Source organism: Sphingomonas sp. 8AM, from assembly GCF_902506455.1.
Classification (GTDB): domain Bacteria; phylum Pseudomonadota; class Alphaproteobacteria; order Sphingomonadales; family Sphingomonadaceae; genus Sphingomonas.
In genome coordinates, this window is the sequence record NZ_LR733844.1 from 1,398,745 (window position 1) to 1,514,087 (window position 115,343).

Here is a 115,343-nt window from a genome sequence, read left to right on the forward strand (position 1 = left end):
TGCGCAACGGCGCGGGCAGGTCGGCGTCGGCGAACAGGCAGAAGCGCTGGCCGGGATAGTCGATGACCGCGATCCGGCCCAGCAGCTCGGACAGGCCGAGCGTCCCGCGCAAGGTGGCATCCTCCTCCATGGCGGGGTCCAGGTAGAGCTCGGGCCGGTCGATCGTCGTACCGGCGAGCGCAAACGACCGCGCCCGGAACGTCGCGCTCCCCTTGGCCGCCCAGCGCGCGGCAATCGGAAACGCGCCGTAGAGGCTGGTGACGTTCGCGCCGGTATCGAGTTGCAACGGCACGGTCCGCCCGTTGATCCGCACCGGCACGCTGATCCCGCCGCGCGGCGACCCCGTGTCGTTCGGCAGCCACGTGAAGCCGACGCATTGCCGCGCACCCGCCAGACTTGCGGAGGCTGCCGCGAGCGTGAGCGCCGGCAGCGGTGGCGTGACGCTCGTCTGCGCCGGGGCGGTGCCCAGCAGGAAGGAAGCGGCGGCGGTAAGCGCGGTGGCGATCATGAGGATTCCGGCGAGCGCGGTGCGGTGACGGCGGAATGCCGGCCTTCACCCCCGTCCGTAGCGCCGTGCGATCCGGCCGCCTAACGCAGATTTGTCCTGTTGCGCCGCGCGCGGGCGTCCAACCGCGTGACAGCCCCCGAAGCGCGCCCTAAGCTACGGTCAGATAAACAGAATTATGACAATCGGGAGAGTGGGCCGATGAAGATCCGGATCGTGATGCTGGCCGCAGCCGCCGCGACGCTGCCGGGTGCAACCGCTGCGCCGGGGCCGCGGCCCGCGATCACCGGCATCTCGCATCTCGCGGTCTATGCGAGCGATATGGCGAAGGCCGATCAATTCTACACGCACGTGCTGGGCGCGCGGCGCGGCACCGATCCCGAAAGCGCCAGGGGCGCGCGCTATTACCTAAGCACACGCCAGTTCGTCGAGGTCCTGCCCGCCGGGGCCCGGCCGTCGCCGAGCAGGCTCGCGCATGTCGCCTATACCACCGCCGATGCGCGCGCCCTGCGGACGTGGCTGGCGAGATCGGGAGTGGCGAAGGCGGGTGCCCTTCAGCGCGGTGCAGCAGGTGAGCTGTGGTTCGCGACGCGTGATCCGGAGGGCAACGAGGTCCAGTTCGTCCAGCCGGCGGCTGGCGCCGACACGCCGGTGCCCGGCGCGATCAGCGGCCGGATCATTCACGTTGGCTATGCGGTCCATGATCGCGCCCGGCAGGATGGCTTCTACCGGCAGGTGCTCGGCTTCCGCCCGTACTGGTTCGGCGCGTTCAATCCCGACAAGGTCGACTGGGTGTCGCAGCAGGTGCCGGATGGCCGTGACTGGCTCGAATATATGATGATCGGCGCCGGCTCCGACGTGACGCTCGACAAGGTCGACGCGCGCCAGCTCGGCATCCTCAACCATCTGTCGCTGGGTGTCCGCAACATGCAGGCCGCGGTGACGACGCTCTACCGGGAGGACCGGCTGAGCCCGCGCCACGACGGACCGCAGATGGGGCTGGACGGCAAGTGGCAGGCCAACCTCTACGACCCCGACGGCACCCGGGTCGAGTTGATGGAGTTCCAGCCGGCGAGCACGCCGTGTTGCTCGCCGTTCACCGCCGACAGCCCGACCGAATGACCGGGCGCGGCGCGGGTGCCGCTGCCGCTGCCGGTCAGTCGGCCACCTCGACCGCATGGCTTATCGTGATGGTGGGGCGCGCGGTCGCGAGATCGCGCGCGGCGAGCCCGAACGCCTTGAAATGGTCCGACGCCATGTGCGCCTGTACCGCCGCATCATCGACGTACAGCTCGTCAAAGACGAAGCGCCGCTCACCGTCCGCCTCGCGCCACAGATCGTAATAGAGCACGCCCGGCTCGGCGCGTGACGCGGCGATGCAGGGAGCGGCCGCGGCCACGAAGCTGTCCTCCTGCCCCGGTGTGACGCTGACGAACGCGATGACCTTGACCGACATGGGTTTCTCCTGTTCTCCCGACCCGTACACCCCTCCCGCCCGCTGGGAAGCCCCGGCGTTCGTTGTTGCCGCGGCACGGGCGTAAGCCAGCGGGCTGCTTTTTTACACGCGCGCCGCTTCCTTATCGCAGATCATTGCGCTTTATACCGGGCCTTCCATGGCGTGGACCGGCGGGAACATCCGCCAGGGGGGATAAGGTGGCAACAGAAGAACCCAGGACGCACGATTGGCAGCCCGATCGGCTGCGGCGCGCGATCAAGGCGGCAGGGGTGGCGCTCTGGTCGTGGAATGTCGACACCGACCAGCTTAAAATGGATCCGCCCGGTTTCGAGCTATGGGGTATCCCGTGGAGCGACACGGTGACGTTCGAGGAATTGTCGGCGCATATCCACCCGGCCGATCGCGACCGGGTCCGCGCCGCCTTCATCGCCACCCGCGCGATGGTCGGATCCTACGAGACGGACTTCCGCATTCTGGTCGGTGACGAGATCCGCTGGGTGGCAGCGCGCGGCAAGGGCGATGACGCCGACATCGTCGCGCGCACGATGTTCGGCATCTTCCTCGACGTCACCGGCCGGAAGCAGGCCGAAGAGAGCAATGAGCTGCTCGCCGGGGAAATGAGCCACCGTGTCAAGAACCTGCTCGCCATCGCCTCGGGGCTCACCGCGATCAGCTCGCGATCGGCGACCAGCGTCGAGGAAATGGCGCAGGAGCTGACCGGGCGCCTGTCGGCGTTGGGACGCGCGCACAATCTGGTCCGTCCGCTGGCGCCGGGGCAGGGGACCGCGGCGCTGCTGGGCGATCTGCTCTCGATCCTGCTCGCGCCATATGACGATCTCGGCGCCTTCAAGGGACGGATCCGCGTAGCGGTCGAGCGGATGGGTGTCGGCGAGGCATCGGCCACAGCGATCGCGCTCATCATCCATGAGCTTGCGACCAACTCAATGAAATATGGATCGCTTTCCGTGCAGACGGGGACGCTCGATCTTTCCAGCGTCATGGAGGGCGAGGACCTCGTCCTGACATGGCTGGAGCGGGGCGGCCCGCCGGTCGAGAAACCCGCCGATGTCGCCGGTTTCGGCAGCAAGCTGGTGAACCGGAGCGTCGCCGGGCAATTGAACGGCGCGATCGGTTATGACTGGGCGGCAGAGGGCCTGATCGTCACGCTGCGTGCCAAGCGCGACCGGCTGGTGACGTGAGGGCACCGCCGGCGATCAGGACGGCACGGCCGTCCCGGAGATCTGCGCGAGGCTGGCGGCGAGCGCGGCGCTGCGGAACGGCTTGGTCAGCCGCGGCAGCTCGGGAGACAGTTCCTCCACATGCGCATAGCCGGAGACGACAAGGACCGGCAGCCGCGCGAACGTCTTGCGCAGCGCGAACGCCAGTTCCACGCCGCTCATTCCCGCCATCAGGTGATCGGTGACGAGCAGATCGGGAGTCGCCCCCTGCGCGACGAGCGCGATCGCGGCCTCGCCGGACTCCGCTTCCAGCACCGCGTAGCCAAGCTCCTCCAGCATGTCGGCTGTGCTGGCGCGCACGACATCCTCATCGTCCACCAGCAGCACCAGACCACGCGCGGTGCCGGCCACGGCCGCAGCCGCAACGGACGAGTCGACCTCCACGACGCGCGCGCTGACCGGCAGCCATAATTCGACGTTGGTGCCGACTCCTTCCCGGCTGTCGATGGTCAGCGCGCCGCCGAGCTGCGCCGCGAGGCCGTGCGCCATCGAGAGCCCGAGGCCCGTCCCCTTGCCGATCCCCTTCGTCGAGAAGAACGGCTCGACCGCGCGCGCCAGCGTCGCCTCGTCCATCCCCGTTCCGGTATCGGCGACCGAAAGCCGGACATAATGCCCGCGCCTGAGCGCGCCGCGCGCGACCCTGACGCTGGCGCGTGTCGCGCTGAGCCGGAGCGTACCGCCGCCGGGCATGGCATCGCGCGCATTCACCCCCAGGTTCAGCAGCGCCATCTCGAGCTGATTGGCATCCGCCCGCGCGGGGGGAAGGTTGTCGGACACGTCCACGGCGACATGGACCTGCGGGCCCATCGTGCTGGCGAGCAGTTCGGCCATGCCTTCCACCAGCCGACCGACATCGACCGCGGCCGGCTGCAAGGGCTGACGTCGCGCGAAGGCGAGCAGGCGTTGCACCAGCGTCTTGGCCCGTTCCGCCGACTGGAGCGCGCCATCGATCATCCGCTGCTCGCGTTCGCCGCCCACGCCCTTGCGCTGTAGCAGGTCGAGCGAGCCGAAGATCGGGGTGAGCAGATTGTTGAAGTCGTGCGCGACGCCGCCGGTCAATTGCCCGATCGCCTCCATCTTCTGGCTCTGGCGCAGCGCTTCCTGCGCCACCGCCAGTTCGCGCGCCGCCTCCCGCTCCAGCGTCACGTCGCGGCCGACCGCGTAGAACACGTCGCCTTCGGGCACGAGCGTCCACGAGATCGTTCGCCAGCTGCCGTCGGCATGCGCGAGCCGGGTCTCGAAGCGGTCGATCTTCTCGCCGCGCAGCAGTCTTTCCAGCACCGCCTCAAGCGCGGAACGGTCGTCCGGATGCACCTGCGTGTGGAACGGCGTGGCCAGCAGCGTCGCGGTATCGCGCGCCAGCGTCGTCCGCCACGCCGGGTTGATCGCCTTCGCGGACCCGTCGACGCCGATGACGGCCAGCAGGTCGGGGCTCATCTCCCATACCCGGTTGCGTTCCGCGGTTTGCCGCGCGACCTCCTGCTCGAGCCGGTCGTTCAGCTGCAGCAACCGGATTTCGGCGGCCTTTCGGGCGGTGATGTCGATGGCGGTGCCGATCACCCGGAAACACTGCCCCTGCGCATCGAAGAGGCCGCGCCCCTTGGCCGCGACCCAGCGGGTCACGCCGTCTTCCTTGCCGATGGTGCGATATTCGACGTCGTAGAGCGCGCGCAGCGCCGGATCGCTGGCGGACTCATAGGCGATGCGGGTCTGCTCGCGATCGTCGGGATGCACGCCGGTATGAGAATCCTCCAGCGTCACCGGCACGTCGGGCGAGATGCCGAACATCGCCTTGATCCGGGGCGGCCAGAACATGCGGCCGGAGGCTTGCTCGACATCCCACTGGCCGATCTCGGCCACATCGAGCGCCAGCCGCAGCTGTTCCTCGCTGAGCGCCAGCTTCTCCTCGGCCTCGCGACGTTCATGGATGTCGATGACCGACCCGACATAACCGAGATAGCCGCCGTCGTCGCCGAACCGCGGGCTCGCGGCGTCGATCGCCCACCGATATTCTCCGGAGACATGCCGGAGCCGGTATTCGACCCGGAAGGATTGATGGCGGGTGTTCGCGAGGACGAACGCTTCCTGCGCACGCTGCCGGTCGTCCGGATGGGTCGCCTCCAGCCAGCCGAAGCCCTCCGCCTCGCCCGGCGTCTGACCCGTGAACTCATACCAATGCCGGTTCAGATAGGTGCAATAACCCGACCGGTCGGTCACCCACATCATCACCGGGGCATGATCCGCCATGTTCCGGAAGCGGCTTTCGCTTTCCCGCAGCGCGGCGTCGCGGGCCTTTTCCTCGGTCAGGTCGCGGGCTTCGATGATCGTCCCGACCGGATGGCCGTCGTCGCCGAGGATCGGGGAAGCGGTGAAGGCGACGGGGTAGAAATGCCCGTCCTTATGGACGAACACCTCCTCGCCTCGCATCCGCTCGCGCTCGGGAAAGGCGCGGTCGATCGGGCAGTCCGCCAGCGGGTAGGGGCGGCCGTCGGGATGCTGGTGGTGGACGACATCGTGCAGCGGGCGGTTCAGCGCTTCCTCGAGCCGATAGCCGGTCAACGCCTCCGCGGCGGTGTTCATGAAGATGCAGTGCTGCCGATCGTCCATCAGAAAGATCGCCATCGTGGAGTTGGTCACGATCGCGTTCAGTCGTCGCTCGCTCAATTGCATCGCCTCGGCCCTCTCGCCCTGAACGCACCGCTGTGGCGCGTGACGGTTGATCCGTCGCTAACTTGCGCAAACTGTCGCCATTTCCGCCATCGCCCCGGATCGCGGTGGCCGGCTGCCGGTCGCTAGCAGGCGGGTTCTTGCGTCCGGTCATAGGCATACGCCGCTGCGGCAAAGGCGCCTTCCTGCTCCAGCGCCCAGGCGCAAAGGGCCTCGAACGGCGCGCGGAGCGAGTGGCCGAGCGGCGTGATCGTATATTCGACCCCGACCGGGCTGGTCGGCAACACCGCCCGCGTCACCAGTCCGTGACGCTCCAGCCGCTTCAGCGCGTCGGCGAGCGACTTGTGGGTGATGCCGTCCAGCCGCCGCTTGATCTCGTTGAAACGCGCCGGCTTCGGACACAGTACGGTCAGGATCATGATCGTCCATTTGTCCGCGATCTTGTCCAGCACCGGCCGGATGCGCGGCACGTCGATCATCGCCTGACACGACAGCGCCGCGAGATCGGTTTCGTCCGCCATATCTACGTTACTCCCGGTGCGTTCTTGATAGCAGATATGCTTCGTATATCTGGTCGGCCGTCTTCATGGAAAGGACGGAAAATGACAGGACTGGCAGACAAGGTCGCATTGGTGGTCGGCGGCGCGAAAGGGATCGGGCTCGCGACCGCCGGCGCGCTCGCAAGGGAAGGCGCGGCGGTGCTCCTGACCGGGCGCCGGAAGGAAGAGGTCGACGCCGCAGCGGAACGCCTTGGCGCCTCCGTCCACGGTATCGTCGCCGATGCGAGCGCGCGGGACGATCTGGAGCGCGTCGTTGCGGAGGCGCGGCGTCGCCACGGCCACCTCGACGCGCTGGTGCTGAACGCCGGGCTGTCCGAACCGGCGACGATCGCGGAGGCGACCGCCGCGCATTTCGACCGCCATTTCGCCGTCAACGTGCGCGGCGCGCTGTTCGGTCTGCAGGCGGCCTTGCCGGTGTTGCGCGATGGCGCCTCAGTCGTGCTGGTCGGGTCGATCGCCGCCGGCATGGGCGTGACGCCGTACAGCACCTATGCCGCGACAAAGGCGGCGCTGCGTTCCTATGCGCGCAGCTGGGCGGCCGAGCTTGCGCCGCGGCGGATTCGCGTCAACGTCGTTGCGCCCGGGCCGACCGACACCGAGATGATGGCCGCGGTGCCCGACGACATGCGGCAGCAGCTGATCGCGCCGATCCCGCTTGGTCGGATGGCGCGCGTCGACGAGGTAGCGGCGGCCGCGCTGTTCCTGCTCGGCGACGCGGCCAGCTTCGTGACCGGGGCGGAGCTGTGCGTCGATGGCGGGATGCGGCAGGTGTAGCGCGACCGGCGGCGATCGCGGTCACAGCGGATCGCCGCCGTCGCCGAGGTGCTGGCGCAACGCGTGCAGGCTTGAATCGAGGAAGCGGCGGCAATCCTTCGCGAAGTGCGAATGATCGACATAGCCGGCCTCCCACAGCACCCGGCCCGCCCCGCGCGTGTCGGGGAGCAGGCGGCGCAGCACGCGCAGGAAGCGTCGCAGCACCAGCACGCGCTTGGGGGGAAGACCGAACGTCCGCAGACAGATCGCCGACAGGTGCCGCGGCGTGATGCCGAGCGCGGCGCAGAGCTCGGCGACGCTGGCGCGCGGGCTGGCGTCGATCAGCGCGACGATCTGCTGCGCCACGCCGTCGCGTGCGCGCCCGGCGGTGCGTTGCGCGGCGAGCCACGGCGCGAACGCCGCTGCGGCGTCGGGCGCGCGCTCGTCCGGCGCGGCGCCCGGATCGATCGTGGTCAGCGGCACGACCCGGTCGGTGAAGCGCGACAGGTCGCGGTCCGACAGCGTCGGCCAGGCGGTCGCGCGCAGCCGGAGCCCGAGCAGCATCGCGCCGCCGTGGTCCAGCTGCGCGACGCTGGTCGTCGGCCCGATGAATCCGATCCGCGGCAGCGGCGCGCTCGTCCGGCGGCGGATCGTCAGCCGCGCCTCCGTCGCGCCATCGACCAGCATGTACAGCCGCGGCCCGCCCGGCAGCACGACCGTGCCGCGCGCGCCCGTCCCCGCCGGTCGCGCGACATAGCCGGCGACGAGCTCGTCGGGCGAAGGGGGTGGCGCATGCCGGCCGGGCGCTGGCGATGGTCTCTCCACTTCCGTCTCCGCCATGGTGTCGCGAAGATACGTTGCCGGGCGGCGCGCGGATGCGCCGCAAGGATGCGCGACGTCAGCGGCGGTGCGGATGCTCGTGCGTCGAGGCGCGGATCAGGTTGCTGAAGATCAGCCGCACCAGATCGACCTGGCGGTTGCTGCCGGTCTTGACGAACACCTGCTTCAGATAGCCGCGCGCGGTGCCCAGCTTGACGTGCAGCGATTGCGCGGCGGCCGCCAGCGTCTGGCCGGACGCCAGCAGGCACGTCAGCTCGGTCTCGACGCGCGAGAGCCGGAACAGCTTGCACACCGGCTCCGCGAGCTGGTGGATGTCGAGCCCCGGATCGACGAAGAACAGGAGCGCCCCGTCACCGTCACCGTCACCGTCACCGTCACCGACGCCGTCACCATCGGAGCGCGCGGACCGCGGCATCGCGGCAAAGGAGGTAACCAGCGGCGGCCCGCTTTCCCGCCGCAACATCAACAGCGGCATCCGCTCGATGGTGTCGCCCGCACCACTTTGCGCCAGCACATAGCCGATCGCGGTCGACAGCGCCGCGGCATCGGCGCGATCGGTCGCCTGCACCTGTCCGCGATGCTCGCGGATCCCGTCGTGCCGGTTCAGCAGGTGCCGGGCGGTGTCGTTGGCGAAGTCGATATGTCCGTCGCCCGACAGCAGCACGACGCCGATCGCGACCCGGTTCAGCCCGGCCTCGACACCGATGCTGCGGCGCTGCGCCAGCCGTGCCGCTTCCCACAACCGGAAATACGCCGAGACGCTGGGCCACTCGCGCCGGCAGTGCGCCTCGATCGCGTGCCGCGCCGCGTCGTCGGGCGAGCGGAAGACGAGGTTGACGAACGCGCCGGGCTGCCCCGGCGTCCGCTGGACCGGGATCACCAGCGCCGAGGCGGGATAAGCGGTCGACACGCGGTCGCACCACACCGGTTCCGGCGCATGATGGCCGCAACCGGACTCGATCCGGTCGGCGATCTGCGCCAGCGCCGCGCCGGTAACGTCGTCCAGACCGTGCGACGCCAGACAGCGCGACGCCCCCTGTTCGTGCGTGCTGGTCAGCGCCCAGCCCTCGGCGCCCAGCGTGCTGGCGAAATGGCCGATGACCAGCGCGACGTCGTCGGCGATCGTGATCGCATCGTCGTGGATGTCGTGGAAGGTGACGCGCGCATCGCGCGCCGATGGCCTTCCCTGAACCAAATGCCGCAAGCTCTCGTCGTCGCGCTCCGCCACCAGACTGGCGCGCGCAACGGCTCCGCGAAAGAGCATGGGCAGATCTTTATCTGCCAGCAATGCACTACCTCTCCACCTTCGGTCCCGATTCCCTGTGTCGGGTTGTCTTCTTCTACGCCAACCGGCCGAAACGTCATCCGATCCGATGCATCCCATTTTGAAACAAGGAAATTCAAGTCATTTTTACCCCCTCATTTGGGGGTGAACGGGATCGCGGAACGGGAGGTGCGGTCGCTCGCGAAGAGGGGGAATGGTGAACGGATGATTAACGGTATCTCCCGATTCGGCTCGGTCCGCAGGATTGCCGGGCTGGAAAACACCGCCGGCTGAACCGGCCAACAAGGGATGCCTCACCATGAAATCGCGTCTTCTGATCGCCGCATCGATCCCCGTTCTGGCGTGGACCGCCCCCGCCGCAGCGCAGACCAGCGAACCCGGCAACAGCTACACGACCACCAACACGAACAACGGCAACGCTGCCGGCGGTGATGTCGCGAGCAGCGCCTACAACACTGCCAGCACCGACAGCTCGACGAACACCAACAGCTCGACCAACGACAGCAACAACACGGCGACCAACACGCAAACCGACGCGTCGGATCGGTCGTGGACCGACAGTTCCAACCGGTCGATGACCGACAACTCGAACAATTCGCGCACGAACAACTCGGTGCATGACAGCAACAACACCGCGTCGACCACCTCGACCTGGACCGACCAGTCGAACCGCTCGACCACCGACAATTCGAACAATTCGCGCACCAACACCACCACCGACAGCAGCGGGGCGTCGGGCGCGCAGGTCGCCGCCAACAATGGCAGCAACGCCACCGACAGCCGCAATCAGTCGGTGACCAACACCGACAACGCCGACCGGTCGTACACCTACAACGACAGCGCCAACCGTTCGACGACCGACAATTCCAACCGCTCGACGACGACCGCCACCACCACGACCAACTCGTCGGCGAACGGCGCGCAGGTCGCCGCCAACAATGGCAGCAACGCCACCGACAGCCGCAACCAGTCGGTGACCAACACCGACAATGCCGACCGGTCGTACACCTATAACGACAATGCCGATCGCTCGACGGTGAACACCGACAATTCGAACCGCTCGACCACGAACACCTCGACCACCACCTCCGCCTCGGGCGCACAGGTCGCGTCGAATGGCAGCGGTTCGGCCACCGACAGCCGCGACCAGTCGAACAACTCGCGGATGACCACCACCAGCACCGACAATTCGGCGAACGGCGCACAGGTCGCGGCAAGCGGTGGCAGCACCGCCACCGACAGCCGCAACCAGTCGACCACCACCAACACGACGACCACGTCCGCCTCGGGCGCGCAGGTCGCTTCGAACGGCAGCGGCTCCGCGACCGACAGCCGCAACCAGTCCACGACCGACAATTCGGACAATTCGAATCGCTCGCGGACCAGCTCGGCCAGCGGCGCACAGGTCGCGGCAAACAACGGCGATGCCACCGACAGCCGCAATCAGTCGACCAACGACAATTCGGATCGCCGCAACACCGCCAGCAACTCGGGCCGTGGTTCGGTCGCGACCAATGGCGATGCCAGCTACGCCGACAGCTCGATGCGCAGCACCGGCATGGCGTCGGCGGGAACCGGGGCGGCCTCGACCTCGAACGTCTTCGGGGCCAGCGCGGTCGTTTCCTCGGCGACGCTCGCCAGCTACGTCACCGGCGTGCGGGTCGATTACAGCCAGGCCCCGGGTGGCGCGACCAACACGGTCAACAACAGCCTGACCACCGGCGACGGCGCGTTCCAGAACCTCGCCGGACTGCAGTCGCTCAACATGAACACCGGCGCCGGTGCATCGCAGAATTCGGCGGTGAACGTCAGCGTCGCGGCCGGCACGATCAACCTCGGCGGCGGTCAATAACACCAAAGGGGGAGGGGGAGGGGTGGCGGTGCCGCCCCTCCCTCCGTTCCCTGGTTCGATCGGGAGATCGGGACATGCGTATCCTTTTCATCGTACCGGCGCTGCTCGTCGCCGTCGTGCCGGGTCCGGCAACGGCGCAGGCTGCACCGCCCGCACCGCTGGTACCAAGCGGTCCGTTCGGCGCGGCCACGCCGGTCGACAATGCGCAGCTCGGCGCGGTCACCGGCCAGTCGGATCTGTCGCAGGTGATCCGCGCGCAGAACACCGGCACGGTCAGCGGCAACAGCGTCAACGGCCATTCGGAAACCGGGACGATCAGCTTCGACCCCAGCTCCTTTCAGAATCTCAACGGCCTGTCGTTGCTCAGCGCGAACACCGGAAACAACGTTTCCATCAATTCGTCGCTGAACGTGAACGTCGCGATCAACCGGTAACGATGCGCGATCCCTTCCGCCTCGCCCGGTGGATGCCGGCGGCGCTGCTGGCGACCGTCGGCTGTACCGCGATGCCGCTGCCCGAGGGCGGCACGGTCACCAACTTCTCGCCGACGCTCAACTTCGCGCTCCCCGTCACCAGCCTGATCGGGCGGCGGTTCGAGACGGTGGTGCGGCAGCAATATGATTTCAGCTGCGGATCGGCGGCGCTCGCGACGCTGCTGCGCTTCCATTACGACGATCCGCAGAACGAGCAGAGCGTGTTTCTCGGCATGTTCCGCGACGGCGATCAGGCGCAGATCCGGCGGCTCGGCTTCTCCTTGCTCGACATGAAACGCTATCTGGCGGCGCGCGGCATCGCTGCCGACGGTTTCAAGGTCAGCATCGCGCAGATCGCAACGGCGCGCGTGCCCGGCATCGCGCTGATCGATTTCGATGGCTATCGCCACTTCGTCGTCGTCAAGGGGATCGACGATCAGACGCTATTGCTCGGCGACCCGTCACTGGGATTGCGGCGCGAGACGATCGGGCGGTTCGCCCGACAGTGGAACGGCGTGTTCTTCGTCATCGGCGGACGCGACGCGGTCGGGCAATCGCATTTCAACATGCCGGTCGATCTGGCGCGCGCCCCCCACGGACGTCCGTTCCTGTCCGCCGACCCGCTGGAAAGCGCGCAGCTCGCGCTCACCCGCCCGCGTCTGGGAGAGTTCTGACATGTCGATCGCGTTGCTGATCGCCGCCGCACTGGCCGCCGCTCCCGACGCGCCCGCCGACGCCGCCCCGGTAGCGGTTCCCGACCGTGAGCTGGCGACGATGCGCGGCGGCCTGATGCTCCCCAACGGGTTGAACGTCGCGATCGGCATCGACATCCAGACGCGCATCGACGGCGTGCTGGCGCTGCACACGATCTTCTCCAGCGAGGCGCCGGGCGTGCGCGTCTTCACCGACGGCCGGACCAGCCCCGGCGAGGTGCCCGGCACCGTCGCCGTGGCGACCGGCGATCCGGCCTGGCCGACCGTCTCGGTCTCGCGGACGCCGACCGGCACCACCGTCACGGCGCCCGCGGCGGGTACGCCTGCCAGCGTCAACATCGTCTCCGGGCCGACCACAAGCTGGCTGGACGCGTCGGGGCAGACGCCGGTGCCGGTGGTCGCGAACGGCCCGGCGGTCGCCGCCAGCTCGGGGAGTATCCGGCTGACCAGCGACGAGCGTGGCAGCCAGGTGCAACTGGTGACGCCGGCCACCGAGATCCGCCATCTGGTCGGGCAGGCGACCGGCGCGGTGATCGCGAATACCGCCAACGACCGCGTCATCGACACCGTCAGCACCGTCAACGTCAATCTGGTCGGGCTGCCCGCCGGGCTGAGCAACGGCGTGCTGCTGGCCAACCGGATCGCGACCGAAGCGGCGGGGCCGCGCTGAGCGAATGGGAAAAGGGGATAATCATCGATGCGACCTGCGGCCTCCAGCGCGTTTCTCTCTCTCGGCCTGATCGCCACGCCGGTCGCGGCGCAGCAGCCGATGTCGCCCGCGACCGCAGCGGTGCCGGCCGCCGTGGACGACGGCGACGAGCTGCGGCGCACGCTCGCCGCCGAGCGGCAGGTGCTGGACCGCCAGCAGCGGGCGCTCGACGAACAGCGCGCGCGGATCGACCGGCTCGAGGCCCGGCTGTCCGGGCGCGGCGAGGGGGGGACGCAGGTCGCGCAGACCGCACTGCCGCCGGGCGGCGTGCCGCTCCCGGCATCGCCGCCCCCGGCACCGCCGCCCGGCGGCACACAGGTGCAGACCGTCGGCGAGGCGCCGTCCGACCAGCGGCAGGTGCAGGTCGCGGTGTTGTCCGAACAGGGCGGGATCATCACCAAGGCGGGGCGCGCCACCGTCGAGGTCAATTTCGAATATGCACGCGCCGACCGCAACCAGGTCGTGTTTCGCGGGGTGCAGATCCCGGAGGCGGTGCTGATCGGCGTCTTCGACATCAACGAGAGCCGGCAGGACGTGCTGACCGTCGGCACGGTCGGGCGGCTCGGCCTGACCAGCCGGCTCGAGATCAACGGGCGGCTGCCGTTCGTGTATCGCTCCGACAAGTCGGTGCTCGCGCCGGTCGCCAATCCCGCCGAACCCAACGCCGGGCAGCTCGACCGTCCGGTCAGCGGCGCGAACATCGGCGATGTCGATTTCGGGCTGCGCTTTCAGTTCACCGACGGCAACAATGGCGCGCCGTATCTGATCGCAGGCCTGCAGGCGGTGGCACCGACCGGCACCGATCCGTTCCGCGTGCGGCGGGATGCGCTTGGAAACGCCCTCAAGGGCGCGACCGGCGCGGGCTTCTGGGCCGTAACGCCGAACCTGACCGCGATCCTGCCGAGTGATCCGGCGGTGTTGTTCGCGACCCTGGGCTATACGTACAACTTCGCCCGCACCATCAACCGTCAGATTGGTGCCGCTTTCATCGAACGTGTGGCGCCGGGCAGCCAGCCCTCGGCGAGCGCCGGCATCGCGATCGCGCTCAATCCGCGTACCTCGATCAGCTTCGGCTATGCCCAGACCTGGGCATTGGGTACCAAAACGCGCGTTCGTGCGCTCAATCAGACCACGCAGGAACTCGGTGACGCGATGACTGCCGAAAGCCGCGACCTCCAGATCGGCCGGTTGCTGTTCGGCGTCAGCTACCGCACCTCGCCGACGACGACGCTCAACTGGAACGTCGAGGTCGGGGCCACCGACGATGCCGCCGACGTCCGTACGACATTGCGCATCCCGTTCACCTTCAACGCCTATTGAATCACTCCGCGCATTGACGTCGCGTGATCCGGGGCCATCTTCACCCGCTGTGACCATCTCCCGGATCGAGGCGCGCCGGATCGTCCTGGCGGCGCAAGGCTTTGGCCGCGCGCGCCCGGCGCTCGTATCGGCGCAGCACCTGCGCAGCACCGTCGATCGGCTCAACCTCTTCCAGATCGACAGCGTCAACGTGCTCACAAGAGCGCATTACCTGCCCGCCTTCGCCCGGCTCGGCGGCTATGATAGGGCGCTGCTGGAGCAAGCGGCGTGGGGGCCGAAGCGGCAGCGCCGCCTGTTCGAATATTGGGCGCACGAGGCGTCGCTGCTGCCGCTCGACCTGCACCCGCTGCTGCGCTGGCGCATGGCACAGGCAGCACGCGGCGAGGCCGGTTATCAAACGCTGCGCCGCTTTGCGCTGGAACGCCGGGCCGAGGCGGACGCCGTGCTCGAACGGATTGTCGCCGAAGGTCCGCTGGCAGCCGCCGATTTCGATCGAGGCGCGAGCCGAAGCGGCTGGTGGGAGTGGAGCGCGGTCAAGCACGCGCTCGAATGGCTGTTCTGGTCGGGGCGGATCACGACGGCGACCCGGCAGGGCAGCTTCGCACGCCGTTACGACCTGACCGAGCGGGTAATTCCGTCCGCGGTGCTCGCGCTCCCGACGCCATCGGCGGAGGAGGCGCAGCGCGCGCTCGTCGCGCGCGGCGCGCGTGCGCTGGGCCTCGCCACGGCGAGCGATCTGCGCGACTATTTTCGGCTGAAGCCCGCCGAAGCGGATCACGCGATCGCAACGCTGGCCGAGGAGGGCGTGCTCGTTCCGGTCCGGGTGGCGGGCTGGAGCCAGACGGCGTGGCTGCACCGCGATGCGACGGTGCCCCGCCGGGTGCGCGGCGCGGCGTTGCTGGCACCGTTCGATCCGTTGATCTGGGAGCGGGCGCGGACCGAGCGCCTGTTCGGCTTCCACTATCGCATCGAGATCTATGTGCCGCAGGCGCGCCGCACGTACGGTTATTATGTGCTGCCGTTCCTGATGGACGATGCGCTGGTCGCCCGCGTCGACCTGAAGAGCGATCGGCAGGCAAGGCAGCTGCTCGCGCACCGCGTCACGCTGGAACCGGGAGCGCCGCCGGAGACGCTGGACCGGCTGCGGCGCGCGCTGGACGAGATGGCGGCGTGGCTCGATCTGGACGCGGTGCGGATCGGCGCGGTGGTGCAGCGCGCGTGAGCGTCGCCACAAGTCGGGTGCGTTCGACGCTGCCTGTCGCGGCGCGTTTTGCTACCAGCGCGGTGATGGCGTCCCGGCAACCCTCGCGCAGCTCCCGAAACCGCACGGCGCAGCGTGACGCGGCCGCCGAGCGCTGGCTGTTGCTGCTCTTCGTCGTGGCCGTGCTCGCGATCGCGGTCGGCCTGCTGGACAGCCGCTCCTTCGCGCCACGATCGAAGCGCGTCGCACCGCTGACGATGGCGGAGGCGCGCCGCGCCAACGCCGCGGTGCCGATCGTCGCCCGCGCCCGCGTCAGCGCGGCGCCGTACCGCTTCCGCGGCGGCCCCGCCGAGCGCGCGCAGGCGGTCGACTGCCTCGCGACGGCCGCGCTCTACGAAGTGGGGGACGATCCGCGTGGGCAGCGCGCAGTCATCCAGGTCATCCTCAACCGCGCGCGGGCGCCCGGCTTTCCCCGGACGATCTGCGGGGTGGTCTACCAGGGATTTCAGCGGTCGACCGGCTGCCAGTTCTCGTTCACCTGCGACGGTTCGATCCGGCGGCGCACCCGGCATGTCGGCTGGGCGGCGGCGCGCGGGGTGGCCCGGCGCGCGCTGGCCGGGCGCGTCTTCGCCGATGTCGGTCGTGCGACCCATTACCATGCCGACTGGATGGTGCCTTACTGGCGCGATACGATGACCAAGGTGGCAAAGGTCGACACCCATCTCTTCTACGTGCGCCGCTGAGCGCCTCCGCCTCGCCTGTACGGTTCGCGCCGGATGCCGTCATCGATATGAGCAGAACGACGGTTACGTTCGGCGGCCGCTGCGGTTAAGCCGCCGTATGGAACAACAGGCTCTCGTTATCGCGCTGATCGGCGCCCTGGGGATCGGCGCGCAATGGGTGGCGTGGCGGACGGGATGGCCCGCCATCGCGCTGATGCTGGCCGCGGGCGTCGTCGCCGGCCCGATCGCCGGGTTGATCGTCCCCGAGCGGACCTTTGGTACCCTGCTCGAGCCGATGATCTCCGTCGCGGTCGCGCTGATCCTCTTCGAGGGCGGGCTGAGCCTAAACTTCCGGGAGTTGCGCAAGACCGAGGGTGCGGTGACGCGGCTGATGATGATCGGTATCCCGCTCGGCTGGTCGCTCGGCGCGCTCGCCTGCTATTATGTCGCCGGGCTGGTCTGGCCGGTCGCGATCCTGTTTGCCGGCATCCTCGTCGTGACCGGACCGACCGTCGTCATCCCGCTGCTGCGACAGAGCAATATCGGGCCGCGTCCCCGCGCGATCCTGAAGTGGGAAGCGATCGTCAACGATCCGTTCGGCGCGCTGTGTGCCGTCATCACCTACGAATATCTGCGACGGGTCGATGACGGCGGCACGTTGTTGTCGGTGGTCGCCGCGCTGCTCGGCGCGGCGGTGGTGTCCGGGCTGATCGGCTATGCCATGGCGCGCGCGATCGCCTGGGCGTTCCCGCGCGGGCATGTGCCGGAATATCTGAAAGCGCCGGTGCTGCTGGTCGCCGTGATCGGGACCTTCGTCCTGTCGAACCTGATCCAGCAGGAAACCGGGCTGCTCGCGGTGACGGTGATGGGGGTGGCGGTCGCCAACATGCGGCTCGATTCGCTGCGCGACATCCATCCGTTCAAGGAGAATGTGACGGTCCTGCTGATCTCCGGCGTGTTCGTCCTGCTGTCGGCGTCGCTCGACTTCGCGGCGCTCCGCCTGTTCGAGTGGCGCTTTGCGGCCTTCCTCTTCGCCTTGCTGTTCCTCGTCCGTCCGGCGACGGTGCTGATCGCGCTGGCGTTCAGCAAGATCCCATGGAACGAGCGGCTGCTGATCGCGTGGATCGCGCCGCGCGGGGTCGTCGCGGTCGCGGTGTCGGGCCTGTTCGCGTTGCGCCTCAACCAGCTCGGCTATGGCAACGGCGATATTCTGGTCACGTTGTCGTTCGCGGTCGTGGTCGCGACGATCGTCGCGCATGGCTTCAGCATCCGCCACGTCGCGCGCTGGCTGAAGGTGACGGGCGCGGCCCAGAAGGGCCTGCTGATCGTCGGCAGCACGTCGTGGAGCGTCTCGCTGGCGCGGCAGCTCCAGTCCCTGGGCTTGCCGGTGATGATCGCGGATACCAGCTGGCAGCGGCTGTCCGCCGCGCGGCAGGCGGGGATCGAGACCTATCACGGCGAGATCCTGGCGGAGACGACCGATGACCGGCTCGATTTCACGCAATTTCAGGTGCTGGCGGCGACGACCGAGAACGAGGCGTACAATGCGCTGGTCTGCAGCGAGTTCGCGCACGAAATCGGCCGCGACTCCGTTTACCAGCTGGGGGGCAGCGGCGATGACGAGGATCGGCGCAGCCTGCCCGAGGCGCTGCGCGGGCGGGCGATGTTCACTGCCGGCCACGGGGTGGAAGACATTCTCCGGCGCGAGACCGCCGGCTGGGCCTTTCGCAAGACGCGGATCAGCGAGCACTTCAATTTCGAGGATGCCCGCTCGCTCCTCCCGGACGAGGCCGACATGCTGTTCGTCCTGCGCAAGGACGGTCGCATCCGCTTCTTCACCCATGCCGCGCGACCGACGCCGCAAAGCGGCGATATCGTGGTCTCTTACGGACCCTCGCGGCATGGTGATCCGGACGCCAATCGAACCTTCCAGACCGCAGGGGGTGTTGCATGACGAACGTGCAGTGGAACAGCCGGACGAGGCTCCTGGCCGCGACCGCCGCCTTATGCCTTGGCGTGGCCGCGTGCCAGCCGGGTGGCGATGCGGTCGCAAACGACGCGGCGCAGGCGCCCGCCGATCCGGGTGCCGCCGTCAACGCCGCCCTTCCCGGTAACGACCGGGGGATGGCGATGCGGGAGGATGCGACGAAATCGATCATCCGCCCGGATATCGAGCCGTCACCTACGCCGACGCCGGCTGCCGAGCCGGTGCAGCTGACCATCCCCTTCCCTGCGAAGGGCGTCGCGCCGGATGCGGCGGGTATGACGCTGCTCGACGGACTGGCGGCCGATCCGGTCGTGGCGCTGGGCGGCCCGATCACGATCTGGGGCCATAGCGACTCCCGCGGCTCGGATGCGGCCAATCTGGTCGCGTCGCGCCGCCGTGCCGAGGCGGCGCGCGACTATCTCGTCCAGAAAGGGGTGGCGGCGGACCGGATGACCGTCGTCGCGCTCGGCGAGGCTCGGTCGATCGCGCCGAACCGCCAGCTCGACGGCTCCGACGATCCGGAGGGCCGGGCGAAGAACAGGCGCGTCGAGATCAAGGTCGACCTGCCCGGGAAGGTGCCGGCAACGGAGACGCCTCCACGCTGAGCCGTCGTGACCGTGCGATGTTGCAGCGTCCGTATCATCGTCAAGCGATCCGGCGGCAATCATCAACGCTGCGCGCGCGTGCCGGCGACCTGTTGGCTAACCTTGGTCAGGAGCAATCTTTCGTTACCAAGTCCGGCAAAATGCGTTGATGACCTAGATAGAAAATCGAGGTTGCCCGTTGATGCCGTTGCCTGCCGATCGTCTCCCCGTTCTCGATGCCAGTCGCGCACTAAAGATGGCCCGTTCTGCTCATGCCTATGTCCGCGGCAACACTGCGAAATTCTACGAGTGGCTTGCCGGTTCGTCCGTCGCGGCCCGGGTTCCCGACGGGCCGGCAGTCTGGATATGCGGCGACTGTCATCTCGGCAATCTCGGCCCGATCGCCAATGGCGACGGGCGGGTCGAGATCCAGATCCGCGACCTCGACCAGGCCGTCATCGGCAATCCCGCGCACGACCTGATCCGGCTGGGTCTGTCGCTCGCCACCGCCGCGCGTGGCTCGGACCTGCCGGGCGTCACGACCGCGCGGATGATCGAGGAGATGGTCGAGGGCTATGCGGCGGCGATCCATGATCCGACCAGCGGCGATCCGGGCGTCGAACCGGAGGTCGTGCGTAGCATCAAGCGGGAGGCGCTGGGGCGGCGGTGGCGTCATCTCGCCAGGGAACGTCTCGACGCGGTCGAACCGCGTATCCGGCTGGGGAAGAAGTTCTGGGCATTGGCCGACGAGGAGCGGGCGGCGCTGACGGCGTTGTTCGAGGACCCGCAGGTCGCCCACATGGTGCTGTCGCTGAAAGGCAAACCCGCCGACCGCGAGGTACGGCTGGTCGATGCCGCTTATTGGATGAAGGGGTGCAGTTCGCTCGGGCTGTTGCGATACGCCGCCATCGTCGCCCTGAAGACGAGCAAGGGCCGATGGTCCTACGCGCTGATCGATCTGAAGGAAGCTGTCGACCCGATCGCCCCAACCGGCGCGACGGCGGAGATGCCGGCCGACAATGGCGAGCGCGTCGTGGCGGCCGCGCGCGCGCTGTCACCGCATCTGGGCACGCGGATGATGGCAGTCCGCCTGCTCGATCGCTCGCTCTTCATCCGGGAGCTGGCGCCGCAGGACCTGAAAATCGAGATCGACCAGTTCAATCATGCGCAGGCCGTGCGCTCGGCGCGCTATCTCGCCTTCGTGGTCGGCAGGGCACATGCCCGGCAGATGGACGCAGCGACGCGCGGCGCATGGATCGACGTCCTCGATGCGGACCGGCGGGGCGCGATCGATGCGCCGTCATGGTTGTGGGAAAGCGTCGTGGCGCTCGCGGGTCAGCACGAAACCGGGTACCTCGAACATTGTCGCCGTTACGCACTCGCCGCCTGACCGGGCCGCATCAAGGAAGAGAGAATTCGATGAGCGACGTTCCTCTGGTCGACGTCAACACCGCCTCCGCGGAAGAGCTGGACGCCGTCCCCGGTCTCAAAGGGCACGGGTTCGAGATTGTCCGCTATCGTGGCGAACGCGGGCGCTTCACCGATCTGCGCCAGCTTGATGAGGTGCCCGGTCTCGCCGGCAAAGCGGATGATGGTCGCGCTGCGCTGACCGTCGGGGAAGCGTGACGACGCGACCGGCCGTCGGTGTTGCGGTGGCAGGAAATTAACCACGACGACGTATGCAGGGCGGGCCTCGTCAGGTCGGAGCGCTTGTATGATCGTCCTCGCCGGTTACGCTATCGGATCGTTGTTCACCCTGGCCGCGGTCGCCAACATCTGCCGTGCGCTGCAGCCACGCCGCGTCCTGGCGCGGGTGCGCGTGCGCTAGTCGATCGGCGTTTGCGCGGATGATATCGTTCACACCTCGATCGCGACGAAGATCGCGCCGGTGCGCGGCTTGTCGTCGGCGGTGTCGAACGCCTCGTTGATCCGGTCGAGCGGGACGCGGTGCGTGATCAGTTCCTGCGTCTTCAGCACGCCGCGCGCGATCAGGTCGAGCACCTCGGCCTCCTCGGGGCGGATGTCGTGCAACGCGAAGCTGGCGCTGGGGAGCAGCCGGATCTCCGACATCTGAATGCGCTGCCATTCCAATGGGATCGCGATCTCGCCCTCGTCAAAGCCGCCGACGATCACGACGGTCCCGCCGCGCCGCGCCATTTTCGTCGCCTGCGGCAGCGTGGTCGGCATCGCCGCGCCCCCGACGCACTCGAAAACCACGTCCGCGCCCTGACCGCGCGCGAAGGCCTGCACCGCCGCGACCGGATCGCCGTCGCCCGCGTCGATCACCGCGTCCGCGCCGAGGCGTCGTGCAATGTCCAGCGAATGCGCGACCTTGTCGACGACGATCACCGCCGCGCCTGCCGCCTTGGCGAGCATCAACTGCCCGAGCCCGATCGGCCCGGCGCCGATCACCGCCACGCGGTCGCCGATCGTCACGCCGGACAGATGATGCGCGTGCAGGCATACCGAGTAAGTGTCGACCAGCGCCGCATCGTCGAAGCCGACGTGATCGGGGAGGTGGTAGAATTTGTGCTGGGGGCCGACGACATATTCCGCATAGGCGCGCGAGACGCTCTTGGTGCGCGTGGGGTACAGATCCGGGCAGAGATTATAGCGGCGTGCGCGGCACCAGTCGCACTTTCCGCAGCCCAGCACCGTCTCCACCACCACCCGGTCACCAACGGTGAACTGTTTTACCGCATCGCCGACCGCGACGATCTCGCCGGCGAGTTCGTGGCCCACGACATGGCAGGCGAGATGCGGATCGGGCTTCTTCCAGTGGCGCAGATCGGTGCCGCAGATCCCGGCAACCCGCACGCGCATCCGCACCCAGTCGTCGGCGGGCAGTTCCGGCGTCTCGATCTCCGCCAGTTCGAACCGGCCGTCTTCGGTCTTCAAGGCTGCGCGCATGTCACGCTCCGTTGTCGTCGATCAGCAGAAAGGCCGCGCCGGGCACGTCGAGCCGCTGGCGTACATATCCGTCCTTCGCGGCGAGCACCGTCACGCCGCCGTGCTCCTCATGCGCGACGAGCAGGTCGTCGCCGACCGGGAGGATGAAACGCGGTGATGCGCCGCCGCTGGCGACATGGCGCAGCAGGCGCGGCTGCGCAGGGTCGTCGAGCGCGAAGGTGGCGATGCTGTCGTGGCCGCGGTTGCTGACGTACAGTCGTCCGGCCGCCGCATCGAGCACGATCTCGCCACCGAGGCTGTCGCGGCCGGCGTCGGCCGGCAGCGTCGAGACGATTTCCGTCGCGCGCCATTGTGGATCGCCGGTGTCGAGGACGGTCAGCGTCGAGGCCAGCTCGCTGACGAGATAGGCGAGCGGCGCGGCGGGATGGCGCGCGAGGTGGCGCGGCCCCGATCCGGGCGGGGCGGCATAGAGCGCGCGGTCGCCGGTCATGATCCGGTCGGCGCCGAGATCGACGTGAATCACCGTGCCGTCGGGTGCGAAGCCGACCCAATGTGCGTGCGGGCCTGCCTGCCGGTCCGCGTCGGGGCCGCGTCCCGCTCCGCTCCACGTCTCCGCGCCCTGCGGCAGGCCGTCGGCGCCGAGCGCGAGCCGCGTGACGCTGCCGCTGCCGTAATTGGCGACGGCCAGGTTGCGGTGGTCGGGCGAGAGCGCGAGATGACACGGCGCGCTGCCGCCGGAGGGAACCGCCGCGATCCTCGTCCAGTCATCGCCCCGATAGACCGCGACTTCGTTGGCGACCTCGTCGACCGCAAAGCGCAGGCCGTGACGATCCGATGCCACGATCCACGATGCGTTGCGGACATGCGACAGCGGCGCGCCCGGCGTCCAGCGCCCGTCCGCCGCACGCGTGATCGGGAGCAGCCCCGCTCCGCCGCTCGCCGCATAGGTGCCGACCAGCACGCGCGTCATGGCAATTCCTGAAGCCGTGGCTCGATCCGCAACGAGACGATGTCGACGCGCGCCGGCCGGTCGAGCAGGAACGCGATCGCCTCCGCGACATCCTCGGCGCGCAGCATCTCGTCGCGCGCGATCTGCTGGTCTTGTTCGTCCGGCGAGGCTGCCTGCATGTCGCTGCCGGTGGTGCCCGGTTCGACCACGCCGACGCGGATGCCGCGCGGTGCGACCTCCTTGCGGAGCGTCTCGACGAAGGCGCGTATGCCGGCCTTGGTCGCGGAATAGACGCTCTCGCCCGGCGCATGGATCGAGGCGCTGATCGAGCCGACCATCACGATCTGTCCGCCGTCCTTGAGCCGCGCCAGCGCGCCGCGTGCCGCCGCCATCGCCCCCGTCAGGTTGACCGCGACGACGTAGCGCCAGTCGGCGTCAGGCATTTCGTCGATCGGCTCGGCACCGAGCGCGGCGTTCGACACCAGAGCGTCGAGCCCGCCGAGCTGCGCGTCGGCCGCGGCGAACAGCGTCTCGATACCCTCGGGCGTGCCGAGGTCGGCGCTGACCCCGTGCACCTCGCCGGGAAGAGCGGCGAAGCCGTCGAGCGCTTCCTTGAGCGCATCGGGGTCGCGCCCGACCGTGACGATCCGTGCGCCCTGACCGGCGAGCAGCGCGATGGTGGCGCGGCCGATGCCGGTGGTGCCGCCGGTGACGATGATCCGCTTGCCCTTCATCTCATTCGCTCCATTGCAGGATCAGGCGGCCGCTGGCGGGCACGCGGAAGTCGAGGCGATCCTTGTCGGCGTGATGCGGGCGCAGCCGGTCACCGTGCGCGCTGGTCAGCGTCGCCTCCGGCAACCGCCTGCGCTTGAGCCGCACCAGCGACAGATCGGCGTGGCACGTCTCGCCGCCGTCGAGCACCAGCGTCAGCGCGCGCTCGCCGGTGCGCTCGATCGCACGGACGAACAGGTTGCAGAACAGCCGGAAGGGCGCGTCCTCGACATGGTGGAAGGCCCGCGACGCAAAGACCATCGCCGCGCCGGCGCCATAGATTTCCTGCCCGACCTGTCCGGCCTGCTGTCCGTCGCCGTACAGGTCCTCGAGCGGGAACGAGAGTTTGGGATTGATGACGCCGCTTTGATGCGGCGGCCCGGCGATTGCCTCGGCCGGCAGCGCGTCGGGATAATAATACCACGCCCGGTCGAGCGCATATCTGCAATATTAGCCGATCAGCATCCGCGCGGCGGGCTCCAGATCGGGGCCGCTGTCGGAGAGATACGCCTCGAATGCGGTGAAGCTGTCGAAACATTCGTAGATCGCCATATACGGTGCGTCATGCAGACAGGTCGCGCCGAGGAAGGTGCGATAATGTTGCGCGTGGCCGATCTCCGATTCCCACAATTCGCAATTGTGGAAGAAGCTGGCGAGATAGACGTAGCTTTGCCCGCGATACCGTTCCTCGTTCGTGATCCGCCACAGCCGCAGACACGCCGCCGCACCCCATGCGGTCAGGTTCGCCTGATATTCGAGGTTGAAGCGCATCCCGACCGCGGCATCGATCGCGGCGCGCGCCTCGTGCAGATAGGTCTGGTCGTCGGTCAGCTGATAGCAGAACAGCATCAATTGCGCGTAGATGCCGCCGACGTCGGTCTGCCCGAAGCGATCGTCGTTGCGCGCCTGCGTCTTCACCGAGAAGTCGCGGATATCGTACATGATCGGCCACGCATAATGGAAATGCCGCGCCGCACGGATGCCATAGTCGATCGACCTGAACAGCAGGTCACGGCACGTTTCGTCGCCGTCCAGCGCCATTCGCGCCATGTTGAGCAGCGGATGATAGAGATACCAGCTGTCGATCGCATCGGCATCCTTGTCGTCGCCGACATTGGGCAGATACCGCCGCACAACCTTCAGCTCGTCATCGTAGAAGCGCGCCAGCCCGCGTCGCAATTCCGCTTCGAGCGGCAGCGGCTCGCCGCGCCAGCGCCCGTAATCGTGGAGTGCGGCGAGCACCGACATCTGCACCATCACGTCGGGATATTCGCCGTCCGGGTAGGGCATGACATAGGTATGGCCATAATGGCGGACGGTGGCCTGTGGCGCGTTTTCGAGATCGGCGATCGTCCGGTCGGCGCGGTCGATCCAGTCGCGATAGTCGACGCGCGGCAGCGGCAGTGCCTGATACGCGAGCCCGAGCATCTGGAGGAACTGCCGCGCCATCTCCAGCTCATTGTCGGCGGCGCCGTCGCGGAACACGATGATCGGGTTGCTGAGCATCACCGGCTCGCCCGCGGGCAGCGGATGCGTCGGCGGCGTGCCGCTTTGCGGCGGGGTGGGGAGCAGATAGCCCAGCTCCGGCCATTCGCCGCCGACCGCGGCGTCGGGCACGGTATGCGTGGCGCGGTAATAGTCGTTCAATCGCGTCAGGTTCTGGAGATACAGCACGCTTCCGAACGCCGGATCGTCGCAGCGGAAGTAGATCAGCCCGCCGTTCACGCCGCGCTGCGCCGCCTCGACGGTGCCGTTGGCGCCGGTCGGATCGTCGTCGGCGTCGAGCACGTACAGGTCGCGCGGGTGGAAGGGGATCAGCAACGGCGCGGCCGGGATCAGCCACACCGCCAGTTGCATCCGGTGCAGGTCCGCCTCGCTGGTGCGCAGCGCGATGACGTGGCGGCCGATCGTTCCCTCGACATCCAGCCGCAGCGCCTCGCCGGGTTCGGCGGGGACCTTGCGGATCGTCATGTCCCCGTCGGGCACAAAGGCGGCCCGCACGGCGAGGCCGCCTTTGCCGGGGCGTCGCACCAGCACCCAGATCGAATCCCCGCTGCGACAGACCTCGACGGTCAGATCGCCGAGCCGGAGACGCTCGATCCGCTTCATCCCGCCGTTCTGCAACTCGCCGCGCAACGCCAGCACATAGGCGCTGACACCCGGGATGCTCTCGGCCAGTTTCACGCTCTCCGTCGTCCGTGTCGCCACCGCGCTTACTCCGCCGCCGCTGCGCGCCGTCGCAGCGACATGATGGTCAGCACATCGGTGCCAGCTTTCATCGCCGGAATGGTGACGCCGGCCCCTGCCGCCAGTTTCGCGGTACCAAGTCGCGCGCCACTGCCGGCTTCCCGAATGACAATGACTTGGCGGTCGAGCGGCTTCAACGCTGCCTCCATTACTATGATCCTTACCTGAATTACTGATCTGCCAGCGGTTCGTTGTTTATCGGTATGCCGCTAAACGAAGCAGCCTATTCTGTGTTCACCCCGGGACGACAGAATCTGCTTTATTTGTGTGCCGGGCGAGTGTCGTTGCGACAAGGCCTGGTTGCGGGTCTGCACGATCCAGATCGCGTCGGTTGCTATCGGCGCGGCGACGCTCGTGTCCTCGCATCATGGATCGCCGGCATATTGCTGCAGCAGCATGTTTTCGATCAGGCCTGAGCAAGCAGAGAAAGTCTTGATCGCGATCAAGGCGCCTATCCTTTGTTGTTACGATCATGATTTCAGACGTGTGATAATGACGAACGTCACGGACAGGGTAGATGCGATGGAACGCAAACTGGCAGGTTGCGTCGTCCTTGTGGTAGAGGATGAATACTTTATCGCCGCCGATACGGCCGAGGCGCTGAGGGACGCCGGTGCCATCGTCCTCGGGCCCGTCCCGAGTGCCGACGATGCGATGCGGATGATCGAGGAGTTCAAGCCCTCCCATGCCGTTCTGGATCTGAATCTGGACGGGTCCGGTGCCCGCTTCGATATCGTTCGCGAGCTGAAAGGCCAGCAGGTTCAAAGCATCATCCTGACCGGCTATGACCCGTCGATCGTACCGCGCGACCTTGCGGACACGCCGTGCCTGCAGAAGCCCGTGATCTATAATGAGGTGATCGAGGCCGTTGCCGTTCAGCCGGGGCGTTTTCCAGATCCCGGGGCATGGGGGCGGGGCACCGAAGGGCCGGCGGACTGAACCGGTAATCCGCCTGCGCATCACGCTCCCGGAAGCGGGATACCGCAATGGTCGGTGACGACGCGGACATCGCGCCGCGCTGGCCCGATGACGACATCGCGATGACGGCGGATCGCAGCGTCGCGGTGACGCTGCCGCCGGTGCCGCTGCCCGGCCTTTCCATCCCGCCCCGTGGCGTTGTAGTCGTGCTGGAAACGTCGCGCGGCCGTCGGCGCCGCGCATGGTGGAGAGGAATGGCATGACGTTCAGCAAGGTGATCATCGGTCCGGCGCTCGCCGTCATGGCGTCCGTCCTCGCGACCGGCGCGCAGGCGGCCGACGAGCCGCTTGCCGCCACGGGCCGGTGGAGCGCCTATACCGCCGGACGCGCCGCCACGCCGCCGATGGGGTGGAGCAGCTGGAACGCGTTCGCGACCGATATCGACGAGGACAAGATCCTGGGGGCGGCACGCGCGCTGGTCCGTGACGGGCTGGCGGCCAAGGGCTATCGCTACGTCAACATCGACGATGGCTGGGCGCTGCAGCGCCGCGTGCGCGACGGGGCGCTCATCATCCGGCCGGGCCGCTTTCCGATCACGCAACGCCCCGGCGGCGACGCTTCCTTCCGTCCGCTGACCGACCAGCTGCACGGCATGGGGCTCAAGGCCGGCATCTACTCCGATCTCGGCCGCAACACCTGTTCACAGGCCTATTCGTCCGACGACACCGACCTGCCCAGGGGATCGGTGCCGGAACGCGAGATCGGCCTTTACGGGCATATCGATCAGGACATCGCGCTGTTCTTCGCCACCTGGGGCTTCGACTTCATCAAGGTCGATGGCTGCGGGCTGCGCGCCTATGGCGCCGATGCCGCGAAGGTCAGATCCGGCCAGTATCGCGCGCTGCCGCCGATCCTGAACATGGATTTCGTCAATCGCTCGGACATCCCCGCCGTGCAGGCGCTGTTCGGTCAGATCAACGCCGCATTGGTCCGCGAGAACCCCGATGGCGACTATCTGCTGTCGCTGTGCATCTGGGGCGCGGCCGACGTCCGGTCGTGGGGGAAGAACGTCGGCAACATTTCGCGCACCAGCGACGATATCAATCCGACCTGGGGCCGGATGCTGACCAATTTCGACAGCGCGGCGAAGCGGGCGTTCTACGCCCATCCGGGATCGTGGAACGACCCTGACATGCTGTTCATCGGCAAAGGCGACTTCGACACCGAACATCTGACCGAGGCGCGCTCGCACATGTCGATGTGGGCGATGATCAACGCGCCGCTGATGATCGGCATGGATCTGCGGCAGGCACCGAAACCGCTGCTCGACGTGTTCGGGAATGCGCAGGTGATCGCGCTCGATCAGGATGCCGGCGGCCATCAGGCGGTGGTCGCCTTTGACAGCGACGACGTGCAGATCTTCGTCAAGACGCTCGCCGGCGGCGAGAAGGCGGTGGCGATCTTCAACCGCACCGCGGCGGCGCTGAACGTCGACCTGACCGCTGCGCAGATGAAGTTCCGTGACGATGCCGACGTGAACCTCGTCGACCTGTGGAACGGCGGCACGCGCCGCCTTCGCAAGGGGTCAACCTTCAGGATCGCTGGCCACCAGACGCTGCTGTTCCGGGCGACGGGCAAGCGCGTCCTGACCGACGGGCTTTATCTGTCCGAGCAGCCCGGCAACGTCAATCCGGCGGTCGACGGCGTGGCCGAGCCGACGCCCGACCCGATGATCCACCGCTCGGCGACCGGCTGGCAAGGTACGAGGGGCAGCGGCGAGGGACCGATCTACGCCGGCTGGGGCGGCGTGCAGGCCGATCGCGCGCCCTACGGCGAGGCGCTCGCGATCAACGGCGTGCGCTTCGACACGGGCGTGGGCGTTCTGGCGAACTCCCGGCTCGAGGTGCGCAATCAGGGGTATCGCCGCTTTCGGGCGATAGTCGGCGTCAACGACTCGGCGCGCGATACCAGACGCGCGGCGACGTTCGCGGTCTATGGCGACGGCAAGTTGCTGGCGTCGCGCCGGGCGATGACATGGGGCGACGCGGGGCAGGAGATCACCGCGGACGTGACCGGTGTCAGGATCATCGAACTCGTCACGCGTAGTGACGGCGCCGGCGGGGTCCCGCTGCCGACCACCTGGGCCGAGGCGGCGCTGCTGCGACGATAGGCCGCCGCGCCGCCGGCGCGGTCCGGGCGGGGCCGGTCAGTCGATCGTCACGCCTTTCCAGAAGGCGATGCGGCCGCGGATCTGCTCCGCTTCGGGCTTGGGATCCGGATAATACCACGCCGCGTCGGGGTTGATCGCGTCGCCGACGCAGAGGCCGTAATAATGCGCGGTGCCCTTCCACGGGCAGATCGTCGTCGTGCCGCTCGGCTTCAGCACCGCCGCGTCGACCGCCTCGGCCGGGAAATAGTGGTTCCCTTCCACGATGACGGTCTCGTCACTGCGGGCGATCACCGCCCCGTTCCACCGCGCTTCGACCATTGCACATCTCCATCGAGGTCCGAAGGTCGTGGCGGCGGTCGCGCCCGTCAAGGGCGCAGGTTGGACCGGGGCGGCAGTGCGCGTCCACCGGCCGCCGGATCGAAGCCCGCAAACAAATGTTCCGGTAATGTTCTTGCGAATCAAGCGGCAATCGGCGTAGCCTGCCGCATCGCCGACCGACGGCGCATCGACATGGAAGGAGCCTGGCATGGAGCACGACCTCCTGCTGCGTGCGGCGGCGCGCGCGATCTACGACGCCTGTTATCCCAGCGATGACTGGTCGCCGACCGGCTTTGACGAGGCGGAGCGCTGCACCACCGTGCATTACCGCCAGGCGGTCGACGCCGCGCTCCAGGCGCGGGCGGTGCTGCTGGTCCGCGGCGAGCAACTGCCGCTGCCGGCGCTCGCCTGATCCGCGAATGTGGTCGGTCAGCCCAAGACGCTCTACGACGTCCGGAAAGTTCATGGCGCGATCAGCCTCACCTGCGACGCCTGCGCGACGATCAAGGTCCACGACCTCGAGGAATTGATCCGCGAGCGCAGCTTCCAGCGCCGGTCGCTGGACTGGGGCGTGTTCCTGCACGACGTGTGGTGCTGGAACTGCGCGCCGGAGCGGACCGGAATCAAGGTCGGCATCATCCCGTTTGGCGGCACCGATCGCGAATTGCGCGCGCGCCGCGCCGACACATTGGTCATCAACCTGGCGCTGACGGTGCTGAAGGACGCCGCATGTCGCGCGAACCAGCAGGATGTCGCGACGCCCGCCGTTCGGCTGGCGCTGCGCGTGTTGCGACCCTTCCTCGCCGAGCGGACGCTGCTGGTGCGGTTCTGGGACGAGGCGAACGGTGCGAAGAGGAACCCGGCGCACGAGACGCACTTCGCGCACGGCTGGATCGTCGCGGCGCTGGTCAAGCGCGGCCATTCGGTCTGGGCCGAGTTCCGATAAGCGCAGGCGCCGCACCGTCGCTTCGTGCCCCCCGAAGGTGCGCCAGCGTTCCCCGCGGCATAGATGTCTGAAAATTAATGTACGTCACATTTGCGATGATGGTAAGCCATTGTTCTAGTCCATTTTTGGATTTGGAAAGATCATGGCAACCAACGCAAATGAAAATTCCGTGACGTTGACGGACGCGCAGGCAAATCCTGCCACTGCTAACTCATTAAGTGAGCATGAAACGGCCGTTACAACATTGGCAATGCTGGTCGCCAGCTTGCGGTCGGAGATCGAAACGCTTCGACAGACGGCGGAGCCGGCGGCGCAAACCCCGCCGTGGCTGCGCCGCCATTCGAAGAACGGGATCGCCGGCTTTCGAAAGGGCTGACGTGACGTTATCGAACACCGGGGAGATCATGTACCTGGCTTTTGCCGCCCTGATCTGCCTTGCGGTGGTCAAGCTGAGCCTGAACGTCAAAAAGCTTTACGACGACGCTCTTCTCGATTCCAACCGATATCGTCTGTCGGGTGATCGACTCGACGTCGTCAATACTTGCGAAGACGGCTGAGGCGCCGGCGGAAACGTCCAGATCTGCCCGGGCAGGCTGCTGTTTCGATCGAGGCGGAAATGCCCTCCGCCTTGATACTGTGATCAGTATCGGCATCCACCAGATCGTTGCCAGCACCCTTGCTCCCGCATGATGACGCTTTCGCGGAGCGACCCGTTGCCCCGCCACAACGATGTATCATGCTAATCTAAAGTAGAGCGATCGGGCTCATTGCCTGAGATCAAGGTCTTCTTTCCGGAACCATCAATCTGCGAAGTGTTTGACCCGTTGCTGTCAATCATTACGCAGCCGGGTTCTCCGGAAAGGGCAAACGCACATGCTGGCGATGAATTATCGCGGACCGTATCGCGTTCGGCTCGAAGAAAAGCCGATGCCCGCGCTGCTGCATCCGGAAGACGCGATCGTCCGCGTCACCCGGTCCTGCATCTGCGGATCGGACCTTCACCTGTATCACGGCATGGTTCCCGACACGCGGGTCGGCATGACCTTCGGGCATGAGTTCTGCGGGATCGTCGAGGAGGTCGGACCGGAGGTCCACCATCTGAAGGTGAGCGATCACGTCCTGGTGCCGTTCAATATCGCCTGCGGCAAGTGTCACTTCTGCCAGCAGGGGCTGTTCGGCAATTGTCATGAGTCCAATGCGCAGGCGACCGCGGTCGGCGGCATCTTCGGCTATTCGCACACCGCCGGCGGCTATGATGGCGGGCAGGCGCAATATGTTCGCGTTCCCTATGCCGATGTCGGCCCGATGGTCATCCCCGACTGGATGGACCCGGATGACGCCGTGCTGCTCACCGACGTCGTGCCGACCGGCTATCAGGCCGCAGAGATGGGCGGTATCCAGAAGGGCGACACCGTGGTGGTGTTCGGGGCCGGCCCGGTCGGGCTGATGGCGGCGCGGTCGGCGTGGCTGTTCGGGGCGGGTCGCGTGATCGTGATCGATCACCTCGACTACCGGCTGGAATTCGCCCGCACCTTCGGACCGGCCGAGGTCTACAATTTCCGGGAGATCGACGACGTCGTCGTCTTCCTCAAGAAGCAGACGGACTCGCTGGGGGCCGATGTCTGCATCGACGCGGTCGGCGGCGACGCCGCGGGAAACGCGCTCCAGACGCTGCTCGGCACCAAATTCAAGCTCGAGGCCGGCAATGCGATCGCGCTGCACTGGGCGATCAACTCGGTGAAGAAGGGCGGGATCGTCTCGATCGTCGGCGTTTATGGCCCGACCGGCAACATCATTCCGATCGGAAACGTCGTGAACAAGGGCATCACCATGCGCGCCAATCAGGCGTCGGTGAAGCGCCTGCTGCCACGGCTGATCGAGCATATCCGGGTCGGCCACATCGATCCGAAAGCGATGATCACGCACCGCGTGCCGCTCGCCGATGTCGCGGATGCGTACCATTTGTTCTCCGCGAAGCTGGATGGCTGCATCAAGCCCGTCCTGCTGCCGAACGGCGCGTGAAAGGAGCACGATGATGAGCAAGGCCTTGATCGATCCGGCCACGGTGCCCGGCTGGGGGGTCGACGCCGACCCGCAAAACGATCCGACGTACCCGATCCGCCATATTGAGGATCAGAAGACGCGTGGTCTGGCGTGGAGCCGGCCCGCGCTTCAGCGGCCCGATGTCGAGATCCTCCGTTCGATCGAGCACAACCGCTTGCCGGCGGTGGTCGGCACGTCGACGCCGCCGAGCGGACTCAGCGGAATGCTGCGCCGCTACGCCTTCCGCCGCAGCGAGTCCGACTGGTGGCATTGGTTGTTGTTGATGGGGGCGGACCGCATCAACGTGGTGGAAGGCGTGCTCGACGACCTGCGCGAGGGAGCCGTCCCGAACATCCCCGCGGAGATGGGGCTGCGCGCCGAGTGGAAGCACAATCGTGCGGGATTGCTCGCCAGGATCGGCGCGGTCGCCGCGGCATCGCTGGGGGCGGTTCTGATCGTCCGTGCCAGAAGGACCGCCGCGCCCGACGTCAGCCCGGCGCCGGAGCGTCGCTCGATAACGGGCGATGTCGGTGAGACGGCGTTGACGGAGAACCTCCGAACGTCGGGGCATGACCGCGCAGGGCATACGCAACCCGGATGATGGTGGGGCAGCGTGGAAACGCCGCATGTGCCAGTGTCACGTGCGCCGCGCCCCGATCAACGCCCGCAGCGCAGGCGTGACGCGGCGGTCGGGATAAGAGCGGCGGCACCCCGGATAGCCTGGACGCCGCGCGCCAAGGACCTGAACAGGCTGCCGGTCCGCGATCCCGTCCGCAACATCGTGTTCCATCACGTACCCAGCCTGGCGCCGGCGCGCACCGTCGCTCACCAGCCAGCGATCGGGACGGACCCCGATCGTCGTTCGCGGTCGACGGTCGGACGCGCAGCCGCGTCGCTAGAGCAGGGCCTCGCGGCGGGTCGCGGCGCTTCGGGCGCCCGCATCCAGTACGTCCATGACGGCGAGCGCTTCGCGGGGCGGCACCGGGTTCGGCCCCTCTCCACGGATCGCCGCCGCAAGCGCCGACCAGAACAGGCGATAATCGCCGTTCCTGTTCGGAATGCGGGTGGGGGCCTTGCCGAGGTCCGCCGGTGTCAGCAGCCCGTCCACCGGATCGTGGCCCCACGCGTCGCCTTCCGGTTTGCGGCCCGCCACCGTTGCCGCCTCCTGCGGATCGATGCCGTATTTGATCCAGCTGCCGCCCGTGCCGTGGACGGCGAAGCGCAGGTCATGCGCCGCAACCAGCTTGCTGGAATGAACCGTCACCCGCTTGTCGGCATATCGCAGCGTCGCCTGGAAATAGTCCGGGCCCTGTGCGCCCGCGCGCAGCGTGGCAATGTCGGCGCTGATCGCGAGCGGCCGTCCGAACAGCACCAGCACCTGATCGACGAGATGTGGACCCAGATCGATCCACGATCCGCCCGGACGTGCCTCTTTCCAGGTGTCGGCCGGAGCGGGTCGCCAGCGATCGAAGCGGCTTTCCATCGTTGCCACGGCACCAAGGCGGCCATCGGCAAGCAGCGCCTGAAGGGTGCGAAAATCGGCGTCCCATCGGCGATTGTGGAACACGGTCAGCAAGCGACCGGAGCGTTCGCTGGCCTCCACCAGCCGGCGAGCATCGTCGACGGATGTCGCGAACGGCTTGTCGACGAGGACGTGCTTGTCCGCCGCGAGTGCCGCGAGCGCGTGCGCGACATGCAGCGCATCGGGGCTGGATACGATCACCAGGTCGATGGCGGGGTCGGCAAGGAGCGTGCTCACCTCCGGGACGACCCGTACCTCCGGAAAATCGGCATGAACCTTCGCAGGATCACGGGAGACGATGCCACGCAGCGTCAGCGCGGGCGACGCCGCGACATACGGGGCGTGAAAGGCCCGCCCGCCGAGGCCATAGCCGATCAGCCCAACTCCGATCATCCGGCCTGATACCCCTGTTCCCGAGAAACGCGTCCTGACCACCGCAGCGTGGTCCGGATAGGCGATCGACGATCGGAATGTCGACGGCGAACGCATGGCGGAACGCGCCTTGCGTCGCGCGTCTCCCTACGATCGGGCGATCGGAACACGAACAATCGCCTGTAATCCGGAACCCTTCTCGTTGAAGCCCAGGTCCAGCGTGCCGCCATACAGGCCGGCGATATCGCGTGAAACCGCCAGCCCCAGTCCCGTGCCCGGCTTCGTCTCGTCGAGACGTACGCCCACGCCGAGGACACGGTCGCGCGCCTCGTCAGGAATCCCCGGGCCGTCGTCAGCGATGACGATCTCGATCCACGCCGCCTCGACCCGTGCCGTGATCCGGACCGTCTCGCGTGCCCATTTGCAGGCATTGTCGATCAGGTTCGACAGGATTTCGGACAGGTCGCCCGGGTCGCACGGAACCGCGATCCGCGACGGCACAGCGTTGATGATGGCCACGTCACGTCCGGCATGCAGCCGGCGCATCGCCTCAACGATCCCGGCGGTGAACAGCGCCAGATCGGCGACGATGCCGGTGCCGCGTCCGCCGGCCGCCGCGGCGCGCTTCATCTGATAGTCGATCTGGCGCTGCATGCGGTCGCACTGGTCGAGAATGAACGCCGCGGCGTCGGCCTGACCGGATTGCGCGAGCTGTTCCGCCTCGCTGGTCACCAGTGCCAGCGGGGTGCGCAGATTGTGGCCGAGGTTGCCGGCCTCCACCCGTGCCCTTGCGACCAGCACCGCCTGCGCCTCGATCAGTTCGTTCAGCCGCCCGACGATGCCGGCGAATTCGCGCGGCACCGCGTCGGGAAGCCGGTCGCGGTCGCCGCGGCGCAGCTCGTCGATCCAGCCGGCGAGGCGCTGGGTGGGGCGCAGCCCGTAGCGGACCTGCAGCGCCGCGCCGACCAGCATCAGCGCGGCAAACGCGCCGAGCGAAAGGGTGAGGTCGCTGTCGAACGCGCGCAATTCGGCGTCGAGCACGCGGCCGGAAGCGGTGATCGAGAAGAGCAGCCCGCCCGCGCCGGGACGGTCGATGCGCAGGAGGCGTTCCTGATGGTCGCGGGTCCATATCGGGACGTCCGGGGCTTCGTTGCGCGCGGTGATGAGGTGGTGGCCGGCCAGCGAGGCGGAGGTGAGCATTGGCTTCCCGCCACGCTCCACCTGCCAGTAGAAGCCGGAGCGGGGATGCTGGAAGCGCGGGTCCGAGAGCGGACGATCGAGCACCGGGCGGCCGTCCGGGCCGGGTTCGGTGAGGCTCGTCAACTCGTCGAGGTGATTGGCCAGGTCGCTGACGAACGTATGGGTGACATGCCGGCCGTACAGCCCGCTGATGACGAAGCCCGCCACCAGCGTCCCCAGCCCGACCCACAGCAGCGAGGCGATCGCGAAACGGAAGCGCAGGCTGGGCGCGCGCGGGCTCATGGCAGCAGCCGGTAGCCGAAGCCGCGCACCGTGGCGATGCGGTCGCGACCGATCTTGCGGCGCAGGCGACCGACCAGCACCTCCACCGTATTGGGATCGCGTTCCGCCTCCAGGGCATAGAGCCGGTCGAGGATCGCGTCGCGTGAAAGGGTGCGGCCCGGCTCGAGCAGGAAGGCGCGGAGCAGGCGGAATTCGTTGCGCGTCAGCTCGACCGGCGCGCCGTCCAGCCACGCCTCGCGCGTGCCGGTGTCGAGCGCCAGCGCGCCGTCCGCCAGCCGCGCAACATGATGCCCCGCCGCGCGCCGCGCCAGCGCGTGGAGGCGGGCGATCAGCTCTTCCGCCCGCACTGGCTTGACAAGGAAATCGTCCGCCCCCGCGTTGAGACCCTCGACCTTCTCCTCCCAGCTGCCGCGCGCGGTGAGGATCAGGATCGGCACCGTCGCGCCGCGCCGTCGCAACAGCCGGACGAGCTCGAGCCCGCTGATGCCGGGCAGGCCGAGATCGACGATCAGCGCGTTGAAACCGTCGTCGACGAAGCCTGCCGCATCCTCGGCGCTCGCCAGCCACTCGCCGGTGATCCCGGCGCGGGACAGGCTGGCGATCGTGCGCCGCGCCAGTTCCGCCTCGTCCTCGACCATCAGGATGCGCATCGCGATCCTCTGACAGCATTTTGGCAGGTTCGCCATATAGAGAGACGGATGTGACCAAGACGCACCTTCCGCTGTCGCCGCTGTTCGCAGCGCTGCTCGCCGGCTGTTCGGGCGGCGAGGCGCCGGCGCCGGCCCCCACGCCCACGCCCACGACGGCGCCCGGCACGATCGGGCTGGGCGCCGCGCAAATCGCGCGGCTCGATATCCGGTTCGCCAGCGCCGAGAGCGCCACCGAGGTGCCGGTCGCCGAAGTGCCCGCGACGATCGCCCCGCCGCCCAATGCGCGCGTGGCGGTCGCCGCGACGATCCCCGGCGTCGTAACGCGCACGATGGTCGTCGAGGGTCAGCAGGTTCGCGCCGGACAGCCGCTCGCGGTGATCGCCAGCCGCGACGTGCTGACGATGCAGGCGGGGATGGAACAGGCGTCGGCGCGGGCGAGCGTATCGCGGCTCAACGCCCGCCGGCTCGACCAGCTCGCGCGCGAGGGCGTGATCGCCGGCAGCCGGGCGGACGAAGCCGCGGCGTCGCGGCGCGAGGCGGAGGCGGAGCTGGGCGAACAGCGCCGCACGCTGGCGCTGATCAACGCCGGGCGCAGCGGTGGCAGCTATACGCTGACCGCGCCGATCGCGGGCACGATCACCAAGGCGAGCGTGCAGACCGGCATGCCCGTCGACGGCGCGAGCGCGCCGTTCGTGATCGACGCCGCGGGCCGCTACGAAGTCACCGCGCAATTGCCCGAGCGGCTGATCGGCACGATCAAGCCGGGAATGACGGTGCTGCTGGACGGCGTCTCCGGCACCGTCACCAGCGTCGGCGCGACGGTCGAGGCGGAGACGCGCTCCGCGCTGCTGCGTGCGCGGATTCCCGCCGCGCCGGGGCTCGTCGCCGGCCGCGCCACGACCGCCACGCTGCTGAAGCCCGCCGATGGCACGGCGGTCGCGGTGCCGAGCGCCGCGGTCGTCATCATCGACGGGCGGCCGGTCGTGTTCGTGCGCACGCCAAAAGGCGTCGAGCGCCGCGCGGTTACCAGCGCGGGCGCGGCGGGGGGCCGCACCGTGCTCACCGCGGGCGTGAAGGCCGGGGAACAGGTCGCCGTCGCCGGGACGAGCGAGCTCAAGGCCCTCGCGGCGAACTGAGGGCGGACCGATGCTTCGTGCCCTGGCCGCGTGGTCGCTCTCCTATCGCCTGCTCGTGCTGGCGCTGTCGATCGTGACGGCGGCGCTGGGCGCATGGGCGTTCGCGACCCTGCCGGTCGACGCCTATCCCGATATCGCGCAGACGCAGGTCAAGATCATCCTCAAGGCCCCGGGCATGANCCGCGACCATTGCGCCTCGCTCAACTCGTACCGCTTAATCCCCATCACTCGCTCCGAGCCTCGACACGGATGCCTATGAATCAGCCTTCACGGCGTTTGGGAATCCTGAATGTCGATCCGGCCTAGGGCGGATCGACATCCACCGCCGCCTCAAGCCGTCATCCCGGACTTGATCCGGGATCCCGCTTCTTCTTTCCTTGTCGCCAAGAAGAAGCGGGGCCCGGATCAAGTCCGGGGCGACGGTTAAGGGGCTCCCCCTCACGCCAGCATGAACGTCCCCGTCAGCCCCTCGGCTTCAGCGGAGGGCGCGACCCACAGGCGGAAGGCGCCGGGTTCGGTGGTCGGCTTGAGGTCGCGGCCCGTGAAGGCGAGATCGGCGCGGGTGAGCGTGAACTCGACCGTCCGGCGCTCGCCGGGCGCGAGCGTGACGCGGGTGAACGCCTTCATGACGCGCACCGGCTGCGTCACGCTGGCGACGACATCGTGGACGTAGAGCTGCACCACCTCGGTCGCCGCGACGCGGCCGGTGTTGGCGATCGTCGCGCGGATCGTCAGCGGGGCGGCGTCGGTCAGCGTCTTCGCGCTCAGCCGCAGGTCCGCATAGCCGATCTCGCCATAGGTCAGGCCGTGGCCGAACGCGAACAGCGCGCTGTTCGGCACCTCGCGGAAGTGCGTCTTGTACGGCTGGAGCGCGCCGGCCGGGTTGGGGCGGCCGGTGCTGCGGTGAGCGTAATAATAGGGCACCTGCCCGCTGGCGCGCGGGAAGGACACCGGCAGCCGCGCCGCGGGTGACACCGCGCCGAACAGCACGTCGGCGATCGCCGGGCCGTCCTGCGAGCCGAGGAACCACGTCACCAGCAATGCGGGCGCCTTCGCCACCGCGCCGGCCAGCGCGAGCGCGCGGCCGGTGCGCAGCAGCACGACATAGGGCTTGCCGGTCGCGGCGATCGCCTCGGCGAGCGCCTGTTGTTCGGGCGGAACGACGATCGCGGTGCGCGACTGCGCCTCGCCCGACATGTTCTGTGTCTCGCCGATCGCGAGCACCACCACATCGGCCGCGCGCGCCGCGGCGACCGCGCGTGCCACGTCGCTGCCGTCGTCGATGGTCGTGCCGGGCGCGATCGCGCGCACCGCGGTTTCGAGGTCGACCGCCTCGCGATCGGTGCCGTAGACGTTCCACGGGCCGATCAGGTCGTGGCCACCGCCCGCGAACGGGCCGATCAGCGCGATCTTGCGCCCCGAGCGGGGCAGGGGGAGCAGCGCGCCGTCGTTGCGGAGCATGACGATGCTGCGCGCGCCCGCCTCGCGCGCGAGCGCCAGCGTCTCCGGCGTGCGCAACCGCGCCTTTTCACGCGCGGGATCGATGCGGCGGAACGGGTCGTCGAACAGCCCGAGCGCGACCTTGAGCGCGAGCACGCGGCGCACCGCCTCGTCGAGCCGCGCCAGCGGCACCTCGCCCTTTTCGACGAGGTCGGGGAGGTACTTGAGGTACAGCCCGCTCTGCATCGACATATCGACCCCGGCGAGGAAGGCGAGCCGCGCGGCGACGCGACCGTCCTCCGCCAGTCCGTGCGCGATCAGCTCCTCGTCGCCGGTGTAATCGGAGACGACCAGCCCGCCGAACCCCCATTCCTTGCGCAGGATCGTGTCGAGCAGCCACGGATTGGCGGTCGCGGGCACGCCCGAGAGGTCGTTGAACGACGCCATCACCGTCGGCGCGCCGGCCGCGAACGCCGCCTGGAACGGCGGGAAATAGATGTCGCGGAGTGTACGCTCCGACATGTCGACACTGTTGTAATCGAGCCCGTCCTCGCCAGCGCCATAAGCGACGAAATGCTTCGCGCAGGCCGCGACCGCGTCCGGCGCGGCGATGCCGCTGCCCTGGAAGCCCTCGACCCGCGCCGCCGCCATCAACCGGCCGAGCAGCACGTCCTCGCCCGATCCCTCGACCGCGCGCCCCCAGCGCGCGTCACGGGCGATGTCGACCATCGGCGCGAAGGTCCAGTCGATCCCTGACGCCGACGCCTCGACCGCCGCGGCGCGCGCGGTGCGGCGCGCAAGCTCGGGGTCGAAGCTGGCCGCCTCGGCGAGCGGCACCGGGAAGACGGTGCGAAGCCCGTGGATGACATCGGCGGCGAACAGCAGCGGGATCTTCAGCCGCGAGCGGCGCACCGCCTCGGTCTGCATCCGCCGCGCCATTTCCGCGCCATTGCCGTTGAACACGCCGGTCAGTTCACCGCGGCGGACCATCTTCAGTTGCGCGTCGAAGCTGGACGCCGCGCCGGCCGGATTGAGCGAGATCGCCGCGCCGCCCGCCCAGGCGGCGGCGAGCAGGTTGAGCTGCCCGGCCTTTTCGGTGAGCGTCATCCGCGGGATCAGCGCCTCGACCGAAGCGGGGAGGGGGCGCGCAGCAACGGTGGCGAGCAAGGCGCGCGCCGGGCTCGCCGACCATGCCAGCGCCGCGCCCGCGCCGGCCAGCCATGCGCGCCGTGTGATCCGCCGGTCGTGTCCGTTCATCCTGCTCCCTTTCCCGCTTCGTCCGCGCGTCATCCACGCCGTGAGGCCGCGCCACCTCCACCCGTCGCCCCGGCCTTGAGCCGAGGCGACGGGCGGAGGTTTTGCGTCATACAACGGCGACCCCGCCCCTTCGTCATTGCGAGCGCAGCGAAGCAATCCAGTGTCGGACCAGGACGCCCTGGATTGCTTCGCTGCGCTCGCAATGACGCGCTAAGTCACCCGATTGCTTATCATCCTGTCGTCATGTAAGCGGTTTCTGTAAGCGGTTACAAGCCCGTGTTACCGAGAGGATGCTTCGCTGGCCATGTCGCCTGCCCGACCCGAACCTGTTGCCCCGACACCAAGGATCGCGCACGCCACGATCCACGACGTCGCGCGTGTCGCAGGCGTGTCGGTCGCGTCGGTGTCGCGGGTGTTCAACGGGCGCGATCATGTCCGCGCGGCGATGCGGACGCGCGTCGAGGAAGCCGCCGCGCAGCTCGGCTATGTGCCGCACGCCGGCGCACGCAGCCTGAGCATGGCGCGCACCGGCGCGATCGGGGTGGTGCTGCCCGATCTGCACGGCGAGTTCTTCTCCGAATTGCTGCGCGGCATGGACCGCGAGGCGAGCACGCGCGGGCTGGGGCTGTTGCTGACGGTGCTCCACGACGGACGCGGGCTCGACGCACTGGCGCTGTTGCGCGGGCAGGTCGACGGACTGGTGGTGATGGCGCCACAGCTCGATCCCGCGGTCGTCGCGCAGCATATGCCGCGCGGGGTGGCGGCGCTGTTCCTGGCGTGCGCGCCGCAGGACGGCAGCCCGAGCCTCAGGATCGACAATCGCGCCGGGGCGGCCGCGGCGGTCGCGCATCTCGCGGCGGGCGGGGCGACGCGGATCGTCCATCTCTCCGGGCCGGCGGGCAATCTCGACGCACAGGAACGCCGCGCGGGCGCGGAGGAAGCCGCCGCAGCCGCGGGCGTGACGCTGTGCGTGGTCGAGGGCGATTTCCGCGAGGGCAGCGGCACGGTGGTCGGCGAGTGCGTCGCGGCCGGAACGATCGAGGCCGATGCGATCTTCGCAGGCAACGACATGATGGCGATCGGCGCGCTGATGGCGCTCAAGCGCCACGGCGTCGCGGTGCCGGAACAGGTGGCGGTCGCCGGGTTCGACGACATTCCGCTCGCGCGGCTGGTGTCGCCGGCGCTGACCAGCGTCGCGATCGACATCGCGGCGATGGGCGCGCGCGCGGTTGCACAGCTCGCGGCGCGGATCAGCGCGGCACGTGACGGGTTTTTGGAAGGCGGATCCAGCGGAGCGGACGAGGCGATCGTCCCGCATCTGGTGGTGCGCGAAACAACGATAGAAACAAGCAGGCAGGGACTAGGGATATGAAGAGCAACGCTTTCCGGCTGGCGCTTGCCGGCGCGACGATGCTGGCGGGGCTGGGCACCGCAATGACGTGGAGCGCGCCCGCCGCGGCGCAGGCCGGGCAGGCGGCGCTACGCGGCGTGATCCGCTCGGCGCCCGACAATCCGGTGCAGGACGTGACATTGGTGGAGGTCGGATCGGGCTTCCGCCGCACGGTCGTGCCCGGTGCCGACGGCAGCTACAACTTCCCGTCGCTGCGCGCGGGTGCGTACCGGCTCGAGATCCGCCTCCAGAAGGGCACGCGCAATTCCGACCAGTTCACCTTGCGCGTCGGCCAGAACGCCGGGCTTGACCTCGACCTGACCACCGTGCCCGCACCGACGCAGCCGGCGCCCGCCGACAACACCGCCGGCGAGACCGCGCCGCCGCCCGCGGACGCGCAGGAAGGCGACATCATCGTCACCGGCAGCCGCATCCGCTCGCTGTCCGGCGGACAGGTCGGGATCAACATCACCCCGCGGCTGATCGAGCAGCTGCCGCAGAACAGCCGCAACTTCCTCGCCTTCGCCGATCTCGCGCCGGGCGTGCGCTTCATCGAGAGCTCCGACGGCAGCTCGCGCATCCAGGGCGGTGCGCAGGGGTCGAACTCGGTCAACGTGTTCATCGACGGCGTCAGCCAGAAGGATTACGTGCTGCGCGGCGGGCTGACCGGACAGGACAGCTCGCCCGGCAACCCGTTCCCGCAGCTCGCGATCGGCGAGTATCAGGTGCTGTCGTCGAACTACAAGGCGGAGCTGGATCAGGTCAGCTCGGTCGCGATCATCGCCGGCACCAAATCGGGCACCAACGAATTCCACGGTGAGGGCTTCTTCGACTTCACCAACCAGAATCTGCGCGAACGCCGCCCGACCGAGATCTTCCCGAACAAGATCGCCAAGATCGCCTCGGAGGACAAGCAATTCGGCGTCGCGCTGGGCGGCCCGATCGTCAAGGACGTCGCGCATTTCTTCGCCAGCTACGAAGGCAAGCGCCGGCAGGTTCCGATCGACATCCTGCCCACCAACGGCGTGGCGGTGTCGAGCCTGCCCGCACAATATCGCAACATCTTCGGCTCGGCGAACTCGACGTTCAGCCAGGACCTGTATTTCGGCAAGATCGACCTCGAGCCGACCGACAAGGACCTGTTCGAGCTGACCGGCAAGTACCGCAACGAAACCGGCGTCCAGATCGGCAACGGCAACGCCGCCTTCTCGACCCGCACGCTGAGCAAGGTCAACGAGAAGCGCGGTATGCTGCGCTGGCAGCATACCGAAGAGAAGTGGATCAACGACATCCGCGTCTCCTATGAGGATGTCGCCTGGTCGCCGCAGCCGGCCGAAAACGGCATCGGCCAGCAGTTCCGCACCACGACGCGCAACGGCACCAGCACCTCGACCTTCGACCTGTTCCGCACCGGTGCGGGGCTCGGCTTCCAGGACAAGGGGCAGAAGGGCTGGACCGTCCAGGACGATTTCACCTGGACCGGGGTCGAGAACCACACGTTCAAGGTCGGCGCGAAGGCGAAGTGGGTGACGCTCAACTCGCTTGAGCAGAACCTGATCAACCCGCTGTACCTGTACGACACCACCTTGCCGACCGCGAGCGGGTTCAACGACCAGACGCCGTACAGCCTGCAATTCGGCGCGAACGGGCTCGGCGATCCGCGCATCCGTTCGAAGAACTTCCAGCTCGGGCTGTACGCGCAGGACGACTGGGACCTCACCGACCGGCTGACGCTCAACCTCGGGCTGCGCTGGGATTACGAGCGGACCCCGGCGTTCCTGAATTACGTGACGCCCGCCGAGAACGTGAACGCGGTGTCGCCGGCCAATTACCCGAACCTCGTCAACGCCGACTATAACATCAACGATTACATCACCAACGGCAGCCAGCGGAAGGCGTTCAAGGGCGCGTGGCAGCCGCGCGTCGGCTTCACCTATCGCCTCGACGAGCAGGGCCGGTTTGCGGTGTTCGGCGGCTATGGCCGCTCCTACGACCGCAACCAGTTCGACTTCCTCCAGCAGGAGCTGTCGAACGGCCGCTTCCAGCGCCGCGAATTCCTGTTCCAGAACGCCGATACGGTGAACCCCTGCACCCCGGGGCCGAACTGCATTCCCTGGAACCCGGTATATCTGACCGAGGCCGGCCGCCAGCAGCTGATCGGCAACGGCAGCCCGGGCGGGCGCGAGTTCCGCTTCATCAACAACGACCTGAAGGTGCCGTATTCGGACCAGTTCAGCCTCGGCGTGCGCGGGCGGTTCAATCCGGTCGAGGTCGAGGTCGGCTATACGCGGATCGTCAGCAAGGACGGGTTCGTCTATCTGCTCGGCACGCGCCGCGCCGACGGGTCGTTCTTCGCGCCGTCGCCGACCGACGGCACGCCGCAGAGCCCGAACACCAGCTTCGCGCCCAGCGGCTACGGCGCGATCATCCTTGGCGACAACGGGCTCGAGACGAAGGCGGATTCGGCCTATGCCAAGCTGACCAAGGCCTATTCCTCGGCCTCGCCGTGGAGCATCGACGCCACCTATACCTTCACCGCGGCAGTGGATAACCGGCCGAACAACGACCAGTCGTCGTACTTCCTGCTCGATTTCCCGAAGGCCTCGGATTACCCGATGCTGCGCTCCGGGGTGGTGCCGCGGCACCGCTTCGTGGTGGCGGGCAGCGCCGACACGCCGCTGGGCGTGACGCTGTCGGCGAAGTTCCAGATCGAGAGCCCGACCTTCCAGCGCGCCTTGCTCAACACCTCGGTGCCCTATGAGCGGACGCTGGTCGGCTCCGAAGTATTCGGGCTCGGCGATCGCTGGGGCCGGCGTCAGCTCGACCTGGCGTTCACGAAGTACGTGCCGCTCAAGTTCATCGGCGACGAGACCCGGATCCGGATCCGCGTCGACATCATCAATGCGATGAACGACCGCAATTACGTCGACTACAACAACGACCCCGGTGACACGACGCGCACCGCCAGCTCGCCGAGCGTCTATCGCGAGAACTCGACCTACAGCATCGGCGGCAACCCGCCGCGCACCGTGAAGCTGTCGGCGGGGTTCAATTTCTGATGCGTCCCCACCGTCACCCCGGCCTCGCGCCGGGGTGACGGTGACGGTGCAGGGGTGACGGCGACAAGGCAAGGATGACGGAAAGGACCGCATGACGTTCGACCGACGCGACATCCTGCGCGCGACCGCGCTCGGCGGGGCGGGGTGGCTGGCGGGGTGCACCGCCGGGCCGCTCGCGCCGAAACAGGCGCCGCGGCTGGCCTTCCCCGGCGTGCTGCCCGAAATCGGCACCACACCCGCCAGCGCCAGCGACCCGCTGATGGACGACATCCAGCGCCGCACCGTCAGCTATTTCTGGAACACCACCGATCAGGCCACCGGGCTCGCCCCCGATCGCTGGCCGACGCCCAGCTTCGCGTCGATCGCCGCGGTCGGCTTCGCGCTCACCACCTATCCGATCGCGGCGACGCGCGGCTGGATCACGCGGGCCGCGGCCGCGCAGCGCACGCTCGCGACGCTACGCTTCTTCGCCGAAGCACCGCAGGGGCCGGCAAAAGAGGGCACCAGCGGCTATAAGGGCTTCTATTATCACTTCCTCGGTGTCACCAAAGGACACCGTTTCGCCAAAACCGAGCTGTCGACGATCGACACCGCGCTGCTGCTCGGCGGCGTGCTGTTCGCGCAGACATGGTTCGACGACGAGGCCGACCCCGCCGAACGCGAGATCCGCGCGCTTGCCGACCAGCTCTACCGCGCGGTCGAATGGGACTGGATCACCCCGCGCAAGCCTTTCGTTTCAATGGGATGGCATCCCGAAAGCGGGTTCATCGGCTCCGACTGGAACATCTATAACGAGAGCCTGATCCTCTACGTGCTCGCGCTCGGCTCGCCGACCCACGCGCTGCCGCCAACGACATGGGACGCGTGGACCGCCAATTTCGACCCGTCGTGGGACGAGAATTACGCCAATCCCTTCACCGCCTTCCCACCCTTATTCGGGCATCAATACAGCCAGGTGTGGATTGATTTCCGTGGTCTTATGGACACTTACTCCAAACGACGCGGCTTCGACTATTTCGAGAACAGCCGTCGTGCGACCTATGCGCAGCGCCGCTATGCGATGCGCAATCCCGCCGGCTGGCGCGGCTATGGCGAGGATGTCTGGGGCCTGACCGCGTGCGACGGCCCGGGCGATTTCGTCCGCGAGATCGACGGCCGCAACCGCGAGTTCTTCTCTTACTCGGCGCGCGGCCCCGGCGACCGCGACGACGGGACGATCGCACCGACTGCCGCGCTCGGCTCGGTAGCGTTCGCGCCCGAGATCGTGCTGCCCGCCGCGCGCGCGATGTATTCGACTTACGGCACAGCGATTTACGACCGCTACGGCTTTCGCGACAGCTTCAACCCGACGCTGACGCTGACCGACGTCAAGCTTCAGCACGGCAAGGTGGTGCCCTATATTGGCTGGGTCGCGGACGATTTCCTCGGCATCGACCAGGGGCCGATCGCATGCATGATCGAGAACTGGCGCAGCGGCCTTATCTGGAAGACAATGCAGAAGAACCCGTATATCCGCGCCGGGCTGGAGCGCGCCGGGTTCGCCGGCGGGTGGCTTTCACCGACATAAGTGAATGATTTCGCATGGTTAACCGTTAGAGGGTCGCGGATGACGCCCCGCATGTCCTTTGACGTCGATCCCGCGCGCGATCTGGTGCGCATCACGCTGGCGGGCTTCTTCACCCCCGACGATGTCGGTCGCTTCGTCGCCGCGCGCGATGCCGCGCACCAGCAATTGCGGTGCGGCCCCAACGCGCACGCCACGCTGGTCGACATGCGCGCGATGCAGATCCAGTCGCAGGAGACGGTCACTGCTTTCCAACAAGTGCTCGGCGACCCGCGTCATACGTCACGGAGATTGGCGTTCGTGGTGGCGCGCTCGCTGGCACGGTTGCAGATCAAGCGCGCCGCATCGGAGCGGCAGGCGTCCTACTTCACCTCGGTAGAGGAAGCCGAGGCGTGGGTCACGGGACGGTAGGCGAGGTTTACATAAGACTTCTTATCGGGAGCTTGTGCTGGAAACGCCAGATAGAAATGACACCATCCCGCCAGATAGAGATGGCAAGGGCTGTGTGGAGCGAACCAATGCGCCGCTGCAGGATCACCTCGTTAAACCCATGCGGCTTCACCACATCTGCAGCATCGAAAACCTGTGCTGCCGCTAGATCACGACCGGAACGTTGCAAAACGTGAACTGCCGCGAACGAATGTGACCGAGCCCGCTGCTCGCGCAGCGGGTTGGGCGAGAGCCGAAACGTGACCGCATTAGCGAGGGCAGCGCTGCGCTTGGATGGGTGCCTCGGCATCGCCGCGCCCCCATCCAACAGGATAAACCTGATTACAGGGTGACCCAGGTTACGCCGGGGTAAAGGCTCTTCATTCGAAACGCACGATAGAAAAAGGCGCCGTTCAGGCTGGTGAGCGACCATACGAGCTCGTGCTTATCGTCAGACGTGCGTTCTTGCACGACGGCCCCTGAGTCGACGCCGCAAAGATCGAACTCGAAATTGCCATTGTCGAGAACCTCGGCATTACCACCGAACCGGCTGTACAACTCCGGTGGCAAGGTCACGCGTGAGCGGATAGTCACCAGCTTTGCCTGCTCGTCCACCCGAAAAATAGGCATGGTTGTGTAGCACGGGGGAACACCAATATTGCCGCAAATGCCGCCATTCGCATTCACACGTTCGTTGCCGTTATCCATCAGGCTGAGATCGAACACCCCGGCGGACGATTGGCTGACGAATTCCGGGTAATGCTGAGCATATTGCCAGTCAGTCGGCTCCTTGCCGTTCGTGAGCTTGAAGTCGCCTCCGGGACCTAGCCGCCAGACCGACGAGCCGTCACCCTGACCATTACGATAATTAACCTTCACTACCCAATGTTGGTGACGGATCGATATCAGGAAATTGCCGTCGGTCGGGGAGTAAGTAACGGCGTTCGCATGGGTCCAGTCCTGCGCTCCCATTGGGTGGCGGGCGACATCCAGATGATCGAAACTGTTCCACACCCAGGTCGGCTTCAGATCGGCGTCGACATCGATGACTACATCGCCCAACACCGATAGACCATCTACCACCTTCACCGTATTCGCGAGAAGCAGCCAATGGCCGTTCGGAAGCACCTCAACATGATGGTGGAAAACGCCGAGCTGGACGTTGAACCCCACCGCCGCAAGCTTGGTGTTGAGGTCCGCGATCGAGAGTTGCTTAACTGTCTCCCCGAGCAGGTTAAACTCCCGGATCAATGACTTGGTCGGATCCGGCTTCCCGGAAATCGGCAGCGTGGAACTTGGACCGAACGAACTGATGAAGTTGCCGTTTGCGAGTTGCTCGATCCCGTTTGGCGTGAACGACTGCTCGTGATCCGACCACGGATAATACCAGATGATATTGCCCTGCAGGTCCACGACATAAGGCTGGTAAGGCGAAGCATTCGCCGTACTGATCAGCTCGACACCCGGCGAGGGCTTCTGTCCCGCGGCCGTCTCAGCCTTCAAACGGACCGCAGCGAGGTTTTCCGGCAATGATCCGGTCGTGAACGTCACATCATCGCTGACGCGCACCGAGCCGTTCGCATCCGTGATCTTGGCCCGCATATGGTATGTCGCATTGGCGCGCATTCCGGCAATGAGCAGCGACGCCAGACCGGCCGCCGTCACCGAGGTCTTGGACGTTGAAAATCCGTAACTGGTCGTTGGCCCAAACTCGGCTTCAACGGTCGACGACGCCTTCGCCGACGGGACCTTCAGGCGGGCGATCAAAGGATGAACGGTTTGCTCGACGCTTACCGTCACTGGGGATTCTGGCACTGCCGCCAGTGGTTCTTCAGAGTCGCCGCACCCCGCCAACATCAGTAGTGGAATTATGGCGGCCACCAAACCACCGATCAATCTTTTGCTACCCATCTGCATCCTTCCGTCGCGGCGTGTCCGATTTTCCAGCTGCACGTTCCTGCCCCCGAGAGCGCAAGCGCTCCTTGGAGCACGACCGTTATCGAAACGGTCATCGAACCGCGGACAGTCGTCAATCAGTTATCGTCAAAGCTCGGGCGAAGTAGACCGAAGTTGAGGTAATTTTCCTTTTATCGCAAAGTAATCAGTAGACGCGCATTGGTCCTGATTTCGCGAGATTGATGGCGAGCGGCCTCAGGCCTCACATTGTCGTAGGGGAGATGTTGCGATTATCGACGCTTGTTGGGGCCGCGACGCTCTTCGTCGTTCGCCACTGCGAAAGCAGACAAGGCATTTGCCCGCGGGTTGTAGAAACGGTCAATGCGCGTGCGTAGTCGCGACTGAATCCGGTTCTGGACTCGGCCGTTCACCACGCCCATCGCAGTGACGCGCTCGGCATCCTCGCGGGTCTGGCGCTGTCCGATCTCCCCAGCCGCGGATTTGGCGACCTGCCCCGCGCGCGTCTGCGCGTGCGCAGTGGGAATGGTTGCCGTAGTAAGCAAGGCGACGAGAACGGCAGTATATTGAACGAGACTGTTGTGCCGGCTCATTGCGGACGGCCCGACACGCGACGAATAGTGGCGAAGTCGACCTCTCCCATGAGGCCGCCCGCGGTTTCGCCGGCGGGTACGATCAGCGAAAGCCATTGCGCCGTGCACCCCGGATCGACCTGGAACGTGCCTTCTGCAGTCGGAGAAGCGTCCGGTGTCACCAGCTTCAACCGAAAGCGCGCAATCTCTGCGCCATCGGCACATTGGACGCTCCATGCCGGAACGGACTGCGCTGGCGTGAGCGACGTCAACCGGCTGAATATGGTGTAGCGACCGGGCGGCAGGAGGTGAAGTTGACGAACGACGCCTCCGCCCATCCCGGTTACAGCGGAGAACACAAGCAGCCCACCCTCGCGACTGCTTTGGATGGAGGAACTGAGACCGACATCATTCTGCGGATTCCAGTCGAACGGCGACGGCACCGCCGGGTTGCCCGCAAAGCGCGGATACCGCGTCACGTCGCTGGCGTTGCCGGTAGCGCGCAGATAGATCCGTGCCGTGGCGAAATCGCGATCATGCACCAGCGCCCCAAGCAGCGATGCCTCCGCGCCTGCCGGCAACTTTACCCCGCGGCTGGTCAGATCCCGAAAAAGGATCGCAACCGCTCGATGGTTAGGGGCGGAAATCGCGGCAAAGTTTAGAAACGCTGGTCCCCATTCGCGACCGGCACGCAATTTAGGAATGAGTTCCTTGCGGATCGGCTCGTCGGCGATGGCATTCGCCAGCACAGGGAACAGCACGTCCGGCGCGAGGCGCGACGTACGCAGCGCCAGGTCATATTGATGCAGCGCTTCGTGTATGTCGCCGCGCGACACGGCATATTCATTGGCCCATAAATGGGTCTTGAACTCACGTCGGGAAAGCGTGCCACTATAGCCGAAGGCGCGGTGGGCGGCAGCGTCGTCGCCCCGCAGCCCAGCCTCGAAGCCGAGCGTCGCGGCGGCAGAGGCCGAGAGCGGATCGCGCAGTAAGGCGCGGCGGGCATAAGCCGCGGCCCGTCGCCAGCCCGAAGAGGACGAGCCATCGCCGATCAACGCATCGGCCCGCGCCGTCAGGACGCGCGCGTTGTTTGACGCCAGCTCCATCGATAGTCCTGAAGGAGACTGTCGTAACGTCAACCCGAGCGACTGGCTGGCCGCGTAGACGCCCAGCCCCGCTGCCGCAGCGGCAAGCAGCCAGCGGGCGACGCAGTAATTGGAACCTACCGCCGTGGTCAAGCTGCATCCCTGTCGGTCGAGCGGCCATAGCCATAGCCATATTCATACCCATAGCCATAGTGCGCCTTGCTGGCGACGAACTTGGTCAGCACACCGCCCAAGATGCGGGCATTGGCGTTCGAAAGGCGTGCGAGGGCGGTTTGCACGAGGCTGGACCGTATCCCATGGGATTCGACGGCATAGATCACCCCTTCGACGCGACTGGCGATCAACGGTGCATCGGCAAGTCCCATCACCGGTGGCGAGTCGATAACAACATGATCGTAACGCTCTAGCAACCGCTCGAGCAGGATCTCGAGCCGGTTGCCGGTCAGCAGCTCCGCCGCGTTCGGAGGGATCGGGCCAGCCGACATCGCCGTAAAGCCAAGATCGACCATCTCGAACGTCATTTCATCTATATTGTCCGAGCCGGTTAGGAAGTTGCTGAGCCCATATTGATGATCCACGCCGCCGAGGTGGTGGATGGACGGCGAACGCATATCGCCGTCGATGAGGATAACCCGGCGCTGCGCGCGGGCTAGCATGGTGGCAAGAGCCAGCGCGGTAGTTGACTTGCCTTCTGCGGGTCGCGTGCTCGTAACCGCCAGCGAACGTGGAACGCCGTGTTCGGTCGTGAACTGAAGGTTAGTCTGGATCGCCAGATAAGCATCGACCATGTCCGACTTCCGGTCGCGCAATGCGTCCTTCGGCTCTCCGTCGGCAAGCTTCGGCACCGAGCCGAGAAGCGGTAGCCCGAGCCGACGTTCCACCTCCGCCGGATCGGCGATCGCCTCATCAACCTGTTCAAGCGCGAACGTAAGCAACCCGCCAATCACCAGACCCATCAGCAGCGAGGCGACGAGATTGATCATGAGGCGTGGGCTGGACGGACGCTGCGGAACGTCCGCCGGATCAACGATCGAGATGTTATTGACGCCGACGCCGCCAGCGACACCGATTTCCTTGAAGCGCTGCAGCAGGCCATCATAGAGAACGCGGTTGGTATCCACCTCGCCCTGGTAGATATTGTACTGAATGCTGCGCCGCCGCTGGTCGAGATAATCGCTCTTCAACTGCTCGACCCGACGCTGCAGCGCGTTCTCCCGCGCGACCGCTTCCCGATAATCCGCCTCGAGCGAGCTGGAGACCCGACGTTCCTCACGCGCGATGCTTTGATCGATCTGATCGAGCTGCGTCTTGATGGCCTTTGCGGCCGGGTAAGCCGGTTCGAACTGGACCATCATGCGCTGATATTCGGCGGACAGTTCCGCGCGACGTTGGCGGAGATTGTTGATGGCAACATTGCGCAACGCCTCGGTGGTAGCACCAGAGCGACCGCTCTGGTCGGACCGTGCCTGCGCCTGGATGCGATCGGCGGTCGCTTGCGACAACGCAGTATTCAACGAAGCGAGTTCGTCAGCGATGATCGAGCGTTCCGATGTGGTGCGGCCACCATCGGCACTCGCAGTGGGAAGATTGATGATCCGCTCCTGCGCGGCATAGGCAACAAGCTGTCGTTGCGACTGATCGAGCCGATCTTTAAGCTGGGCGAGTTGCCGTTGCAGCGCCTCCCGGCCGTAGGAGGTCGCCTGGACCTTGCGTTCGAGATTGGTTTCGATGAAGCTCTGCGCCCAGCGATTGGCCACTTTGGCGGAAAGCACCGCGTCGGGGCTGGTGAACATGATCTCGACGAGCCGCGACAGGCGGGTCGGATCGACACGCAGATTCTTCAGCAAGACCTCTCCGGCGATACGTTGCCGATCGACACGTCCGCTGGCAGGATAGCGGCCGTTCGTCATCTCGAACGCCGGCTTGTCCTGATTGACGCCATACATCGTGAAGAACGCCGGGTCGTCGACCAGGCGGAGCTCTACCGCAACGCGCTCAGCAAGCGAACGTGAACGCAGCAAGCCATATTGCGTCTGGTAAAATTCCTGGTCGGCAATGCTAGTTTCACGCTCTACGCCCTGAAAGTCGGTTATCTTGCTTGATTCACGCGATATCTCGACTTGAGCCGTTGCAGTATATTTCGGTGTCATCAGCAAGGTGACGACGAGGCCCGCGATCAGACAGACCGCAACCGTACCGAGTAACAGATATCGCCAACGAAGCGCGATGCGTAACAACTGCCGCAGCAACGGCATCGACTCCCGATCCAGCCCACGGAAGTCGGCGCTTAGGGAAGAGCGGGGGCCGGTCGACGGCATAGTGGTAGGGAAGTTCAAGGCCCGTCGCCCTATTGGAGAAATGCGATAAGAGGCGCAGCCAAGATCGGCGAAAGGGAGACAAAGTCCCTGAACAACCGTCGTTGCGGAGAGTCACCTACGACAATCACGTCGTTCGCGTAAATTGCCGGATCAGCATACAATCCCTGCCGGATCGAGGCGATGTTGTAGAGCCCCGCCATGCGGCGGCCATTCACGGTCCGAAGAATAACGACATCATCCACCCTGGCGAACTCAGACAGCCCCTTGGCCGAAGCCACGGCGCGGATCAGCGTCATCTGGTTCGTGACCGGGTATAGCCCGGGCTCCACAACCTGGCCGTCAACAGTCACTACCTGGCTCACCGAACTCTTGATGTTGACCGTGACTTCAGGGTTGCGGACGTAGCGTCCCCGCAGCGCATCCTCGATCTGCTTGGCAAGTTCCTCGGCCGTCTTGCCGCGCGCATCGACCGTTCCTACCAAAGGCATCGAGATGCGACCGCCCGCGTCGACCTGCATTTCCCGGCTAAGATCGGGAACGTTGAAGACGTCGATCCCGATCGTATCAAGCGGCCCGATCAGGCTCTGCCGATCGGAAGCGATAAGATCCTGCCGGTTGGGAGAAGGCAGCCCTGCCGAATCCGGCACGACGGTCAGGTCGCTTGTCGACCGAAGTGGTTCTCTGCCGCCGCATCCTGCCAGACACAGCAGGATCACGAAGGCGATGACGGGCTTACGCATGCAAGATTTGTGTCCGTTGAGGAGCGCGGGCTATACGAGGTCGATTCATTTGCGTAAAGCATCGCGGCTGACGGGAACGTGGCGCTCCGCGATCAGAACCGCAGCGATCGCGATCAATGCCATGATCATCGGCGTGCGCGCTGGATAGTCGACCAGGCTGGCGAGCGTGATCAGCAGCAGCATCGCCCCTCCAAATCGCGCCGGAGCCCGTCCGGCTCGGTCCGCCCAGACCGGCAATCCCGCTCTCGCCGCCCAGCCGAGCGCCACGACCAGCAAGATGATCGCGGGCAGACCGCCGTCGAGTACAATTTCAACAAGGTCGCTGTGAGCGTGGTTGAAGAACGTCAGCTTCAGCAGCGCGTCGGGCTCATGCATCCGGAACAGTGCCTCGAATGAGCCGAACCCCGACCCGAACGGAAAATAGCGCGCCACCATGTCCAGGACGGTGGGCAGCGCTCGCGACCGCATGTCTTCTCCCGCGGACAAGGCGAGCAGCCGATCGATCGACACGGCGCGCCCGGCGGTGACGGTGATGACCGCCAGCCCGACCGACACGATCACCGCTGCCGCGAGCAATGCCCAGCGCAGCCATATCGGCGCGTTACGAAGCCGCCCGTGAAGCGGGCGCCAGGCGATAATCGCTGCCAGCACTATCGCCAACACGCCCAGCGCCAGACCGGTACGGGACCCTGAGGCCAAGATCATCAACAGGAACCAGATCGTCGCAGCGCCCGCGAGCGCCAACCGCCAGGATGCACCGTGCTGTCGTTCTGCCACCCATGCCGCACCGGCCACGATACCGATCGCGAGCAGCAACGCCTGATGGTTGACGTTAGCGAATATCCCGGTCGCCGTTCCGACGGTTTCGTTAATGAAGGGATTGTCCCCAAAGGCACGAGACAGCTGCAGCACGGCGATCGTTGCGCTGAAGATTGTCAGCAAGAAAACAAACAGCGGCAGCTGCGCCCGAGTGCGGGTCTCCAGCCCGATTGCCAAGAAGAGCATCGCCGCGGGCACCAGCAGCGACAGGAGGGCGTTTAGCGTGGCATCGGGCGAGATGGCGATCGGCCGCCAAGGCTGCGGCATGCCCGCGACCCGCGCAGCGTCGAGAAAAGGCTCGCGCCCCGGCAAGGTCGACCACAAGGAAGGGGGCAGCGGCACAAGCTGTAGCAACGGCAGCAAGATCGCAGCCACCAGGATCAGGATCGGCCATCGAAACCCGGACCGTATCAATGGCGTTCCAGAAACGAGCAACGTGGCGATGACGAGCCCGGCAGAGGCCCGAACAATTGCCTGCCCCAGCACGTCGGCACGCGATGCACCACCAGCGATGGCCAAGCATGCCAGAAAGGCCACTAACAGGACCACGGACAAGGAAACAGGCGATCGAGCTCGATTTTTTCGCTTCGTTCGTACCATGCCCGTCCTCAATTCCGTCGATCCTTTGCCACTGCCACGACGGCGCAGCAATGCGCAATTACAGCTTGGACGATCCGGTCGGCGGCTTGTTGCTCCACCTCGACTGCTCGACTATCGCACCCGCACCGCTCGCTTATGGATCGGAGCTCACGTGTCTACTTCCCGTCGTCTTTTGCTTTCACCGCCCCATATGAGCGGTCGGGAGGAGGTGCTCGTATCCGAGGCGTTCGCCTCGAACTGGATTGCGCCCATCGGGCCATTCGTTTCCCGCTTCGAAGAGCAACTGGCCGCGCTGTGCGGCATTCCGCACGTCGCCGCCTTGTCGAGCGGCACCGCCGCCTTGCATCTTGCGCTGCGCCTGTGCGGGATCGGCCCAGGCGACGAGGTCTGGTCAGCGACCATGACGTTCATCGGCGGCGTTGCGCCCATCCTCTACGAGGGAGCTATACCGGTGTTCCTCGGCGTGAAACGCGACACGATGCTGCTGGATCTGGATGTCCTCGAGGAACAGCTTGCGCAGGCACAGCAACCACCCAAGGCAGTCATCACCACCGATCTGTACGGCCTGGTGCCGGACATCGATCGACTGGTCGCGCTCAAGCGTCGTTACGGCTTTGTCTGGATCAGCGATTCCGCCGAATCCGTGGGGAGCTATTGCGGCGGTCGACACGCCGGGCACGGGGCCGATTTTGTCATCCTGTCGTTTAACGGGAACAAGATCATCACCACGTCCGGCGGCGGTGCGCTGGTTTCTCACGACGGTGAGGCGATCGAACGGGCGCGCTTCCTCTCCACGCAAGCGCGAGAGCCCGGTGCGCATTACGAACATCGCACGTTCGGCTATAACTACCGGCTCAGCAACATCTCCGCGGCGATCGGCGTCGGACAACTCGAGGTTCTCGCTGAGCGGGTTGCGGCACGGCGGCGGATTCACGATCATTACCGCATGCTCCTGTCCGCGGTACCGGGTATCAGCTTCACCCCCGAGGCGCCGGACGTCCTGGCCAACCGGTGGCTGACGACGATCGAGATCGCCCCCGACACGGGCTTTGACCGGGAGAAAGCGCGTCACGCGCTCGAGGCAGCGCAGATCGAAAGTCGTCCGGTCTGGAAGCCAATGCATCGCCAGCCACTGTTCGCCACCGCACGTTACCACGGCGACGATGCCGCCGACCTCGCCTTCACCTTCGGCCTGTGTCTGCCCTCGGGTTCGGCGATGACGCACGAGGACGTCGAACGCGTTGCAGCCGTGATCACCGCTCTGGCATGAAGCGCGTCTTCGACCTTGTCGTGGCCGTAACCGCGCTCTTTATCCTGCTGCCTTTCATCGCCGTACTGGCAACCATGGTCGCAGTATCGCTCGGGCGCCCCGTCTTCTTCGTCCAGCAGCGCCCCGGGCTGAGAAGCAAGCCGTTCCGGATGGTCAAGTTCCGAACGATGCGCGACGCGCACGATGCATCTGGCCGCCCGCTGCCGGACGGGGAGCGGATCACGCGGCTGGGCGCCTTCCTGCGGCGCACGAGCCTGGATGAACTACCGGAATTGTACAATGTTGTGCGCGGCGAGATGAGCCTCGTAGGCCCGCGCCCGTTGCTCATGGCCTATCTGGACCGGTATAATGCGACGGAGGCACGCCGCCACGAGGTTCGCCCCGGGGTTACCGGATGGGCACAGATCAACGGACGCAACGCGCTATCGTGGGACAAAAAGTTTGCACTTGATGTCTGGTATGTCGATCATCGCTCATTCCTGCTCGATCTCCGTATACTATTGCTCACCGTGCTGAAGGTCGCGCGTCGCGACGGCATCAGCGCGGCCGGCGAGGCGACGATGCCCGAATTTATCGGCTCTGCCGCGCTCGTTAGCGACGACCACGATCGGCCAGGAACGTGAGCGACGTGACCTTCGATCGACGACGCTTGCTGCTGATGTCGTTCGGTATGATCGCGACACCGGCGTGCTCCCAACCGCAACCGGCGACCGTCCGGCCGGAGGATTTCGGCGCGACCGGTCGGGGTGACGACACGGCCGCGATTCAGCGCATGGCGAACGTGGCTGCAGCCGGCGGCCAGCGGATCGATGCCCAAGGACGCAGCTATCAGGTCGACAATGTCTATTGGCCGGGCGGCACCCGCCTCTCTCACATCCGCCTCGTTTTGTGTCCCGGCGACCGCGATGATCGCAGCCCGGTTGCGATCGGACAGCGCGGTAAGACCACACGCGACCTGATCTTCGAAAATGTGATCGTCGACGGAAACCGTGCAGCACAGGAGCATGTCGGCCGGAGCGGCTACGCCGATGGCGCGCGCTCGGGATTTCAAATCAGGGGGCGGGTCGAGCAGGTAGTGATCCGCAACTGTAAGGCGGTCAATTGCGCTACCGACGGCGTGATGATCTTCAGCGATCTCCAGCACGGCGCGGACGACCGCCCGATTCTGCGCGACATCACGCTGCTGAACGTCATCGCCACCGACAACCGGCGCCACGGCCTTTCCGCGGATGCTTTCGACAATCTCGCCGTGGTCGGCTGCACCCTAAGCCGGAACGGTGCCGATCTGGAACAGGGCATCGCCTCCGATCACGGTCTTGCGGCAGCGCGTTTCAATGGTACGCCCTATGGTCGCCCCTTCGACATCGAGGATTATCTCGTCGGTACCGGCTGGTCAGGGCTTCGGATCGAGGACACTGACTGTCGCGGCAATCGCACCGGAGCGCTCGTCTATTCGCAGGTTTCCCCGGACAGTCCGGGATTCGTCGCGCGCCGCGGGCTTTGGATTAGCCGTTGCCGCTTCGACGAACCGGGGGGAAGCCGGTGGGATCCGCCGCTCGGCATCGCTCAGCTGGTCGAATATCGTGGCCAGAAACCTACCTTCCGTGACGTCGCGCTGGTCAACAACATTTTTGAAAACGGTCCCTTGCGCATCTCGGGCGTCGACGGCCTGAGCCTTCGCGGCGGACGCATCGCCGTTACCAAGCCGAACGAGACCGAGCCAGTGATCGTCGCCAACTGCCGCAGGATCTCTATCGTGCCCGGTCACGCCTAGCCGCACCGAGCTGTTCGGCAACGGCTCAGCCAGCGATCCCGATCATCTCAAGCAAGCGCGCATTGACCCGCGCAACGTCGAAGCGTTCTTCTGCCAAACGCCGGCTCTCACGACCCATCGCCGCCGCACTGGCGGGGTCGCGGGCGAGTGCCGCCATTGCCGCCGCCAAGGCACGAGGATCGCGCACCGGTACGAGATGGCCGTTGCGGCCTTCTATCACCGTTGAGCGGCAACCAGGAACATCCGTGGTGATGATTGCCCGTCCAGTCGCCATCGCCTCCTGCGTACTACGTGGCAAACCCTCCCGGTAGGACGGCAAGACGAACGTTGTGCAGGCGCGTAACCATGGTCGGACGTCGCTCACTTCACCCGGCCATTCAATGATCCCCTCGTCGGCCCACGCCTGAACCTGCACGGCCGACAACGAACCCGGCTTCGGATCCACCCCGCCCAGCAACACAAAACGGACATCGGGGTGGCTGGCGCGCAACAACCGCGCCGCTTCAACGAACTCGTATGCGCCCTTCTCACGGATGAGCCGGCCGATCATCAAAAAAATCGGCTTCCCCTGAACCGGCGGTGCATAGGGGAAGTCGGCCAGTGGGAGCCCGATCCCGCCAAGCACGCCCGATCGCTGCGCGGGCGCGATCCCCGCCGAGACCAGCTCGGCGCGATCGTCCTCGTTCAGGAAGATGACGCCATGCGCCTGCCGCAACGCACCACGGAGCATGGCCTGCATGACCTTGCGGATGGCGAGACGCTTGAGCGATCGCTCTCCGGTGTCAGTAAAGGCATAGCCCAGCCCCTCAATCATCGCATAACGATGCGGCACGCGCGCGATCGCCGCGGCGATTGTCCCGTAAATCACTGGCTTCATAAAGTGCGCGAGCGCCAGATCGGGCGCGAACGCGCGCAATCGTCCGACCAGATCCCAAAGACTGGCCAGATCGTTGCGAAGGCTCGTACCGGTCCGCTCCAACCGATAGTCGAGGGGCTCTGCACCTGCCGAGATCACGGCGGTGCGCAGCGCGGGCGTGAAATCCGGAGCGAAAGCGCCCACCGCGAAGCCGCGCCTGTTAAGCTCCGCGATCAAGGGACCGCGAAAGTTGACGAGCGCTCCGGCGCTCGAGGAGATGATAGCGATCTTCGTCACGGCCACGATCACGGCAATCCCGTCAGCCAAAGCTTTGGCGTGTACCCGTAGATACCCAAAGCCACCTGCGCGATGCACCCCGCAGCGAGCAGGGCCAAGGTTACATAGCGGAGCTCCTTACCGACCCCGACAACCAGGGTGCCTAACAAATAACCCGGCAGAACGAGGAACGAATAGAAGGCGATACGATCGCCGAACGCAAGGAAGCTCAGCAGATAGAACGGAATGCAAAGCGACGTGTAGACGAGGCCAAGCATGAACAATGCGTCCGCGCGTTCACGGAAGGCCGGCCGCCTGGCATTCAACAGCGCGACGGCGCCGTGAAACAGCATCGGCAATAGAAGCGCCGCTGCCCAGTCGATGCGGTTGCCCGTCGTCACGCCGGAGCTTTGAAAAGCTGCGAGTCCGGCGTCGGAAATCTGGCTGCTGTCGTAACGCGCCAGACGATCCGAAAGACCGGGCACGACCGACAACGGAGAGTAATTGAAGAAATTTAACAAAAATATGGTGATGTTTCCAACCCAGATCCAGGTCAGAAGACGGTGACCATAGCGGCGCAGCGCATACAAGACACCAAAGATTCCGAAAATGAACCCCGACGAGTGAACGCTGAAAGATGCGCTTACCAAAGTAACATAGAAAGTGATGCGCACCCACTGCTTCGTCGATCCTTCACGCACAAGCGCGACCACAGCCATGAAACCAAGACCCGCGGAGACGAATTGCCGGGTGATATTCAAGGCGCCGGACCAAAAAGAGAAATACGCAAGAAGCAAAAGTGCGAACACACCAACGAGCTGAATAAAGCCAATCGCGCGCAACAACATCATCAGCGTAGCGAATACTCCGACCGCGAGGATAGCAAGGAAGACCTCAAACGGCATCATTGCGTGTGCTGCTGTCACCAACAGCAGGTATCCTGTCTCGATATTCTCTTGGACCCCTGCGAGACCGGTTCCGATGTAATAAATATAGTAATAATTAAGCCGGTCGGTCAGTGGCAGGCCCTCGATTGCCGAGTTGGGCAAGGGACTAAGCGTACAAACGAAGACAATAACTGCGGCATAGACAACGATAAGCACGTTCACCGCGCGCGAAAACGCATCGTCGCCAAAAAGAACGATCGCGACTGCCCACGCTACCGCATAGGAGGTGATAAGCACGACCACGGGGTTGTCGAGGAAGGTCGCGATCGCCGTCGCCACCAGGAGTGCGGCCACCCCCAGCCCTACCGTTAGCTTCAACGCGAAGCTGTCGTCCGAGCTCGCATCAGCCATCAAACACCCCTTCCCTGGCTCCGGCGTCGATCGCTGCCGCTGCAGAGGACGACGTTGCCCAGGCCCGGTGCAGAAGATGGACGTAGGCAGCGATATTGAGGGCGCCACCGACCGCGAGCGCGTAGCCGAGCCCGATCAAGCCAAAACGATCAACCATCACACACCCGCCAATGATCGTTGTCAGTAGTACGGCGAAGGCCCACCGCACCATATGATCGTATCGCCCGGTCGCGCTCACGGCATAACCTAAAACGCTGGCGATGTAACCGACCACGCCGCCCGTGACGATCGCCGGCGCAGCCTGTGCAGCCGCCTCGAAGGAGGAACCGTACAGCGCCAAGATGACGGCGTGACCAAACAGATTGGCGGCGAGTGCCATGATGGCGGCAAGCAGAACCGCACCACCTGCAATCATCGTGACCAGCCGAACGAACGTCCGGTCACTGGCGCGGTGGTAGGCTGCCGCAATCGGCGCCGAGGCGGCCTGCCCAAGGGCAGCCACGCCCAGCGTGCCCATCGCCAGGAAATATTCGACCGCACTGGCCTGACCGGCAAGCTGTTCCCCGCCAAAATGCTGAAGGATCAAGCGTGGCGCGTAAGCGGTCGCCGCGATCAGAAACTGCGATACCGCCAGCGGTGCGGCGTGGCGCAACAACGCCCCGGAAAGGCGAAGCGTAGGCTTTCGACGCGATTCCGGTATGATGCGGCCTTCGATCTCGCGCACGCCCAACTGGCATAGCAAACTCGCCACTGCAAAGCCGCAGGCGGCCGTCAGCAGATCATGTGTGACTATCGCGGCGCCCGCGGCAATGCTCAGCGTCACGATCCCACGCGCCGCCGTATAGAAGGATACCCGATGCAATCCACCTTCGGCCTGGCTTTGCGCGTAGTAGATGTCGCTGACACTTTCGAACACGCGGCCCAGCGCGAAACCCGCAATGATCAACAATCCCTTCCCGCGATAACCAATCGCGAGGGCGACTGCGACAATCGTCAGGAACGCCACGACGCTGAGCAACCAACGCGCGCGCAGATAATCGACGAAACTGAAACGCCCTTTCACGTCGGCGATCAGCACCTGCCGCATGCTCATCTGCGACAATACGATGATCGGTGCGCTGACGGCGGTCGCAACGGCGAACAATCCCACTGCCGCGGGCCCCTGCGAGCGCGCGAACACGACGACGAGCGCCCATTGTGTAAGTGCGTACAGTCCAGTGCCGATCAGGTAGACCAGCGCATTCGTCTTGAGAGACCGTGCCAATTTCAACGTCGGTGCTTCTCAATGAACCGACGAACCATCGTTTTCAAATGACGAGATGCCAGCACGGCCGCCGCTGCCCGTGCGATGCCGACATAAGCCTGCGGCGAAGCGGGGTCAAAATGGCGCGCGAGCACCCGCACCGTCTGCGCGGCCGGGCCACGCGACCCCGACAGGATCGATCCTGATCGTACAAGATAATCGACCAGCTCCTCGGGCACGATCGCGACCGATCCCTGTCGAAAGATGCGCTGAAGCAGCTCGAAGTCCTCTGCGCCCTTAAAGCGCTCATCGTAGCAGCCGATAGTACGAAATAGTGATGTGCGCATGAACCACGTAGAATGCACCACCGGGTTGCGACTGGCGAGCAGCCGCCGCAACCCCGCTGGGTCGACCTGGATCGCCCCGGACCAGATCGTCTCGCCCACTTCGTCGACAGCATGGACGCCTGAAACTACCAGATCAGCTTGCTCGGCTTCCATCGCCTCCCACTGACGCCGCAAGCGGGCGGGGCGCGAAAGATCGTCGGCATCCTGACGAACGAAAAATGCGTAACCCTGCTCGAGTGCGAAGCTCGCAGCGAAGTTCAATGCGGTGATGAGCCCGGCATTTTGCTCGAAACGGCAGATGACTAGGTTGTCAGCTGGGGAGCCAGGGTTGACCACCACGTCGCTGCCGTCGTCGATGATGAGGATGTCGTGGGCGATATCGCTTCGGCCAAGCGCCTCGAGACACGGTGCGATCCATGCCTCGGCGTTGTAGTACGGAATGACGACCAGGATCGCCGGTCGTGAGGCCCCGCGCCGACGGTCGTCGACCCGACAAGCGACCATCTGGCCCTGATGCCAAACGTAACGGGAGGGCCGGGCTGTCTGAAGCATAAGAATTTTTTGTCGTAGGTCCGCCGCTACTGCACCAAGCGGTGCGCTTAGATCGCTTCGCTGCTCTTGTCACGCGAGCTGGCGTTCCCGTCCATCAACGCCACATAGGTCTTCATAAAGGCCTCAATCCGCGGCTCTCCTTTCACGATCGCGCCTGGCTTGGTAGACAAGCGCACTCCCCGTTGAATGCTTTCGAGAATGAAGCGGTCTTCCTCCACGATACGGAGGCCAGACGCCTCACTCTGTGCGTCGAGAACATCCTGCCGCGCGCGATGCGCTTCCTTGAGTTCGACACGGGGACCGAGATATCGGGCGCGTAATGATGTCGTTTCGGGCCCAATCGGTAGCGCGTGACCGATGTAAAAGGATGCGCCCTCGGTTGACGCGATGAATAGATTGGGAAAAATATAGATGTGGTAGAAGCTGTTGTGCTTGTACGCACGGGCATCGAGATGCGCCATTGCTCGCGCACGAAGCTTTTCACGCGCGATCTCGACCCGCGGCACATGCCAGCTCGAATGTGGTCCATCGATCTCAGTTTGCTCGACCGGGGTGCGGCAGAACCCGAACGCGACGAAAGTGTCCCGGTGCAAGATCGGACAATGGACGTTGTCGATCACGTTTTCAACAAGAACTTTCCAATTAGCCTTATGCGGCACACTGCGAAAAAGCGTTACTGGGCCAAGATGTTGACTGATCTCCTCTAGCACCGCGTAATAGCCGCCAAGGAACTCCGGCAGCGTCAAGTCACTGGCGCTGCGTTTGATAAACACGAACTGCCCACATGTATCGATGCGGTATTCGGGCAGGCAGAGATCGAGTGCACCGCCGCTGCCGGACACCACGCGCGCCTCGACCCCGATCGGACAGCCGCGACTGTTGAACGTCCAGCCATGATACTGGCACGTCAACGACCGGTTGCCACGCTCATCATGTTGAATGGCATTGAACCGGTGTGTGCAAACATTCTGGAATGCCCGCAATTCTCCCTTGAAATTCTGCACCACTACCGCGCAGCCGCGGTAATCGATGCAGACGAAGTCCTTATCGTTCGCGACCTCGCTCAACAGGCAGACGAATTCATAGCCGGATTGGAAAAGGCAATTTATCTCCTGTTCGAGCACATCATCGCGATAGTAATGGCCGCGTGGGATCATGACGGATCCTTCCGAATGGTGCGCAGGATCTTGGCCGGTTGCGTGTAGGCGGTAGCGCCCGCCGGGACCGAGCGATACACGGTGCATCCCGCCCCAATCGTCGCACCATCCCCGACTTTGATCCGCGGCAGGAACGTTACGCCAGAACCGATCATGACGTCTTTGCCGATCTGCACGCCGCCGGTGATGTCGACCGCGGAACTGATGGTTGTGAATTCACCGACTTGCGCATCATGTCCCGCACCGCAAACCGCGTTGAACGTCACGAAACGATTGATCTTGGTGTCCGGTCCCGCCGCAGACCCTGGGCAGAAGATCACTCCCTCGCCAAGCGCGGCCGTGCGCAACACGCGCGCGCTCGGATGGATCAACCGGGGGAAGATCGCACCGCGCGTTGCAAGCAGGCCGTGCAGCGCCCGTTTGGCTCGAGGATGCCCGACCGCCAAAACATACCGGTCACCCGAACCAGGCTCGTGCGCTTCGACACCGCCGAGCCACGGCATGTCGGGATAATCGAAGCCCATCAGCGTGTCTCCGGCATCGTCCAGATACCCGCCAACCGGTGGCAGCCGCCCCGCGGCGTGGCATTCGGAAGCCCAGAAATAGAGTTCGCGACAGAAGCCGCCTCCTCCAACGAGGATCAGGCGCTCTTTGCTCATTGCGCCAGATATCCTCCGTCGACGTTGAGCGACGTACCGGTGAGCCAGCGTGCTGCATCCGACATCAGAAAAACGACGGCCTCACCAATATCGCGCGGCTCACCGAACCCAAAAAGATGTCGGCGAGCGCCGGCTTCGATCAACGCAGGCGGCAGACCCGCAGCGGTCGTCAGGTGCATTTCGGTCTCGACCGTCCCCGAGGTAATCACGTTCACACGAATTTTTTTTGGAGCGAGTTCGACCGCAAGCACGGGCACCATCCCGTGAATCGCCGCCTTGGCACCAGCATAGGCGAGAGTTCCTGGATGCCCCCGTTCGCCGGCCACCGACGACATGAAGACGACTGAACCACCCGCAGCCAGCACACTCTGATGCGCCGCAGCCCGCGCGATGCCATAAGCCGCCATGACGCTGGCGGCGAACACCGCATCGATATGTTTCTGCCGCGTCGCCTTGGCAGGCATCGCCAGATAGGAACCAGCGGCGTGGAAAATGCCGTGCAACACGCCATGCCGGACTGTCGTATCCTTGATCAGGTCAAAAGTACGATCGGCGTGATCGAGCGAATGCGCGACGGTTACATGGCCGGTGCCACCGAGCTGCGCCCGGGTTGCCTCGAGCCGCCCCGGGTCTCTCGCAAGCAGGATGATCTGCGCACCGCAGGCGGCAAGCGCCATCGCCGCCGCTCGCCCCAGTCCAGACGACGCTCCAGTCACCAGGATCCGGCGACCCGCCAATGCATGCGGATCAAACGTAGCCGACGTTGCGTCGATCGGTCGTGAGGATGGGTCGACCAGCATTATTTCGCTGCCGCACCGCCATCGACCGCCAGCGAGGCACCCGTGATCCAGCGTCCACCATCGCTAAGCAGGAACACCGCCATATTGGCGATGTCCTCTGGCACCCCGAACTTCAGCAAGTGAAAATCTTCGTAATCGCGACGGGCTTCCTCGTTGATGGAGCTCACGAACGTATCGTGCATCGCAGTTTCAACAGCCCCTGCGGCAATCGAATTCACCCGGATGCGTCGCGGTGCCATCTCGACCGCGATCGATCGAACCATCCCGTCGAGGCCCGCCTTGGCCGCACAATAAGCCGAGAGTGCGGGACGTCCGCAAACCGCTGCCACCGACGACATGAAGATCAAGGCACCGCCATCGCGAACGACGTCACGCTTCGCTGCCGCGCGCGCAATCCCGAACGCGGCCCACAGGTTTGCGCCGAACACGTCGTCGAGTTGCTTGTCCTTTACCAACTTGACCGGCAGCACCTTGGTAGTGCCCGCGCTATGGAACACACCGTCGAGCGTACCGACACGCGCCACCGCCGCCATGGTCAGATCATGCGCCTGATCGGCGTTCGACAATTCTGCGGCGATTGTCTCATGCCCGTCTCCCGAGAGCGTCAAACGGGTTTCTTCGAGACGTGCAGCATCACGGCCATTGAGGATGATGCGGGCACCGCACCGGGCAAGCAGGTTTGCCGTCGCACGACCTAGGCCGGAGGACGCGCCGGTTACCAAAACCGTACGGTCATGCATGCAATCGGCAGCGAAGATCATAGGATGATTGTGTCCGCAATCCCCAGGTCACCGACCGTGAGCGACGCTGACGCCCACGAATAGCCGACACCAAAGCCAAACAATCCCAGCAGCCGCTCGCCCGATGTGAGTGCGGACGACAGGTCCGAAGACATGACCAGCGGAATCGTCGCACTGCTCGTGTTGCCGTATCGGTCTATGTTGATTGGAACGCGAGCTGGATCGAGCTTTGCCTTCTTTGCCAAATGCCGGATCATGAATGCATTGGCCTGATGGAGAACGAAGGCGTCATAATCGCCGACCTCGTGCGTGGCGGCTTCCATCGTATCGCGGATCAACGCCGGCACCGCCTTTAGGGTAAAATTGAAGATCTCACCCCCGTCCATGTACAACGTGTCGGCTGGAAAATTGCCGAACTTCGCATGTCCGGCACATGTGCGAAAAGCGCCTTTGGGAACGATCAGATTCTCGGCCCCGCCCCCGTCAGTACCGAGGATGAAGGTCGCCTCGGGCGCTTCGGGAGCCGCCTCGATCGCAGTCGCGGTGCCCGCGTCGCCGAAAAGCATTACCGTGGAACGATCGTCGGGATCGTTCATGATCGTGCTGGTGTCACCAACAAGAAGGAGCACGCGCCTGGCGGCCCCGGTCTGCGCCATCATCATCGCCAACCACAGCCCGTAGGGATAGCCTGAGCAACCCAGCGGCACATCGAACGCAACGATCCCGGTCCGCAAGCCGAGACGATCCTGTAGCGTACAGGCCGTCGCCGGCAGACGAAAATCGGGGGTCTGTGAGACGAATACGACCGCGTCGATGGTATCGCGCCCCCACGCCAACCCGTCGAGAAGCCTGTTGGCAGCGCGTGCGCACAGATCCGAGGTGGTGACCCCCGGTTCCACCCAGTGCCGCGTCTGTACCCCGGTCATCTTGACAACATCGTTCACCTTGTCGCCGAAGCGATCGGTGAAATAGGCATTGTCGACGATCCGGGGCGGCACGCAAGACACGACACCCGCGATGCGGGAACCACGCGTGCGTGCAACCGTGCCGCTCTTCATTTTTCTGTTACCCGTGCTGAAATTCAGGCGTCAGCGCCCACCAACTTCTCTATGTCGCCGACGGTGCGGCAATCCGCCAGCGCATCGGCGCTGACCGTGCGGTCGAAGACCTCGTCGATCAGGGCGATCGTCGAGACTACAGCAAGCGAGTCCCACGCCCCTTCGTCGAGCGCCAGATCGCTGTTCACCGTCGCCGGCTCGATTTCAAGGATTTCGGCCAGACCTTCGTAAAACTCGCTCATTCCCGTAACTCCTGCCATCAAAGCGTGATCGCGCCGGCGGCCCAGGAAAGGCCGACCCCAAAGCCGATCACCATGATCGTCGTTCCGGCCTTTAATTGCCCGTCCGCCATCAGGCCAGCCAAAACGAAAGGTATGGTGGAGGATACGGTATTGCCGATGTCTTCAAAGCGCCGGGGGAAGCGATCATCTGCAATGCCGAGCTTCTTCTGAAGCGCATCGAGCATGAACTTGTTCGCCTGATGCAGCACAAAGAATTCGTAGTCGTCGATCACGGCCCCGCTCTTCTCGAGCAGCTGATGCATCGCGCGCGGCACCTCCCGCAGCGTAAATGCCATGACCGCGGCGCCGTCCATGTACAAGTGGTTCGCACTGCGCACATTGCCAGCGCGATCGGTGTGCTCCACAGCCGTCGCTTCGGAATGCGGAGTGCGGAACCCGCCCGCCGGCACCATCAGACTGTCGGCGCCGCGGCCATCGGTACCGAAAACGAACGGGCCGATCGTTCCTCCGTGTTCTGACGCCACGACGAGCGTTGCGGCGGCGCCATCCCCGAAGAGTGTTCGAACGCTTTTGTCCAAGTCGTGGATATATTTGGAATAGGTATCGGCAGTCAGCAACAACACTCGCCGCGCCGCGCCCGAAGCGATCAGCCCTGTCGCGAGCGAGAGGCCGTACACGAACCCCGAACAGCCCAGATTAAGGTCGACCGCGCCTGAACGGGTGGACAGACCCAGCCGATGCTGCAGGACGCACGCCGTGGTCGGGAGGATATAGTCGGGTGCCTGGCTGCAGAAGATCAGGAAATCGATCGATTCCGGATCGCAACCTTCCTTGGCGAACAGCTTTGTGGCAGCGGCGAAAGCCAGATCTGCGGCCGTTTCACCGGGTGCCGCAACGCGCCGCTCGCGAATGCCGATCTTCTCCATGATCTTGGCGGCTGGCCACTCGGGAAAGATTTCGGCGAGCGCCTCGTTGCCCAGCACGCCATCCGGCAAGTGGGTCGCGATTCCGGCGATGGTTGCGCCTGTCGCAAGTGGGCTCCTGGCGATCCGGTTCATACTTGACGCGGTATGGCGACGCCCGCACCGAAATCAAGGCGGCGCGACAGTCCATCAAGGAAGTCGAGCTGCGCCTCCATCTGCTCTCCGCCGCGGCGGTGCACCTCGTATAGGTGTCCCCCGTCGGGGAGGATCGCCGCATCGACCGCGGGCGCGTCCTCGAAAGCTGCCGCCATTCTGGCGATCGCTTTCGCGCCCGTTTCCCAGATGTGTTCGGCGTCTGCGAGGCGGAGATGGACCGGAACGCCAACCTTCCGGGCGATCGGTGCGAAGCGGTAAGGCCAATGCTCCAGTGCCTCGATCACTTCGCCGGGTCGCCACGGCTCAGCGGCAGCGCGTAACGCCTTGGGTGCCCGCCAGGAATAGCTTTCCCGCGGACCGAACAGCATTTCCTCGGCCAAGGCCACCCCCGACAGTGGATTTGCCGTGCCTCCCACCCAGGATCGCGCCTGCTCTGTCGGTCGGTCACCAATGCCGGACAAGGCAACGCCGCGCAAACCGGCCACGCGTTGTTCACCCGCGATCATGATGGCGATGGCGCCGCCGATGGAATGACCGATTAGAAACCAATCGTGGCGCGACCGCTCTGCCAGACAATCGACGACGGTCTTTAGGATTGCGGCGGCCCCGGCAGAAAAGGAGCTCGCCGCCGCATCATCGCTGCCGCCGTGACCGGGACGGTTAACGAGTAAAAGGGGAAAGCCGCGGGCTACGGCCCGTTCGCGAAAGGAGAAGCCGGGAAGATCGAAATAACGCGCGTTGCAGCCGCCACCATGGATGCACACGACCAGCGGCTTCGTTGCACCGGGCGGGTTCACCAGTTCAGCCTTGACCAGCGGCGCCGCGACGTTCGTCATCGTGGTGCCGTGGCATAGGCCTACGCGTGCCGCAATGCAGTTTGACCGGCCTGGTCAACTTTGCCTTATGCGACGTCTTCTCCTAAGGGCGTCGGACGTCGCGCTCGACGAGCCGCCCGGAGTTCCTATATGTCGCTCGATCGGATGATCGTCCCCATCATCGCTCTGCCGCGCGGCCTCAAGCGTGCCGCTGCCATGGTGGTGGATAGTTGTCTGGCCGTGCTGACCGTATGGCTCGCCTTCTATCTGCGGCTGGGATATTGGGTTGCCCTGTCCGATCGCGGATGGCAGGCCGCTGTGCTCGCGCTGATCGCCATCCCGATTTTTTATCTCTTTGGCGTGTACCGCACCGTATTCAGACACGGCAGCCACTCGGTCGTGCCCGTCATAGCACCCGCGACGCTCGTCTACGGGTTCATCTATTCGTCAATCCTCACCGCGGTTGTCATCGACGGGGTCCCCAGGACAATCGGCTTTATCCAGCCGGCGCTCTTCCTCATCCTCGTCGCTGTATCCCGTAGCGTCGTCCACTTCATGCTCGGTGGTGGATACCTGCGCCTGACAACCGCGGGGCGCGAGCGCGCCAAGGTGCTAGTTTATGGAGCAGGTTCCGCCGGCCGGCAGATTGCGAGTGCGCTGGCCGAGAGCACCTTCTTCCGCGCGGTCGGTTTCATCGACGATGATCCGAACCTGCACGGCAGCATTATCGGCGGCCTGCGAGTCTGGCCGCGTGCGCAAATGGGGGCGGTCGCCGTGCGTGAGGGCGTCGACGAGGTGTTTCTCGCCATCCCATCCGCCGACCGTCGACGCCGCAACGAGATCATCGACGCAATTCGTCATGAAGGATTGGCGACGCGCACCCTGCCGGGCATTCTCGACATCGCGCATGGGTCGGTCACGATCAGCGATCTTAAACCATTGGAGATCGACGATCTCCTTGGACGTGATGCAGTTGCACCGATGAGTGATCTGCTTGAACGCGATATTCGCAACAAGCGCGTCCTCGTCACCGGCGCAGGAGGATCGATCGGAAGCGAACTTTGCCGCCAGATCGTCCGCGCCTGCCCATCGACCCTGTTGCTGTTCGACGTCAACGAATATGCGCTATACGCCATTCACCAGGAAATGGCGGGGATAGATTGCGCGCGGCCGCCCCGGCTGATTCCACTGCTTGGCTCTGTTACCGACGCGGTTCGGCTCGACGACATCTTCGCCACCTGGAAACCGCAGACTGTCTATCACGCTGCTGCCTACAAGCATGTCCCGCTCGTCGAGCATAATCCGCTGGAAGGCGTCCGGAACAACGTACTGGGAACCTGGCATACGGCGTCGACTGCGCTTCGGCACCACACCGAAAGCTTCGTCCTCATCAGTACCGACAAGGCGGTGCGCCCGACGAATATCATGGGCGCAAGCAAGCGGATGGCAGAGATGCTGCTGCAAGCGTTGGCGAACGATCAGCCGTCAACCCGCTTCTCGATGGTGCGGTTTGGCAACGTCCTCGGTTCCAGCGGCTCCGTGGTTCCGCTTTTCCGAAAGCAATTAGCAATGGGCGGCCCGCTGACGGTCACCCACCCGGACATTATTCGTTACTTCATGACCATCCCGGAGGCGGCGCAACTCGTCCTGCAGGCCGGTGCAATGGGCACTGGCGGCGAAGTCTTCGTGCTCGACATGGGTGAACCGGTCCGCATCTACGACCTCGCCATCCGCATGATCCAGCTGGCCGGTCTCCAGCCACGTGTCGCCGCAAGCGATGGGGGTGACGTCGAGATCGTCTTTACCGGACTGCGTCCGGGTGAGAAGCTGTACGAGGAATTGCTGATCGGCGATTCCCCCAAATCAACCCGCCATCCGCGGGTGATGGTCGCCAACGAGCGGCATCTTACACTCGAGGAAATCCACCTGCTGCTCGATCAACTGGGTGAAGCATTGCGACAGCGCGACGTGACCAGTCTCCTCGACGTTCTGACGCGGGCGGTCGAAGAGTTCAAGCCAACATCCACAATCGTTGACTGGATAACGATTGCTGGCAGCGAACTGAGGGCCCAGTAACTGCGCAACCCACCTTCGCTTGAGGCGTTCTCTACAATTCGTCCAATCTGCAATCACGCTCCGCCGGGCTGAACTTAATCTGACTTCAGAGAGATTTCATGACATTCGTCATTGACTACTACTGTGTCGGTCGAATGTGCCGGTTCAGGGCACTGTCGTCAACATATTAAGTAATTTGGCTCTCTCTCACCCGTGCCTTTCATCGTTGGCGCAGCCTACCTTTCAAATAGCTTTCAAGATAAGCGCTGCCCATTGTCCTCCGTAAAGCGGCAAACCAGCGTTCGTCGCTCCGCCGCCGGCTTTTTCTTCAACATAGAACAGCCCTTACGGGACCTTAACCCTTTCTCCCCCATGAGACCGCCGCTGTGAGAGGCGGGACGCAGAAGGCTGCCCGGTCTCACGATCGTTACTGGGGGTTTTGCTCACGTGAAGAATCAGGTGAAATTGCTGACGTCGACCGTGCTCGCCATGGGCGTGCTGACCACGGTTCCCGCGCAGGCGCAGACGAATACCGCGCCCGCCACGGTTATCGACGGGGGCGGCAGCAAGGGCGCGATCGTTTCGGGCAGCGTTTCGCAGGGCGACGACAGCCACCAGACGGTCTTCACCAACTTCAACACCGAGGGCGGCGCGGGTTCGGGCGGGGGCGGCGGCTTCGGCGGCGTGTTCTTCGTCGATCAGGGCGGCCGCCTGACGCTCAACAACGTCAGCTTCTCCAGCAACACCACCAAGGGCGGCGAAGGCGGCGGTGCGCCGATCTTCTCGGTCGCGCCCAAGGTCTTCTCGCTGGCCACCAACAGCGCCGACGCGGCCGCGGTGCAGCTGTACTTCCCCAAGGTCACCGCCAGCTACGACGGCACCAGCCTGCGCGTCACCGGCTTCACACTGGATAACGAAAATTCGCTGATCGGCGTCGGCGCGGGCGTCGCGATGGGCGGCGGCGCGGTCGGCGCGACGATCAGCGCGGTGACGGTCGACAATGACGGCAAGCAGCAGGTCACGCTGGCGCAGCCGTACACGCTCGACGCCGGGAGCGTCGTGACCGCGACCTATCAGGCGGCCGCGAACGGCGATCCGGCGGGCTATTACGTCTCGGGCACGATCGACGCCGCCAAGCTGCTGCCGGGGGCGGTGGTCTATGGCAGCGGCATCGCCGCCGGCGTGACCGTCAAGAACGTCACTTACGACAGCAACCAGAAGGTCAAGAGCTTCACGCTGTCGGACGGCTCGACCAGCGCGGTCAACGTGGCGGTGTCGTCGGCGACGCAATTCGACATCACCCGCTTCGCCGCCTCGATCACCCCGCAGCTGTCGACCGTCATCGCGCCGCCGGCCGGCGGCACGCTGGCCGGGTTCGAGGTCGGGATGACCGTCACCGGCAACGGCGTACCCGCGAACACGATCGTCACCGCGATCGACCCCGACACCGGCGCGGTCACGCTGTCGAACGCGGTCGACCTGAGCACCGTGACCTCGCTGAAGGCGGCGTCGAACCCGGTCGTCTCGAACAGCGGCGGCGCGATCGTCAAGGTCAGCTCGACCAACGGGATGCGCGTCGGCCAGAAGATCAGCGGCCAGGGCATCGCCGATGGCACGACGATCACCGGCATCGACGCCGCGAACGGCACGATCACGCTGAGCGGCACGATCGGCAGCGAGGGGCTGAACGCGATCAGCAAGGGCAAGATGCTGGTCACGCTGAGCCCGGTCGCGAGCATCAACACCGGCGCGCACACCGTCACCTTGGTGTCGATCAGCGGGATGAAGGTCGGGCAGGTGCTGTCCGGCGATCCGGCGATCCCGGCCAACGCGGTGGTCACCGGCATCAACGCCGCCACCAACACCGTCACCTACCGCATCGACCCGGCGGTCGCGCAGCTCGTCAAGGGCGGCTCGATGAACGCGTTGGTGTCGACCGGCACGGTCGGCACCAACGGCGCGGGTGGCCGCACCGGCAGCAACTTTAACGCGATCCTCAACGACGGCGAGGGCTCGGTCGGCACCAACGGCTATAACGCCGGGGCGGGCACCGCCGCGGCGGGCGGCAACGGCGGCAACGGCGGCGCGGGCAGCAACGGCAAGCCGGTCAACACCGGCATGGTGATCGACACCATCAACAACGGCATCGAGGTCGGGCTGAAGGCCGCGGAGGTCGCGGGCGCGCTCGCCACCTTCCCGCCGGGCGCGGCGCTGTCGGCGGCGCTGGCGATCGAGACCGCGCGCGCGGGCGTGCTGCTCGCCAAGTCGATCGCCGATCTGGTGACGTGGAACATCGACATGGCCAACGGCAAGGTCGCGTTCGGCGGCTCCGGTGGCGCGGGCGGTAACGGCGGCGCGGGCGCGACCTTCTTCGGCGGCGGTGCCGGCGGCGGGGGCGGCTCGGGCGGCGCGGGCGCGCTGTCGATCACCGACGGCGGCGCGGGCGGCTCCGGTGGCGCGGGCGGCGCCGGCGGCTTCGGCGCGGGCGGTGGCTCGGGCGGTGCCGGCGGTGCCGGCGGCCAGGGTGGCCAGAGCCTCGACGGCTCGGCGGGCGCCGGCGGCGCGGCCGGGTTCGGCGGCGGTACCGGCTCTTCGAACGGCCAGGGCGGTGGCGGTGGCTCCGGCTATGGCGGCGCGATCTTCGTCCGCGACGGCGGCACCTTGCAGGTCAACGGCGACGCGCTGTTCGACGGCAATGCGGCGCTGGGCGGATCGAGCAACAACGGCGGCGCGGCCGGCGGCGCGGCGGGCAGCGACCTGTTCGTGATGCGTGGCGGCACCGTCATCCTGTCGCCGGGCGCGGGCAAGACGATCACCTTCAACGGCACGATCGCCGACGACAGCGCGGCGAGCCTCGGCACGACCGGGATCGCCTCGGGTTACGGCGCGGACATCACGATCGCGGGCGGCGGGCTGGTCCGCTTCAACAACGTCAACACCTATACCGGCAACACCCGCCTGCAGGGCGGCACGCTGCGCGCCGACGACGGCGTCGGCATCCACGCCAACAGCCACATCCTGTTCGAGGGTGCGGGCACGATCGGCGGCGCGTCCGCGCTGGCGACCGCCAACGCCGGCACGCTGCTGACCTCAGGCACGATGACGCGCCGCGTCGGCGTGATGCCGAACCAGCTGTCGTGGACCGACGTCACCGGCACCGCGGGCGGCAGCGGCGGCTTCGCGGCGCTGGCCAACGGGCTGACGCTCAACTTTGGGTCGCTCAACGGCGGCCGCGGGCAGGACCTGACGTGGAATTCGGGCGGATTCGTCCGCACCGCCGACACATTGGTGTTCGGATCGGACGCCGTCGAGGCGACCGGCGCGGTGCAGCTGCAGAACAACATCAATCTCAACGGGCTGAACGGCAAGATCGCGGTCTATGACAATCTGGGCGGCACCGGCGATTTCGCGCTGCTGACCGGCAATGTCACCAACGGCTTCCTGACCGCCAACAGCGCCAATTACAGCGGCAGCCTGTACCTCACCGGGCAGAACACGCTGCGCGGGATCACCGTCAAGAACGGCCTCGTCTCGACGAAGCTCGACGATCTGTCGGGGCGCCTGATGGACGCGGGCGTCGGCGGGTACGTCACCGTCACCGGCGGCACGCTGCGGCTGGCCAATACCGAAAAGCTGACCACCGTCACCGTCGCCGACCAGGCGATGCTGCTGGCGGACGGCGCGACCAGCACCGGCACGATCAGCAACGCCGGCATCATCCGCTTCGGCGCGACCGCCAGCACCGGCAGCATCGCCAACACCGGGCGGCTGGTGTTCAACGGCACCGCGACCGCGGGCAACATCCTGAACGATCAGGCCGGACTGCTGCTCCAGAATGCCGACCTGACCACCGGCGCGATCACCAACAACGCCAGCTGGGCGATGAACGGCGCGCTCACCGCCAACGGCGCGGTGGCCAATAACGGGCTGCTGTCGGTGACCGGCACGCGCACGCTGACCACCACCGCGTTCGGCGGCAATGCCAGCGGCGGCGTGCTGCTGGGCGGCGCGGACGGCAGCGCAGGATCGCTGACGATCGATCAGTCGGGCTTCAGCACCTATGCCGGCGTCTTCACCGGCGCGGGCGCGCTGACCAAGGCCGGGCTGGGTCGCCTGACGCTGACCGGGGCGAACAGCTTCACCGGCGGGTTCGCGATCAACAACGGCGTGGTCGACACCTATGGCGGCGGCACGCTCGCCGACACGCTCGACGTGGGGGTGGCGAACGGCGCTTATTATCTGGTCGGCACCGCCGACACGATCCACAACCTCACCAACGCCGGCGCGACGATCGCCTCCGAGAATTTCGGGGTGACCGACCTGACCAACAGCGGGTTCGTGCGTGTCGCCAGCGGCTTTATCGCCGATGGTGCGGTGAGCAACAGCGGTCAGCTGTGGATGGATGCGACCGCGATCGCGCATCTGCGCGGCACGCTGGCGAACACCGGCAGCGGCGATTTCCGCACCAGCGGGCAGCTGCTGGTCGACGGCGCGGTGAGCAACGAGGCGGGTGCGGGCATGATCCTGTACAGCGGCGGCGCGACGCAGTTCGCCAGCCTCGCCAACGCCGGCTATGTCGCCGCGCGGCACCAGCTGGTCGTCGGCGGTGCGGTCACCAATGCGGTGAACGCGACGCTCGACCTCGGCGTGGGTTCGACCCCGTGGCTGGGTAGCCTGACCAACGCCGGTATTGTCCTCAGCAACGACGTGCTGACGATCGCGAACGGCTATACGCAGGACGCCGGCTCGCTGACCGCCAACGCCAATGTCTCGACGGGTTCGCTGTCGGGCGCCGGCGGTGACATCATGCTGAACGGCGCGACGCAGATGCTGGTCAACCAGAGCGTCGACGGCAGCTATGCCGGCACGCTGTCGGGCACCGGCACGCTGACCAAGACGGGGGCCGCCACGCTGACGCTGGCGGGTGACGTCGGCAGCATCGCGCCGACGTCGCTGACCGTCGCCGACGGTCGCGTCACCGCCGCGAATGCGGACATCTTCAGCCATGCGCTGACGGTGGCCGTGTCCGCGCCGGGCACGCTGTCAGTACAGGCCGACCAGACGATCGCCACGCTGACCAACCTCGGTGTGACGCGTCTGAACGCGGACCTGACCACCACCGGCGGCACCGTCAACGACGGCGGCATCGCGGTGACCGGCGAGCGGACGCTCCACACCACGACCTTCGCGGGCAGCGCCACCGGCGTCGTCGCGCTGGCCGAGGCGGGCAGACTGACGATCGACCAGTCGGGCACGAGCAGCTATGCCGGTGTCGTCACCGGCGCGGGCGCGCTGACCAAGACCGGCGCGGGCACGCTGACGCTGACCGGCGCCAGCGACTTCACCGGCAGGTTCGCGATCAACGCGGGCACGATCGACACGACGGGCGGCGGTACGCTCTCCGACGCGCTCGACATCGCGGTGGCGAACGGCGCCGGCTATGTGGTCGGCACCAACGACATCGTCGGCACCGTCACCAATGCCGGACAGCTGACCACCAACGCCGATTACGGCGCGGCGGCGCTGACCAACAGCGGCACGGCGCAGGTCAATGCGATCCTCGTCACCAGCGGCGACGTGAGCAACAGCGGGCAGCTCAACCTCGCCAGCACGTCGGGCACCCGCGTGATGGGCAGACTGGTCAACACCGGTAATGTCACGGCGGCGGGGGCGCTGGTGGTCGACACCGATGTCGCCAACGCACAGGGCGGCGTGCTGTTGATGACGAACGGCGGCACCACCCAGCTCGGCAGCCTGACCAACGCCGGCACCGTCAACGCGGCGCACGCGCTGCTCGTGACCGGCGCGGTCGATAACGCCGCCAGCGGCGCGATCACCTTCGACGCTACCTCGGCGCCGATGCTGGGCAGCCTGACCAATGCGGGCACGATCGTCGGCAACGACGTGGTGACCGTGGCGGACGGCTATACCCAGAACGCCGGCACGCTGACCGCCAATGCCGATCTCTCGACCGGTTCGCTGGCGGGTGCGGGTGGCGACATCGTGCTGAACGGCGCGACGCAGATGCTGGTCAATCAGAGCGTTGACGGCAGCTATGCCGGCACGCTGACCGGCACCGGCACGCTGACCAAGGCCGGCGCGGCGACGCTGACGCTGGCCGGGGTGGCGAACAGCATTGCGCCGACCGCGCTGACCGTCGCGCAGGGCCAGGTGACCGCCGCCAATGGGGGCATCTTCGCCGACGCGCTGGCCGTGGCGGTATCCGCACCGGGCACGCTGTCGGTGCGAGCCGATCAGGCGATCGCCACGCTCGCCAACGACGGTCTGGTGGCGCTCAACGCCGACCTGACCACCAGCGGCGGGACCGTCAACAACGGCCAGATCGCGGTGACCGGCGCGCGCACGCTCCACGCATCGACCTTCGCGGGCAACGCCACCGGCGTGGTCACGCTGGCCGATGCGGGCAGACTGACGATCGACCAGTCGGGTGACAGCCGCTACGCCGGCATCGTCGCCGGTTCGGGCCAGCTGACCAAGGCGGGCACCGGTTCGCTGGTGCTGACGGGCGCGAACACCTTCACGGGCACGTTCGCGATCGACGCCGGCACGATCGACACGACGGGTGGCGGCACCTTCGCCGACACGCTCGACGTCACGGTCGCGCAAGGCGCGCGCTACACGGTCGGCACCACCGACGTGGTGCGCAGCGTCACCAACGCCGGCACGCTGACCACCAACGCCGATTACGGTGTCACCACGCTCGCCAACAACGGGACCGCGCAGTTCGACGCGCGCCTCGTCGCGGGCAGCGTGCGCAACACCGGCACCCTGACCGCCAACAAGGCGTTCGCGGTGAACGGCGCGGTGAGCAACGCTGCGGGTGCGTCGCTTACGCTGGCATCGGGCTCGACCCCGACGCTGGGCAGCCTGACCAACAACGGCACGATCGTCGCCAACGACGCGCTGACGATCGCCGGCGCCTATCAGCAGGACGCCGGTTCGCTGACCGCCAATGCGGCGATGGCGACCGGGTCGCTGTCGGGCGCGGGCGGCACGATCACGATCAACGCCAACCGCCTGACCATCAACCAGACGGTCGACGGCACCTACAAGGGCGTGATCGCGGGCACCGGCACGGTGACCAAGCTGGGCGCGGCGACGCTGACGCTGGCCGGTGCGGTCGACAGCTTCGCACCGACCGCGCTGGCGATCGAGCAGGGCCAGTTGACCGTCGCCAATGCCGGCCTGCTCGACAAGGCGTTGCTGGTGTCGATCGCGGCACCCGCCGCGCTGACGCTGCAGGCCGACCAGACGATCCGCGACCTGAGCGGCGCGGGCGCGCTCAACATCGGGGCCAACACCCTGACGTTGTCGACCGGCGGCAATTTCACCGGCAAGGTGAACGGCACCGGACGGATCGCGCTGACCTCGGGCGCGCTCGACCTCAACACCGCGGGCACCGTTTCCAGCGGCACCTTCGCGGTGCAGCCGGGGAGCACGCTCAACGTCAGCACCACCACCACGCTGGCGACCACGACGCTAAGCGCGGTCAAGAGCACGATCAACCTGGCGGGCAGCGTGGCGGCGACCACCACCACGGTCACCGACAACAGTACGCTGCACCTCGGCAACGGGCTTGCGCTGGGTACGGCGGGCGCGACCGCGGGTCAGCTGACCAGCACCACCACCACGGTCGACGGCAACAGCAAGATCAGCGGCAACGGTTCGGTCAGCGGCACCACGCTGGTCGGCGGGAACAGCATGGGCGTGATCGCGCCGGGCAACTCGCCGGGCATCCTGACGTTCGCCGATCTGTCGTTCGGCAACAATGCGGTGGCCGCGATGCAGATCGACGGCAATGCCGGCGCGGGCGTGGCGAACGGCTATGACCGGATCGTCGTGACGGGCAAGCTTACGCTGTCGGGCACATCGGTACTGGCACTGGACAAGAGCGTCCCCGCGAACAGCTACGAGCTGCCGCTGGGCACCGCGCTCCAGATCTTCCAGTTCAAGCCGGGCAGCCTCAGCGGGTCGTTCGGGTCGGTGACCAAGGCGAACTTCGGCCAGAACCTTGCCTTCAACCTGTCGAACGGCACGGTGATCGGCATGGGTTCGTACACGCCGCAGACATTGTCGGACGCGACCGCGCTCACCGCCAGCCAGAAGAACGCCCTGGCCGCGATGCTGGTCAAGACCACCGGAGGCGTGCCGCAATATTACGGCGGCAACCTGCTCCAGTCGCTGGCTGCCGGTGTGACGGCCGGGCGCGACGCGACGCAGGCGAGCTTCGCACGCTGGTCGCCAGATGCCTATGCGGGCATCGGTGACGGGATGCGCGCGTCGATGATCGACGGTCTGGTCGAGGTGAGCGATTACGACGCGCTCACCCCGGGCAAGAGCGCCTTCACCGGCGGGATCCACGGCGGGCAACTGCGCGGGCTCGATAAGGAAGGCTATGCGCACAACCGCTTCCGCGACGTCGCCTATCAGATCGGGGTCAGCCACGATCTGTCGGTGCTGCGCGCCAACCTCAGCTACGCGCATTCCGAGGGAGGCTTCCGCAGCACGAACATGGACGCCAAACTGAACGGCAACCAGATCGCGCTGGGCGTGTCCGCGCCGCTGACGGGCGACCAGGCGCTGCGCCTGATCGGTCGGGTCGCCTACGGCGATTACACCAGCAGCGGCACGCGCGGCGTGATCGGCGGCAGCGCGCGCTTCCGCTCGGTCGATGCCAACAGCTTCGTCTATGGCGGCGGCTTCGGCTATTACCAGCACTTCGGCCGGACGGTCCTGAGCGGCACCGCCGAGGTGCTGGGGATCAACCAGCGCGTCGACGGCTTCACCGAAACCGGTGACGCCGGGCTGGATCTCTTCCGGATCCAGCGCCAGCGCCGCGACAGCGGGATCGGTCGCCTGAATGCGCAGCTGGGCTATTCGGTGACGCCGAATGCGCTGACCTTCGTGAAGGTGGGGTATGTCCATGAGTTCAAGGACGGACTGACCCCGATCACCGCCGAGGGCGCGATCGATCCGATCACCGTGACGATGACCAATCCGGGGCTGGCGCGTGATCGCGTCAATGCCGGGGTCGGTGCGCAGTTCGATGTCGGCCAGGGGGTGCGGATCGGCCTCGACGCGAGCGCGGGCAATTACGAAAGCTATCGCATCGGCGGCAACGTCCGCTTCCGCTTCTGATGCAACACGCGCCGGCCGGGGTCGCCCCCGGCCGGCCGCAGACCCGGAGACGCCCGTCGCCTTCCCCGCAAGGGAGGCGGCGGGCGTCTTCACGTGCCGGGGAACCGCCATGGACGGGTGCCCCGCGACGTGATCAGCGCAGCTTGACCACCTCGCGCCGAATGGTGGGCAGCACGCCGTCGCGCTCGGTCGTAGCCCGATCGTCGACGGGGTTCGGCACGGTCGGTGCGCCGTGCCAGTCCCGCGCGATCGCGCTTGCCTTCTGCGTCCGGACTGCCGCGGCGGCCGCCCGGTCGGGCTGCCACGTCGGCTGGGTCGGCGCCGGCGTTGTCGTGCCGCTGCCCGACTGACCGGTCGACGGCGTCGGCTGTGCCGTGGTGCCGGTCGGCTCGGGCGTCGTCGTGCCGCTGCCCGACTGGCCGGTCGACGGCGTCGGCTGTGCCGTGGTGCCGGTCGGCTCGGGCGTCGTCGTGCCATTGCCCGACTGGCCGGTCGACGGCGTCGGCTGTGCCGTGGTGCCGGTCGGCTCGGGCGTCGTCGTGCCATTGCCCGACTGGCCGGTCGACGGCGTCGGCTGCGCCGCGGCCGCCGTCACCATCAGATCGGCACCCGTATAGGCGATCGTGTAGTTCGTGCCCGCCGTCAGCGAACCCTGTTCGATCGGGTAGCGACCGGCCGCGGCGCTGGCGTCCGCCGACGTCGCCAGCGTGCCGGACAGCCTGTCGTCATCATACAAGCCATCGCCTGCCACGCGATAGCCGAGCACCGGATTGGCCTCGCCGAACGCCCGGCTCGCCTCGAGCGCCGCGATCGTCAGGTCACGCGGGACGATCGTCAGGTCGGCGCCGCTGAAGGTGACCTTGTAATTGCCGCCCGCGGTCAGCGAACCCTGCGTGATGCCATAGCGACCGACATCGCTGTCTTCGTCCGCCTCGGTATCCAGCGCACCGGTGAGCGCGTCGCTGCCGTACAGCCCGTCGCCGCCCGTATGATAGGTCAGCGCGGGATTGGCATAGCCGTATTTGCGGGTGATCGCGTCGGCCGCGACGGTCAGGTTGCGCGGGACGATCGTCAGGGCCTTGGCGTTCGCATCGGCCTGAACGAACACGTAATTGCCGTGGTTGGCGGTGAGCCCGCCGCCCGTGATCGCATAGCTGCCGACGTTGCTGCCCTCGGTGGCCGTGCTCGACCAGACCGGCGCGCCGCCGGTCGCACTCGCCAGCGTCTCGCCGGCGACGAAGCCCGTCACGTCGCCGCCGAGCCCGGGATTGGCGGCGCCGTAACCGCGCGACGCGGCATGCGCCGTATAGGTGAGCGTGGCGGGCGTGACCTGTCCGATCGCGCCGATCACCGTCGGCGCGGCGAAGCTATAGCCGTAAACCGGCACGCCATTCTTGGTGGTGGCGTCTCCGATTTTTAGATCGGCGACCGTCACCAGCAGATGATCCCCGACGTTGGGCGTCGCAACCGTCCCGACATGGTATTTGAAATCGATAAGGTCGCCCACCTGTCCACCGATCGCGGTGAAGTTCGCGTCCGTCAGGTTCATGATGTTCGTGCCGTCATAGGCGCGGCTGGCCGTGCCGGTCAGCTCGACCGTGATCTTCGGCGCGATCTTGTACAGGAAGCCGTTGCCGGTCGCCTGCGCCGGCGTCGTCGCGGCGGTGGCATTGTACTGCACGAAGTCGGGCGTCAGCCCGCCGTGCCGATCGTAGGAGGGGCTGCCCGAGAACACCAGCCAGCGTCCGGTCGCGGTCAGCGCCTTGGCCCCGCCATCGTTCGCGAAACCGAGTGCGCCGTCGAGGATCAGGTCGTGGCCCGACAGCGATCCGCCTTTCGCGATCGAGATCCCGCCCGGTGTCGTGATCCGCACATCGGTCCCGGGCGCCGTCAGCTCGTCGTCCAGCAGCAAGTCGCCGCGCGCGGTGACGTTCACTGCGACCCCCAGCAGATCGGCGTCGAGCGCTTTATTGAGGTTCGAGCCAAACGCGTTGGTCAACCCTTCGCTCATTACGGACCAGCGCGTCGCGTCGGTCGTGACGTCGCGACGGCCGACCGCGATGTCCGTCTTCGACAGATTGCTGTTCTCGTCCAGCGCCAGCCCGTCGGCGTAGAAGAAGCCGCCGGCCGTCTTCACCCCGCGCTGATGCACCACCCCGCCCAGCGTCACCGGGCCGGTCAGTTTGCCGGCCGCGACGGGCGCATAATAATAGCCGTTCGCGCCGACCGACGCGGTACCGAGCACCTGCCCGTCACGATACAGCGCCACGCGCCCGCCTGCGACGTTCGTGCCGCTCGCCGTGCCGCTGATCGCCTGCACGCCGTCCGGGAAGAAGCTCGCGAGATACGGGTACAGGCCCTTCGTGCCGCCGGCGAACGCATTGACGAGCCCACTATCCGCGTCCTCGCGCCAGATCGCCAAGCCGGATTGCAGCTCTGCCGTCGTCAGCCCGCTACCGAGCGCGCTATCGTTCTGGCCGGTGGTATCCTTGTCCCAATAGGATCCGGTCACCTCGCCCTTGTCGTCGAGCCCGACCAGACCGCCGACCCTGCTTTTGCTGCTGCTGCTGACTGCGCCGGTGGCATAGGTGTTGCGGATCTTGCCGGAGCTGTTCTCCCCGATCAGCCCGCCGACCGTGGAACCGCCGCTGACCGCACCGGTGGCATAGGCGTTGCTGATCGTGCCGGTGTTGCTACCGGCCAGTCCGCCGATCGAATCGCCGCGGCTGACCGTTCCGGTCGCATAGGCATTGCTGATCGTGCCGATGTTACTCGCCACCAGCCCACCGCTCGCATAGCCACCGTCGGCGGTGATGCTGACTGCACCGGTGGCATAGCTGTCGCTGACCGTGCCATAGTTAAGCGCGACCAGTCCGCCGACACTGGTCTCGCCGCTGACCGCACCGGTGGCGAAGGCGTTGCTCACCGTGCCGGAGTTGGTGGCGACCAGCCCACCGACGAAATTCCGGCCCCGGATCGCACCGCCATCCAGACCGAGCGCGGTGATCGTGCGCTCGGATGCGAGAACGCCGACGAGCGCGACATTGTCGTCCGTCGGCCGATTGATGGTCAGACCGGAGATGAGATGGCTGTTGCCATTGATGTTGCCGGCAAACGGGGTGTCGTTGGTCCCTACCGGCACGAAGCCGCCAGCGCCCCAGATGTCGCCCGCGTGGGTTCCGTTCGTGGCCGTCGCGTCCATGTTGCGGGTCAGGACATAATTGCCGGCCAGATCCGCCGCCAGCAACTGCAACTGGTGGACGTTGCCGATGTGATAGCTGCCATCTGCGTCCTTCGGCAGCTCCGAGCGCAGGATCGGGCGCAGGTCAGCCGCCTGGAACCAGGTGCTCCCGAAATCCCACTCCGTATAGTTCGTCGCGTCGTGCAACTGCGCCGTGGTCAGCCCGGCACCGATCGCGCTGGTCGCCTGCCCGCTGGTGTCCTTGTCCCAAAAGGATGCGGTCACCGTGCCGCTGTCATCCGCGCCGACGAGGCCGCCGACATGGCTGGTGCCGCTGACCGCGCCCGTCGCATAGCTGTTGAGCAGCTCGCCATGGTCGTTGTTGCCGATCAGCCCGCCGACCTGATTGCTGCCGGTGCCACCGCTGACCGCGCCGGTCGCATAGCTGTTGCCCACCGCACCATGGTCGTTGAACCCGACCAGCCCGCCGACCGCTTCCTTGCCATCGACCGCGCCGCTGGCATAGACGAGGCTCACCGTGCCGTGATTGTTGCCGACCACGCCGCCGACATTCTTGCCGCCGCTGACCGCCGTGGTGGCATAGGCGTTCGTCACCGCGCCGAGAGCGTTGTATCCGACCAGCGCGCCGGTCGCGTCCTTGCCGTAGATCGCACCGCCCTCCAGGCCGATCGCGGTGACGATCCCCTCGCCCTGCGCGCCGATCAGACCGACGTTGTCGGTGCCCGGACGATCGATCGTCAGCGCGGAGACGACATGCCCGCGACCGTTGATGCTGCCGGTGAACAGGCTCGCCGCGGTCCCCACCGGCGCGAAGCCATCGCCGTCGTTCCAGTTGCGCGTCCCGGACGCGTCGATGTCGTTGGCGAGCAGATAGTTGCGGCCGAGCAGCGTACCGATACCCTGCAGCCCGAAGACGTCGGTCAGCTGATATGCGTCGTCGGATGCCCCGGTGCCGCCCAGCGCGCGCACGAACGTCCCGCCGGTCAGGCGGAAATCGTGCGCGGCGAACGCCGGCAGCGTCGCACTGACCTGCTGCCAGTCACCATGCGCCAGCGTGAAGCGGCCGACCGACACGGCGGCGTCCGCGCTCGGGGTGATCGTCCCGCCGGCGTCGAGCGTCAGCCCGCCCGCGGCCGCGGTGATCGACTGGTTCAGCGCGATCGCGCCCGCCGCGCTCAGCGTCAGCGTCGATTTGCTGTTCCAAGCGAGCGGCGCGGCGAGCGTGATGACGCCGTCCTGCGTCCCGTCGCTGCCGGTCGAGACGGTGACGTTCGCAGTGCCCAGCGCGGTCTGGAGCTTGGCGACGTTGACGACGCTGTCGTCGGCGGTCGCGACGAAATCGTCGCCGCTGGTCTGCTCGTCGCCGGAGATGGTGACGTTGTGCGGATCGAGCAGCAGCGTGCCGAAGCCGCCCGCGCCGCGCAGATCGGCGTGGCCGGTATAGGACAGATGCGCCTTGCCCGACACCTCGGCGTCGCCGCCATGGCCGGCGCCGGTCGCGCTGATCGTGCCCGCGAAATGCGTCGCGGCGTCCGACCACAGGGTCACGCGCCCGCCGTCGCCCTGCCCGGTCGCATCGGCGCGGATCGTGGTGGCGGCGTCGACGGCGAGCGTGTTGGCGTGGGTCAGCGTGCCGCCGCCCTGCCGGTCGCCGCCGATCCGCACCTGTCCACCGCCGTGCGCGCCGGAGACGTCGATGCTCGCGCCGGCCAGCGCGATCTCGCCGCCGGTCAGCGTCACCGCGCCGTTGCGCCCGGCCAGCCCGCGTGCCGCGATGCTGCCGGTCAGGTTGACGACGCCGCGCGCGGCCTCGCGCGCCGCGCCCGCCGCCAGCACCACCGCGCCGCCGTCGGCGACGATCCGCCCGGACGCGAAGATGCCCGCATCCGCCCCGCCCGCCGGCAGCGCGACCTGGAGGAAGCCGTCGCCTTCGAGGTCGAGCGTCGCGCGCTGCGCCGAGCCGATCGCCACCTTGCCGAGCGGCGCGAGGATGCTGCCGCTATTCTCGACGCGACCGCCGATCAGCGCGGCATAGCCGCCCTTCACGATGTCGATCGTGCCGGCATTGGTCACGCGCCCGCCGCGCCCGGTGACGACGATGTCGCCGCCCATGAACGCGTCGTTCGACAGGTCGAGCGTCGAGGCGACGAAGCCCGCCGCCTTTACGCTGCCGGTCGACGTGATGAGGATGCCGTTCGGATTGACGAGGAACACCTGCCCGTTGGCGGTGATCTGCCCGGCGATCGTCGAGGTCGTGTCGCCGGTCACCCGGTTGAGCAGCGCCGAGCGCGCGTCATTCTGCTGAATGTCGACGCGGGCGCCCTGCGCGACCGAGAAATTCGACCATTCGATGACGGCGCGGTCGGTGGTCTGCCGGATGGTCATCGCATCCGGGGTGACGGTCTGGATATTGGCCGCCCCCCGGACCACGCGACCGTCGGTCGGCAGGGTCTGCGCCAGCACCGTGGCGGGCAGGAGTGTGGACGAGGCGAGCAGCGCGGCCAGCAAGGGACGGTGCAGCGGGCGGGGCAGCGGGCGGGCGGGCGTACGGATCATGCCGATGTCCTTCAGAAGCTGGTCGAAACAGAGAACAGGAAGCGGTTGGCCTCACGGCGGAGACCATCGACGCCGGCGCGGCCATATTCGACGCTGGCGGCAACCGCCGGGCTGCCGGCAACGGCGCCGGTGTTCAGCCGTGCGCCAAGGCCATAGGCATAGGCGCCAGTGCGCTGCCGCTCGACCACGGTCGGATGCACGTAATGCACCGTGCCCCACGCCCCGAAGACATAGGGTGTGATCCGGCCAAAGCTGTTCGCATCGACATAGGTGAACGGTGCCCGCAGCTCGCCGCGCATTGTCGCGCCGGAGTCACCCTGCAAGGTGCCGACCGGCAACGGCGAAAGGTCGTAGGCGGTCGCGATGCCGAATTGTTCGGCATTGGCGAGCGCATCGCCGAAGCCGGTCTGCGCGCGCGCCTGCACGCCGACCTCGGCATGGCGGCCGAGCGGTTGCTCCAGCCCGGCCGACACGTCGAGCTTGACGAACCCGGCATCCGATCCGACCCGCGACAACGGCAGCAGCCGCGAGGCATCGCGCGCCGAGCGCGCGCCCAGCCCGTCGATCCCGAACGACGCCTGCACGCTCGTCGAGACCGTCCCGCCCCACGGCAGGACGGTGACGGCGTCGACGCCGCCGCGCGCGACGCGCAGCTCGTCCAGCGACAGCGGGAAATCGACCGGTGCGATGATCGAGACGGCTTCGCGCTGCGCATCGAACGCCGCGGTCACGGCGATATTGGTGGCGCGGCTGCGCAGCAGCGGATCGCGAACGCGGACCGACAGGCGGCGGAAGCGGCTGCCGAAGCCGGGCTGGGAGCGGAGCCGCCGCGGCGCGGCGCGCGATTCTACCGCCTCGGCGGTGAGCGTCAGACCATCATTGCCCAGCGGCAGCACGACGCCCGCCGCCAGCAACCGGTTGCGCGGCGACGGATCGAGGATCGAGCGGTTCTTGGTGGTGTTGGGATAGCCGCTGGCGCGCAGATACAGCGTCTCGCCGAGCCCGAGCGCCGAGTTGAACGTATAGCCCAGCCCCGCACCGTAGCGGCCGAGGCTTTCCGACAGGCCGTTGTCGAGCGACAATTGCATCGTGACCGGACGATGCGTGCCGTCGAGCACCAGCACCGTCGCCCCGACCTGCGACCCCGGCGCGAGCGTCGAGCGCAGACGCAGCCCGGGCAGATCGCCCGCCAGCAGGAGCGCGCGCTCGATCGCCGCCAGCGTCACCGTGGAATCGCCGACCAGCTTCTGCAGCGTGGCCGCGACCCGCGACCGGACCCGCGCCGGCACCGCCGTGGCATCGATGCGCTCGATGAAGCCCGGGGTCAGGATCAGCTTGAGCGTCGTTCCGTCGTCAAGCTGCTGCGGCGGCACCGTGACGCGCACCAGCACCTGCCCGGCCTGCGCGTAATGCGCCTCCAGCGCGCGCGCCGCGGCATAGATGTCCGACACATGGATGCGCTTGCCCAGCAACGCGGTACGCAGCTCCGCCAGCGCGGTCGGATCGACCGCCGCGCCCTCGACCGTCAGGTCGCCCAGCGTGACCTCCAGCGCCTCGGCGCCCGGCGGGGTCTCGGGACCCCCGCCCTGCGGAAGCTCCACCCGGCCCTGCGCCTGCCTGACCGGCGGCGCCAGCGTCGACGGCGTGATCTGGGAGGCGGTCTGGGCGAACGCCGTTACCGGCGCTCCGGCCGAAAGGACGATCCCGGTCACAAGCAACTGCTTCATCACAATATTTCGCTGCATAATCTCGTATCTTCCTGTATGCGCAAATTACATCGCGCCCTTTCGATGGGGCACGTCTTTCCGGCATATACGGCTAGACCCAATTGCGCGGTTACGGCATTGTCTATCCTGAGCGATGTCGTCCCGTTTGACTGACGTTCATGGCCGGCAATGCCGATGTGAATCATTCCAGTCTGCTGATGAGTGCTGTCGCGCTCGTTTCATTCATAGACGATTGTGCGCACATCGGTTCGACGCCGCCGACATTTTGTAAGGAATACGGTGGATAGCGTGCGCTGACCGCAGCCGGTGAGGCGATCCGTTGCCCCTGTCGTCAGTCATGCGGCCGTTTTACTTGGGCTTCCTGCTTGCAACTGTATGAAACCAAGTACTTGTAGCGGCGCCATTGCTGCCCGTGTGACGCCTGGGTCTGGTCTGGCCTGCGGCGACATCCACGCGTCATCCCCGCTTGACGAGCGGTGCGGCACGGCGCAGCCTCTACCGGGATACGAGCAATGCGCTCGCAGGTTATCGCGCCCGGATAGCGGGAGTTTGTCGATGAACGTCAGGTCCTTCGCACGGATCGCCATCGCTGCCGGCACGGCGGCGCTGCTCCCGGGGGCCACGCAGGCGGGGCCGGTCTTCTCGGGCAGCGGCGCGGTCGTTCGCGTGCTTCCCGACCAGATCGCCTTCACGCATCGGCAGGCATTGCTGGCGCTGCGCAAGGTGGCGCTGCTCCGGCAGCAGCGCGACGGCGGGACGCTCTCGGCGCACAGCCGCGCGTCGATCCAGACGCGGCTCGACGCGATCAACGCGCGCTATGCCCGCACGCTACGCAACAACAACCCGCTGAGCCTCGACAGCACCGGACATGCAAGCAAGGTGCGCCCGCAGACGGACTGGACGCACGCCGGCCTGTTCACGACCGGATGGCAGTAAAACCGCTTGATCTCTGCTGTTTGCGACACCCCGCAAACGGGATTGACGCACCAGCCGAACCGCACGACAGTCGCGGCTCGGTCGCAGGGGCGAGCCGGGGGAGATAGTCCGATGCGTTATGTGGGTCTGGGGTTGGCAGCCGTCGCGATGCTGCTGGCGAGCGGCGCGGTGGCGCGCGAGCGCAAGTCCGCTGCCGTGACCGATCCCGACAAGATAATCTGCCGCTCCGAAGAGAACACCGGCAGCCGCCTCTCCAAGACCAAGCGCTGCATGTCGGCACGCGACTGGGCGGCCGAAAAGGCCGCGAACCAGCAGGATATCGAGCGCGTGCAGGCCAATCGCTACAAGAACAACTGACACCGGTCACGGCGCGGATCGTCGGCGTCTTCGATCCGGGCGTTTTCCTCCTTCGTCGCCCCGGACCTGATCCGGGGCCCCGCTTCTTCTTTGTACCCGAAGACAAAAGCGGGATCCCGGATCACGTCCGGGATGACGGGAAAGCGGGCTGGACCTAAGTCCGTCCCGCCGCTCAGTCCTTATAGCCGAGCGCGTCGATCCATGGCTGGAGGATCGGCATGACCGGCGCCAGCGGCTGGCGATACCGTTCCCAGCGCGCCAGCGCGCGGGTGTAGAGCGGCTCGGTGATTTGCGCGTAACTGGCGGTTTTTACAGGGCCGCGCGCCAGTGCGCTGGCGCGGTGATCGGCATAATGCGGCTGCCAGGCGAGCCCGAGGAAATCGAGCAGGCCGCGCAGTTCCTGTTCGAGGTCGGCGATCATCCGTTCGTAGCGGACGCGGTGGACCTTTAGCTCCGGGAAGAGACTGGTTCCGCGCTCAAAAATCGTGAAGGCGGCGTCGTAGACGCGGGCGGTCTCGTCGAGCGTGGTGAAGCTGCGCATCGCGGTGTTGAGCCGGAAATTCGCCATAAAACAACTGAGTACCGTGTCGCATGGATGCCGTTCGACCAGCACGATCTTCGCATCCGGGAACAGCCGGCGGATCGTCGCGACGCGCACCATGTGCAGCGGGTGCTTGTCGACCAGCAATTGCGTGCCCGGCGGTGTAACCGCATCGGCTTGCCGGAAATATTCGGCGCGCAACGCGGCGGCGCCGGCATCGTCGAGCGTCGCCAGCCCCTCCTCGGTCAGCCCCGTCGACTGGGTGGCGAGCGCGAGGAACGGTTGCTCTTCAAGGACATGCACGCCGTCGACGTTCAACAGCAGCGTATCGAGCAAGGTGGTGCCCGAGCGCGGGAAGCCGACCACGAACACCGGCGCGGCGCGGTGCGGATCGGGCGCGACCGGGTGCCACGACGCGACCCGTTCGGACGTCAATCGCGCCGAAATTACCCCCAGCCGATCGCGATAGGTGTCACCCGGTGCGGCCGGATAGAGCGATTGCGCCGCCGCGTTCATCGCGGTGAAGGCCGCGAAGGCTTTTTCGGGTTGACCCTGCCGATCATAGAGATCGCCGAGCAACTGATGGCGGCGCAGTGGGTGGATTTCATCCGGGACGCGCTCGGCCAGCGCCAGCGCTTCGGCGACGTTGCCGCGGCGGCGCGCGACCCACGCGCGCAGGAAGTCGAGCTCGATCGCGTCGGGCGCGCGCGCCGCCAGCGCGTCGACCACCTGCTCCAGCTCGTCGATGCGGTTGACGCTTTCGAGCAGCAGCCCGAGCTCGACGAACGCGCCGGTATAGCCATCGGTCAGCGCGATCGCGCGGCGGAACGCCTGTTCGGCGGCGCGCGGGTTCTCGCACGCCGCCTCGGCGGTGCCGAGTTCGAGCTGCACCTCGGGGTCGTTCGGGGCGAGGGCGGCGGCGTCGCGCATCACGCGCTGGCGGACGTCGAAGCGCCCGGCGTCGCGCAACGCCTGCGCGAGGTTGATGTAGAGGCGGACGTCGTTCGGAGCGTAGCGCACCGCCTCGTCGAACGCCGCGACTGCCTCGTCCACCCGGCCGGCGGCAAGTCGCGCGCTGCCGAGGTTGTTCCACGCGCGATAGTCGCGCGGATCGGCGGCGACGATCGCCTCGTAGTCCGCCGCCTCCCCCGCCCCGGTCGCGACACGGGCGTGCGCGGCGAGCAGGCGGAGCTTGGGATGCGCATGGCCGTTGCCGACCGCCAGCGCTTCCTCGGCACGCCCGGCGCTCATCAAGGCGGTGGCGAGATTGATGCGCGCCGGGTCGTTACCGGGGTCGAGCGCGAGCAGTTGCGCGAACAGCGTGGCCGCACGGTCAGCCTTTCCTGAATGCGCGGCGAGCAAGCCGCCGAACTCGATCAACGCAGGCTCGTTCGGGCTGTGCTGCAACGCGGTCTCGATCAGCGCGAGACCACCGGCGGCGTCATGGGCGCGGGCGCGGGCGGTCGCCGCGGCAATCAGCTCGGAAACGTCTGTCATATCAGAGACCCTAGAGCGTGATCCGTCGTAGCTGAAGCGTCACCTTGCCCCCAGCTCGTCATTGCGAGCGCAGCGAAGCAATCCAGGGCGTCCTGGTCCGGCCCTGGATTGCTTCGCTGCGCTCGCAATGACGGATGATGAATTCGGCCGCATGCCATCACACCTCAGAATGGTGGCCGCGCGATGTCGAAGGCGACGGTCAGCCGCTCGCCGGCCGCGAACGGCTGCGTGCGGTGCCACATATACGAGGGGAACAGCACCAGCCGCCCCGGCTGCGGCGCGATCGTCTGCCACGGCGCGAGCGTGTCGCCGACGAGCGTCGGCGCGTCACCGAGGCTGAGCCAGCCCGCCTGCGCCGCATCGCCCGGCTGCGCGTCGGGCAGCGCGACATAACAGGCCGAGCTGATCCACCCCGCCGGATGGACGTGATCGACGTGATGCCCGCGATCGGTGAGCCGCACCGACCACGATCCGGCGAAGCGCAGCGCGTCGCGGCGCGGCGCGAGCAACGGGTGCGCGGGGTCGAGGGGCGGCAGCGCGGCGACATACCCGGCGACTGCCGCGCGTACGGCATCGCGCAGCCGAACGATCGTCGCATCCTGCCGCGCGAACAACGGGCCGTCGGTCTGCGTGCCGCCGCGCAGCGACTGGTCGAGCGGCGCGGCGATCGTGCGGTGGAGCGTGCGCAGCGTCGCGGCGAGATCGTCGACCGGACCGATGGCGTCGCCGAGATCGAAGACGCGGATCAATCCCCCGCCCCGCTCCAGCCAGTCGCTGCGCGCGTCGCCGGTCAGCCGCCACGCCAGCGCAGCGAGCGGCCACAGATCGTGTGTGTCGTGCGTCAGCCGTCCTTCGAGCGCGGCGCGCGCGGCATCGGCGCGCCGCGCGCGCAGCAGGTGGCGGACATAGCCGGCGAGCGCCTCGACATCAGCGATCGGCAGCTGCGCGCGGTACAGGCGATCGGCCGCGGCGAGGTCGCCGTCCTTGGACCACGTGCCCGCCTCGAGCAGGTCGAGCGTGCGGCTCGCGCCGACCGCGGCGCGCGCCTGCGCGACGATCCGGCGCGCGGCCGCGGGCTGCCCGGCGCGCGCGACGGTCGCGGCATGGTCGCGCCACAGCAATCCGTCACGCGGGCGGGTCGCGAGCGCGGTCACATAAGCCGCGGCGTAATCCTGACGGTCGCCGGCCTGCCAGCGCAGCCGCGCGAGCGTCGCATGGCCGTCATACCAGCCGGGGTGCTGGCGCAGCACGTCGGCGAGAAACGTGGTGGCGATATCCACCTGCCCTGCGGCGACCAGCGCGGCGGCGCGGCCGAGCATCACGCCGGCGTCGAGCGGCGCGAGCGCAAGCGCGCGGTCGAACAGCGCGACCGCGGGCTCGCCGATCTCGAGCGTGACGCGCGCCAGCGTGTGCGCGATCAGCGCGTCGTCGGGGGCGAGCGCCGCGGCCCGGCGCGCGGCGGCCCGCGCGGCGGCGTGGTCCTGCGCCGCACGCTGCGCGGCGGCCAGCAATTGCCACAGCGCCGCGTCGTCGGGAGTATGGGCGAGCGCGGCGGTCAGCGCGGCGATCACGTCCGCCTCGCGCCATGCCGCGACGGCGCGCGCGACCTGCGGGGCGAGTGCTGCGGCGGTGGTCGGGGTGGACATGGTTTCGATCCGGCTTGGACAACAGGTTGATTCGTTCCGTCGCCCCGGCCTTGAGCCGGGGCCCTGCTTCTTCGTGGTGACCGGGAGAAGAAGCGGGATCCCGGATCACGTCCGGGATGACAGGGTGGAAAGTGTGCACGCTCGAAGCTGGCACGTCACGCCGGCGACGGCCGGCGTCCAGTCGGGGGGCGCTGGTGATGCGTGTTGCGCTTCGTTCCCGTGGGCCTTCCCAACCGGGCCCCGGCCTTCGCCGGGGTGACGGGAGGAGTGGGTTTGGAGCGGGTGGATCGGACTGATCCGTCATTGCGAGCGGAGCGAAGCAATGACGAACATGAAGGCCCCTCCAACCAAAAAAGGGCGGGTCCGCAGACCCGCCCCTCTCTGTTTCGGCGCTGCCGGACCCTTACAGGTTCAGCGTCACGCCCGCGTAGATGTAACGGCCGAGCGCGTCGTAGACGCCCGGGAAGGTGTTGCCGTTACAGACCACGCCCGGGCACGCCTGCGAACCGGTCAGCGGCGGCTCGCGGTCGAGCAGGTTGTTCGCGCCGAGACGGAACGTGTACGCGTCATTGACACGGAACGTCATCGCCAGATCGAAGTAGCTCTGCACGCCCAGTTCGGCGAGACCCGGACGGGGCACGCCACCCGGCGCCGGGCCGCTGGCGCCCGGGTTGTTGAGGTTCGAGTTCGGATCGGTCGCGTCGATCTTCACGTTGCCGAAGTAGCGCCACCGCACCGACAACCCGACGCCCGACGGCGAACTGAAGCTGATGCGCGCGTTGTGGCGCCATTCCGGGGTCGGCTGGAGACAGGTGGTGCCGAACAGGCCGACGCAGTCGTACGACCCGCTGACGCCCGTATCAGTGACCAGACGGTCGAGCCACGTCCCGTTGAAGTTGAAGCCCAGCGAACCGAGGCCACCCAGCGGGTAGGAATAGCTGGCGCCGACGTCGATGCCGCGCGTCGCCAGACCACCGATATTCTTGGTGGTGTTGGTGACATAGCCCTGCGGCGTCAGCCACAGCGAACCCGCCGCGTCACGATTGACCAGCCCGCAGAACTCGGTGTTGAGCGTCGTGTTGCAGGCGTTGAGGATCGTGTCGGTGCCGATCGTGGTGACCGCACCCTTCACCTTGATGTCGAAGTAATCGACGGTCAGCGCGAAGCGCGGCAGGAACGACGGCTGGATCACGACACCCGCGGTGTAGGTGTCGGCGACTTCCGGCACGAGGTTCGGGCTGCCGCCGATCAGGCCGTTATACTGGCTCGACGGGTTCTCGGCGACGGTCTGCCCGATGCGCAGACCCTGCAACAGACAGCCCTGATCGGCCGCGGTCAGCACGCGACCCGCGCACGGATCGCTGTTGCCGACGAGCGCGACACGCTGCGGCGCGAACAGATCCTGGACGGTCGGCGCGCGGACGGCGCGGTTGTATCCGCCGCGGAAGCGGATGTCGCGGATCGGCGCGAACTCGCCCTCGATCTTGTAGGTGTCGGTCGAGAAGCCGCGGCCCGCCGAAGTCTTGTACGACGAGTAGCGATAGCCGCCGGTGAACGACAGGTTGTAGATGAAGCTGTCGAACACGACCGGCACGCGAAGCTCGCCGAACACTTCCTTGACGTTGAACGAGCCCGAGACCGGGAGCGTCGCCGCGCCCTGACCCGACAGGTCGCCGGTCTGGAAGGCCTGGTCGGTCTTCAGGTCGAGCGCTTCCTTACGATATTCGGCGCCGATCGCGAGACCGAGACCCTCGCTCGCCCACGGGCTCTTGATCCCGTATTCGCCGAGCTGGCCCGAGAAGCTGGCCGAGGCCACCTGCTCGCTGACGACGCCGCGCTGGAAGCCCGGGGTCGACAGATAGGCGACCGACTCCGGCGTCACGCTGTTGAGCGAGAAGACGTTGTAGGGAACGCAGTTCGGATCCTCACCGGTCAGCACCGAGCGGCAGACGGGCGCGCCGCCGTTCGGGTTCGACACGACGTCGAGCGCACGGCCGAGGCGCGTGATCGAGAAGTCGTTGAGGTAGGTTTCCGCGAAATTGGTGCGGCCGTACTGGTAGTAGGCGTCATACGACCAGGCACTGCCCAGATCGCCGCGCGAACCGATCACGCCGCGGAAGCTGGTGTGCTGGAGATCGTCCTGACGCGCACCGCCCTCGACGTTGCGGCGGAAGGTCTGCAGATAGCCGCGGTTGTAGGCGGCACCCGTCGTGGGATCGAAGAACTGCGCGGCCGTGGTGTCGCCGAAGACGCTCGGGTTGTAGATCGCCTGCCCGACGACGCGCTGGCCGGTCAGCTGGTTGGCGGGGCTGTTCGCGACGAGCAGATTGTCACGACGGCAGACGAACGCCTGCTGCGCGGCGCCCAGCAGCGGGTTGTCGCAGTTGATCGACGTGGTGTTGCCGAAGTTGCCCGACGGCGCGATCTGCGCGACGGTGCGGTCGTCCATGAACATGAACTCGGCGTAGGGCTTGATCGCGTTCGACACTTCGTAGTTCGCGAAGAAGCCGGCGGTGTAGCGCTCGTCGGGGCGCTGGTAATAGTTCAGCGGGTTGAAGTTGAACGGCGTGCGGCCGGCCGCGAACGTCCCGCCCTGACCGGGCTGGAAGAAGGTCGAGGTGAAATCCGCCCCGGTGCCGTCGAACGCAACGAACGAGCCCTGCGGCGAGGTCGCCGAACCGGCGCAGGCGAACGGATTGGCCGCGCCGGCAGCGTTCGCGCTCAGCGAGCACGACGAATAGTCGCGGTTCGCCTGGAGCACGGGGTTGATCTTGCGGTAGCCGCCATAGGCGGTGATGTGGCCGCGACCGTCGTCGAAGCTGGTACCGAACGCCGCGGTGACGTCGATGGTGCCGCCGTCGGTCGCCATCCCGGTCGGATAGCCGGCCGGCGCGCCGTACGGCGAGCTGCTGTTCAGCGCCGGCAGGATGCCGCTGCCACCACGGTTGTTGTGGTTGAACATCGAATACTGGCCGTCGAGGCGGAAGCCCTCGAAGTCGGTGTCCATGACGAAGTTGACGACGCCGGTGACCGGGCTGGTCGCCTCGAGGTTCGGCGAGCGGATGCGCGACCCGGTGACGACGATGTCGCCGCCCTGTGCCGCCTTGTTGTCACCATCGGCGTTCGCGACCGGTGCCTGGCCTTCGAGCGGACCGGCGCTGGCACCGGTCGGATCGTTCGCGACCTGCGCCGCGGCGGGCAGGCTGCCCAGCATCGCGCCGGCAACGATCGTGCTGGCGAGCAGTCGACGCCTCATCGAAATCGTCTTCATAAGACCCCCATTTTGAAATAGCCGTGTTCTATCGCGCCCTAAGCTGGCAGCGCTTGTGTCGACGCTACGAACGGCGGAAATAATGGGCAATCTCGACTAGTCTGAATTGCAACGAAATTTTAGATCTGTTGCAGTCGGGTTACACTTTCGGGCCGATGATGAGGGAAAAATGAGCAGATCGACGGTCTTCGTGCCTGTTTTTGGCGCAATCCTCGTGTCGTGCCTGTCCGGCGTGGCGAGCGCCGATCCCGCGTCGCCCGATCGCAGCGGGGTCGCCGACGCGGTGCTCCGCTGCCGCACGATCGCCGGCGATGCGGCGCGGCTGAAATGTTTCGATGCCGCCGCGGGGGCGCTGAACGGCGCGATCGCCGCGCGGCAGGTGGTGGTGGTCGACCGCGCCAGGGTCGAGGCCGAGCGCCGCGCGCGCTTCGGTGAACGCCGCCGCGCCGCCGATCTGCCGACATTGCAGGACGCCGACGGCAACCGGCTCGACACGCTGACCGGCAAGCTGGCGCAGGCGGCGCGGACCGGCGACGGCAACTGGAGCTTCACGCTGGCCGACGGCTCGCGCTGGCTCCAGACCGACGGGCAGGCGTTCGCGGTCGCCCCGCGTTCCGGCGAAACCGTGGTGGTCAAGCGCGCCGCGCTCGGCTCGTACAAGCTGACGGTCGGGCGTCAGCCCGGCGTGCGGGTACGGCGGCGCTCCTAGGCCCGCGCTACCCCTGCCCCTCCCCGAGCCGCCGCACCGTCGACACCAGCTCGGCGAGCGCCGGATCGCGGATCGGCTCGGCGACGCGCAGCTCGCGCGTGCGCTCGCCGAGCGTAAGCCCGAGCGTATAGGTGCGCGCGTCGGGACGCGGTGCCTCGTCGGGGGCTGCGCAGCCGAAGAAGTCCGCCGCCTCGGCAAGCGTACACAGCTGCGCGCGCACCGGCGGGTCGAGATCGTCGAGCGCCACCGCATGATCGCGCGCGCGGCCGGGAAAGTGCGCGAATCCGCCCTCGACGCGCAGCCGCGCCTCGTCGGCCATCACAACACCCCCACGGTCGCCCAGGCGTCGGCGACCGCCTTCGCCTCCGCGCCGTCCGCGCCATAACGGCGCGTGGCCACGTCGCGGGTGATCTGCGCAAAGCCCGCGAAATCGGTATTGGCGCGCGTCGCCGGATCGAGCAGCGCATCGTACCAGATCTGCCCGGCGCGCTCCCACGCATGCCCGCCGATCGCGGTCGCGGCGAGATAGAAGGCGCGGTTCGGAATGCCCGAGTTGATGTGCACCCCGCCATTGTCCTGATTGGTGCGCACGAACCCGGCCATGTCGGCCGGCTGCGGGTCCTTGCCGAGCACCGGATCGTCATAGGCGGTGCCGGGCGCTTTCATCGAGCGCAACGCCGCGCCGTTCACCGCCGCGGTCAGCAGCCCGGCACCGATCAGCCAGTCGGCCTCCGCGGCGCTCTGCCCGAGCAGATGCTGCTTCACGAGGCTCCCGAACACGTCCGATATGCTCTCGTTGAGCGCCCCCGACTGGCCATAATAGGCGAGCCCCGCCTCCTTTTCGGTGACGCCATGCGCCAGTTCGTGCCCGATGACGTCGAGCGCGACCGTGAAGCGGTTGAAGAGCTGCCCGTCGCCGTCGCCGAACACCATCTGCGTCCCGTCCCAGAAGGCATTGTCGTAATCGCGATCGTAATGGACGGTCGCATCGAGCGGCAGCCCGGCATCGTCGATCGAGTTGCGGCCATAGGCTTCCCAGAACAGCGCAAAGGTCGCGCCGAGCCCGTCATAGGCCTCGTCGGCGGCCGGGTCGCCGGTCGGCGCCTCGCCCTCGCGGCGGACGATCGTCGCGCCGGGCGCCTGCGCCGCGCCCTTCGCATCGCGGATCGTGCGCAGCGGGGTCGGTGCGGGCACGATGCCCGCCGCGGCGCGCAACCGCGCCAGCGCGCCGAGCACCGGGCCGGCGGTGGTCGCGCGCACGATGCGGATCGTCGGATCGACCAGCAGCCCGCGCATCGCCGCCGCGCGCAGCTCGGGCGGGCCATGCTCGGCGATCCGCGACAGGATGTACGGCGGCAGGATGCAGTGCAGCGCGTGGCGGTGGGCGTGCGGGCACATCGGCATTCTCCTTCTAGAACGAAAAAGGGCGTCAGCTCCCGTCATTACGAGCGTAGCGAAGCAATCCAGAGCCGGACCAGGACGCCCTGGATTGCTTCGCTGCGCTCGCAATGACGACAAAACGGAGCCAACTCATTCTGGTGCGCCATCGCGACGGGCGCGGCGGAGCGCGAACGGCACCAGCGCGACCCACATCACGGTCAGGAAGGCGAGCAATTGCGTGGTCTGCGCTGCGCCGCCGGGCAGATAGCCGAACCCGCCCAGCGACGCGGCGTAGAGCGCGAACGACACGACCGCGACCGCGATCGCCGGCACGTCCGCGCTGCCGCCCGCATCCTGCGTCGCGAACCAGCGCAAGGCGACGACGAACAGCATAATGACCCCGATCAGCAGTAACCGCAGCCCGGCATGACCGGCGGCGATGCCGGTCGCGAGCGGGTAGAGCGTCACCGCCTCGACCGGGAACAGCTTCACGAGGCTGGTGTAATAAGGCTCGGCGGGCGGCGGCGCGGCGGCAGTCTTGCGCAGCGGGTCGGGCCTGAGCCGCAACGTACCACGCAGCGCCGGGCGGGTGGTGGCGACCGGCATGCCGAGCGCGGTGATCGCGCGCCCGACCGCGGCGGCGTAGCGCGCGACCGCGTCATCGTCGGGAGCGAGCGCCGCGCCGATCGCGACCGCCTGCTCGCTGCGATCCTGCACGGACGCATAGGCCGGCTGGTCGCCGGCGACCGGCGCCGCGGCGAAGCGGTCGCGCGCACTGCCGAGCGTGGTGCGCAACCCGAACAACGTGTCGAAGAAACGCGGGACGAAGCGGGCGTCCTCGACCAGACCTTGCAGCTGGTCGGCGAGCGCGTCGGCGGCTGCGACGGCGGTGGCGAAGTCGGTCATAGCGGCGTCCCCAGCGAAGCGATCAGCCCGAGTGCGCGGGTGAGACGATCGATGTTCACGCGCGCCGCGGCGCGGCGCTGCGCGGGCGTGAAGCGTCCGGCAAGCGCGTCGCGCAGCCCGGCCTGCGCGGTCGCGGCGAGCGCGAGCGCGGCGCTCACCTCGGCGGCGCGTGCCGGTCCATCGCGCGCGGCGGCACGCGCGGCGAAGATCCGCGCTGCCAGTTCCTCGCGCTGCGCCGCGCCCAGATCGGCGCGCCCGCGCAGATAGCTGCGGAACAGCGCGTTGCCGTACAGATCGTCGGCGGTGCGCGCCGCGCCCTTGCCCCAGACATCGACCTGCACCGTGAGCGCGGCGAGCGCGCGATCGACCGTCGCGCCACGCTCCGCCACCAGCGCGCGCACCGCTTTCACGTCGCGCGCCTCGCGCGCGAGCTGGTCGGCGAAGGCGATCAGCGCGATCAGGCTCTGCCCCTGCTCGCTCGCCGCAGCGGCGTTGATGCCGGGAATGTCGGTTCCCGCGACGAAATTGCCGAAGCGCGCGACGCGGTCGACCTGATCGGCGAACGCGGTCAGCTCGGCGACGACATCGGTTTTGGGCGCGTCGAGGATCGCGGCGAGCGCATCGGCATAATCGGCGACCGCCGCGAGCAACGCGATGCGCGGCGCGAGGATCGCGCGCGGGCTGTCGGCGATGTCGATCGCGAAGGCGGCATGGCCGGGCGCGGGTGCGGCGTCGCCAGGACACAAAGGCGCCGGCGTGGCACGCGGGTCGAGCGGGATCTGGATCCGCAGCGGCGTGAGCGGCAGGCAGCCCGGATCGCTGGCGACCAGCGCGGCCGCAGCGGCGCGGCGCCGCGCCTCGATGTCGTCGAAATAGCGCGCGCTGGCGGCGACCGCGACGCGCGTGTCGCGCTGCACCGCCCCGGCCGACTCCAGCCGGATCGCATTGCCCGCGCACCCGGCGAGCAGGGCGGGCAACAGCAGCAACGGGACCGAACGACGCATCCGCACGCTCCTTCAATCGGCGAGTCGGGGCGATCCTTCCATAGTCGCGCGATGTAGGACAGCGTTTCGAGGGGGTTAGCGGGCGGGGCCCGATTGCCTCACACCCTGATGTCCGCCGCCCCGGTGATCCGCTGCCGCACCGTCTCGCCGGTCGCGCGTTCCTCGTTCGAGAAGCCGTCGACGTCCGGCAGCGCGCCGAAATCCAGCCCGGTCATCTCCGCGATCGACCGGATAGAGCGCTGATAGGTGCGGAACGCGCCGAACAGCAGCGCCATGCCGTCGACGTCGACCTCCTGCGCGATCAGATAGGCGGTCGCCGACGGACGGCCGTCGTCGTGAACGAACGCCACCACCTTCCAAAAGGCCAGCGGGATCGCGACGCCGCGGTAGACGGGATCGTCGGCGCGGAAGACCGGGCCGGTGAAGACGCTGGCGCGCTCGCGGACGCGACGGGTGTTGGCGAGGATATAATCCTCCAGTTCCAGCCACGTCCGCTGGTTGAACACCGACAATTGCGGCGCGCAATTGGTGAAGTGGAACGTGTCGCGGTTGGCGGTCGCGGCGTCGGGGCCCCAGTTCGGGTCCTCGCGGCGGACGAGATGCCCGCGGTCGAAATCGTTGTCGGCGTAGAGCGCGTCGCCGGCCTGCGCTTCCGCGGGGATGCGGCCGTCGAGCGCCCACGGATCGCCGCCACGCGGCACCGACACGCTGGCGCTGCCGTCGAGATTGGCGGCGGTGAACAGCGCCAGCCGCCGCGTCCGCGACATCACCACGGTGAAATGCGTATAGTCGAGCCGTCCGTCGTCGCGTCCTGCGACGGGCAGCACCGCGTCGGCCGGGACGGTCGGCAGCGGCACCGCGAACGCGCCGAGATGGTCGGCACTATAGCCCTCGCGTCCCGCCAGCGAGGCGGGTGACGAGGTGCGCGCTTCCGCCAGCAGCGCCGGTGCTGGTGCGACCAGCGGGCGCAGATCCACCAGCCGGGGACGGTAGTGGAGGTCGATCGTCGTCATACGCTGTCTCCGCAAAAGGCGCCCGACCGTGCATAATCCATGAGCGCGCGCTTCGTTCGGCCCGTGCGCGGCATTGCCCGCACGCCGGTCGCCGGGTAGCGGACGCGGGATGCACGCGCTTCCCCGCCCCGCCTGGCTGATCGGCGCGCTGGCGCTGCTGCTCGCGGGCTGCGGCGGACGCTACCGCGCGGTCAGCGACACGCCCGTGACGATCGGCCGGCCCTATGTGGTGCGCGGGGTCAGCTACGTCCCCGCCGCCGCCCCCGATTACGACATGCTGGGGCGCGCGAGCTGGTATGGCGGCGAGAGCGGCAACCGCACCGCACGCGGCGAGAAGTTCCGCCCCGGCTGGATCACCGCCGCGCATGCCACGCTGCCGCTGCCGAGCTATGTCGAGGTGACGTCGCTCGATACCGGCCGGGTGATCGTGGTGCGCGTCAACGATCGCGGCCCGTTCGCGCGCGGGCGGATCATCGATCTGTCGAAAGGCGCGGCGCAGGCGCTGGGGCTGCGCGACTCCGGGCACGGCGCGGTGCGGGTGCGCGTCGTCGAACCGCCCGAGCGCGACCGTGAGCGGCTGCGCCACGGCAAGCCCGCCGCACCACGCCCGGACGCCGATCCGACGGCGCTGGCGTTCTGGCGCGCGCAGCTGGCGGCCTCGGGGATGTAAGGCCTTGGCGGCTCCGATCGTCGACCGGCAGATCGCTTCCATTTCGTGCGGCGAAAACGCACCACGGCGCGGTGAGCATCGCCCGCCGCGCCGCGTTCCCGTGACAGTGCCGCGGGCGTCGCCGCCCGCGGCCTTCCGTCATCAGCCGAAGATGATGTCGCTCGACAGCATCTTGAGGTTGGTCTGGATCGAGAAGTCGGCGACACCGTCGCCGTTCACGTCGCCTTCCAGATAGTAGAGGCCGTCGACGCGTACGGTGTGCAGCTCGCCGGCGGTCTTGGTGAAGGCGCCGTCGCCGAGCCACTTGAACGGATCGATCGCGCCGCCGGTCTTGGCATCGAGCTGGCTGAGGTCGATCTTGTCGACACCGCGCGTGAAGTCCTTGACCGTGTCCTTCACCCCCAGGCTGACGAAGCGGAAGATGTCCGCGCCGTAGCCGCCGACATAGATGTTGTTGCCGGTCCCGCCGATCAGCAGGTCGTCGCCGTCACCGCCCAGCAGCGTGTCGTTGCCCGCGCCGCCGAACAGCACGTCGTCGTCGAACACACCGTCGAGGATGTCGTCGCCGTCGCCGCCGTACAGCGTGTCGGTACCGCGCCCGCCGTACAGCTGGTCGTTGCCGGAGCCGCCATCGAGCCAGTCGTTGCCGTCATGCCCGTAGAGGATGTCGTTGCCGGCACCGCCGAAGATCGTGTCGTCGCCGCCGTTGCCGTACAGCTTGTCGTTGCCGGCATTGCCGGTCAGCGTATCGGCGTTGTTCGATCCGTAGAGGACGTCGTCGCCGCTGCCGCCTTCCAGCGCCTCGATGCTGACGAACTTGTCGCCCTTGGCATCGCCGACCGTGCCGCCGTTCGATGCCAGCGACGCGGCGACGCCGACCGTCGAGGTGCGATAGCTGGCGGTGTCGAACCCGCCGTTGCCGATCAGCGTATCGGCACCCGCGCCGCCGATCAGGATGTTGGCGCCATTGTCGCCGGTCAGCGTGTCATTGCCGCGGCCGCCCTCGATCCCCTCGAAATTGAGGTAGATGTCGCCCCTGGCATCGCCGGCGGTGCCGCGCCCGGTCAGCAGCGAGACCGCGACCGCGTCCGCCGAGTCACGATAGCTGACGATATCGGTGCCCGTGCCGCCGTCGAGGCGGTTGACGACGCCGTTGCCGATGATCGTGTCGTTGCCGCTGCCGCCGACCGCATTCTCGATGATCGCGCCATAAGCGATGCCGACATTGTCGGTCAGCGCGAGGTTGCGCTGCCCGTTGAGGAGCTGCGCATAGAGCCGGTCGTAGCTGGCGCGGTCGATCGCTTCATAGCCGAGCGCGGCGCGGTTGGCGTTGACCTGGTCGAACGACAGCCGATCGCGCACTTCCTCGATCGTTACGCCGCCGATGCTGCTGAGCGAGCCGGCGTTGAGGTTGATCACCTGATCGGTGCGATAGCCCGAGGCATCGAGCGTGTCGTTGCCGCCGGCATCCCAGATCGTCACGATCGGCGCCTTGTTGACCGTGAAGTCGAACACCGTCTTGCCGGCGGTCGAGTTGAAGCCATAGACGGTGTCGCCGGTGCGCGTGGTGGTGTCCGCGCCGTACATCTTCTGCACCGCAAGGATGTCGTGGATCATCGGCGTGCCACCATAGGCATAGGCCATGGTGTTCCAGTCGATGTCGCCCGCGCCGATCGCGCCCGGGTTCCAGTAGGACATGATCGTGTAGTTGCGCGCGTCCTGATAATATTCCGCGCCATTGGCGTAATTGACCGCGAAGCCGGGGCCGAAATTGTAATTGCCCGGATGCGACAGGCCGATCGAGTGGCCGATCTCGTGGGTCAGCGTGTTGAGCCCGTAGCCGCCCGGGGTCAGCTGGAAGTTGCTCGGCTGGCTGGCCGAGACCCAGACGTCGCCGACGATCCGCTCGGCGTCGCCGTTGACGACGGGATCATCGTCGACCGTGCCGAACGGCAGCCGCGCATAGGCCTGCGTGTCCGGCGCGTTGGCGAGATTGCCGAAGTTGATGTCGGCCTGATAGGCGTTGACCTCGCGGAACGAGATATCGACGACATCGTCCCAGAAGCCGATCGCGAGCCGCGCGGCGTCGCGCTGTGCGGCATTGAAGGCGCCGAAGTTGAAATATTCGTCGAGATATTCGACCTTGCCCTCGTAGCGATAGGAATAGCCGCTCGCCGCGAGCTGTTCCTGCGAGAAGTGGAAGCCGAACGTCACCTCGCGCAGGTTGCTGTCGCCCTGTCGCGCCGGGTCCGGCCCGCCGATCCAGCTCGCGCCCGAGCGGTTGAGGTAGGAGGCGATCTGGTCCGCCGACCAGATCGGCTTGCCGTTCGCGGCGGTGGTGCCGGCGAGATAATCGACCGACCCGTGCTCGGCGGTCAGCTTGAGCCCCGCCAGCGGGTCGACGAAGCCGACGTCCTTCTGCACGCCGCCGGTGCAGGCCGGGCAGGTGCAGGCCACATCCTTGAGCACGCTGCTCTGATGCTCGCTGTGCTGGATCAGTTGCTCGATCTCAGCGGTGTTTCCGATCGCCATAAACCCGTCTTCCCCTCTTTTTGGTCTCTACATTGATGGTCTGGTGCGGCCGTTATCCGCGTCAGGATTGCGGCGGCGCGCCGGGCAGCGGACGCCCGCGCGCGGCGCGAACCGCCTGCCACGGCAGCGTCTCGGCGAGCAGCGCGGCGACCGCGCGGTCGAGCCCCGCCGCATCGTCGGCCGCGACGATCCGCGGCGCGGCGGCGAAGAACTGCCCCGACCCGGTGGCATTGCGGAACGGGCGGAGCGTCAGCGCGATCACGTCCGCGCCGTGCACCGGCGCGACGGTCGCCTGCACCAGCAAGGTCACGCGCCCCGGCGCGAGCGCCGCGCCGCCGAGCGCGGCGGTCTCGACCGGCACCGGCGCGCCCTTCGCAGCCTGCCGGGTGACGGCGGAACACAGCCGGTCGTGGAGCGCGCCGGTGTCGACCCCGCGCGGGGTGTGGACGAGGCAGGTGATGCCGAGCGCGGTGAGGTCCTGCCAGATCGGCGCGGGGCTGGCGGGTGCGGGGGCCGGCGGCTGGCCGGGCGCCGCGGGCCGGGCGCCGGCGTCAGCCGCGAGCAGCGCCAGCGACGACGCCGCTGCGATCCTTGCCCCCGACCGGTACCCTGTCGCCACTCCCGTCTCCTCCGAGGAAGTTTCGACGGAGACTGTCCTGCCGACGGGGCAGCGTCAATGGGGTTTTAACCTTGTTGTCATCGCCGGCTCATTTGCTGCCGGGTGGGTCTTTGCCGCCACAGGTAAGGGGCGCTACGTTGAACGATCTGACGGCGGTCGGCGCCTTACCTAACGAGCTGATCGACACTCCCGCGGGGGCGACGTCGCGTCGCCCCCCAGCCCCTCATGCATCCCTTCGCCGGCTGCGCCGTTCGTCCCCTCGACTCCATTCGAGAAAGGACGAGCTTCATGGCGATCTTCAACAAGGACATGGTCGCGCTCGCGGGCAAGAACGAGCTGTGGCAGAAGGAAGTGTACCGCGACGCGAAGGTGCAGATCGTGCTGATGGCGATCCCGGCCGGCGAGGAGATCGGGATGGAGACGCACCGCGCCGACCAGACGACCTTCATCGTCGAGGGCGAGGCGAAGGTGACGATCGACGGCCACAACACCACCGCCGGACCGAACCATCTGGTCGTCGTGCCCAAGGGCGCCGAGCATAACGTCGTCAACAAGGGCGCGGGCGTGCTGAAGCTGTTCTCGGTCTACGCGCCGCCCGCCGAGCCCGAGGGCGCCGCCTTCAGGACCAAGGCCGAGGCCGAGGAGGCCGAAAAGGGCCTGCTCGCCAAGGCGGCGGAGAAGGTGAAGGACGTCGTCGGCGGCTGAGATTGGGGCGGGCGCCTGCCTCTTTCCGTCATCCCGGACTTGATCCGGGATCCCGCTTCTTCCCCTCGGTCGAGAAGGAGAAGCGGGGCCCCGGATCAAGTCCGGGGCGACGAAGGAGGAGAAACCACCGACATCACGGTTACCGCGCCCACCCCTCTTCCGCCGGGGTCAGCGTCTCAAGGAACGCCGCCGCGCTCTCCCGATATTCCGCCTGCTTCTCGGGCGAAAACCGCCCCCACGTCCCGTACATATTCCGCATCCGCGCATTGCCCGCGAAGCGCTTCTCGTGGCGCGCGAGGAAATCCCAGTAGAGCGCGTTGAACGGGCACGCATCCGCGCCGGTCTTCTTCTTCACGTCGAACCGGCAACGCCCGCAATAATTGGACATCCGGTCGATATACGCCCCGCTCGACACATAGGGTTTCGACGCGATCGCGCCGCCGTCGGCAAACTGGCTCATCCCGATCACATTGGGCATCTCGACCCATTCATAGGCGTCGAAATAGACGACGAGGTACCAGTCCGACACCGCCTGCGGATCGATCCCCGCCAGCAGCGCGAAATTGCCGAGCACCATCAGCCGCTGGATATGATGCGCATAGGCCTCGCGCTTCGTCTGCCCGACGCTTTCGGCGAGGCAGCGCATGTCGGTGTCGCCGGTCCAGTAGAAATCGGGGAGCGCGCGATTGGCCTCCAGCGCGTTGCGCGTCGCGAGCCGCGGCATGTCCCACCAGTACATGCCGCGCATATATTCGCGCCAGCCGATGATCTGCCGCACGAACCCCTCGACCGCGTTCAGCGGTGCGTCGCCGCGTTGATAGGCCGCGACCGCCGCCTCGCACACCTCGATGGGGCCGAGCAGCCCGAGGTTGATGCTGGAGGACAGGCTGCTGTGGAACAGATAGTCCTGCCCGGCGATCATCGCATCCTGATAGCGGCCGAAATCGGGGAGCGCGGCGGCGATGAAATGATCGAGCCCGCACAGCGCCTGCGCGCGCGTCACCGGCAGCGCGAACGGATCAAGGTCGCCGAAATGATCCGCGAAGCGCTGCGCCACCAGCGCCAGCACGTCCTGCGTGATCGCATTCGGCGCGAAGCGTTCGGGGGCGGGATAATTGACCCCGCGCGGCGGCGTGTCGCGATTGTCGTGGTCGTAATTCCACTTGCCCCCCTCGGGCTTGCCGTCGGCGGTCATCAGCAATCCGGTGCGGCGGCGCATGTCGCGGTAGAAATATTCCATGCGATGCTCGCGCCGCCCCTGCGCCCAGGTGTAGAAATCGGGGAGCGGGCAGACGAAGCGATCGTCCTCGAGGATCTCCACGTGCAGGCCGGTGCGCAAGCCCCAGTCGTCCTGCGCCTGCCGCACGCGATATTCGCCGCCCGCGACGGTGCGGATCGCGCGCGCATCGTGGCGCACCGCGGCGCGCGCGACCTCGCCGGTGAAGCTGTGCGTGTTGTCGGGCGCGTCGAGCGGGACGTAGTCGACCGTCCAGCCGTCCGCGCGCAACGCTTCGGCAAAATGGCGCATCGCCGCGAAGATCAGCGCGATCTTCTTCTTGTGATGGCGGACATAGGTCGCCTCGTCCCACACCTCCATCATCAGCACCACCGATCCGGCGCGGTCGGCGTCCCGCAAACTGGCGAGCGTGTGGGTCAACTGGTCGCCCAGCACCGGGATCAGCATGGTCATGATCGCGAGAACGCCCCAATCCATGTTTGGGGCGCGCGGGTCAGCGGCGATCCGCGCGTGTCGCAGGGACGCCGCCCAGCCAGCACAGCAGCAGCAGCGCGACGACGGTGGTGGCGTTGAGCCCGATGCCGAACTCGGTCGCCCACCAGGCGCTGCGGGCGTTGACGACCGTCATCCGGTCGAACAGCAATTCGGTCCACGCATTGTGACTGGCGTGGAGCAGCACCGCCGGCCACAGCGAGCGCGATCGCAGCGACAGCCACGCCGCGATGCCACCCATCGCGATCGTGCCGACCCCGAAACAGGCGAGCGTCACCGCGACCGGCGCGCCGGCATTGTAATCGGTGAGCAGGATGCTCGGGATGTGCCACGCGAACCAGATGACGCCGTTGACGAACGCGACGCCCGCGAACGACAGCCGGTCGGCGAGCGCGGGCACCAGCAGGCCGCGCCAGCCGATCTCCTCGCCGAGCGCATTGGCGGCGGCGCGAACGACCCCGACCGTCGCGACCAGCACGACCGCGACCAGCGTCGCGGTCCCCTCGCCCAGCCCGAGCGCGGCGCGTGCGCCCGCATCGAAGGCCGCGATGCTCGCCGGGGCGAGCCCGGTCGCCCACAGCACGGGATAGGCGGCGAGCAGATAGGCGACCGGGATCGCATAGCCGAGCCACGCATAGCGCGCCGCCGGCCACCGCCACGGCAGCGCCGCGATGCGGCGGCCGAACACGCGGCAGGTCACGAGCGCGGCGAGCCCCGGCGTCCACATGAACGCCGCGCCGATCAATGCGGTGAGCGGATCCTGCGGCGCGGCGCGTGCGAAGATCGCGAACGGCGCGCCGAACAGGATGGTGAGGAGCAGGAAGCACGCGATCGCGGCCGCGGGCCAGCGGGGCATATCGTCGTCGCGGTCCGCTGCGGGGGTCATGCCGGGTCTTATGCCGGAGAAATCAGCGATACGGGTATGTTATCTCCGGCCGACACGCCCCTCCCTTTTCAAGAGTGACAGGTCGGTCATGCCCCCGGCATGATCTAAACGATGCGGCGCAACGTTTACCTGTCGCCGGGTCGGGGTGGGTAGCGTTTTGGTATTACGGTCGCCAGCAGCGCGATAAGGCAACCGTACTACCTGGACGTAACCCAACCCCAGCCCCTCCCTCAAAAGGGAGGGAGCCTGCATTGTTCTCTTTTTGTTCTTTCCTACATGCCCCTAACCTGCTGAGGTAGTGGCAGGAAAGGAGGTCGAGTCATGATGATCGACACGCCCGTGCTGCTGGCGGTGGCCACGATCCTCACCGCGTTGGCGAATGTCATCTGGTCGCTGCGGCGCAAGCCCTGAACGCGTCGTCGTTGCCGGATCGGTCTCGGGAACCGGCTGGCAGCGGCGACCGGTCGGCGGGTCACGCGCCGTCGTGCACCGATGCCCGGATCGGTCATGCCTTCCGATAGAGAATTGATCGTCGGGCGGACAGGCGCGGCACGACCCGGAGAGGGTTACGCTTCCCGAACGGCCGGCTCGCCCTATCGAGCGGGGTGACTGGTTTCATAAAAGTTATAAATTGGTGTCATCGAATCGTCGCAGACCGGCCCTAACGCGGCCGCGCGGCGACTGCCGCCCATAAGCACATCATATCGGGGGTTCCATGTTCTCGCATCTTCCGCTGCCGGCTGTCCGGCGGCGCCGGCGTCGTTCGTCCTGCGTCCGTCAGCTGCTGACCTGTTCGGCGCTCGCGCTCAGCCTGCCCGCGTTCGCGCAGGAGCGCGCGCCCGACGCGCCGGAGACCGCGGGACAGACGACCAGCGAGGTGCTGACCGGCGACATCGTGATCAACGGCCGTCGTGATCGCAGCGCGCTCGCCGAAGAGCGCAACCTGCCCGGCGTGGTCGACATCATCACCACCGGCGACGTCGCGATCAACTCGCAGACCAACGTCACCGATCTCGCGCGGCGGCTGCCCGGCGTGTCGGTGTCGCGCGATCAGGGCCGCAACCAGAGCGCGACCGGCGAGGCGCAGTTCGCGACGATCCGCGGCTTCGACACCGGCTTCAACGCCTATACGCTGGACGGCGTGCGGCTGCCGCAGACCGCGGGCACCGGGCGCGCGATCTCGCTCAACCTGTTCTCGCCGTTCGCGATCGGCGGGCTGGTGGTCGACAAGACGCCGGGCGCGGCGCGTGATGCCGATGCGATCGCCGGGATCATCGACCTGCGCACGCCGACCGCGTTCGATTTCAGCACCAACTTCACGCGCGGCCGCGTGCTGGCGCAGGGCGCGGGCCTCGCGCTTGACCGTAATCAGGAGGCATGGGGCGGCGCGATGGGGATCGACGCCGCACGGCGCTTCGGCGCGGAGCAGCAATTCGGTTTCTATCTCGCGGGCTATTACGAGGAACGCGCCAACGCCGCGGAATCGACCGCGGTGCAGAACGATTACAAGACCACGAAGGTCAACGTCGGCACCGCGCGCGCCAACGGCGATGCATTGTCGGCGGACGGCGTGCAGTGGAATTTCTACAACAACCGGATCAAGCGGTACGGCGCGAGCGGTTCGCTCGACATGCGTACCGACGCGCTCGACCTGTATGCGCGCGTCAATTACGCGACGTATCTCAACACCAACACGATGAACCAGACCGGCTTGCGCAACGAGCTGACCAGCGGCCAGAGCAACCCCAATCCGTCGCAGGCGCATAACGGCGGCAAGACCACCGCGTACAGCGCGGCCGGCGTCTACACGCCGATCGGCGTCAACCCGGCGAGCTATTTCCGCACCGAGGACGTCGAGCAGGAATTGTTCTCGGCGCAACTCGGCGCGAAGGCGCACTGGAACGGCTTCACCGCCGCGCTGGAGGGGGCCTATGCCGACGGCCGCTTCGACCAGCCGACGCGCATCGAGGCGGCGTTCCGCGGCATCTCCTACGGCAATGCCACGCAGAGCGGCACCGCGACCGAGGCGTGGGGCGTCGACCTGTCAAACCCGGTCTCGCCGCGTCCGGTGCTGTCGACGGGCGCGCAGGCCTATGTCGCGTCGCTCGATCGCCCGACGCAGCTCTATGTCCAGCAGGGCTACGACTATCTGAGCGAGAAGAAGAAGACGCTGCGCGCCAGCATCGGGCATAACGGCGACGGCGTGCTGCGCCGCGTCGAAGTGGGCGGGCTGTACGAGGATTCGGATCGCACCGGCCGCTCGCTGGCGCCCGACAACACCCGCTACCGCTTCCGCACCCCGCTCCAGAACGGCAGCGTCACCGGGCCGACGATCAACGAATATCTAGGATACGTCCTCAAGGACTTCCTCGATTACTACCCGGTGCGTCCGATCAAGGTGCTGTCGCGCGCGCAGCTCGACAGCCAGGCGCGGTTGCTGGTGCCGTCCGTGGCGGTGTCGCAGGCGACGATCAATCAGGGGCTGCTGACCGGCGACGAGACGCGCAAGGCGCTCTACGCCACCGCGACGCTCGCCGCCGGCACGTTCGAACTGGTGCCCGGCGTCCGCTACGAGGACAACAGCTATCGTGCGCGCTTCTGGCAGGGGCAAGGCGCGACGGCGCGCTTCGTCAACGCCGGGCGCGATTACGACCATGTCGACCCCAGCGTACTGGCGGCGTGGCGACCCAACGACCGCTTCGTGGTGCGCGGCGCGGTGCGCTCCAGCTACGCACGCCCGGCGTTCGACCAGCTCGCCGGCCCGACGCGGCGCAGCGGCGAGGCGACCGACGCGCAGATCACGATCAGCGAGCCCAACCCGAACCTCAAGCCGGTCGAGGCGTGGAGCTACGACCTCGGCGTCGAATATTACGGCGGCACCGGTCGCTATGCGCAGGTCGCGGTCTATCACAAGGATCTGTCGAACATCCTCGTGCCCACCGGCACGCGCTCGTTCGGGCAGGGCTCGCAACAGGTCGGCAACCAGACCGTCGTGCTGGTCCGCCCCGCCAACGGGCGCGGCGGCAAGGCGACCGGCATCGAGGCGTCGGGTCGCTTCACGATCGGCGACCTCGTCACCTCGCCGCTGCTCAGCGGCGTCGGTGTCGGTGGCAATGTGACGCTGCAGAAGACCGAGGCGACCTATCAGATCGCCGCCAGTGACATCCGCACCTCGCGGCTGCCGCAGGCGCCGAACCTGATCTACAACGCCGAACTGTTCTACGCCGCCGGGCCGATGCGCGCGAACCTGTGGTACAATTACACCGGCAGCGTGCTGGCGACCGTGCAGGACAGCCAGCCCGACATCTATGTCCAGCCGCTCAAGGAGCTGAACTTCGGCCTCGCGTTCGCCGCGACCGATCACCTCGAGATCGGCGTGTCGGCGCGCAACCTGCTCGACAGCGCCAGCTACTGGACGACGGTCGGCAAGTCGGAGAAGTATATCTCGAACGACCGCAACGGCGGCTATCTGAAGACCGGCCGCGTCTTCCAGATCAGCCTGACGATGACGCGCTAAGCACAACCGTCATTGCGAGCGTAGCGAAGCAATCCAGGGCGTCCTGGTCCGACACTGGATTGCTTCGCTGCGCTCGCAATGACGGGCCTCGGGAAAACGTATGAAGCTCCTCCACACCTTGCTCGCGCTCGCCATCGCCACCACCCCCACCCTCGCCACCGCCACCCCACAGGTCGAGCGCGTGGTGATGGTGATGCGCCACGGCGTGCGCGCGCCGATCGACGGCGAGGTGCCCGCCGGCACGCTGACCGCCGCGCCGTGGCCGCGCTGGCCAGTCGCCGCGGAGCAGATCACCCCGCACGGCGCGCGGGCGATGGCGATCCGCGGCCGCGCCGACCGCGCGTGGCTCGCTGCGCTCGGCGTACTCCCCGCGACCGGCTGCCCGACACCCGCCAGCGTAACGGTCTGGACCAACGTCAGCCAGCGGACGATCGACAGCGGCGAAGGCTTCGTCGCCGGCTTCGCCCCCGGCTGCGCCATCGCGGTCGGGCACCGCGCGGCCGGCGAGGTCGATCCACTGTTCGAGGCACTCCGCGCGCACACCACCGACTTCCGCGCCACCGACGCGATCGCGTCGATCGAGCATTTCACCGGCGGGATGGACCGGCTGGTGGCGAAGCACGCCGCCGGGCTGCGGCTGCTCGACCGCGTGCTGGCCTGCGCGCAGCCGACGTGCAGCCCCGGCGCGCCCGCCGCGCTGCGCGCGACCGCCGATGGCCGCGGCGTCGAACTCGACGGCGCGATCCGCCGCACCTCCGGGATCGCGCAGGTGCTGCTGCTCGAAGCCGCCGAGGGGATGCCGCACCCCGGCTGGGGCCGCGCAACGCCGGCGGTGCTGGCGCGCCTCGGGCAGCTCCATGCCGCGCTGTTCGACGTCTTCACGCGCTCCCCGTACATGGCCGCGCATCAGGCCGGCCCGCTCGGCCGCCGCGTGCTCGCGTCGCTGACCGCGCAGGACAGCCCCGCGCTCGACTTGCTGGTCGGCCACGACACCAACGTCACCGCGCTCGCGGCGGCGCTGGGGGTCGATCTGGTGTCGCCGGACTATGCCAGAAACGACACCGCCCCCGCCGGCGCGCTGGCGATGGAGCTGCTCCGCGACACCCGCGGCGCGCGGTTCGTGCGCCTGTCGTACCGGACGCAGACGCCCGCGGAACTCGGCCGGCTCGGAAACCGCGTGACGACGACAGCGATGACGGTACCGGGCTGCGCACGGCTGTGCCCGGTCGAGCGGTTCGCGACATTGCTGGGCGCACGACTGGCCCCGCCGGTGCGCGACGACAACTGACCGTTGCGGCGACCGGCGGCGCACGGCATGATCGCGGCGCGCATGGGAGGCATGTCATGTACCGGATCGCCGCACCGCTGCTGACGCTGATCGCCGCCGCCCCGGCGCTGGCACAGCTTGCCCCCGGCGTGCGGATGCCGCCCGGGATCGGCCAGGCCTATGGCCGGCTCGGCAAGGCGATGATGGCGCATGACGCGGCCGGCGTGCGGACGGTGTGGGCCGAGGATTTCGTGGTCAACTCGCCCGGCGACACCGTGCTGCACCGCGAGGAGGTGATCGCGCTGATGGCGCAGGACTTCCTCGACTATAAGGATTTCCGCAAGCACATCACCTTCGTCGGCGAGAAGCCCGAGGTGACGGTCGTCATGGGCTATGACACGATGGTCCCGCTCAAGGGACCGGGCGCGGGCAAGCAGGTCACCCGCCCGTTCACCGACATCTGGGCGAAGCGCACGGGTGGCTGGCAACTGATCGCGCGACAGGCGACGATCGCCGCGGCGCGCTGACCCGTCGGCGTGCTGATGCGTGCGTCGCGCCATGCGGCAGGACGAGCCATGACGCCGGATATCCGACGGGGCGGCGTGGCGGTTGGGCGCAACGCCGCGACCGGTTCCGCCGCATGAGCGCCCGGGCGATCCGGATCGCTGCCGCCCTGATCGAGGACGGCGCCGGCCGCCTGCTGCTGGTACGCAAGGCCGGGACCGGCTGGTTCATGCAAGCGGGCGGCAAGATCGAAGACGGCGAGAGCGCGGTCAGCGCCCTGCGTTGCGAACTGGTCGAGGAAATCGGGCTGGTGCTGGCCGAGGGTGAGGCACGCCATCTCGGCCGCTACGCGGCACCGGCGGCGAACGAACCCGGCCATATCGTCGATGCCGACATCTTCCATGTGCGGACACGGCAGCCTCCCGCCATACGATCGGAGATCGAGGCGGCGGTCTGGGTCGATCCTGTAACGGCGCTGGCGCTGCCGCTCGCACCGTTGACCCGCGACCACATCCTGCCCCTGTTTCGCGCGCTCTGATCCGTCGGCCGCGCCGCTCGCAGATCGCGGTAGTGCTTCCCGAACTGCGCGGCATCGTCACCGGTGCAGATCGGAGAACGACAGGTCGGGCACTTGCCATACCTGACGCAGACGCCCGCATAACGACGGCACCGATGACGCGCCTCGCCCCAAGCAGGTAGCGCTAAATACTGTATAATATATTTGTAATGTAACTGCGGATATGCTTGAAGGACCTCAGAAAAAAATTCTGGGGGTATAAAGTGGGGGAATATCGTTACGTGCGGCACCTGCTCGGCGTGTCGTTTCTTGCGCTGGCATGGCCGGGAATGGCGAGCGCGCAGGTCGCTGCCGATAGCGTTACCCCTGCACCACAGGACGAGACGCCCCCCGTCACCGGCGTCGCTGCCTCGACCGACCGGATCGACGCGAAGCAGGACAAGGTCGATCCCGCCGACGTCATCGTCACGGGCACGCGGATCATCCGCCCCAACATGGCGAGCAACGCGCCGATCGCGACGATCGACTCGACCTATCTGAAGGAGCGCGGGCTCGCGCGGGTCGAGGATGCGCTCGCGCAATTGCCGCAGGTCACCCCGATGCTCGGGTTGCAGGGGCAGAGCTGGACGTCGGGCGCGGCGCCGGTGGGCTTGCGCAACCTCGGCGCGGGCCGCACGCTGACACTGCTCAACGGGCAGCGGATGGACAATGACGTCAACATCATCCCCGGCGCGCTAATCGACCGGATCGACATCATGACCGGCGGCGCCTCGGCGGTCTATGGCTCGGACGCGATCGCGGGCGTCGTCAACTTCATCCTCAAGCGCAAATTCGACGGCATCGCCTTCGACGGCGAGGTCAGCGGGTTCAGCCACAATAACGACAGCGCGCTGCTGCGCGAGACCGCGCAAAAGGCTGGCTACACCTATCCACGCGGACCGTGGCTGGGCGGCGGCAATTACTTTGCGTCGCTGGCGGCGGGCAAGAACCTGCTCGGCGGCGCGCTCAACATCAGCGCGTTCGCGACCTACAAGCTGGCGCTGCCGATCGCCTATCGCGACATCGACACGGTCAATTGCCCGCTGCTGATGTTCGACCCGAACAATCGCGACGCCGGCAACACCAGCTATGCGTGCGACGGCACCACCTACAACCCGTACAATTACTTCAGCATCAACAATCAGGACCGCACCAACCTTCGCGACGGGTCGCGCGGCTTCCGCCCGTACGACACCGCCGACGAGGTCCGTATCCAGCGCGTCGACTCGATCCAGCGCCGCAGCGAGACCTATAATGCCGGCGGCTTCCTGACCGCCGAACTGCCGCTCGGACTGCGCCTCAACGGCAGCTTCCTCTACAGCCGCATCAACGAGCGCGGCGCCAACTCGGTCGACGGCGGCCTCTACACCCCGTCCTCGCCGGTCAATTGCGACAATCCGTTCCTCAGCGCGGCGCAGGCGCAGGAGATTTGCGGCGCCAGGGCGGGCACCACCGCGCTCAGCGACCCGATCGCGCTGTCGCTGTTCCGGCCGGGGATGATCCAGAACTTCCGCAACACCACCACCGACTGGCGCGGCTCGCTCAACCTGTCGGGGCGGATCGTCGACAGCATCCGCTTCGAGCTCAGCTACCAGCAGACCCGCAACATCATGGAGGGGGCGTCCGACCACCTGTATTTCGACGATCAGGTCGACCGGCTGACCAAGGGGCTGCAGGTCCGCAACGTGGGTGGCGTGCCGACCTGCCTGTCGGCGATCAACGGCAC

93 protein-coding genes (2 of these 93 only partly in view) are annotated in these 115,343 nt (G+C 67.0%); 44 read left to right on the plus strand and 49 right to left on the minus strand.

What is annotated here, in order from left to right:
* Positions 1-508: the 5' portion of a hypothetical protein gene (locus tag BACI71_RS06830; protein ID WP_159756728.1), read on the minus strand. 419 nt of this gene lie to the left of the window's left edge; only the first 508 of its 927 coding nucleotides appear in the window; the start codon lies at positions 506-508; its stop codon lies off the left edge, out of view.
* A gap of 198 nt (positions 509-706) precedes the next feature.
* Between BACI71_RS06830 and BACI71_RS06835 the strand changes: the two genes are divergently transcribed.
* Positions 707-1,627, plus strand: coding sequence for a VOC family protein (locus BACI71_RS06835; protein ID WP_159756731.1), 921 nt, complete (start codon positions 707-709; stop codon positions 1,625-1,627).
* 34 nt (positions 1,628-1,661) lie between these two features.
* Here the strand turns inward: BACI71_RS06835 and BACI71_RS06840 are convergent, their stop codons facing one another.
* A complete protein-coding gene (locus BACI71_RS06840; protein ID WP_159756734.1) occupies positions 1,662-1,961 on the minus strand; it encodes a putative quinol monooxygenase in 300 nt (99 codons plus the stop codon).
* 197 nt (positions 1,962-2,158) lie between these two features.
* Between BACI71_RS06840 and BACI71_RS06845 the strand changes: the two genes are divergently transcribed.
* Positions 2,159-3,160, plus strand: a complete 1,002-nt coding sequence (locus BACI71_RS06845) for a sensor histidine kinase (protein ID WP_236552865.1) — start codon at positions 2,159-2,161, stop codon at positions 3,158-3,160.
* Positions 3,161-3,175: 15 nt separating this feature from the next.
* Here the strand turns inward: BACI71_RS06845 and BACI71_RS06850 are convergent, their stop codons facing one another.
* Together BACI71_RS06850 and BACI71_RS06855 are read right to left on the minus strand one after the other, a co-directional pair.
* Positions 3,176-5,863 carry a PAS domain S-box protein gene (locus BACI71_RS06850; RefSeq protein ID WP_159756737.1) on the minus strand — a complete coding sequence of 896 codons (2,688 nt, stop codon included), beginning with the start codon at positions 5,861-5,863 and terminating at the stop codon, positions 3,176-3,178.
* A 128-nt stretch (positions 5,864-5,991) separates the two neighbouring features.
* Entirely contained in the window at positions 5,992-6,387 is a 396-nt protein-coding gene (locus BACI71_RS06855) for a winged helix-turn-helix transcriptional regulator (RefSeq protein ID WP_159756740.1), read from the minus strand.
* Between the two features lie 81 nt (positions 6,388-6,468).
* Here BACI71_RS06855 and BACI71_RS06860 point away from each other — a divergent pair, with 81 nt between their 5' ends.
* Positions 6,469-7,200 (plus strand): SDR family NAD(P)-dependent oxidoreductase, encoded by a 732-nt coding sequence (locus BACI71_RS06860; protein WP_159756743.1) that lies wholly within the window; start codon positions 6,469-6,471, stop codon positions 7,198-7,200.
* A 21-nt stretch (positions 7,201-7,221) separates the two neighbouring features.
* On the opposite strand, the gene BACI71_RS06865 is transcribed toward BACI71_RS06860, so the two are convergent.
* Positions 7,222-8,019, minus strand: a complete 798-nt coding sequence (locus BACI71_RS06865) for a helix-turn-helix domain-containing protein (RefSeq protein WP_159756746.1) — start codon at positions 8,017-8,019, stop codon at positions 7,222-7,224.
* Positions 8,020-8,077: 58 nt separating this feature from the next.
* Positions 8,078-9,283: a helix-turn-helix transcriptional regulator gene (locus tag BACI71_RS06870; RefSeq protein WP_159756749.1), complete on the minus strand. Its 1,206-nt coding sequence runs from the start codon at positions 9,281-9,283 to the stop codon at positions 8,078-8,080.
* Positions 9,284-9,602: 319 nt separating this feature from the next.
* Between BACI71_RS06870 and BACI71_RS17880 the strand changes: the two genes are divergently transcribed.
* The 11 genes from BACI71_RS17880 (at position 9,603) to BACI71_RS06930 (ending at position 20,491) form a co-directional block, all read left to right on the plus strand.
* On the plus strand, positions 9,603-11,156 hold the full coding sequence (locus BACI71_RS17880; RefSeq protein WP_236552866.1) for a beta strand repeat-containing protein: 1,554 nt from the start codon (positions 9,603-9,605) through the stop codon (positions 11,154-11,156).
* 74 nt (positions 11,157-11,230) lie between these two features.
* A complete protein-coding gene (locus tag BACI71_RS06885) occupies positions 11,231-11,590 on the plus strand; it encodes a hypothetical protein (RefSeq protein WP_159756752.1) in 360 nt (119 codons plus the stop codon).
* Between the two features lie 2 nt (positions 11,591-11,592).
* Positions 11,593-12,303 (plus strand): C39 family peptidase, encoded by a 711-nt coding sequence (locus tag BACI71_RS06890; protein WP_236552867.1) that lies wholly within the window; start codon positions 11,593-11,595, stop codon positions 12,301-12,303.
* Between the two features lies 1 nt (position 12,304).
* Positions 12,305-13,012 (plus strand): hypothetical protein, encoded by a 708-nt coding sequence (locus BACI71_RS06895; RefSeq protein ID WP_159756755.1) that lies wholly within the window; start codon positions 12,305-12,307, stop codon positions 13,010-13,012.
* A 27-nt stretch (positions 13,013-13,039) separates the two neighbouring features.
* Positions 13,040-14,371: a hypothetical protein gene (locus BACI71_RS06900; protein ID WP_159756757.1), complete on the plus strand. Its 1,332-nt coding sequence runs from the start codon at positions 13,040-13,042 to the stop codon at positions 14,369-14,371.
* Positions 14,372-14,420: 49 nt separating this feature from the next.
* Positions 14,421-15,593 carry a winged helix-turn-helix domain-containing protein gene (locus BACI71_RS06905; RefSeq protein WP_236552868.1) on the plus strand — a complete coding sequence of 391 codons (1,173 nt, stop codon included), beginning with the start codon at positions 14,421-14,423 and terminating at the stop codon, positions 15,591-15,593.
* A 65-nt stretch (positions 15,594-15,658) separates the two neighbouring features.
* Positions 15,659-16,315: a cell wall hydrolase gene (locus tag BACI71_RS06910; RefSeq protein WP_236552869.1), complete on the plus strand. Its 657-nt coding sequence runs from the start codon at positions 15,659-15,661 to the stop codon at positions 16,313-16,315.
* Positions 16,316-16,412: 97 nt separating this feature from the next.
* The gene (locus tag BACI71_RS06915; protein ID WP_159756765.1) at positions 16,413-18,248 is read left to right on the plus strand and encodes a cation:proton antiporter; all 1,836 of its coding nucleotides are present in this window, start codon (positions 16,413-16,415) and stop codon (positions 18,246-18,248) included.
* Entirely contained in the window at positions 18,245-18,886 is a 642-nt protein-coding gene (locus tag BACI71_RS06920; RefSeq protein ID WP_159756768.1) for an OmpA family protein, read from the plus strand. Before BACI71_RS06915 ends, BACI71_RS06920 begins: the two co-directional genes overlap by 4 nt.
* Before the next feature lie 181 nt (positions 18,887-19,067).
* On the plus strand, positions 19,068-20,255 hold the full coding sequence (locus BACI71_RS06925) for a DUF2252 family protein (RefSeq protein ID WP_159756771.1): 1,188 nt from the start codon (positions 19,068-19,070) through the stop codon (positions 20,253-20,255).
* A 29-nt stretch (positions 20,256-20,284) separates the two neighbouring features.
* Positions 20,285-20,491 (plus strand): helix-hairpin-helix domain-containing protein, encoded by a 207-nt coding sequence (locus tag BACI71_RS06930; protein WP_236552871.1) that lies wholly within the window; start codon positions 20,285-20,287, stop codon positions 20,489-20,491.
* A gap of 231 nt (positions 20,492-20,722) precedes the next feature.
* Here BACI71_RS06930 and BACI71_RS06935 read toward each other — a convergent pair whose 3' ends face one another.
* From BACI71_RS06935 to BACI71_RS06955, 6 genes are all read right to left on the minus strand, one after another.
* Entirely contained in the window at positions 20,723-21,775 is a 1,053-nt protein-coding gene (locus BACI71_RS06935; RefSeq protein WP_159756774.1) for a zinc-dependent alcohol dehydrogenase, read from the minus strand.
* Between the two features lies 1 nt (position 21,776).
* The gene (locus tag BACI71_RS06940; protein WP_159756777.1) at positions 21,777-22,745 is read right to left on the minus strand and encodes a lactonase family protein; all 969 of its coding nucleotides are present in this window, start codon (positions 22,743-22,745) and stop codon (positions 21,777-21,779) included.
* The gene (locus BACI71_RS06945; protein ID WP_159756780.1) at positions 22,742-23,458 is read right to left on the minus strand and encodes an SDR family oxidoreductase; all 717 of its coding nucleotides are present in this window, start codon (positions 23,456-23,458) and stop codon (positions 22,742-22,744) included. The genes BACI71_RS06940 and BACI71_RS06945 overlap by 4 nt, the downstream gene beginning before the upstream one ends.
* A gap of 1 nt (position 23,459) precedes the next feature.
* Complete coding sequence (locus tag BACI71_RS17885; protein ID WP_236552872.1) at positions 23,460-23,756, minus strand: hypothetical protein; 297 nt, start codon at positions 23,754-23,756, stop codon at positions 23,460-23,462.
* A gap of 189 nt (positions 23,757-23,945) precedes the next feature.
* Positions 23,946-25,703, minus strand: a complete 1,758-nt coding sequence (locus tag BACI71_RS06950) for a hypothetical protein (RefSeq protein WP_236552873.1) — start codon at positions 25,701-25,703, stop codon at positions 23,946-23,948.
* A gap of 5 nt (positions 25,704-25,708) precedes the next feature.
* Complete coding sequence (locus tag BACI71_RS06955) at positions 25,709-25,879, minus strand: hypothetical protein (RefSeq protein WP_159756783.1); 171 nt, start codon at positions 25,877-25,879, stop codon at positions 25,709-25,711.
* Between the two features lie 355 nt (positions 25,880-26,234).
* On the opposite strand from BACI71_RS06955, the gene BACI71_RS06960 reads away from it, so the two are divergent.
* The 3 genes from BACI71_RS06960 to BACI71_RS06970 are packed head-to-tail and all read left to right on the plus strand — an operon-like array spanning position 26,235 to position 28,830.
* Complete coding sequence (locus BACI71_RS06960; RefSeq protein WP_159756786.1) at positions 26,235-26,681, plus strand: response regulator; 447 nt, start codon at positions 26,235-26,237, stop codon at positions 26,679-26,681.
* A gap of 47 nt (positions 26,682-26,728) precedes the next feature.
* Positions 26,729-26,923, plus strand: a complete 195-nt coding sequence (locus BACI71_RS06965; protein WP_159756789.1) for a hypothetical protein — start codon at positions 26,729-26,731, stop codon at positions 26,921-26,923.
* Positions 26,920-28,830: an NPCBM/NEW2 domain-containing protein gene (locus tag BACI71_RS06970; RefSeq protein WP_159756792.1), complete on the plus strand. Its 1,911-nt coding sequence runs from the start codon at positions 26,920-26,922 to the stop codon at positions 28,828-28,830. Before BACI71_RS06965 ends, BACI71_RS06970 begins: the two co-directional genes overlap by 4 nt.
* A gap of 36 nt (positions 28,831-28,866) precedes the next feature.
* On the opposite strand, the gene BACI71_RS06975 is transcribed toward BACI71_RS06970, so the two are convergent.
* Entirely contained in the window at positions 28,867-29,148 is a 282-nt protein-coding gene (locus tag BACI71_RS06975) for a DUF427 domain-containing protein (RefSeq protein ID WP_159756795.1), read from the minus strand.
* A 208-nt stretch (positions 29,149-29,356) separates the two neighbouring features.
* Between BACI71_RS06975 and BACI71_RS06980 the strand changes: the two genes are divergently transcribed.
* The 6 genes from BACI71_RS06980 to BACI71_RS07005 all read left to right on the plus strand — a co-directional run bounded on the left by BACI71_RS06980 (position 29,357) and on the right by BACI71_RS07005 (position 32,738).
* Positions 29,357-29,560: a hypothetical protein gene (locus tag BACI71_RS06980; RefSeq protein ID WP_159756798.1), complete on the plus strand. Its 204-nt coding sequence runs from the start codon at positions 29,357-29,359 to the stop codon at positions 29,558-29,560.
* A gap of 9 nt (positions 29,561-29,569) precedes the next feature.
* Complete coding sequence (locus BACI71_RS06985) at positions 29,570-30,094, plus strand: hypothetical protein (protein WP_159756801.1); 525 nt, start codon at positions 29,570-29,572, stop codon at positions 30,092-30,094.
* A gap of 142 nt (positions 30,095-30,236) precedes the next feature.
* Complete coding sequence (locus tag BACI71_RS06990) at positions 30,237-30,470, plus strand: hypothetical protein (RefSeq protein ID WP_159756804.1); 234 nt, start codon at positions 30,237-30,239, stop codon at positions 30,468-30,470.
* Between the two features lies 1 nt (position 30,471).
* A complete protein-coding gene (locus BACI71_RS06995) occupies positions 30,472-30,651 on the plus strand; it encodes a hypothetical protein (RefSeq protein WP_159756807.1) in 180 nt (59 codons plus the stop codon).
* A gap of 316 nt (positions 30,652-30,967) precedes the next feature.
* Positions 30,968-32,116, plus strand: a complete 1,149-nt coding sequence (locus tag BACI71_RS07000) for a zinc-dependent alcohol dehydrogenase (protein ID WP_159756810.1) — start codon at positions 30,968-30,970, stop codon at positions 32,114-32,116.
* A 13-nt stretch (positions 32,117-32,129) separates the two neighbouring features.
* The gene (locus tag BACI71_RS07005) at positions 32,130-32,738 is read left to right on the plus strand and encodes a hypothetical protein (protein WP_201297321.1); all 609 of its coding nucleotides are present in this window, start codon (positions 32,130-32,132) and stop codon (positions 32,736-32,738) included.
* 294 nt (positions 32,739-33,032) lie between these two features.
* Here the strand turns inward: BACI71_RS07005 and BACI71_RS07010 are convergent, their stop codons facing one another.
* The 3 genes from BACI71_RS07010 to BACI71_RS07020 all read right to left on the minus strand — a co-directional run bounded on the left by BACI71_RS07010 (position 33,033) and on the right by BACI71_RS07020 (position 36,163).
* Complete coding sequence (locus BACI71_RS07010; protein ID WP_159756813.1) at positions 33,033-34,052, minus strand: oxidoreductase; 1,020 nt, start codon at positions 34,050-34,052, stop codon at positions 33,033-33,035.
* Positions 34,053-34,178: 126 nt separating this feature from the next.
* Positions 34,179-35,513, minus strand: a complete 1,335-nt coding sequence (locus BACI71_RS07015; RefSeq protein ID WP_159756816.1) for a sensor histidine kinase — start codon at positions 35,511-35,513, stop codon at positions 34,179-34,181.
* Positions 35,510-36,163, minus strand: coding sequence for a winged helix-turn-helix domain-containing protein (locus BACI71_RS07020; protein WP_159756819.1), 654 nt, complete (start codon positions 36,161-36,163; stop codon positions 35,510-35,512). Before BACI71_RS07020 ends, BACI71_RS07015 begins: the two co-directional genes overlap by 4 nt.
* A 50-nt stretch (positions 36,164-36,213) precedes the next feature.
* On the opposite strand from BACI71_RS07020, the gene BACI71_RS07025 reads away from it, so the two are divergent.
* Together BACI71_RS07025 and BACI71_RS18235 are read left to right on the plus strand one after the other, a co-directional pair.
* Positions 36,214-37,299: an efflux RND transporter periplasmic adaptor subunit gene (locus tag BACI71_RS07025; protein WP_159756822.1), complete on the plus strand. Its 1,086-nt coding sequence runs from the start codon at positions 36,214-36,216 to the stop codon at positions 37,297-37,299.
* A gap of 10 nt (positions 37,300-37,309) precedes the next feature.
* Positions 37,310-37,478: efflux RND transporter permease subunit (locus BACI71_RS18235; RefSeq protein ID WP_443018499.1), on the plus strand; the 169-nt coding region annotated here is incomplete at its 3' end.
* Positions 37,479-37,737: 259 nt separating this feature from the next.
* On the opposite strand, the gene BACI71_RS07035 is transcribed toward BACI71_RS18235, so the two are convergent.
* A complete protein-coding gene (locus tag BACI71_RS07035) occupies positions 37,738-39,996 on the minus strand; it encodes a glycoside hydrolase family 3 N-terminal domain-containing protein (RefSeq protein WP_159756827.1) in 2,259 nt (752 codons plus the stop codon).
* A 304-nt stretch (positions 39,997-40,300) separates the two neighbouring features.
* On the opposite strand from BACI71_RS07035, the gene BACI71_RS07040 reads away from it, so the two are divergent.
* The 4 genes from BACI71_RS07040 (at position 40,301) to BACI71_RS07055 (ending at position 46,420) form a co-directional block, all read left to right on the plus strand.
* A complete protein-coding gene (locus BACI71_RS07040) occupies positions 40,301-41,368 on the plus strand; it encodes a LacI family DNA-binding transcriptional regulator (protein WP_159756830.1) in 1,068 nt (355 codons plus the stop codon).
* On the plus strand, positions 41,365-44,445 hold the full coding sequence (locus tag BACI71_RS07045; RefSeq protein ID WP_236552874.1) for a TonB-dependent receptor: 3,081 nt from the start codon (positions 41,365-41,367) through the stop codon (positions 44,443-44,445). Before BACI71_RS07040 ends, BACI71_RS07045 begins: the two co-directional genes overlap by 4 nt.
* Before the next feature lie 91 nt (positions 44,446-44,536).
* A complete protein-coding gene (locus BACI71_RS07050) occupies positions 44,537-46,012 on the plus strand; it encodes a glucoamylase family protein (RefSeq protein WP_159756833.1) in 1,476 nt (491 codons plus the stop codon).
* A 51-nt stretch (positions 46,013-46,063) separates the two neighbouring features.
* Positions 46,064-46,420, plus strand: a complete 357-nt coding sequence (locus BACI71_RS07055) for a hypothetical protein (protein WP_159756836.1) — start codon at positions 46,064-46,066, stop codon at positions 46,418-46,420.
* A 360-nt stretch (positions 46,421-46,780) separates the two neighbouring features.
* Here the strand turns inward: BACI71_RS07055 and BACI71_RS07060 are convergent, their stop codons facing one another.
* The 6 genes from BACI71_RS07060 to BACI71_RS07085 all read right to left on the minus strand — a co-directional run bounded on the left by BACI71_RS07060 (position 46,781) and on the right by BACI71_RS07085 (position 54,426).
* A complete protein-coding gene (locus BACI71_RS07060; RefSeq protein ID WP_201297323.1) occupies positions 46,781-48,391 on the minus strand; it encodes an aryl-sulfate sulfotransferase in 1,611 nt (536 codons plus the stop codon).
* A 233-nt stretch (positions 48,392-48,624) separates the two neighbouring features.
* Positions 48,625-48,945 carry a hypothetical protein gene (locus tag BACI71_RS07065; RefSeq protein WP_159756839.1) on the minus strand — a complete coding sequence of 107 codons (321 nt, stop codon included), beginning with the start codon at positions 48,943-48,945 and terminating at the stop codon, positions 48,625-48,627.
* The gene (locus tag BACI71_RS07070; RefSeq protein ID WP_159756842.1) at positions 48,942-50,162 is read right to left on the minus strand and encodes a hypothetical protein; all 1,221 of its coding nucleotides are present in this window, start codon (positions 50,160-50,162) and stop codon (positions 48,942-48,944) included. The genes BACI71_RS07065 and BACI71_RS07070 overlap by 4 nt, the downstream gene beginning before the upstream one ends.
* Positions 50,159-52,285 carry a GumC family protein gene (locus BACI71_RS07075; protein ID WP_236552875.1) on the minus strand — a complete coding sequence of 709 codons (2,127 nt, stop codon included), beginning with the start codon at positions 52,283-52,285 and terminating at the stop codon, positions 50,159-50,161. Before BACI71_RS07075 ends, BACI71_RS07070 begins: the two co-directional genes overlap by 4 nt.
* A 92-nt stretch (positions 52,286-52,377) precedes the next feature.
* Positions 52,378-53,088 (minus strand): polysaccharide biosynthesis/export family protein, encoded by a 711-nt coding sequence (locus BACI71_RS07080; protein WP_159756845.1) that lies wholly within the window; start codon positions 53,086-53,088, stop codon positions 52,378-52,380.
* Between the two features lie 45 nt (positions 53,089-53,133).
* Positions 53,134-54,426: an O-antigen ligase family protein gene (locus BACI71_RS07085; protein ID WP_159756848.1), complete on the minus strand. Its 1,293-nt coding sequence runs from the start codon at positions 54,424-54,426 to the stop codon at positions 53,134-53,136.
* Between BACI71_RS07085 and BACI71_RS07090 the strand changes: the two genes are divergently transcribed.
* From BACI71_RS07090 to BACI71_RS07100, 3 genes are read left to right on the plus strand one after another with little or no spacing between them, the layout of a single operon-like run.
* The gene (locus tag BACI71_RS07090; protein ID WP_328804009.1) at positions 54,419-55,777 is read left to right on the plus strand and encodes a DegT/DnrJ/EryC1/StrS family aminotransferase; all 1,359 of its coding nucleotides are present in this window, start codon (positions 54,419-54,421) and stop codon (positions 55,775-55,777) included. The genes BACI71_RS07085 and BACI71_RS07090 overlap by 8 nt on opposite strands.
* Positions 55,774-56,400: a sugar transferase gene (locus BACI71_RS07095; protein ID WP_159756851.1), complete on the plus strand. Its 627-nt coding sequence runs from the start codon at positions 55,774-55,776 to the stop codon at positions 56,398-56,400. The genes BACI71_RS07090 and BACI71_RS07095 overlap by 4 nt, the downstream gene beginning before the upstream one ends.
* Positions 56,397-57,551, plus strand: coding sequence for a hypothetical protein (locus tag BACI71_RS07100; RefSeq protein WP_159756854.1), 1,155 nt, complete (start codon positions 56,397-56,399; stop codon positions 57,549-57,551). The genes BACI71_RS07095 and BACI71_RS07100 overlap by 4 nt, the downstream gene beginning before the upstream one ends.
* Positions 57,552-57,576: 25 nt before the next feature.
* On the opposite strand, the gene BACI71_RS07105 is transcribed toward BACI71_RS07100, so the two are convergent.
* From BACI71_RS07105 to BACI71_RS07160, 12 genes are read right to left on the minus strand one after another with little or no spacing between them, the layout of a single operon-like run.
* The gene (locus BACI71_RS07105) at positions 57,577-58,716 is read right to left on the minus strand and encodes a glycosyltransferase family 4 protein (RefSeq protein WP_236552876.1); all 1,140 of its coding nucleotides are present in this window, start codon (positions 58,714-58,716) and stop codon (positions 57,577-57,579) included.
* On the minus strand, positions 58,713-59,981 hold the full coding sequence (locus BACI71_RS07110) for a hypothetical protein (protein ID WP_159756861.1): 1,269 nt from the start codon (positions 59,979-59,981) through the stop codon (positions 58,713-58,715). Before BACI71_RS07110 ends, BACI71_RS07105 begins: the two co-directional genes overlap by 4 nt.
* Positions 59,974-61,251 carry a lipopolysaccharide biosynthesis protein gene (locus BACI71_RS07115; RefSeq protein ID WP_159756864.1) on the minus strand — a complete coding sequence of 426 codons (1,278 nt, stop codon included), beginning with the start codon at positions 61,249-61,251 and terminating at the stop codon, positions 59,974-59,976. Before BACI71_RS07115 ends, BACI71_RS07110 begins: the two co-directional genes overlap by 8 nt.
* Entirely contained in the window at positions 61,248-62,123 is an 876-nt protein-coding gene (locus tag BACI71_RS07120; RefSeq protein ID WP_159756867.1) for a glycosyltransferase family 2 protein, read from the minus strand. The genes BACI71_RS07115 and BACI71_RS07120 overlap by 4 nt, the downstream gene beginning before the upstream one ends.
* A gap of 47 nt (positions 62,124-62,170) precedes the next feature.
* Positions 62,171-63,280, minus strand: a complete 1,110-nt coding sequence (locus tag BACI71_RS07125) for an aromatic ring-hydroxylating oxygenase subunit alpha (RefSeq protein ID WP_159756870.1) — start codon at positions 63,278-63,280, stop codon at positions 62,171-62,173.
* On the minus strand, positions 63,277-63,939 hold the full coding sequence (locus BACI71_RS07130; RefSeq protein WP_159756873.1) for a hexapeptide transferase: 663 nt from the start codon (positions 63,937-63,939) through the stop codon (positions 63,277-63,279). The genes BACI71_RS07125 and BACI71_RS07130 overlap by 4 nt, the downstream gene beginning before the upstream one ends.
* Positions 63,936-64,739: an SDR family NAD(P)-dependent oxidoreductase gene (locus BACI71_RS07135; protein WP_159756876.1), complete on the minus strand. Its 804-nt coding sequence runs from the start codon at positions 64,737-64,739 to the stop codon at positions 63,936-63,938. Before BACI71_RS07135 ends, BACI71_RS07130 begins: the two co-directional genes overlap by 4 nt.
* Positions 64,739-65,500 (minus strand): SDR family NAD(P)-dependent oxidoreductase, encoded by a 762-nt coding sequence (locus BACI71_RS07140; protein WP_159756879.1) that lies wholly within the window; start codon positions 65,498-65,500, stop codon positions 64,739-64,741. Before BACI71_RS07140 ends, BACI71_RS07135 begins: the two co-directional genes overlap by 1 nt.
* Positions 65,497-66,537, minus strand: a complete 1,041-nt coding sequence (locus BACI71_RS07145) for a ketoacyl-ACP synthase III (protein WP_159756882.1) — start codon at positions 66,535-66,537, stop codon at positions 65,497-65,499. The genes BACI71_RS07140 and BACI71_RS07145 overlap by 4 nt, the downstream gene beginning before the upstream one ends.
* A gap of 23 nt (positions 66,538-66,560) precedes the next feature.
* The gene (locus tag BACI71_RS07150; RefSeq protein ID WP_159756885.1) at positions 66,561-66,779 is read right to left on the minus strand and encodes an acyl carrier protein; all 219 of its coding nucleotides are present in this window, start codon (positions 66,777-66,779) and stop codon (positions 66,561-66,563) included.
* 17 nt (positions 66,780-66,796) lie between these two features.
* Complete coding sequence (locus tag BACI71_RS07155; protein WP_159756888.1) at positions 66,797-67,837, minus strand: 3-oxoacyl-ACP synthase III family protein; 1,041 nt, start codon at positions 67,835-67,837, stop codon at positions 66,797-66,799.
* On the minus strand, positions 67,834-68,694 hold the full coding sequence (locus BACI71_RS07160) for an alpha/beta hydrolase (RefSeq protein ID WP_159756891.1): 861 nt from the start codon (positions 68,692-68,694) through the stop codon (positions 67,834-67,836). The genes BACI71_RS07155 and BACI71_RS07160 overlap by 4 nt, the downstream gene beginning before the upstream one ends.
* Before the next feature lie 129 nt (positions 68,695-68,823).
* Between BACI71_RS07160 and BACI71_RS07165 the strand changes: the two genes are divergently transcribed.
* Positions 68,824-70,749, plus strand: a complete 1,926-nt coding sequence (locus BACI71_RS07165) for a polysaccharide biosynthesis protein (protein ID WP_159756895.1) — start codon at positions 68,824-68,826, stop codon at positions 70,747-70,749.
* Between the two features lie 438 nt (positions 70,750-71,187).
* On the plus strand, positions 71,188-79,887 hold the full coding sequence (locus BACI71_RS07170; protein ID WP_159756898.1) for an autotransporter-associated beta strand repeat-containing protein: 8,700 nt from the start codon (positions 71,188-71,190) through the stop codon (positions 79,885-79,887).
* Positions 79,888-80,020: 133 nt separating this feature from the next.
* On the opposite strand, the gene BACI71_RS07175 is transcribed toward BACI71_RS07170, so the two are convergent.
* Together BACI71_RS07175 and BACI71_RS07180 are read right to left on the minus strand one after the other, a co-directional pair.
* A complete protein-coding gene (locus BACI71_RS07175) occupies positions 80,021-85,645 on the minus strand; it encodes an MBG domain-containing protein (RefSeq protein ID WP_159756901.1) in 5,625 nt (1,874 codons plus the stop codon).
* An 11-nt stretch (positions 85,646-85,656) separates the two neighbouring features.
* On the minus strand, positions 85,657-87,372 hold the full coding sequence (locus BACI71_RS07180) for a ShlB/FhaC/HecB family hemolysin secretion/activation protein (protein ID WP_159756904.1): 1,716 nt from the start codon (positions 87,370-87,372) through the stop codon (positions 85,657-85,659).
* A 555-nt stretch (positions 87,373-87,927) separates the two neighbouring features.
* Here BACI71_RS07180 and BACI71_RS07185 point away from each other — a divergent pair.
* The gene (locus tag BACI71_RS07185; protein WP_159756907.1) at positions 87,928-88,308 is read left to right on the plus strand and encodes a hypothetical protein; all 381 of its coding nucleotides are present in this window, start codon (positions 87,928-87,930) and stop codon (positions 88,306-88,308) included.
* A gap of 111 nt (positions 88,309-88,419) precedes the next feature.
* On the plus strand, positions 88,420-88,665 hold the full coding sequence (locus BACI71_RS07190) for a hypothetical protein (RefSeq protein WP_159756910.1): 246 nt from the start codon (positions 88,420-88,422) through the stop codon (positions 88,663-88,665).
* A gap of 172 nt (positions 88,666-88,837) precedes the next feature.
* Here BACI71_RS07190 and BACI71_RS07195 read toward each other — a convergent pair whose 3' ends face one another.
* The 3 genes from BACI71_RS07195 to BACI71_RS07205 all read right to left on the minus strand — a co-directional run bounded on the left by BACI71_RS07195 (position 88,838) and on the right by BACI71_RS07205 (position 95,605).
* On the minus strand, positions 88,838-90,703 hold the full coding sequence (locus BACI71_RS07195) for a tetratricopeptide repeat-containing sulfotransferase family protein (protein WP_159756913.1): 1,866 nt from the start codon (positions 90,701-90,703) through the stop codon (positions 88,838-88,840).
* Positions 90,704-90,867: 164 nt separating this feature from the next.
* On the minus strand, positions 90,868-92,349 hold the full coding sequence (locus BACI71_RS07200; protein ID WP_159756916.1) for a putative 2OG-Fe(II) oxygenase: 1,482 nt from the start codon (positions 92,347-92,349) through the stop codon (positions 90,868-90,870).
* 403 nt (positions 92,350-92,752) lie between these two features.
* A complete protein-coding gene (locus BACI71_RS07205; RefSeq protein WP_236552877.1) occupies positions 92,753-95,605 on the minus strand; it encodes a TonB-dependent receptor domain-containing protein in 2,853 nt (950 codons plus the stop codon).
* Between the two features lie 184 nt (positions 95,606-95,789).
* Between BACI71_RS07205 and BACI71_RS07210 the strand changes: the two genes are divergently transcribed.
* The gene (locus BACI71_RS07210) at positions 95,790-96,329 is read left to right on the plus strand and encodes a hypothetical protein (RefSeq protein WP_159756922.1); all 540 of its coding nucleotides are present in this window, start codon (positions 95,790-95,792) and stop codon (positions 96,327-96,329) included.
* A 7-nt stretch (positions 96,330-96,336) separates the two neighbouring features.
* On the opposite strand, the gene BACI71_RS07215 is transcribed toward BACI71_RS07210, so the two are convergent.
* The 5 genes from BACI71_RS07215 to BACI71_RS07235 form a co-directional block, all read right to left on the minus strand.
* Positions 96,337-96,648 carry a protealysin inhibitor emfourin gene (locus BACI71_RS07215; RefSeq protein ID WP_159756925.1) on the minus strand — a complete coding sequence of 104 codons (312 nt, stop codon included), beginning with the start codon at positions 96,646-96,648 and terminating at the stop codon, positions 96,337-96,339.
* Entirely contained in the window at positions 96,648-97,727 is a 1,080-nt protein-coding gene (locus BACI71_RS07220; protein ID WP_159756928.1) for a M4 family metallopeptidase, read from the minus strand. The genes BACI71_RS07215 and BACI71_RS07220 overlap by 1 nt, the downstream gene beginning before the upstream one ends.
* Positions 97,728-97,859: 132 nt before the next feature.
* Positions 97,860-98,615: a hypothetical protein gene (locus BACI71_RS07225; protein ID WP_159756931.1), complete on the minus strand. Its 756-nt coding sequence runs from the start codon at positions 98,613-98,615 to the stop codon at positions 97,860-97,862.
* On the minus strand, positions 98,612-99,619 hold the full coding sequence (locus tag BACI71_RS07230; protein ID WP_159756934.1) for a hypothetical protein: 1,008 nt from the start codon (positions 99,617-99,619) through the stop codon (positions 98,612-98,614). Before BACI71_RS07230 ends, BACI71_RS07225 begins: the two co-directional genes overlap by 4 nt.
* A 98-nt stretch (positions 99,620-99,717) precedes the next feature.
* Positions 99,718-100,632: a DNA/RNA non-specific endonuclease gene (locus BACI71_RS07235; RefSeq protein WP_159756937.1), complete on the minus strand. Its 915-nt coding sequence runs from the start codon at positions 100,630-100,632 to the stop codon at positions 99,718-99,720.
* 109 nt (positions 100,633-100,741) lie between these two features.
* On the opposite strand from BACI71_RS07235, the gene BACI71_RS07240 reads away from it, so the two are divergent.
* On the plus strand, positions 100,742-101,302 hold the full coding sequence (locus BACI71_RS07240; protein ID WP_159756940.1) for a septal ring lytic transglycosylase RlpA family protein: 561 nt from the start codon (positions 100,742-100,744) through the stop codon (positions 101,300-101,302).
* 141 nt (positions 101,303-101,443) lie between these two features.
* Here the strand turns inward: BACI71_RS07240 and BACI71_RS18125 are convergent, their stop codons facing one another.
* Together BACI71_RS18125 and BACI71_RS07250 are read right to left on the minus strand one after the other, a co-directional pair.
* The gene (locus tag BACI71_RS18125) at positions 101,444-103,834 is read right to left on the minus strand and encodes a M10 family metallopeptidase C-terminal domain-containing protein (RefSeq protein WP_159756943.1); all 2,391 of its coding nucleotides are present in this window, start codon (positions 103,832-103,834) and stop codon (positions 101,444-101,446) included.
* A gap of 61 nt (positions 103,835-103,895) precedes the next feature.
* Positions 103,896-104,453 carry a hypothetical protein gene (locus tag BACI71_RS07250; protein ID WP_159756946.1) on the minus strand — a complete coding sequence of 186 codons (558 nt, stop codon included), beginning with the start codon at positions 104,451-104,453 and terminating at the stop codon, positions 103,896-103,898.
* A gap of 288 nt (positions 104,454-104,741) precedes the next feature.
* On the opposite strand from BACI71_RS07250, the gene BACI71_RS07255 reads away from it, so the two are divergent.
* On the plus strand, positions 104,742-105,158 hold the full coding sequence (locus BACI71_RS07255) for a cupin domain-containing protein (RefSeq protein WP_159756949.1): 417 nt from the start codon (positions 104,742-104,744) through the stop codon (positions 105,156-105,158).
* Between the two features lie 139 nt (positions 105,159-105,297).
* Here the strand turns inward: BACI71_RS07255 and BACI71_RS07260 are convergent, their stop codons facing one another.
* Together BACI71_RS07260 and BACI71_RS07265 are read right to left on the minus strand one after the other, a co-directional pair.
* Entirely contained in the window at positions 105,298-106,848 is a 1,551-nt protein-coding gene (locus BACI71_RS07260) for a cryptochrome/photolyase family protein (protein WP_159756952.1), read from the minus strand.
* A gap of 40 nt (positions 106,849-106,888) precedes the next feature.
* The gene (locus BACI71_RS07265) at positions 106,889-107,773 is read right to left on the minus strand and encodes a CPBP family intramembrane glutamic endopeptidase (protein ID WP_159756955.1); all 885 of its coding nucleotides are present in this window, start codon (positions 107,771-107,773) and stop codon (positions 106,889-106,891) included.
* 715 nt (positions 107,774-108,488) lie between these two features.
* Here BACI71_RS07265 and BACI71_RS07270 point away from each other — a divergent pair.
* The 5 genes from BACI71_RS07270 to BACI71_RS07290 all read left to right on the plus strand — a co-directional run.
* Positions 108,489-111,290 carry a TonB-dependent receptor gene (locus tag BACI71_RS07270; protein ID WP_159756958.1) on the plus strand — a complete coding sequence of 934 codons (2,802 nt, stop codon included), beginning with the start codon at positions 108,489-108,491 and terminating at the stop codon, positions 111,288-111,290.
* 100 nt (positions 111,291-111,390) lie between these two features.
* Positions 111,391-112,578, plus strand: a complete 1,188-nt coding sequence (locus BACI71_RS07275; RefSeq protein WP_159756961.1) for a histidine-type phosphatase — start codon at positions 111,391-111,393, stop codon at positions 112,576-112,578.
* 56 nt (positions 112,579-112,634) lie between these two features.
* Positions 112,635-113,084 carry a nuclear transport factor 2 family protein gene (locus BACI71_RS07280; protein WP_159756964.1) on the plus strand — a complete coding sequence of 150 codons (450 nt, stop codon included), beginning with the start codon at positions 112,635-112,637 and terminating at the stop codon, positions 113,082-113,084.
* Positions 113,085-113,197: 113 nt separating this feature from the next.
* Entirely contained in the window at positions 113,198-113,599 is a 402-nt protein-coding gene (locus tag BACI71_RS07285; protein ID WP_159756967.1) for an NUDIX hydrolase, read from the plus strand.
* 242 nt (positions 113,600-113,841) lie between these two features.
* Positions 113,842-115,343: the beginning of a TonB-dependent receptor domain-containing protein gene (locus BACI71_RS07290; RefSeq protein ID WP_159756970.1), read on the plus strand. It continues 1,528 nt past the right edge of the window; 1,502 of the gene's 3,030 nt are visible here — the first part of the coding sequence; the start codon lies at positions 113,842-113,844; its stop codon lies off the right edge, out of view.

Excerpts from the sequence above, each read along its gene's own strand:
- BACI71_RS07210 (WP_159756922.1), top strand. The coding sequence starts at position 95,790 with ATGAGCAGATCGACGGTCTTCGTGCCTGTTTTTGGCGCAATCCTCGTG.
- BACI71_RS07005 (WP_201297321.1), top strand. The coding sequence starts at position 32,130 with ATGAGCAAGGCCTTGATCGATCCGGCCACGGTGCCCGGCTGGGGGGTC.
- BACI71_RS06835 (WP_159756731.1), top strand. The coding sequence starts at position 707 with ATGAAGATCCGGATCGTGATGCTGGCCGCAGCCGCCGCGACGCTGCCG.
- BACI71_RS07075 (WP_236552875.1), bottom strand. The coding sequence starts at position 52,285 with ATGCCGTTGCTGCGGCAGTTGTTACGCATCGCGCTTCGTTGGCGATAT.
- BACI71_RS06930 (WP_236552871.1), top strand. The coding sequence starts at position 20,285 with ATGAGCGACGTTCCTCTGGTCGACGTCAACACCGCCTCCGCGGAAGAG.
- BACI71_RS07275 (WP_159756961.1), top strand. The coding sequence starts at position 111,391 with ATGAAGCTCCTCCACACCTTGCTCGCGCTCGCCATCGCCACCACCCCC.
- BACI71_RS07225 (WP_159756931.1), bottom strand. The coding sequence starts at position 98,615 with ATGACCGACTTCGCCACCGCCGTCGCAGCCGCCGACGCGCTCGCCGAC.
- BACI71_RS07190 (WP_159756910.1), top strand. The coding sequence starts at position 88,420 with ATGCGTTATGTGGGTCTGGGGTTGGCAGCCGTCGCGATGCTGCTGGCG.
- BACI71_RS17885 (WP_236552872.1), bottom strand. The coding sequence starts at position 23,756 with ATGGTCTTTGCGTCGCGGGCCTTCCACCATGTCGAGGACGCGCCCTTC.
- BACI71_RS06900 (WP_159756757.1), top strand. The coding sequence starts at position 13,040 with ATGCGACCTGCGGCCTCCAGCGCGTTTCTCTCTCTCGGCCTGATCGCC.
- BACI71_RS06975 (WP_159756795.1), bottom strand. The coding sequence starts at position 29,148 with ATGGTCGAAGCGCGGTGGAACGGGGCGGTGATCGCCCGCAGTGACGAG.
- BACI71_RS07095 (WP_159756851.1), top strand. The coding sequence starts at position 55,774 with ATGAAGCGCGTCTTCGACCTTGTCGTGGCCGTAACCGCGCTCTTTATC.
- BACI71_RS07140 (WP_159756879.1), bottom strand. The coding sequence starts at position 65,500 with ATGATCTTCGCTGCCGATTGCATGCATGACCGTACGGTTTTGGTAACC.
- BACI71_RS07150 (WP_159756885.1), bottom strand. The coding sequence starts at position 66,779 with ATGAGCGAGTTTTACGAAGGTCTGGCCGAAATCCTTGAAATCGAGCCG.
- BACI71_RS07165 (WP_159756895.1), top strand. The coding sequence starts at position 68,824 with ATGTCGCTCGATCGGATGATCGTCCCCATCATCGCTCTGCCGCGCGGC.
- BACI71_RS07065 (WP_159756839.1), bottom strand. The coding sequence starts at position 48,945 with ATGAGCCGGCACAACAGTCTCGTTCAATATACTGCCGTTCTCGTCGCC.
- BACI71_RS07180 (WP_159756904.1), bottom strand. The coding sequence starts at position 87,372 with ATGAAGCAGTTGCTTGTGACCGGGATCGTCCTTTCGGCCGGAGCGCCG.
- BACI71_RS07050 (WP_159756833.1), top strand. The coding sequence starts at position 44,537 with ATGACGTTCGACCGACGCGACATCCTGCGCGCGACCGCGCTCGGCGGG.
- BACI71_RS06865 (WP_159756746.1), bottom strand. The coding sequence starts at position 8,019 with ATGGCGGAGACGGAAGTGGAGAGACCATCGCCAGCGCCCGGCCGGCAT.
- BACI71_RS07255 (WP_159756949.1), top strand. The coding sequence starts at position 104,742 with ATGGCGATCTTCAACAAGGACATGGTCGCGCTCGCGGGCAAGAACGAG.
- BACI71_RS06895 (WP_159756755.1), top strand. The coding sequence starts at position 12,305 with ATGTCGATCGCGTTGCTGATCGCCGCCGCACTGGCCGCCGCTCCCGAC.
- BACI71_RS06990 (WP_159756804.1), top strand. The coding sequence starts at position 30,237 with ATGGCAACCAACGCAAATGAAAATTCCGTGACGTTGACGGACGCGCAG.
- BACI71_RS17880 (WP_236552866.1), top strand. The coding sequence starts at position 9,603 with ATGAAATCGCGTCTTCTGATCGCCGCATCGATCCCCGTTCTGGCGTGG.
- BACI71_RS06885 (WP_159756752.1), top strand. The coding sequence starts at position 11,231 with ATGCGTATCCTTTTCATCGTACCGGCGCTGCTCGTCGCCGTCGTGCCG.
- BACI71_RS07125 (WP_159756870.1), bottom strand. The coding sequence starts at position 63,280 with ATGATCCCACGCGGCCATTACTATCGCGATGATGTGCTCGAACAGGAG.
- BACI71_RS07215 (WP_159756925.1), bottom strand. The coding sequence starts at position 96,648 with ATGGCCGACGAGGCGCGGCTGCGCGTCGAGGGCGGATTCGCGCACTTT.
- BACI71_RS07220 (WP_159756928.1), bottom strand. The coding sequence starts at position 97,727 with ATGTGCCCGCACGCCCACCGCCACGCGCTGCACTGCATCCTGCCGCCG.
- BACI71_RS07010 (WP_159756813.1), bottom strand. The coding sequence starts at position 34,052 with ATGATCGGAGTTGGGCTGATCGGCTATGGCCTCGGCGGGCGGGCCTTT.
- BACI71_RS06890 (WP_236552867.1), top strand. The coding sequence starts at position 11,593 with ATGCGCGATCCCTTCCGCCTCGCCCGGTGGATGCCGGCGGCGCTGCTG.
- BACI71_RS07285 (WP_159756967.1), top strand. The coding sequence starts at position 113,198 with ATGAGCGCCCGGGCGATCCGGATCGCTGCCGCCCTGATCGAGGACGGC.
- BACI71_RS06860 (WP_159756743.1), top strand. The coding sequence starts at position 6,469 with ATGACAGGACTGGCAGACAAGGTCGCATTGGTGGTCGGCGGCGCGAAA.
- BACI71_RS07015 (WP_159756816.1), bottom strand. The coding sequence starts at position 35,513 with ATGAGCCCGCGCGCGCCCAGCCTGCGCTTCCGTTTCGCGATCGCCTCG.
- BACI71_RS07110 (WP_159756861.1), bottom strand. The coding sequence starts at position 59,981 with ATGGCTGATGCGAGCTCGGACGACAGCTTCGCGTTGAAGCTAACGGTA.
- BACI71_RS06945 (WP_159756780.1), bottom strand. The coding sequence starts at position 23,458 with ATGAAGGGCAAGCGGATCATCGTCACCGGCGGCACCACCGGCATCGGC.
- BACI71_RS07045 (WP_236552874.1), top strand. The coding sequence starts at position 41,365 with ATGAAGAGCAACGCTTTCCGGCTGGCGCTTGCCGGCGCGACGATGCTG.
- BACI71_RS06855 (WP_159756740.1), bottom strand. The coding sequence starts at position 6,387 with ATGGCGGACGAAACCGATCTCGCGGCGCTGTCGTGTCAGGCGATGATC.
- BACI71_RS06870 (WP_159756749.1), bottom strand. The coding sequence starts at position 9,283 with ATGCTCTTTCGCGGAGCCGTTGCGCGCGCCAGTCTGGTGGCGGAGCGC.
- BACI71_RS07135 (WP_159756876.1), bottom strand. The coding sequence starts at position 64,739 with ATGCTGGTCGACCCATCCTCACGACCGATCGACGCAACGTCGGCTACG.
- BACI71_RS07155 (WP_159756888.1), bottom strand. The coding sequence starts at position 67,837 with ATGAACCGGATCGCCAGGAGCCCACTTGCGACAGGCGCAACCATCGCC.
- BACI71_RS07200 (WP_159756916.1), bottom strand. The coding sequence starts at position 92,349 with ATGTCCACCCCGACCACCGCCGCAGCACTCGCCCCGCAGGTCGCGCGC.
- BACI71_RS06970 (WP_159756792.1), top strand. The coding sequence starts at position 26,920 with ATGACGTTCAGCAAGGTGATCATCGGTCCGGCGCTCGCCGTCATGGCG.
- BACI71_RS18125 (WP_159756943.1), bottom strand. The coding sequence starts at position 103,834 with ATGGCGATCGGAAACACCGCTGAGATCGAGCAACTGATCCAGCACAGC.
- BACI71_RS06940 (WP_159756777.1), bottom strand. The coding sequence starts at position 22,745 with ATGACGCGCGTGCTGGTCGGCACCTATGCGGCGAGCGGCGGAGCGGGG.
- BACI71_RS06935 (WP_159756774.1), bottom strand. The coding sequence starts at position 21,775 with ATGCGCGCAGCCTTGAAGACCGAAGACGGCCGGTTCGAACTGGCGGAG.
- BACI71_RS07040 (WP_159756830.1), top strand. The coding sequence starts at position 40,301 with ATGTCGCCTGCCCGACCCGAACCTGTTGCCCCGACACCAAGGATCGCG.
- BACI71_RS07230 (WP_159756934.1), bottom strand. The coding sequence starts at position 99,619 with ATGCGTCGTTCGGTCCCGTTGCTGCTGTTGCCCGCCCTGCTCGCCGGG.
- BACI71_RS07195 (WP_159756913.1), bottom strand. The coding sequence starts at position 90,703 with ATGACAGACGTTTCCGAGCTGATTGCCGCGGCGACCGCCCGCGCCCGC.
- BACI71_RS07265 (WP_159756955.1), bottom strand. The coding sequence starts at position 107,773 with ATGACCCCCGCAGCGGACCGCGACGACGATATGCCCCGCTGGCCCGCG.
- BACI71_RS07055 (WP_159756836.1), top strand. The coding sequence starts at position 46,064 with ATGTCCTTTGACGTCGATCCCGCGCGCGATCTGGTGCGCATCACGCTG.
- BACI71_RS06925 (WP_159756771.1), top strand. The coding sequence starts at position 19,068 with ATGCCGTTGCCTGCCGATCGTCTCCCCGTTCTCGATGCCAGTCGCGCA.
- BACI71_RS07145 (WP_159756882.1), bottom strand. The coding sequence starts at position 66,537 with ATGAAGAGCGGCACGGTTGCACGCACGCGTGGTTCCCGCATCGCGGGT.
- BACI71_RS07090 (WP_328804009.1), top strand. The coding sequence starts at position 54,419 with ATGGCCAAGCATGCCAGAAAGGCCACTAACAGGACCACGGACAAGGAA.
- BACI71_RS07000 (WP_159756810.1), top strand. The coding sequence starts at position 30,968 with ATGCTGGCGATGAATTATCGCGGACCGTATCGCGTTCGGCTCGAAGAA.
- BACI71_RS06960 (WP_159756786.1), top strand. The coding sequence starts at position 26,235 with ATGACGAACGTCACGGACAGGGTAGATGCGATGGAACGCAAACTGGCA.
- BACI71_RS07130 (WP_159756873.1), bottom strand. The coding sequence starts at position 63,939 with ATGAGCAAAGAGCGCCTGATCCTCGTTGGAGGAGGCGGCTTCTGTCGC.
- BACI71_RS07205 (WP_236552877.1), bottom strand. The coding sequence starts at position 95,605 with ATGAGGCGTCGACTGCTCGCCAGCACGATCGTTGCCGGCGCGATGCTG.
- BACI71_RS06920 (WP_159756768.1), top strand. The coding sequence starts at position 18,245 with ATGACGAACGTGCAGTGGAACAGCCGGACGAGGCTCCTGGCCGCGACC.
- BACI71_RS07035 (WP_159756827.1), bottom strand. The coding sequence starts at position 39,996 with ATGAACGGACACGACCGGCGGATCACACGGCGCGCATGGCTGGCCGGC.
- BACI71_RS06980 (WP_159756798.1), top strand. The coding sequence starts at position 29,357 with ATGGAGCACGACCTCCTGCTGCGTGCGGCGGCGCGCGCGATCTACGAC.
- BACI71_RS07020 (WP_159756819.1), bottom strand. The coding sequence starts at position 36,163 with ATGCGCATCCTGATGGTCGAGGACGAGGCGGAACTGGCGCGGCGCACG.
- BACI71_RS07235 (WP_159756937.1), bottom strand. The coding sequence starts at position 100,632 with ATGACGACGATCGACCTCCACTACCGTCCCCGGCTGGTGGATCTGCGC.
- BACI71_RS06965 (WP_159756789.1), top strand. The coding sequence starts at position 26,729 with ATGGTCGGTGACGACGCGGACATCGCGCCGCGCTGGCCCGATGACGAC.
- BACI71_RS07240 (WP_159756940.1), top strand. The coding sequence starts at position 100,742 with ATGCACGCGCTTCCCCGCCCCGCCTGGCTGATCGGCGCGCTGGCGCTG.
- BACI71_RS07270 (WP_159756958.1), top strand. The coding sequence starts at position 108,489 with ATGTTCTCGCATCTTCCGCTGCCGGCTGTCCGGCGGCGCCGGCGTCGT.
- BACI71_RS07080 (WP_159756845.1), bottom strand. The coding sequence starts at position 53,088 with ATGCGTAAGCCCGTCATCGCCTTCGTGATCCTGCTGTGTCTGGCAGGA.
- BACI71_RS06915 (WP_159756765.1), top strand. The coding sequence starts at position 16,413 with ATGGAACAACAGGCTCTCGTTATCGCGCTGATCGGCGCCCTGGGGATC.
- BACI71_RS07260 (WP_159756952.1), bottom strand. The coding sequence starts at position 106,848 with ATGACCATGCTGATCCCGGTGCTGGGCGACCAGTTGACCCACACGCTC.
- BACI71_RS07120 (WP_159756867.1), bottom strand. The coding sequence starts at position 62,123 with ATGCTTCAGACAGCCCGGCCCTCCCGTTACGTTTGGCATCAGGGCCAG.
- BACI71_RS07160 (WP_159756891.1), bottom strand. The coding sequence starts at position 68,694 with ATGACGAACGTCGCGGCGCCGCTGGTCAAGGCTGAACTGGTGAACCCG.
- BACI71_RS06910 (WP_236552869.1), top strand. The coding sequence starts at position 15,659 with ATGGCGTCCCGGCAACCCTCGCGCAGCTCCCGAAACCGCACGGCGCAG.
- BACI71_RS07280 (WP_159756964.1), top strand. The coding sequence starts at position 112,635 with ATGTACCGGATCGCCGCACCGCTGCTGACGCTGATCGCCGCCGCCCCG.
- BACI71_RS07185 (WP_159756907.1), top strand. The coding sequence starts at position 87,928 with ATGAACGTCAGGTCCTTCGCACGGATCGCCATCGCTGCCGGCACGGCG.
- BACI71_RS06840 (WP_159756734.1), bottom strand. The coding sequence starts at position 1,961 with ATGTCGGTCAAGGTCATCGCGTTCGTCAGCGTCACACCGGGGCAGGAG.
- BACI71_RS07175 (WP_159756901.1), bottom strand. The coding sequence starts at position 85,645 with ATGATCCGTACGCCCGCCCGCCCGCTGCCCCGCCCGCTGCACCGTCCC.